Genomic DNA, 115,343 nt, shown 5'->3' on the forward strand with positions numbered 1-115,343 from the left:
ACATGGACGCCCAGGGCTACTACGCCGGAGTCCGCAAGGGGATGCAGGACCAGGCCGACGAGTCCGGCCGCAGCCTGCAACTGCTGGAGCTCAACGCCCAGGGCGACGCCTCCGAGGAGAGCACGTTCGTTGACACCGCCAGCTCCGCCAAGGTTGACGCCCTCGTCCTCTCGCCGGTCTCGGCCACCGCCTCCATCCCCGCGGTGCGCCTCGCCCACGAGAGCGGCATCCCCGTGATCTGCTACAACACGTGCATCGAGGACGAAGCGGCCCGGGAGTACGTCACCGCCTACATCCTGGGCGACCCGCACGAGTTCGGCCGCCTCCTGGGCGCGGCCGCCGCCGAGCACTTCGCCGCCGAGGGCGTGGACGCCCCCAAGATCGCCGTCCTCAACTGCGAGTTCGCCGAGGTCTGCAAGCAGCGCCGCGAAGGCTTCGAGGAGGCGCTGTTCGCCGAGCTGCCCGACGCCGAGATCGTCGCCAACCAGCAGGGCGCCACCATCGACGAGGCCGTCAACGTCGGCGAGCGCCTGCTCACCGCCCACCCCGACCTCGACGCCTTCTACGGCGAGGCCGGCGGCGCCACCATGGGCGCGGTCCGCGCGGTGCGCGGCGGCGGCAAGTCCGGCCAGGTCGTCGTCTTCGGCAGCGACATGTCCACCGACGCCGCCCGCGCCCTCGTCGACAACACCATCCTCAAGGCCAACGTCAACATCTCCGGGATCACCGTGGGCCGCATGGCCGCGGGCATCGCCGAGGACGTCATCGCCGGCCGCGAGCCCGAGGAGTTCGTCGTCAACGCGCCCATCGAGCTCTACAGCACCGGCGAGCAGGCCCAGGAGTGGCTCGACACCCACCCCGACGGCATCCCGTAACCCCGGGCCCGCACACCAGCCCCGTCCCACCGTCCTTTCAGCTACGGAGTCCCCATGAGCGATGACCGACCGGTCGTGGCCGCGACGCGGCGGGCGACCAAGACCTACCCGGGCGTGCGCGCCCTGGACGCGGCCGACTTCGAGGTCCGCGCCGGAGAGGTCCGCGCCCTGCTGGGCCGTAACGGCGCCGGCAAGTCCACCCTGATCCGGCTGCTGTCGGGCGTGGAGACCCCCGACAGCGGAACCGTGGAGGTCGGCGGCTCACCCCTGGGCGACGGCGGGGTGCGCCGCGCCACCGAACTGGGCGTGGGCACCGTCTACCAGGAACTGAGCCTGGTCCCGCAGATCTCCGCCGCCGAGAACCTGTTCCTGGGCGTGTGGCCGCGCACCGCCGGACGCGTGGACTACCCCCGGATGCGCGCCGAGGCCCGCGAGGTCTTCGCCGAGCTCGGCCTGGACATCGACCCCGACGCGATCGTCGCCGACCTGCCGCTGGCCCGCCAGCAGCTCGTCGAGATCGCCCGCGCGTTCCGGGCCCGACCGCGCCTGCTCATCCTCGACGAGCCCACCAGCGCCCTGGCCGCCGGCGAGGCCGACATCGTCCTGGCGGCGGTCACCCGCATCGCGGGGCGCGGCGTCGGCGTCATCTACGTCAGCCACCGCCTCGACGAGATCCGCCGCGTGGCCGACACCGTCACCGTCATGCGCGACGGCGCGGTCGTGGAGACCACCGACGTCGCCGGGGCCACCACCGCCCGCATCGTCTCCCTGATGCTGGGCGAGGCCGCCGACGAGGTGCCCGAGCGCACCGAGGCCGACGTGGACCGTTCGGCCACGCCGCTGCTGTCGGTGCGCGGGCTGTCGGTCCCGCCCAAACTGGAGGACGTCTCCTTCGACCTCTACCGGGGCGAGGTCCTGGGGCTGGGCGGCCTCATGGGGTCGGGACGCACCGAACTCCTGCGCGCCATCAGCGGGTTCCTGCCCGCCGGCGCCGGCAGCATCACCGTTGACGGCCAACGCGTCACCTGTCCCACCCCCGCCGTGATGAAGCGCCTCGGCGTGGGCATCACCCCCGAGGACCGCAAGGGGGAAGGGGTCGTCCCGCTCCTGGGCGTCTCGGAGAACATGGTGCTCACCTGGTTCAAGGGCGCGTCCACCGCCGGGACCGTCAGTCCCGCCCGGGTCAACGGCATCGGCCGCGGCCTGATCGAACGGCTGTCCATCAAGACCGCCCGCCCCGACACCCCCATCGTCAACCTCAGCGGCGGCAACCAGCAGAAGGCCGTCATCGGCCGCTGGCTGCACGCGCAGAGCCGCATCCTGCTCCTCGACGAGCCCACCCGCGGCGTCAACGTCGAGGCCAAGGCGCAGATCTACCGCATCGTGCGCGAACTCGCCGCCGAAGGCGCGGCCGTGCTGTTCGTCTCCAGCGAGCTGGAGGAACTGCCCCTGGTCTGCGACCGGGTCCTCACCATGCGAGCCGGTCGGCTCGCGGGCGAGTTCACCGGCGCCGACATCACCCTGGACACCATCATGGCCGCCGCGATGGCGGCGTGACCGGCGAGGAACCAATGACAACCACCACCGCACCCACGCCACCGGCGAACACCGCCTCCTCGGGCTTCCTCGCCCGGTACGGCCACCGCCTCAACGAGATCGGGCTGCTCGCCGCGATCGTCCTGCTCTACATCGTCCTGGGCTCCACCGCCGGTGGCTTCCTCAGCGTTGACAACCAACTCGGCCTGCTGCGCAACGCCGCGATGATCGGCATCGCCGCCTGGGGCGTCACCCTGGTCATCATCTCCGGCGAGATCGACATCAGCATCGGCCCGGCCGTGGCCTTCGCCTCGGTCATCGTGGCCAAGGGATCGGCCGAATGGGGCCTGGGGGTGGGCGGCGCCATCGTCCTCACCCTGGCCCTCGGCTTCGCGTGGGGCGCCCTGGCGGGCTGGCTGCGCGCCCGCTTCAACGTCCCCTCCTTCATCGCCACCCTGGGGCTGTGGAGCGTGCTGGGCGGTCTGGCCCTGTACATGACCGACGCCCTGCCGGTGCCGCTGCCCGAGAGCGCCGTCTTCGACGTCCTGGGCGGCTCGATCCTGGGCATCCCCACCGCGGCGATCGTGATGCTGGTGCTGTTCGGCGTCTTCGCCTACCTCGCCAAGTACACCGCCTACGGCCGCACCGTCTTCGCCATCGGCGGCAACGCCGCGGCCGCCCGCCTGGCCGGGCTCAACGTCAACCGCGTCCGCGTGCTGCTGTTCGCCACCACCGGCCTGCTGGCCGCCATCACCGGCGTGCTCCTGGCCGCCCGCCTGGGCTCGGGCAACGGCGGCGCGGCAGCCGGCCTGGAGTTCGACGTGATCGCCGCCGTCGTCATCGGCGGCACCGCCCTGGCCGGCGGACGGGGCTCGCTGCTGGGCACCCTCCTCGGCGTCGTCTTCATCACCGTGATCAGCAACGGCCTGGTCCTGCTGGGCGTCAACTCGTTCTTCCAGGACGTCGTGCGCGGCCTCATCATCGTCGCCGCCGTCCTGGTCAACGTCATCATCAGCCGCCGCAACGCGGCCACCAGGCTCGTCTAGGGGAAGGGGACGGCGACAATGACCACGACCAGCGGGGACCGACCCCACACCATGCGCGGCGTCTACCTGCCGGGCGACTCCACGGCGGTGGTGCGCGACCTCGACGTACCCGAGCCCGGCCCCGGCCAGCTCCTGCTCAAGGTGGGCGCGTCGGGCATCTGCGGCAGCGACATCGGGTTCATCTACCACGAGCACAAGACCCACCGCGGCATCGACGGCCCCGCCTACCGCGGCGTCGTCGCCGGGCACGAACCCTCGGGCACCGTCGTCCGGTCCGGGCCCGGCTGCCGCAAGTTCGGCACCGGCGACCGCGTCATCGTCTACCACATCGCCGGATGCGGGGTGTGCGACAACTGCCGCCGCGGCTTCATGATCAGCTGCACCGGCGCCCAGCGCGCCGCCTACGGCTGGCAGCGCGACGGCGGCCACGCCCAGTACCTCCTCGCCGACGAGGCCACCTGCGTGCCGCTGCCCGACGCGCTCACCCACGTTGACGGCGCGCTGATCGCCTGCGGCTTCGGCACCGCCTACGAGGGGCTGCGCCGCATCGGCGTCAACGGCGACGGCGACCTGCTCGTCGTGGGCCTGGGCCCCGTGGGGCTGGCGGCCGGGATGATCGGGCGCGGAATGGGCGCGGCCCGCGTCATCGGCGTGGAGCCCTCCGCCCAGCGCCGCGAGTGGGCCGCCGGACTCGACGTCTTCGACACCCTCGCCGGCCCCGACGAGGCCGCCGACGCCATCGCCGCGGCCACCGGCGGGCGCGGCGCGGCCACCGCCATCGACTGCTCGGGCTCGCGCCCCGGCCGCACCACCGTCCTGGACAACGCCGCCGAGTGGGGACGCGTCTCACTGGTCGGCGAGGGCGGCACCCTGGAGACGGAGGTGTCGGACACCCTGCTGCACAAGCAGCTCACCCTCTACGCCTCCTGGGTGACGTCGCTGCCCACCATGGCCGAGCTCGCCACCAACCTGGTGCGCTGGGGCCTCAGCCCGCAGAAGGTCGTCTCCGACCGCTTCGGCCTCGCCGACGCCGACGCCGCCTACCGGCTGGCCGCCGGCGTCAGCCGCGGCAAGGTCGTCCTGGTCAACGAGGACGACCGGTGAGCGGCGCCGTCCGCGTTGAGCACGACACCACCGGACCCTACGAGGTGGTGTACCTGGACAACGGGGTGCTGCGCCTGGGTGTGGTGCCCGCGCTGGGCGGGCGGCTGCTCTCCGCGCTCCACCGGGGAACGGAGTTCCTGTACCGCAACCCCCGTCTGCTGGGCGCCGACCTGCACCCGGTGGACGGGGAGCGGCCCGCGCCGACCAGCGGCCCCATGAGCGCCTGGCGCAACTTCGGGGGCGACAAGACCTGGCCCGCGCCCCAAGGGTGGGACGGCCCCCACGAGTGGGCCGGCCCACCCGACCCGGTGCTGGACTCCGGGGAGTACGACCGCGCCGTCGCGACAGGGGCCGACGGCGCGGTCACCCTCACCCTCACCAGCGGCGACGACCCCAGGACCGGGCTGCGGCTGCGCCGTCGCCTGACCCTGGCCCCCGGCCGCAGCGGCTACCGGCTGGAGCTCACCGCCCACAACACCTCCGACACCCCGCGCCGCTGGGCGCTGTGGAACGTCACCCAGCTCGGCGCCGAACCCGTCGGCCACGCGAGTGCCCAGGGCGTCTACGTGGGCACCGCCGACTCCGCGGACCCCTCCGCGGTCGTCCCGCTCGTGGCGGGCGACGCCAACCCGCGGGTCGAGCAGTCCCACCCCGGCGTCCTGCGCGTGCCCGCCCAGGACGTCATCGGCAAGGCCGGGTTCCCCGCCGCGACCGGCTGGCTGGCCTGCGTGGGAGCCGCGGGGACCATGACCCAGCGCTTCGACGTCGTAGAGGGCGCCCCCTACCCTGACCAGGGGTCGCGGGCCGAGGTGTGGTTGGAGTACCCGCCCGAACATCCCCTGGAGCACCTGGGCGGACTGTTCCCCGCCGACCGGATAGTGGAGTGCGAGGCCCTGGGCCCGCTCACCGACCTCGCCCCCGGAGACTCCACCACCCTGACCATCGACGCCGGATTCGGTTCCGGGACCGCCGCCGTCACCGACGTGACCCCCGACGGCTTCTGGAGCGAGCCGCCGCGCCTGTCCTCCACGCCCGACGGGACCCGCCTGTCGGGAGCCTTCACCGCCTTCACCCCCGGGACGCTGCACTGCCGCCCGGCAGACGGCCGTCCCCGAGTGCGGCTCGGCACCGCCCTGCCCGGACTGCCGCTGCGCTTCGACACCCCGGTCCCACGCGGCACGCCCGACGCCGCCGTGGAATTCACCCCCGCGCCCCAAGGACCCACCGACCAGCGATGACGAGGAAGCCCACCATGCAGGACCAGCAGGACAACGGCGCGGTCGCCGTGGTCACCGGCGCCGCCCAGGGGATCGGCGCGGCCGTCGCGCACCGCTTCGCCGCCGACGGCGCCCCCGTGGTGCTGGCCGACGTCTCCCCGCACGTCGCCGCGACCGCCGAGCGGATCCGCTCGGCGGGGGGCCGCGCGGTCGCGGTGCACGCCGACGTCTCCGACGAGTCCGGGTGGGCGCGCGTCACCGAAGCCGCGCACGCCTTCGGCCCCGTGGGCACCCTGGTCTCCAACGCCTACACCGTCGAGATCGCCCCCGCCCACGAAACGGCCCTGGAGTCCTGGCAGCGCCAGCTCTCCGTCAACCTCACCGGAACGTTCCTGGGCGTGCGCGCCTGCCTGGACGACCTGCTCGACCAGCGCGGCAGCATCGTCATCACCTCCTCCGTGCACGCCTGGTTCGGACTGCCCGGGCGCCCCGCCTACGCCACCACCAAGGGCGGGCTGACCGCACTGACCCGCCAACTGGCCGTGGAGTACGGGCCCGGCCTGCGGGTCAACTGCGTCCTGCCCGGACCCATCCGCACCGCGGCTTGGGACGGGGTCAGCGAGGAGGACCGGCGCCAAAGCGCGGCCCAGACCGCCGCCGGACGACTGGGCGACCCCGAGGAGGTGGCCGCCGTCGTCGCCTTCCTCGCCTCGGCCGAGGCGTCCTACGTCACCGGGGCGAGCATTCCGGTCAACGGAGGGTGGAGCATCTACAAGGCGTCGTCCTGACGGGGACGGCCGCGACGGGGAGAACGGAGAACACGATGGCGGCCTATGTGGGTCGGGGAGTACACGGCCAGACGGTGCGGCTGCTGGGCACACGTGTCCTGGCGGGCGAGCTTCGGGAAGGCGACACCATCGACCTCGGTGCCCTCAGCACCGAGCTCGACCTGAGCCTGACCGCCATCCGCGAGGCCATCAAGGTCCTGGCGGCCAAGGGACTCGTGGACTCCCGGCAGAAGAAGGGCACGTTCGTGCGGCCCCGCGCGCAGTGGAACCTCCTCGACCCCGACGTGGTCAGCTGGCAGGTCGCGGCGGGCGCCGCCGACACCTTCTTCCGCGACCTGGCCGAACTGCGCGCCGCCATCGAACCCGCCGCCGCCCGCCTGGCCGCCCAGCGCCGCACCGACGAGGACGTGGTGGTGCTGCGCGCCGCCATCGACCGCATCGCCGCGTCGGTGCGGGGCACCGCCGAGGAGGAGACCGCGGCCGACCTCGCCTGGCACCGCGCCATGCTCGCCGCCACCCACAACGAGATGTTCACCCGCACCGACGTCTTCTTCGCCGCGGGGCTGTCCGAACGCGACCGCCTCGTCCACGGAGCCGTCCACGACGACCCGGTGCCCAGCCACAGCGCCGTCACCGAGGCGGTGGCCGCCGGCGACCCCGGCGCCGCCGAAGCGGCGATGCGCGCCCTGCTGGACAAGGCCGAGACCGACCTGCGCCGCGCGACCGCCATGAACCGGCGCGCCCACGACGACCACGAACGAGGGTCCACCGCATGAAGATCACCCGCATCGAGACGTTCCTGGTCGCCCCGCGGTGGCTGTTCTGCCGCGTGGAGACCGACGACGGGATCGTGGGCTGGGGCGAGCCGGTCGTCGAGGGACGCGCCGAGACGGTGCGCACCGCCGTGCACGAACTCGCCGAACTGCTGCTGGGCGAGGACCCCACCCCCATCGAGCACCACTGGCAGCGCCTCACCAAGGGCGGGTTCTACCGGGGCGGGCCCGTGCTCTCCAGCGCGGTCGCCGGCCTGGACCAGGCGCTGTGGGACATCGCGGGCAAGCGCCTGGGCGTGCCCACCCACGAACTGCTCGGCGGCCCCGTCCGCGACAGGGTGCGCGTCTACGGCTGGGTCGGCGGCGACGACCCGTCCCAACTCGCTGACGCCGTCGCCCAACGCGTGGCCTCCGGGCTGACCGCCGTCAAGATGAACGCCTCGGGGATCATGGGCCGCTCGGCGACCCCGCGCGAACTCGACGGCGTCGTGGAGCGCGTGGCCCGGGTCCGCGAGGCCCTGGGCGACGACCGCGACGTCGCCGTGGACTTCCACGGCCGCTTCACCGCGGCCACGGCGCGCCGCGTACTGCCCCTGCTGGAGCCGCTGCACCCGATGTTCGTGGAGGAGCCGCTGCTGCCCGAGCACACCCACCTGCTCGGCAGGCTCGCCGACTCCACGACGGTGCCCGTCGCCACCGGCGAGCGGCTGTTCTCCCGCGCCGACTTCCTCCCCGCGCTCCAGGCCGGGATCGCCGTGGCCCAGCCCGACCTCTCCCACGCCGGCGGCATCTCCGAGGTGCGCCGCATCGCGTCCCTGGCCGAGGTCTACGACGTCCAGCTCGCCCCGCACTGCCCCCTGGGACCCATCGCGCTCGCCGCCAGCCTCCAGGTCGCCTTCGCTACCCCCAACTTCCTCATCCAGGAACAGAGCATCGGCATCCACTACAACCGCGACGCCGAACTCCTCGACTACGTCGTGGACGCCCGCCCCTTCGACTTCCCCGACGGCCACATCCACCGCACCACCGCCCCCGGACTGGGCGTGGACGTCAACGAGGCCGCCGTGCGCCGCGCCGACGAACACGGCCACCGCTGGCGCTCCCCAATGTGGAGCCACGCCGACGGTTCATTCGCCGAATGGTAGGAGACCCCCGATGAACAGCCCCGACGGCTTCGACACCCTCACCGGCCGCGCCCCGGCCCCATGGCACGACGAGCGCCACGAACTGGGGGAGGGGCTGCGCTGGACCGGCCGCGACCTGCTCATGGTCAACATCCTCGCCGGCCGGCTCCTCGCACTGGACCCGGCGCTGCCCGGGCCGCCGCGCACCCTCGTCCGGCTCGACGTCCCCCTGGGCGCAGTCGCCCCCGTCGCGGGCCGGCCCGGCTCCTACATCGCGGCGGCCGGGACCGGCATCGCCCTCGTCGAGGAGGGAGGCGGCCCACCGCGCTGGCTGGCCCGGCCCGAGGAGGGCGCGGCCGTGCCCGCCCGGATGAACGACGGCTGCTGCGACCCCAGGGGCCGCTTCTGGGCCGGCTCCATGGCCTACGACGCCACCCCCGACGCGGGCTCGCTGTACCGCACCGACCCCGACGGCACCGTCACCCGGGTCCTGGACGGCTACACCGTCCCCAACGGCCCGGCCTTCGACGCCGCGGGCACCCGCATGTACCTCGCCGACAGCGCGCACGGGCGCATCGACGCCTACACGCTCGACGACCACGGCGACATCACCGCGCGCGCGGTCTTCGCCCGCGTCAACCACGGCAGCCCCGACGGTATGCAGGTGGACGCCGACGGCTACCTGTGGGTGGCGGTGTGGGGCGCCTCCCGTGTGCACCGCTACGCCCCCGACGGCACCCTCGACCGGGTGGTCGGGGTCCCGGCCGCCCAGCCCGCCAGCGTGTGCGTGGCGGGGGAGCGCGACCCCGTGCTCTTCATCGCCTCCGCCCACACCGGCCTCACCGACCCCGCACCCCACGACGGCGCGGTCCTCGCCCTCCCGGTGACCACTCCCGCCGCTCCCGTCCGCGCGTTCGAGTCCGCGCTGTGAGCCCCGCACCCTGAGCTGCCCGCGGACTCAGTCGAGGGCGCCGCTGACGTCGCGCCGGGCCGCGGCTTCGGCGGCGTCCGCGCGCGCCGCCACCACCCGGAAGCAACGCAGGGCCAGCAGGGTGGCGACGGTGAAGACCAGCACCCCCAGCAGCGGCGGAAGGCGGAGGTCAACGCGGCCCAACAGGCCGCCCAACAGCGCCCCCACGGGCACGAAACTCAGGCCCAGCATCTGCTTGGCGCTCACGACGCGCCCCATGAGGTGTTCGGGGACGATCTGCTGCACGATCCCCATCGACACGATGGTCGCGACGGTGCCGGCCCCGGCGATCAGGGCCCAGGCGAGAGCCGCGACGAGCGCGTTCGGGGCGAACGCGAAGACCAGGCACATCGCCGCCTGGGCCAGGAAGCCGCCCACGAGCGTCCCGAAGCGCCCGATTCGCACCGTGAGCCTTTCGGCCAGGGCGGCGCCGCCGATCGCCCCGACGGCGGCCACCGCGAGGAACACCCCGAACAGGTTCTCCGGCACCCCGAAATGGTTCTGCACGATCAGCACGAACACCGCGGACAGCGCGCCCGCGGAAAGGTTCACCACCGAGGTGAAGACCACCAGTCCGCGCAGCGGCGGGTCGCCGTACACGTAGCGCAGGCCCGCGCCGATGTCGCAGAAGACCGAGCGGATCGCCCCGGGGGCCGACCCCGCCCGGTCCCGGGCAGGGACCTCCGACGGCGGGGAGGGGCGCCGCGCCGACAGCGGCAGACCGAGAAGGATGAACGCCCCCAGCACGTAGGCGCCGGCGTTGACCGCGAGGGGCAGCGCCGCCGCGACCACGAAGAGGAACCCCGCCAAGGGCGCGCCGAGGAACTCCTGCACGACCTCCCGGCCGCCCACCAGCCGTGCGTTGGCGCGGTCCACGGCGCCCCTGGCCAGCGACGGCAGCACGGCCCTTGCCGCGATGTCGTAGACGATCTCGCAGCTCATCGCGGTGAACATCACGACGTAGAGCAGGACGATGGTGCCGTTTCCGGTGGCGGTGATCACCGCCAGCGCGATGATGGCCGCGCTGCGCAGGAGGTTGGCGACGATCATCGCCCGGACCCGGTTGACCCGGTCCACGAGCACTCCGGCGAGCAATCCGAACAGCAGCCAGGGGAGGTACCGCGCGGCGGTGAGCCCGGCCACCGCCAGCGGATCGCCGGTGAGCGCCGCCGCGAGCATCGGCAGCGCCGTCATCATCACGCCGTCCGCCAGGTTGCTCGACAGGCTGCCGGCCAGAAACCGGTGGAACGCCCCGCTCAGCCTCGGCGGTCCGGTTCCCGGTCGGTGCTGCGGGGACGAGGCGGAGCCGGTCGGCATCGGATTCCTTCTGCGGTTCTGGTATGAGGACATCGGTGGTGCCGGACGCACGAAGCGGTGCCTTCTCGCCCGGCACCGCTTCCCGGTGCCGCCGGGCCTCCCGGCGCGAACGGCCCGACCGTGGAAGGCTCAACCGTGAAAGGCCCACGGCCAGGCGGTTTCTCCGCCGCGAACAGGTCCAAGGCTACGTGTTTCGGGCCGGCGACCGCTGAGGGGCCGGTGGCGTTCGGCGCCGATGACGCCCTTTTTCCCGCGCTTTTCTCGGCGTGGTTCCTTTTCTCGCCGGAATTCCTCCGCATTTCCTTAATTATTGTGCTTTTCGGCCCGTGGTAACCGAGTCGTCGTGCAGGGGGCGGGCCTCACCGGGCCACGGCATACGCCTGTTGCCCGCGGGGACTGGCCGCTGCGAGCACCCCGCCGTCGGCGTCGGGCCCCGTCGCGCAGACCTTGCTCAGCGAACCGCTGGCGGCCACCACGATCTCGTGGCCGCGCCGTTGCAGTTCGGCGATGGTCTCCGGGGGGAAATCGTCCTCGACCACGAGCACGCGGGGCTGCGTCCTGCGGGGGGTGAACGACGTCGGGGGATGCTCGGTGTGGAACGTGGGCCGCTCCACGGCCGCCTGCGGCCCCAGGCCGAAGTTGACGTGGTTGACGAAGAAGTTCAGCGTCCACTGGTCCTGCTGGTCGCCCCCCGGAGTGCCGAAGGCCAGGTGGGGGCGTCCGTCCCGCAGGACCAGGGTGGGGCTCAGCGTGGTGCGGGGGCGCTTGCCCGGGGCCAGGGAGTTGTTGTGGTTCTCCACCAGCCAGGCCATCTGCCCCCGCGTGCCCAGGGGAAAGCCCAGTCCCGGAACCACCGGGGAGCTTTTCAGCCAGCCGCCGCTGGGCGTGGCGACCACCATGTTGCCGTCGCTGTCGGTGGCGCTCACGCAGCAGGTGTCGCCCTTCGCCGCGGTGCGCTGCAACACCGTGGGGATGCCGTTGCCCAGCTGCGCCTGCCAGTCCGGGCCCTCGTGGCCGGGGCGCGTCTGGAGCACCGGCGGGATCCACGCGCTGCGGCCGTTGGGGGACCCCGGGCGCAGCACCCCCGACGCCCGGTCGCCGATGAGCGCGCGCCGTTGTTTCGCGTACGCCCGGTCCAGCAGCCCCGCCAAGGGGACGTCGGCCTTGAGCGGGTCGCCGTACCAGGCCTCCCGGTCGGCGAAGGCCAGTTTCGCCGCCTCGGCGACCGTGTGCAGGTGGTCCGCGCTGCCGAACCCCATACCGGCCAGGTCGAAGCCCTCCAGCAGGGCGAGCTGCTGGAGGAAGACCGGCCCCTGCGACCAGGGCCCCGGTTTGTGCACCAGGTACCCCCGGTAGTCCACCGTCGCCGGTGCCTCCACCGACGCCCGCCACCCGGCCATGTCGTCGCCGGTGAGCAGGCCGCCGTTGCGTCGTCCGGTCGAGTCCGCGAACGCGCCGGTGCGCATGAACGTGTCGATCGCCTCCGCGACGAAGCCGTCGTAGAAGGCGGAGATCGCGGCGTCGATCTGGCCCTCGCGGTTGCCGGTCGCGGAGCGGGCCTCGTTGAGCAGCAGCCCGAACGTGCGGGCGAGAGCGGGGTTGCGCATCCGGGCGCCGGCCTTGGGCGCACTGCCGTTGTTCAGGTAGGTGCGTCCGGACTCCGACCACTCGTCGCGAAACAGCGGCGCCATCACCGCGATCATCTCCGCGGCCTTGGGCAGCAGCGGATAACCGTCCTCGGCGTACCCGATGGCCGGCGCCAGGACGTCGTGCAGGCGCAGTTGGCCGTAATCGCGCAGCACCCTCAGCCACGCCCCGAAGGCCCCCGGCACACAGGCCGCCAGCAGCCCCGAACCGGGGACGGCGTCCAGGCCGCGTTCGCGGAAGGCGTCCGGGGTCGCGGCCGCGGGCATGGGGCCCTGGCCGCAGACCACCGACACCTGCTCGGCGGCCGCGTCGTACACCATGATCGGCACGTCCCCGCCCGGACCGTTCAGGTGCGGCTCCACCACCTGGATGACGAAAGCGGCCGCGACCGCGGCGTCGAACGCGTTGCCGCCACGGTCGAGCATCGCCATCCCGGTCGCCGAGGCCAGCCAGTGCGTGGAGGAGACGGCGCCTTGAGTACCGCGGAGTTCGGGGCGAGACAGCACGAAAAACCCTTTCAGGGTCGGGGAAGGAGAGGGGGCCGGGCGCAGATGCGGCCCTCCGCGACGGGGAGGACGTTCCCGGTCACGCTGCCCTGCCTGATGTGGTCGGGGCCGGGGGTCACGGAGCAGTCGAGCCGCGCCGGGCGTCCCACCTCGGCCCCTTGCACGACGGTGTACTCGTGGGTGTCCGCCGACGAGGGCAGCCACCCGGCCCCGACCAGCCACGCGCCGAGCGCCATGGCGACCGGCGCGCAGGCCGGATCCTCCGGAATGCCGAAACCCGGGGCGAACAGCCGGGCATGGGCGGTCCGCCGGAGCGGGTCCCAAGCGAACACGCACAGGGCGGGGAGCCCTTCGGCGTCCAGGCGCGAATAGTCCGGCCGGGCCCGCGCGACCGCTGATTCCTGTACCGGCAGGAACGCGAATCCCGTCCCGTATCCCACGGACCGCGGTGCGGCGCCGGCGGCGTCCGCGCCGGTCAGTCCCACGGCGGCGAGCAGCGGTTCCTGTTCGAGGTCGGTCCCCGCGGTCGGGCCGTGCCCGATGAGCGTCGCCCTGCCGCCGCCCACGGTCAGACCGACCAGCCCGCCCGCGCTCTCCTGCACCGTCCCGCCGGGGCCGATCGCGCCGATTCGCTCCAGGGTCGCCGCCGTCCCCACGCTCGAATGCCCGCCGCCGGGGGACTCGCGCTCCGGGGTGAAGACACGGACCCGGTAGGTGGCCTCCGGTGTGGTCGGGGGGAGCACGAAGGCCGTCTCGGTCGCGTTGACCTTCGCGGCGATCGCCTGCATCTCCTCGCCCGACAACCCCTCCGCGCAGGGGACCACGCACAGGGGGCTGCCGGCGAAGAGGCGTTCGGCGAACATGTTGACGAGCTGGTACTCGATCTGGTCGCTCATCGGCGGCCTCCCATTCTCTCGTTCAGGACGGAGACGGCGATGCCCTCCAGGACATCGGTGCGGCCCTGGTAGGGAAAGCCGCTGCGCGGCCAGTGGACGACCGTGTCGGTGAAGCCGATGCCGCCGAACAGTCCGCACGCGTCCTGGTAGGACGCGACGGAGTCGAGCACGCCGCGGATCATCGCGCCGGTCACCACGAGGCGGCGCAGCGTCGAGGGGTCCCGGCCGGCTTCGGCGCACGCCTCGTCCAGCGCGCGCAGGTGGTCGGCGAGCAGGGGGACCGCCGCGGAGTAGGGGAGCGGTTCGCTCCACCCGGGAGGCCCCGCCGTCACCCAGATGTCGGCGTAGCGCGCCGCCAGGCGCATCCCCCGCGGGCCGGTCGCCGCGATCGCGAAGGGAACGCGCGGGGACTGTAGGCACCCCGGGCGCGTGGACGCCCCGCGCGCGGTGAAGTACTTCCCCTCGAAGTCGGTCTCGGGTTGCCGGAGCAGGGCGTCGGTGCAGGCGACGAACTCGGCGAACCGGTCGGCGCGTTCCCCCGGCGACAGCGGCTGCCCGCCCAGGACCTCGTCGTCGTAGCCCCCGGCGCCGGCTCCGAGCCCGCAGATGAGCCGACCGTCCGATATGTCGTCCACCGTCATGAGTTCCTTGGCGAACGGGACCGGGTGACGGAAGCTCGGGCTGGCCACCATGGTCCCCAGCGAGATCCGCGAGGTCGCCGCGGCAGCGGCGGTGAGGGTGGGGATCGTGCCGAACCACGGTTCGTCGCGCAGCCACCGCCACATCAGGTGGTCGTAGGTCCAGGCGTGGTCGAATCCGAGTTCTTCGGCGCGGGTCCACAACAGCCGCGCTCGTGACCAGCGGTGCTCGGGAAGGATGACGACCCCGTGCCGCATCGGACTCATCGGCCCTCCCCGGGCAGGGCGGCGGCGCGTTCGGCGACGTCGAAAAGGATGCCGGTCAGCTCCCGGCCGCACTCCACGACCGCCGGCCGGGTCAGTTCCTCGGGCAGCCGGCCGAGATCGCCCCCGGCCTCGGGGTAGAGGCCGTTGGTGGCCAGGTCGATGGCGGTCGCCTTCAGCCGGCGCATCAGCTGGGTCAGGACCTGTTCGGGAGGGACCGGGGCCCGCACGGTCAGGAAGTAGCAGTCGAAGACGGTGCCCCACCTGCGGGGCTGGTGGGTGTCGGGGGCGTCGATGGACTGCTGGAGCAGGGAACGTCCGCGCTCGACCAGCTTGGAGGACACCCCGAGGTGGATCTGGTTGCTCATCCCGACCTCGCGCATCACCTCCCCGGTCTGCGCACCCAGGACCGCGGGTGCCTTCCGCCCGCGAAAGAGGCTGCGCACCGCCGGGTAGTCGAGGGCCCAGGTACCGCTGAAGGTTGAGTGCAGACGGTACATGCTGGGTCTGATCGTGGCGTTGTAGATGGAAGGGGTGCAGGACCCGGTGTAGAGGAGCATGCCGCAGTAGGCGCGCACGTAGGTCGCGACGGTGCCGGCCAGGGCCTTCCTGCCCTCCTCGTCCTCCGGCGCCTGGGACAGGGCGTCGGCGAGCAGCCGCCAGATGACGAACGAGATGTGGTGTCCGATGATCCACCGGAACCAGAACAGCCGTTCCAGGTCGTCGGCCGAGGCCGGCTTGGTGGCGGGGAACCCCGACCTGCCCTGGGCGATGAGCCGGCGGACGTCCCCTGCGCTGCCGTACACCGAGCCGGGCGCAATGCTCACCGCCACGCCGGGATTGGGCAGGGTCAACGGTTCCAGGCCGTAGGGGTAGTCGCTGAAGTCCCAGTCGCCGGGGCCGGGGGCCGCCATCGCCGATTCGATTGAGACAAGGCTCATCGCGGACCTGCCGGCACGTAGGTGAACTCGAATTCGAGCCCGTTGACGTCGAGGCAGTAGAAACTCTCCACCCCGTCCTTGTCAACGACCGTCTCCGACGGCGGGTCGGCGCGCAGAAAGGCGTAGCGTCCCGACCGGTGAAGCTCCGTCCACTTACGGCGCCATGCGTCGAGTGCGGCCGGGGACTCCACGGCCATGCACAGGTGCTGAAATTCGGTTGCGTTCGCACCGGCCCCATGGGGGGCGGGGGAAATGCGCTCGAAAAGGTGGAACCGGGTGGCCCCGACCACCACCTCCGCCATCCGGGTGATGCCCGGAAGGCGTTCCCGGGTCAACTCGGAGAACTCGTCGGTCAACCAGGTGGCTCGGCATCCGAAGAAATCCTGGTACCACGACGTGCAGTTGGCGAGATCGGTCGTCTGTATTGCGATGTGGTGCAACCTGGGTAGGTTGACAGTCTCGGGCATCGTCGGTCGTCCCCCTCACCGGCATGAGTGCGAGAATTGCTTGCTTTCCCCGTCAGGCGGGTTCGAGCTCGAAAATCACTTCTCCGACGGCAATGTCGATGGAGTGTTTTCTGTGCAGCTTCCACCCGCCCTCGGCAAACACCGATTCCCAGTCGGCGACCGACGGGATAAAGGTCCCCATCATGTCGTGACCGTATTCGAACGCCAAGGTGAAAGGGGGAAGGTCCTGGTCGGCGATCCCGGTTGTCCGGGTGGCGTCGCCGAGCAGGAATCTGCGGGCGTTGGGGAAGAGGGATCGCAGCCGTCGCAGCGTTTCGACGCACTGCGCCCGTGGCCAGAAGTCGTGCCCCATCATGAAGCAGGTGAGGAGGTTGACGTCGTCCAGCTCCGGGCGCGGTTCCATGGCGATCACGTCCGCTTCCACGAACGTCACCCGGTCCGCGAGGCCGGTCGCGGCGGCTTCGGTGCGGGCCACCTCCAGTGCGGGGAGGGCGCGGTCGAATCCGAGCGCACGGGCCCCGGGGCTCCGGTGCAGCAGTTGCATGAGCCGTTCGCCGCTGCCGCAGCCCAGGTCGGCGGCGACGGTGAAGTCGAAGTCGAGGTCGTCCACCGCCGCCCAGAACCACGGGTCGTAGCAGAATGTGCTGATCTCCCGGCAGGCGAAGGCGATCGCCGCGCTGTCCCGTCGGTAGAAATCGCCGGTGCGGTTCTTTGCCCGGGTGATCTCCGGTGTCCGCTGGAAGAGTTCGGCACTGCCGCGCGAGAGCCAGTGGAAGAAGGAACGGGTGCGAAACGACTCGGCGAAGTTGGTCGAGGGGACCACTTTGGTGTCGTCGCGGCGGACGATGTCCACCGCCGCAAGTGCACGGAAGAGCCCCAGGGTCGATGCCGGGTCCAGGTTCTGGCGTTCGGCGAACTCGTGCGCGTCCAGCCACCCGTTCTCGTTCAGCTCGTCGAGTGCGCCCAGTTCCCAGGCCGCACTGAGCGCGGATGCCGCCACCGCCGAGTTGTAGATGAACGCAACCGTCTTCTCGGCGTCGCTGATGGCCATTTGTTCACAACTTTCGTCTGTTGCTTTCCGTGTGGCTTGACAATTGGCCGGCCGGGAATTTGAGAAGAGGCGGCTGGTTATTCCTCCCTCAATGGTTTTCGCTCCGTCCGATTGGCGGACCTCTCTCAAGTGTGCGCCGGAAGGTCGGCGGGGCACGATTTATCGGTAAAATCGCAGGTCGAAGACGTTTCCCATTGCCGGGTTTCAATCCAAGGCGATCTCGGTTTCGGTTGACACTATACAAATGGCAATCGAATAAGTAATGTGATCTCGGTCACACTCATTTTTTGTTGACATGTTTTGCGGCAGAATGGATCGTCTTGGATTGATTGTCGGCGCCTCAAAAGCGATGGGCTGATCCAATGGGGCCGACGTGACCAGGTGCTATATTGAATTTCGCCAGGATGTACCCGTGCTCTCCGGTGGGAGAGAAATTCCCGTCCTTCGGCATGGCCGATTCTGGCCAGTCGATATCTCTGTGTTCCGGTGAAGTGGGAAATTAATGTGAAGCGGGGTGTCTGAACTGCGGCGAAACGGTCCGAGTCCCGTCCGTTCTTATACGGAATGGGACCCGCTCGAAGAAGTCATCGTGGGAATCGTCAACGGTGCGAGCTTTCCGCAGTGGCACACCGCCTTGGAACCCGTGCTGCCCGAGAACCAGCGCGCCACGTTCCGGCAACAGGCGGGCCGGCCCTTTCCCCCGGAACTGGTCCAGGCGGCGCACGACGAGCTGGAGGGTTTCGTCCAGTTACTGAGATCCGAGGGGGTGACGGTCCGCCGTCCCGAGCCGATCCCCCAACGGCAGCCCTACTCCACCCTGGACTGGACCAGCACCGGCATGTATGCCGCGATGCCCCGTGACGTCCTGCTCGTCGTGGGCGAGGAGATCATCGAGTGCCCGCTGGCCTGGCGCTCACGCTACTTCGAGACCCTCGCCTACCGCCCCCTGCTCAAGGAGTACTTCCACGGGGGTGCCCGATGGAGTTCCGGCCCCAAACCCGAACTAGTGGACGCACAGTACGACCCCGCCTGGACCGACCCCGCCCCGGGGGAGCCGACCCACCTCGTCGTCACGGAGTTCGAGCCCACCTTCGACGCCGCCGACTTCACCCGCTGCGGCCGCGACATCATCGCCCAGAAGAGCCACGTCACCAACGCGTTCGGGATCGAATGGCTGCGCCGCCACCTCGGCGACCGCTACCGCATCCACGTGCTCGAATTCGACGACCCCCACCCGATGCACATCGACGCCACCCTCGTACCGATGGCCCCCGGAAAACTGCTGATCAACCCCGAACGGGTGCGGAAGGTACCGGAGATCTTCCGCGGCTGGGACGTGTTCCACGCCCCCACCCCGATCATCCCCGACTCGCATCCGCTCTACCTGACCAGCAAGTGGATCACCATGAACATCCTCATGCTCGACGAACACCGCGTGGTCGTCGAGCGGCAGGACGCACCCATGATCGACGCACTGAAGAAGTGGGGATTCACCCCCATCCCCTGCGACTTCCGTCATTTCAACAGCTTCGGCGGATCGTTCCACTGCGCCACCCTCGACGTGCGCAGGCGGGGCGCGCTCGATTCCTACCTGGACTAGCCGCTTCCCGCCACGCCCACCGACCCCGGTTCCCCCCACCCCTGCCCCGCGTCCCGCAAAGCGGCGGGGCCACCGGCACAGAAGAGACGAGAGCCCATGAGCAACCCGTTCGACGACGAGGACGGACGTTTCCTCGTCCTGGTCAACGCCGAAGGCCAGCACTCGTTGTGGCCGGTGTTCGCCGAGATCCCCTCCGGATGGGAGCCGGTGTTCGGCGACGACACCCGGGCCGCCTGCCTGGGCTATATCGATGAGAACTGGACCGATATGCGGCCGCGCAGCCTGACCGACGCGATGGAGCCCTGACACCGATCCCGCGACCCCGGTCGGCCCGGTCCCCCGTGGGGGGGCGGGACCCGAGGCGCACGGACGGCACACCTGCTCGACGGCACGACCTGGATCGGGAGAAACGAGAAACATGGCGGCCCGCGATTTCGACCCCATCGACCTCACCGCCGGGCAGCGAGGACTGTGGCACGCCCAGCAGGCCGCCCCGGACAGCCCGATACTCAACGTGGGCGAATACCTCGACATCGCGGGACCGGTGGACACCGGGGTGTTCGCCGAGGCACTGCGCTTGGCGGTGCGCGAGACCCAGTCGGTCCACCTCGAACTGTTCGAGGAGGACGGGGACCCCGCGCAGCGGCTCCTCGCCGAAGTCAACGCCCCCCTGCGGTTCCACGACCTCACCGCCGAGGACGCCCCCCACGACCGTGCCCTGGAACTGATGCGCGGCGACCTGCACCGCCTCCGCGACCTCCACCGCGCCCCGCTGGCCACCTACCTCCTGCTCAAGCTCGCCGCCGACCGTTTCTACTGGTACCAGGGCTACCACCACATCATCAACGACGGCGTCAGCCTGCCATTGGTGGCCAACCGCCTCGCCCACCTCTACGGCGCGCTGCACACGGGAGGCGACAAGGGGGAGCCTTTCGGTCCGATCCGCACCCTGCTCGACGCCGACGCCGCCTACCGCGCCTCCGCCGAGCACGACGCGGACCGCCGGTACTGGAGCAGCGTCCTCGACGCCTACCCCGGACCGGTCAGCCTCAGCACCCGGCCCGCGCGCGGAGCAGCCGACGGGGCCCGACGCCTCTCGTGTCGCATCGAACCCGCCGACGCGGACCGGTTGAGAGAAGCCGCCCGCGACCTCGGCACGTCGCTCGCCGGCCTGATGGCCACGGCCGCCGGCCTGGCGGTGGGGTGCGCCACCGGCAGGGCCGACGTCGTGCTCGGCTTCGCCGTCCACGGCCGCGGTCGCGGCGCCCAGCGCGCGGTCCCCGGAATGATGGCCAACATCGTTCCGCTGCGCCTCCGGATGCCACCGGGGACCTCTGTGCGCGACCTCGTGGCCCACGGCGCCGGCCGCGTGCGCGAGGCGGCCCGCCACCAGCGCTACCGCTACGAGGACATCCGCCGCGACCTGGGCCTGCGCCCCGGCGAGACACCGTGGTCGGTCTCGGTGAACGTCATGGCCTTCGACTACCCCGACACCTTCGGCGGCCACCCCGTCACCGCGCACAACCTCTCGGCCGGCCCGTTCGAGGACCTCTCCCTGTACCTGTGGGACATCGACCCCGACCGGAGCCTGCGCCTGGAGGTGGACGCCGACCCCGAGCTCTACGACGCGTCCGCCCACGCCGAGGCCCTGAACCTGATGCGGCGGGCGCTCGACCTGGTGGCCACCGCGCCCGACACCCTCGTCGGGCGCGCCGACCTGCTGCCCGGGTTCCAGCCCGCCGTCGTCGCACCCCCCGAGGAACCCACGGAGTCCGGGACGCACGAACCCGGCGCCGTACCCACCGCGCTGTCCGATCTGCTCGCCCCCCACGTGCAACAGCGCCCCGACGCGCAGGCGGTCGTCTTCGCGGAGACCTCCCTGACCTACGCCGAGCTCGACGCGCGCGCCGACGCCCTCGCCGCGGTGCTCACCGGGCGGGGAGCGGCCCCCGAGACCTGTGTCGCCCTGCTGCTCCCGCGGTCACCGGAATCCGTGGTGGCGATGCTGGCGGTCCTCAAGTCGGGGGCCACCCTGATGGCGCTGGACCTGGACCATCCCGACGAGCGGCTCTCGTTCATGCTCGGCGACGCCCGCCCCGTCCTGCTCGTGAGCTCCGTCAACCTCGCCGACCGGGCCGACCGGGTGGGGCCCGACGTCCGTCCGCTCTTCCTGGAGGAGACGGCCGCCGGAGCCGCCCCGCTGTCCGCGGGTCCCGCACCCGACCGCAAGCCGGGAACCGCGGCGTCCGCCCAGGCGGCGTACGTCATCTACACCTCCGGATCGACCGGGCGGCCCAAAGGAGTGGTGGTCCAACGCGGCGAGCTGGCGCACTTCCTGCGCCACTCCGTCGCCGACTACGGGATACGCCCCGAGGACCGGGTCCTGGCAGCCTCCGCGTTCACCTTCGACGCCTCGGTGCTCGACGTCTTCGCCTCCCTAGCCGCCGGCGCCACGATGGTGCTCGCCAGTGACGACGACCGTCACGACGCGGACGCCCTCCACGGCCTGATGGTCCGGCAGCGGGTGACGATGGCCCACCTCTCGCCCGGTGTGGCACAACTGCTCCCCGCCCACCGGCTCCCCGGCCTGCGGGTGCTGTCCGTGGGCGGCGACGCGGTGTCCGCCGACCTGGTGGACACCTGGACGGCCGACCACGTCTTCTGGAACGGCTACGGCCCGACCGAGACCACCGTCGAGGTCACCCGCAAGCGTTTCACCCGCTCCTCGGGCGGACGGGTCCCGCTGATCGGGAGCCCCGTGGCGGGGGCCCGGGCCTACGTGCTCGACGGTGCGTTGCGGCGCCTTCCCGCAGGCGTCGTCGGTGAACTCCACATCGCCGGCCCGGTCCTGGCGCGCGGCTACCTCGGCCGCCCCGACCTCACCGCACTGCGGTTCGTGGCCGACCCCTTCGGCCCCCCGGGAGAGCGGATGTATCGCACGGGGGACCTCGTCCGCTGGACCCCCGACGGGGAACTGGACTTCATCGGACGGATCGACGACCAGGTCAAGGTCCGGGGCTTTCGGGTCGAGCCGGGGGAGGTCCAGGCGGTACTGGCCCACTGCGCGGGCGTGGGCCGGGCGCTCGTGGTGGCGCGCGCCGACGCCAGGGGCGACAAGATGCTCGTCGGCTACCTCGTGCCCGAACCCGGGGGAGCGGTCAACGAGGAGGCCGTCCGGCGCGACCTCGCCGCCCGGCTCCCGCACTACATGGTCCCCGCGGCGCTCGTCGTCATCGACGCACTGCCGTTGACCCAGTCGGGGATGATCGACCAGCGCGCACTGCCGGCGCCCGCCCCGGCGCACGCCCCCAGCGGACGCGCATTCGGAACCCCCGTGGAGGAGGCGCTGCGCGCGGTCTTCGCCGACGTCCTCGGGCTGCCCGTGGGGATCGACGACGACTTCTTCGCCCTGGGCGGGCACTCCCTCCTGGCGACCCGGCTGGTCAGCAGAATCCGTACGGTCCTGGACAGGGAGACCGACATCCGCTCGGTGTACGACGCACCCACCCCCGCGGGCCTGGCCCGGCTGATCGGCGACGGTGCCCCGGCCCGCCCCGCCCTGCGGCGGTCCGACCGTTGCGGGCGCACACCGCTGTCGTTCGCCCAGTCGAGGCTGTGGTTCCAACGCCAGCTGGAGGGGACGGGATCGGCCTACAACCATCCGATGGCGCTGCGGCTCTCGGGCCCCGTGGACACCGCCGCCCTCGCAACGGCGCTGCGCGACGTCGTCCTGCGCCACGAAGCGCTGCGCACGGTCTTCCCCCCGACGGAGAACGACCCCTACCAGCAGGTGCTGGACCCGGACGCTTTGCACGTCAACCTGCCCGTGGTGCCCACCGACCCCGACCGGTTGCCCGCCCGGTTGGTGGCCGAGGCGCGGCGCCGGTTCGGGCTGGAGTCCGAACCACCCCTGCGGGCCGTGCTGTTCGCGCTGGGCCCCCAGGAGCACGTGCTGCTGCTGGTGATCCACCACATCGCCGGCGACGGATGGTCGGTGCATCCGCTGCTGCGCGACCTTTCGGCCGCCTACCTCGCCCGGCACGACGGGCGGGCCCCCTCCTTCGGACCGCTCCCGGTGCGCTACACCGACTACGCGCTGTGGCAGCGGGACCTCCTGGGCCGGCGGGAGGACCCCTTGAGCCTGCTGGCCGCGCAGCTCGCCCACTGGCGGGGCGCGCTCGCCGGCCTCCCCCCGGAGATCGCGCTGCCCACCGACCGGCCCCGCCCGCCCGCGGCCTCCTACCGGGGCGCCACGGTCCCACTCACCATCCCCGGAACCGTGCAGCGCCGCCTGGGCGCCCTCGCAGAGGAGCACGGCGCGAGCACCTTCATGGTGCTCCAGGCGGCACTGGCCGTCCTGCTGTCCCGGCTCGGCGCCGGGGACGACATCCCCATCGGCTCGCCGGTGGCCGGGCGCACCGACGAAGCACTGGGCGACCTGGTCGGCTTCTTCGCCAACATGCTCGTCATCCGAACGGACCTCTCCGGCGACCCGACCTTCTCCGACGTCCTCGAACGGGTGCGCACGGCCTGTCTCGACGCCTACGCCAACCAGGAGATCCCCTTCGAGGTACTGGTCAACGAACTCGCCTCGGAGCGGTCGCCGGCCCGCCACCCCCTGTTCCAGGTCGTGCTGGCCCTGCGCAACACCCGGGCGGGCGTACTGGAGCTCCCCGGCGTCGAGGTCCGTGCCGAGACCGTGGAGACGGGGTACGTCCCCTTCGATCTCGCCATCGAGATCGACAACGAGACGACCCGGACCGGACCGGCCGCGGCACTGACCGGAACCGTCCAGTACAGCACGGACCTCTTCGACCGGGACACCGTCGTCTCCCTGGTCAACCGGCTCGTCGCCCTGATCGAGGACGCCGTCGCCGATCCCGGCCGCCGCGTCAGCCGGTTCGAGCTCTGGCACCCGGGCGAACGCGAACGCGTCCTGCGGCGGTGGAACGACACGGCGCGGCCGGTCCCCGACACGACCCTGCCCGAATTCCTCCAGGCCAGGGCCGCCGAGGCCCCGCAACGCGACGCGGTCCTCGCCCCGGGGGAACGGGTGTCCTACGGTGCGTTCAACACCCGGGTGAACCGGCTGGCCCGGCTGCTGGTCGAACACGGGGCGGGGCCCGAGAGCGTGGTCGCCGTCGCGGTGCCGCGCTCGGCCGACCAGGCGGTCGCGGTGTGGGCGGTCCTCAAGGCCGGGGCGGCGTACATGCCCGTGGACCCCGACTACCCAGCCGAACGGATCGCGTTCCTGTTCGACGACATCACCCCCCTCGCCGTCCTGGCCACCGCCGAGACCGCACCCGGCCTCCCCGGCGCCACCCCCCGCATCCTCCTGGACCACCCCGACACGGCCGACCGCCTGGCCCGACAACCCGGACACGACCTCTCCGACGCCGACCGCACCGCCCCCCTGCGGCCCGGCACACCCGTGTACGTCATCCACACCTCCGGCTCCACCGGAACCCCCAAAGGCGTGGTGATGACCTCCGGCCCCCTGGTCAACCTGGTGATCGCCCACACCGAATGGATCAACAGCGGCACGGCCGGCTCCCCGCACGGGCCGGTGGCACAGTTCTCCGCGTTCAGCTTCGACGTCTCGGCCTGGGAGTTCATCGAAACCCTCACCGCGGGCAAACCGCTCGCCGTTCCCGACGCCCAGGTGCGGCGCGACCCCGAACACCTGGTGCGCTGGCTCGACGAGAACCGGGTCGAGGAGATCTGCGTCCCCAACGTGATGCTGGAGGCCATCTGCGAGGCCGCACACGTCCAGGGGCGCCGGCTACCGGCACTGACCGACCTCAGCCAGGGCGGGGAGGCGCTGCGCCTCACCCCCGGCGTCCGCGCCTTCCTCGCCGCACTCCCGGGCCGGCGCCTGCACAACCTCTACGGACCCACCGAGACCCACCTGGTCACCGCGTTCACCCTGCCCCCCGACCTGACCCGGTGGCGCTCGACGACCGCACCCGTGGGGGCACCGATCCCCAACACCCGCATGTACGTCCTGGACGCCGGACTCCGGCCCGTACTCCCCGGCGTCACCGGCGAGCTGTATATCGCAGGCACGGCACTGGCACGCGGGTACTGGGCCCGCCCGGGCATGACCGCCCAACGGTTCGTCGCCAACCCCTTCGACGGCCCCGGGGAACGGATGTACCGCACCGGCGACCTCGTGCGCTGGTCCTTTGACGGGGAACTGCTCTACGTCGGCCGCGTCAACGACCAGGCGAAGATCCGCGGTTTCCGGGTCGAGCCGGGTGAAGTCGAATTCGTCCTCGGCCGGCACGCGGACGTCGCCCAGGCCGCGGTCGTCGTGCGCTCCGACACCTCCGGGGGGAAACGGCTGGTGGCCTACGTGGTCCCCAGGCCCGGGGCCGACGCCGACGAGGGAGCGCTGAGGGCCTTCGTCGCCGGCTCCCTGCCGGAGTTCATGGTTCCCTCCCTCGTGGTGTTCCTGGACCGGATGCCGCTGACCACGAGCGGCAAGATCCACCGCACGGAACTGCCCGACCCCGACTTCTCCGTCCTCGCCACGTCGCGCGCCCCGCGGACCGAGAACGAGAAGGTGCTCTGCGACCTCTTCGCCGAAGTCCTGCGCATCGAACGGCTCGGAATCGACGACTCCTTCTTCGACCTGGGCGGCCACTCCATATCGGCGACCAGGCTCGCCAGCCGCCTCCGGACCGTGCTGGGCCTGGAAGTGGAGATCCGCACGATCTTCGAGGCGCCGACGGTGGCAACGCTGGCAGCCCGCCTCGCGAACGCGGAGCGGACCAGCAGGCCGACGTTGCGGCGCATGCCCCGACCGCAGGAGCAGCCGTGATCCCGCTGTCGTTCGCACAGTCCCGGATCTGGTTCCTCGACCAGGTGGACCACGGGGCCGGGTACCGGATCCCGCTCATCTACCGCCTCCAGGGGGACCTCGACGTCGCCGCCCTGAACGCCGCCCTGGGCGACCTGGTCAACCGGCACGAGAGCCTGCGCACCGTCTTCCCCGAGGTGAACGGGGCACCGCGGCAGAAGATCCTCGCCTCCGCCGACACCCGACCGGACCTGGACGCCACCGACGTCAACGAACCCGGCCTGGCCGACGCCCTCCGCGAGGAGGTGGGCCACGTCTTCGACCTCGCCGCGCAACCGCCCCTGCACACCCGGCTGATCGCCCTCGGCGGCGACCGGTACGTGCTGCTCCTCCTGCTCCACCACATCGCCGCCGACGGCTGGTCGCTCACCCCGCTGCTGCGCGACCTGACCGACGCCTACACCGCACGGCGCGCCGGCGGCCCCCCGCAGTGGCAACCACTGGCGGTGCAGTACCCGGACTACACCCTCTGGCAGCGCGAACTGCTCGGCGACATCCGCGACCCCGCCGGCCTGGGGGGCCGGCAACTGGCGTATTGGCGCGACGCCCTGAAGGGCGTCCCCGAGACGCTGCCGCTGCCCACCGACCGGCCCCGCCCGCCCGTCGCCTCCCACCGGGGGGCGACGGTACCGGTGCACATCGGCCCCGAAACCCACAAGGGCCTGCTCGCGCTCGCCCGGGACGAGCACGCGAGCCTGTACATGGTGCTCCAGACCGCGTTCGCAGCCCTGCTCACCCGCCTCGGGGCGGGCACCGACATTCCGATCGGGTCCCCGGTGGCCGGCCGCATGGACGAGGGGCTCAACGACCTCATCGGCATGTTCGTCAACACCCTGGTCCTGCGCACCGACACCGCAGGGGACCCGACGTTTCGCACCCTGCTCGGGCGCGTCCGCGCGACCGACCTCAACGCCTACTCCCACCAGGACCTGCCGTTCGAACGGCTCGTGGAGGAACTCCGTCCGAACCGCTCGGCGGCCTGGAACCCCCTCTTCCAGGTGATGCTGGTCCTGGAGGACCAGACCGAACGGGTCCCCGACCTTCCCGGCCTGCGCGTCACCGAAGAGCGCATCGACTACAGCAACGCCAAGTTCGACCTCGCCCTCCACCTGCGCCAGCACGCCTCCCCCGACGCCGAGGGCCACTACGGCCTCGACGGGGTGCTGGAGTACGCCCAGGACCTGTTCACGCAGGAGACCGCAACCGGCATCGTGGAGCGGCTGCTGCTCCTCGTGGCCGACATGCTCGCCGACCCCGACCGCCCGATCAGCCGGGCCACCGTCCTGACCCCCGCCGAACACACGGCGCTGACCGGTGGCCGGGCCGGGGCGTCCGCGCCCGGCGACGGGCCGCTGCTCCCCGCGCTCGTCGAGGAGCAGGCCGCGGCCACCCCCGACGCCCCCGCCGTCGCCTCCGGCGCGCTCGAACTGGACTACCGGGAGCTGAACGCCCGCGCCAACCGGCTGGCCCACCGGCTGGCCGGGCAGGGGATCGGCCCGGAGGCGGTCGTCGCGCTGCTGCTGCCGCGCGGCACCGACGCGATCGTGGCGATGCTGGCCGTCCTCAAGGCCGGCGCCGCCTACCTGCCCATCGACCCCGACTACCCGGATCAGCGCATCGCCCTCATGCTCACCGACGCCGCCCCCCGGTTGCTCATCACCGACGGCGCCCTCGGGCGGCGCGCAACTACCTCCTCCGTCCCCCTCCTGGACATCGACACCTGGGCCGACCACGCCGCCGGCCTCCCCGACCACGACCCAACGGACGCTGACCGCGTACAGCCCCTGCTCCCCGCCCACCCGGCCTACGTCATCTACACGTCGGGTTCCACCGGGCGACCCAAAGGCGTGGTGGTCGAGCACCGCTCGGTGAGCCTGTTCGTGCGCCAGGCCCGCGCCGAGTACCCCGGAACGGCCGGCATCGCGGTGGTGACCTCCTCGCTCTCCTTCGACCAGGCACTGAACCCCGTGTACCTGCCGTTGACCAGCGGCGGCACGGTCCGGCTCGGCGCATCCGTGTGGGACGAGGCCCAGGCGGGGGACCGGCCCGCACTGCTGTGCGTCACCCCCAGCCACCTCGACCTGCTGGCGGAGCTGCCCGACGGCGCGTCGCCGAGCGCGTGCCTGACGGTGGGGGGCGAGGCCCTGACGGGCGACGTCCTGGCCTCCTGGCGCCGGCGGTTCCCCGACGTCGTCGTCTACAACTGCTACGGCCCCACCGAGGCCACCGTCAACAGCGCCCGGTACCGGTTGGCGCCCGGCCGTCGCCCCGGGCCGGGGCCGGTGCCCATCGGCACCCCCAATCCCGGCGAGTGGATCCACGTCCTCGACGAACGGCTCGCCCCGGTGCCCCCCGGGGTGGTGGGGGAGCTCTACATCTCGGGCGGCGGACTCGCACGGGGATACCTCAACCGCCCGGGGCTCACGGCACAGCGGTTCGTCGCTGACCCCTACGGTCCCCCGGGAACCCGCATGTACCGCACCGGCGACCTCGGGCGCAGGCGCCCGGACCACGTGCTGGAGTTCGTCGGCCGCAACGACGACCAGGTGAAGATCCGCGGGCATCGGATCGAACTCGGCGAGGTCCGGGCCGCACTGCGCGCCCGTCCCGAAGTGGCCCGGGCCGCCGTGGTGGTGCGCGAGTACGCCCCCGCCGACGAGCGGCTCGTGGGGTACGTGGTGCCCGCCGCTGCCCACGACGGTGCCGACCCCGCCGCGATCCGCACCGCCGTGGCGGAGGTACTGCCCGCCGCCGCCGTCCCCTCCGCGGTGGTCGTCGTTGACCACCTGCCGTTGACCCCCAGCGGGAAACTCGACCGGGACGCCCTTCCCGCGCCCGGGTACGCTGCTCCGGCGGCCCACCGGCGCGGCCCCGGCACCAGGGAGGAAGCGGTGCTGTGCGCGATCTTCGCCGACGTGCTCGGGGTTGACGAGGTCGGGGCGGACGACGGTTTCTTCGAGCTGGGCGGTCACTCCCTCCTGGCGATCCCGGTCGTGCACCGCATCCGTCAGGAGTGCGCCGTGGACCTGCCGATCGCCGTGCTGTTGGAGGCGCCCACTGTCGCGGAGCTCGCCGTGCGGGTGCGGGAGAGGCGGGCGGGGCCCGTCGAGCCCCGCAGGCACGAGCCGGTGCCGAGCGCCTTCCTGCCGCGCCTGTCCACGCGTTCGGCCGACGCGGAGTTCACGCTGTTCTGCCTCCCCTACGCGGGGGGTGGCGCGTCGGCGTACCGGGAATGGCCGCAGGCGTTCTCAGCGGGCGTTGACGTCCAGCCGGTGCAGCTCCCCGGGCGGGAGGGGCTCGCCCTGCATCCCCCCGTCGAGCGGTTCGACCGGATGGTCGCCCTGCTCGACGAGGTGCTGCGGCCGGTCCTCGACCGGCCGTTCGGCCTGTTCGGGCACAGCATGGGCGCCATGCTCGCCACCGAACTCGCCGCCTACTGGGAGGCCGGGGGACACCCGGGCCCCGAACTGGTGGTGGTGTCGGCCTGGACGGGGCGGCCCCGAACCGGACCGGTGCACGGGGGCGGTCACCTCACCGACGACGAGCTCGTCGAACGGGTCCTGGAACTGGGCGCCACCGACCCCACGGTCTTCCAGGAGCGTGAGCTCCGCGCGATGGTGCTCGACGTGTTCCGCGGCGACCTCGCGTTGAGCGCGGACCACCGTTGCGGGTTCGACCGGCTCTCCGTTCCGGTCCTGGCGGTCGGCGGCTCAGATGACGAGGCGCTGACCAGGGAGGACCTCGAAGCCTGGCGGCAGCGCACCACCGGCCGCTGCACGGTGACCGTGTTCCCCGGGGACCACTTCTTCCTGCGGGACCAACGAGCCTCCCTCGTGGACGCGATCGAGGCGGAGATCGGGAAGGCGTCGGGGCGTGGCACGCGCCCCCGATGATCGCGCCGTAAATCGTGAATCCCGCGCAGAGAGCGTCTGGAAGGGCAGTCTGTAGTCCATTGGGGTCGGTTTTGTTGACGGGGTCGCATTGTGCGTAGGTGTAGGCCGCGTCGGCATCGGTGGCGGTTGAATTCTCTGTGGTGAGGACCAGCACGGTGTTGTGGTGGTCGGTGGTGTAGTGGAATCGTTCGTTGTCCGCGCCGTGGATCATCGAGATGAGTGTGCCGTCGGTTTCGCGCACGAAATGCGTGCGCACGCCTTGGGATGCGATGGTGCTGACTCCCAGGGCGGTGGTGGTGACCTGGCGGTTGACGCGGTTGCCCTCGAAGACGTCGGTGATTGCGCGCACCTGGGTCTGATCGGCGGTGTCGTAACTGATCAGCGTCGCCAGCGCGCCGTCGGCGTCGGTCTGCCGGGTCTGGTTGATGGGGGTGTAGGCGGTGGAGCGCTCGCCCTTGGCGGTCAGGTTGCCCGCGTCGTCGTGGCCGAGCTCCACGCCGCGCGCGGTGGTGGCCTGGTCGGCGTCGTTGTAGGTGAAGGTGTCGCTGCCCTCGCTGAGCAGGTTGCCCGCGTCGTCGTAGGCGCAGTCCAGGGTGCCGTTGGAGGTGAGGCGGTCCAGGGCGTCGTAGGCGTAGTCCTCGGTGGTGCCGTTGACGGTCTTGGACTGCAACTGGTCGGAGTCCGCGGTGGTGGTGCTGCGTGGTTCCGGGCCGCTCCCACAACGGCGATCCGCAACGGTTGGCTGGTGGGCGCCCCGGTGAAGCGGTCGTTGACCGTTTGCGTCCACTGGCGAGGACGCCCTTGCCCGTCAACGATCCAGGAGCCGTTCGACGACGTCGTTGACGTCCGAGACGATTCGGTCTTCAGAGGCCCGCCGGTCCGAGGTGAGGTGGTCCAGGAGGTCCGCGCGGACCATGGACAGAAGAACGTGCGCCGTCCAGCTTGGATCGAGCGACGTCGAGGTCTCGGCGATGGTTTCCGCGAGCACGGCGTGGACCCAGCGGTACGGCTCGGTGTTGACCAGGGCCCCGCTGTCTCCAGACGTCGCGCTCTCGAGCACGCGCATTAGGGGACTGTTCTCCAGTTTGACCCGGACGACGGCCGCCATGACGGCCCGGACCCGCTGCCGAGGGGGAGAGCCGGGCCCCAAAGGGGCAGGGCCGGTGGCGATCGCCTCGCGAAGGCGTTCGGTGCGCGCCTCGTAGACGGCGCGGATCAATCCGGAGCGATCGCCGAACCCGCGGAACAGGGTGCCCTTGCCGACGCCCGCGGCAGCGGCGATGGCGTCCATGGACACGGCGGTTCCTTCGGGCGACTCGGTGAACAGTCGGTCCGCTGCTGCCAGGACGGCGGCACGGTTGCGAACCGCGTCGGCGCGCGCCTTCCGTGGAGACATGGTCCCTCCTCTTGAAAAACGGACCGCCGGTCCGTATAGTGATTCGGACTGCTGGTCCGTAATCTACTGGAGGTTTTGACATGGCCGACGAACCGCACCCGCGTACACCCGAAGAGGTCTTCCGTGAAGGACTCGCGCGTCTATGGCGGGATGATCTGGCCGGATACTTGGACCTGCTCGACGACGAGGTCGTCTTCGAGTTTCCCTTCGCGCCGCAGGGCCGTCCCCGACGGCTGGAGGGCAAGTCCGACGTCGCCGCCTACATGGCGCATCTGCCCGGCACGCTCGACGTCAACAAGGCGCCCAGTGTCCGCATTCACGGGACGACCGACCCCGGGGCCCTGATCGCCGAGATGAGCATTGAAGGACGTATCAAGGCGACGGCCGCGCCGTTCTCGCAGCAGTACGTCGTGTTCCTCGACGTGGTCGACGGGCGGATCACGTCCTACCGCGACTACTGGAACCCGTTGGCCGTCCTTGATATGGCGGCGGGCTCATGACCAGGCCGCTTCGCGTCCTGGTGACCGGTGCGACCGGCACCACGGCGACCGCGCTCCTGCCCGAACTGCGTCGCCGTGAGGTGGAGGTGACCGCGGCCAGCCGGAACCCGCCAGCGACAGCCGGGATCCGCTCGGCGCGATTCGACTGGTACGACCCGGCCACGTATGACGCCGCCCTCGATGACGTGGACCACGCCTACCTGGTGCCACCGCCGCTCGACCCCGATCCCGCCGCGGCCATGGTCCCGTTCCTCGAGCGCGCTCGTCGGCGCGGCGTACGCCGCGCCGTACTCCTCAGCGCGTCGATCGTCCCAGCCGGCGGGCCGGCGGTCGGCCGGGTGCACCAGGCCCTTCCCCGTATCTTCGACGAGTGGGCCGTGGTGCGGCCCTCGTGGTTCATGCAGAACTTCACCGGCGACCATCCCCACGCGCGTGAGATGCGAGCGGAGGGGACCGTGACGACGGCCACCGGAGACGGCCGTATCGGTTTCGTCGATGCCGGCGACATCGCGGCCGTGGCAGCGCGTGCGTTGACCGATGACGAGGTGCCCGGAGAAGATCTCGTCCTCACCGGACCCGAAGCGCTGAGCTACGGCGACGTCGCCGAGGCGTACTCGGCGGTCACCGGACGACCCGTCGCACATCGGGCGATCAGCCAGCAGGCACTCGAAAAGCGGTTCAGCGCGGTGATGGACCCTTCTGCGGCTGCCATGCTGGCCCGCGTGGACGGCCTCGTCGCCTCGGGGATCGAGGATCGGGTGACCGACACCGTCGAGCGCGTCACCGGACGCCCCCCGCGTTCCCTGGACGACGTGTTGCGGCGAGTATCCGGTTCGGCCGCGCGATGAGAGCCAAGCGGCTGGGCTCCGCCGGATCCCCACGTGCCGGCCCGGGAGTGGGCGGGCACCGGAGCGGTCCTCGTCCATCAGTCTGCGGTGGGTCGGCGTCCACGCCACGCGAGTGACCGGTTCGCCGGGATTCGCCTGTTCCGAAGCTGCCAACGCAGTCGAGACGATGGGGGTTGCCAAACGGCCGGGAGCCGTTCGGGGCGGCCTTTGCGGGCCCAGCCCGTCGGCCGGTGGGACGAATGCCCAGGGGGCCGAACCCGTCGGAGGCGAAGCCCTGGTCAGAGAAACGAGTGGTGTCGTGGGTGGTGAGCAGGCGGGGACGGTCTCCCGCCCGGTTGGGGGACAGACCGTCCGGGCCGATGTCGTCGAAGGGGGGCCGACCTCGCGCACGGTGTCCTCATCGGCGTGGATCGGGCGGGCGATCGCGGGAACCGTGTTGCCGCTGGACGAGGCCGACGATCGTCGCCCGCCGGTAGCGCGCCGTGGTTGGTGCTGCCCCGGCGGACGGTGCATCGGAGTTGTTCGGCCTTCGGGCGCGGCGAGTCCGCGGACCCGGACGGGTCGGGCCACCGGGTGCCTTCCGACAAGGGCGGCAAGCGCTGTGGCATCCGCCCTGTCAGGAGCCGCGGACCCGGCGAACGTTTCCGGTCAACCCACTAGGTGTGCGAGATCCGCACGACCGCGTGGTCGTCGTCGGTGCCAAGGACCGTCACCTGGACGTCGTTGAGGTTGCCCGACGACTCCCCGCCGCCCGTCGTCATGCTCGTGGACAACGAGACCCCCGGAGCGGTTCCGTTGACGGTCACGTAGTCCGGGGTCACCTCCCGCATGACCAGCTCGTCCACCCCGTACGCTCCGTCCATCGGGATCGTGTCGCCCTGCTTCACCTCGACCTCGCAGTCGGCGTCCTGGCAGGCGCCCAGGTCCGTGCCGTCGGCGGCCTTGGGCATGTCCATGCTGGGCGACGCCGGGGCGGCGGGAGCGGAGCCGGCCGCCGACGCCCCGGATCCACGCTCCTGCTCCGGTTGCATGGTTTCCCCGCCGCCGCAGCCGCACAGGAGAACGGACAGGGCCCCCACGGTGAAAAGCAGGGCCGAACCGCGCGCGTCCTTGGTCATGCTTCCTCACTACCCTCGATGGTCAGCGGTACGGCCGTACGTCTGTCCAACCAGCGGCCCGACCATGCATCGTGGGCAGGACCTGTTCCGAGCGCCCCGGGGGGTGCGGAAGCGACGGCGCATGCCGGGAACACGGGTTCTCCCGACCTGGCAGCCCGCGCGCGAAGAAGACGGGCCGCTTCCCGCTCAGTGGCCCGCCCCGTATTTTTAGGGGTTCTTTCCATATACGGGGGCCAGGGCGCCCCGGCCCCCGTCGGATCGTGGCCTAGCCGCCGCCCTGGAGCAGGACCGGCCAGTAGCCCCGGAACGCCTGCCCGACGGCCGCCGCGATGGCCAGGCCCCACACGGTGAGCACGACCGTGTGGTTGCGCGCCAGCGCACCCGCGACGCCCGCCAACCGGCGCGGAACCGTGATCGCGCCGGTGCGCAGGTTGTGCAGCGTGATGTACCAGAAGACCGGGATCGTCACCGCCCACACCACCACGCAGTACGGGCACAGCGCACCGATGCGGTACAGGCTCTGGAAGACGAGCCAGTGCACGAAGACGACCCCGAGGGCCGTCCCCGCCTGAAGACCCAGCCAGAACCAGCGCCCGAACGACGCCCCGGCCAGCAGGGCCGCGCCCACCGTCACCACGACCGCGAAGCCGGCGATGCCGACCACCGGGTTGGGGACGCCGAACGCCGACGCCTGCGGGGTGCCCATCACCGCTCCGCAGGACAGCACCGGGTTGATGCTGCACGTGGGAACGTAGTCGGCGTTCTCCAGGACGCGGACCTTCTCCACCATCAGCGCCGCGGCGGCCGTGAGCCCGATCATGCCGCCGAGGGTCAGCAGCCAGGGCAGCGCCCGGCTCAGGACGGGCACGTCCGCGCCGGGCGGTGGGCGCAGGGCGGCACCGGGACCCGTCACGACCCCAGCTCCGTGTCGATCATCGACGACAACGCCTGGTAGCCGGGCATCGGCTGGGTCTGGCGGCCGTTGACGTAGATGGTGGGCGTGCCCTGCACCCCCAGGGCGACACCGTCGTCGAAGTCGGCCTGCACGCGTGCCAGGGTGGCGGGGGAGCCCATGGTCGCGGTGAACCGCGGCACGTCCAGGCCCAGTTCCTCGGCGAAGCCCGCGAACACGTCGTCCTTGGCGTCCCGGGACTCCCCCCACTCGCCCTGGGTCTCGTACATCTTGATGTACATCTCCTCCAGCGCGTCCTGCTCGGCGGCGGCCTCCACCGCGGCGGCCGCGGGCACCGCGTTGGTGTGCCCGGGCATCGGGAAGTAGCGGATGACCAGGTTGATCCGGCCCTCGTAGTCGGCGCGCAGCCGTTCCATGACGGGGAACTGGGCGCGGCACGCCTCGCATTCGAAGTCGAGGAATTCCACCACCGTGACCTCGGCGTCGGCGGAGCGGGTCAGGTAGTGGCTGTCGTCGCGCACGAGGAGGTCCTCGGGGGCGGGCGCAACGGAGGATTCGCCGTCGCCGGTGGGGGCGGCGGCGGGGGCGGGGGTGTTGACGGTGGCGGCGAACAGTCCCAGGGAGACGACCGCTCCGAGGAGCAGCACGAACGTGATGGCGAGATTTCGGGTCATTGGCACATCCAGGTCGGATACGGCCTACGCATGGGCGGCCGGAAGGGCATCCGCGGCCCGGCACGGTGCGCGGGGGCGGCTGCCCTCGGGGAAAGGGGGGGCGACGTCGGCGGATCGGGTGGAACCGGTCCGCGCGGGGGCGGCCTAGACCCGCAGCACGCCCAGGGCGATGAACGGCAGGAGCGGACGCGGTGCCGCACCGGGGAGGACCCGCCGCCCGGACCGGCGCGGCCGGGGCGCGGCGAGCCACACCACCGTGACCACGGCCAGGCCCAGCAACAGCAGCAGTGGGGACGGGCCGGTGCGCTGGTCCACCCCGGCCGCGCTCGGGCACAGGGTGTGTGCGTCAACCTCGCCGGGGGCGGCAACAGAGGCGGCGACCGCGACGTCGGCCGGCACGGGAGCCGGCTGGACGGCGGCGTGCGCGGCGGAGGTCAGGCACAGCGCGCACAGCAGGTGCAGCAGGACCAGCAACGACAACAACGCCGCCCGGCCACCGAGCCGGGAGGAGGGCGTCGAGCCGGTGATCCTCACCCAACGAATGTTAGGCACCGCCGCGCGCGACCGTGCGGCGCCCCGGGGTTACCGGGCGGTCGTCGCCGGTGGACCGTGGTGGGATCGCGGTGATCGCGCCCGGGGCTTCGGAGTCTTGGCTTTTTGGCGAACGGGAGTACTGATTGGGGCTTTTGGTGGCTCGTGTTCGTTTCTCGACAAGTGAATGAAATAGGGGTTACCGGCTGGTAGAGTCCCTGGTCAACAAGAGTGCTCCCCGCGCACGCGGGGATGGTCCCGCCCTTGCGGTGTTCGTACTCGGTCTTGCTGCGTGCTCCCCGCGCACGCGGGGATGGTCCCCACGCTGTCGATCTCGTCGGCACTGGACGCCAGTGCTCCCCGCGCACGCGGGGATGGTCCCGCGCGGGTCCTACGGTCCCGCCATGAGCACCCGTGCTCCCCGCGCACGCGGGGATGGTCCCATGAGCGACAGCGACGCCACTGGCCGTGTGGTGTGCTCCCCGCGCACGCGGGGATGGTCCCATCTTGGTTAACATCCGGCATCGGTTCGTACAGTGCTCCCCGCGCACGCGGGGATGGTCCCTCGACCAGGGCAAGCGCCGCAGCGAGCGGGTCGTGCTCCCCGCGCACGCGGGGATGGTCCCCCGCTCCTGGGGGTGTGATCGGGGCTGACGCAGTGCTCCCCGCGCACGCGGGGATGGTCCCCCGCTCCTGGGGGTGTGATCGGGGCTGACGCAGTGCTCCCCGCGCACGCGGGGATGGTCCCAGGCATAGGTCTTCCGAAGAGAGATCCCCCTCGTGCTCCCCGCGCACGCGGGGATGGTCCCGCAGGCTCGACGGCCTCGACGGCCGCCAGGTGGTGCGCGGGGATGGTCCCCCGGTTGTCCGGCGGCGGGGCGCCTTTCGGGAGAAAACGGGCTGCCCCGTGTAATGGGGTCTCGAAACACGTTTCTTTGCCCCTCAGGCCCCAGATGGCTTGAATGTCAGGGGCGTTGCCGTGTGGGGGAGTGATCCCGATTTATGCTCCTGACCAGCAAAGAAGGACACTCTCATCTGAAGAAAGGGGCGTGTTCTTCACCCTTTGCTGTTCTTCCACGGTTCAGGATGGGACCGAGCGCCACGCCGAACCGATCGGAGAGGATGACGGCGATGTACAGCCTCACCCCAACCGAAGAGCTGAATCGGGCGCGGGCGGAGTTCGACGACTACGAGGTGTTCGAGTTGCACGAGGCGTCGGGCATTCCAAAGGTGGTCGCGGTGGTCAAGGACACCTGTCAACGGCCGGGGCTCTCGCCCCTGGTCTGCGCCGCCACCGTCGAGGAATTGTGTGCGCGCCTGCGCGCGCAGGAGACGCCGGAGCGGGTGCCCCTCCCGAAGCGCGACCGCACGCGTGCCTACTGGGAGCCCAATCTCCCGGACGAGCATCCACCGGGTAGTTGAGGGCAGAAGGCCGCCCGTTCTCGAAAGCCTTCGGTTATTCGTCGGTTGGCGGTGCGGCCTTCGTTTCCAATCCGACCCGCGAGGATGCCGATCCGAGAGAGTTTTCATCCCGCTTGAGGGAAATGTTCGTTTCTCGACGCGTGAATGAAAAGACGGTTACCCACTGGTAGAGTCCCAGGTCAGTAAGAGTGCTCCCCGCGCACGCGGGGATGGTCCGCCGGTGGAGCGCGAGATCAACCGCCGCCGCATGTGCTCCCCGCGCACGCGGGGATGGTCCCAGCATCGCGACGTCACCGGGGTTGCCGACCTTGTGCTCCCCGCGCACGCGGGGATGGACCGATTTCGGCGCCACCTTCACGGCATTCAAGGAAGTGAGCCCCGCGCACGCGGGGATGGACCGTCGGCGTAATCACCCATTCGAGATCACCCATCGGTGAGCCCCGCGCACGCGGGGATGGACCGTCGCGTCGCGTCTGGCCGGTCCGCTGGCCGCCGTGAGCCCCGCGCACGCGGGGATGGACCGTTCGGGGTCATCGACGAGGTTGCCGATGATGGGTGAGCCCCGCGCACGCGGGGATGACCGGCACGATCCGGCTACGTGACCGCCGAGGCCAGCGGGATCATCCTCGTGTCCCGCTACGACGCCTACCGCGTACATCACCCGATAGCCGAGTGGGGGTGGCCAAATCCGGCCACCCCACTGGCTTTCCCGAGTAAGCATTGAGCACCTGGACTGACGAAACTGGGGTGCGGCTGAACTGGCGATATAGCATGCCTGGGCCTCGGACAACAGCAAAGCCCCTGGTAGGAGTGACGTCGCGATGCGTCACCCCCAGAGCTAGAAGTAGCCGGCTGTTTCAGGGGCTGCATGACATCGCGGAGAACGCGAACTCACTGCTCACGATCATCTTCAGGGCACGGAATCGGGTGTGTCCGGCCCCTGAAGTGTCAGAGCCATCATCCGGGCCGCGCTGCTCCTGCTCCAACCCGAACACGGTCACCCCACCTGGATACTTAACTATCAGGGATTGAATCCGCGGGAAATTTCGCGAATCCGGCTCTTTGTGCTGGGGAGAGAAAAAGTCGGCGCAAGAAGCCTTTCAAGGAAAAATATCAAGGGGGAAGCTGGCTCGGCTGAAGAGGTTGCCCCGGCTCCAACGTGGAGCGAAGATGCTGAGGTTCCGGACACGGTTCCCCTCACTTTTCTTTCCCCCGGGCCATCGTCTTTGACGGCAGCGAGCACAGCGACCCCTCCGTCGGGAAAGACAGGTCCCCTGTCAACCCTTAATTTTAAAAAGGACCCCCGATGACCGTTGTCGGCTCTGGAATCAGGATCGCCTCCGGCGGCGGTCTCCATGCCTCAATAGTCCTCATGACTCCGTTCAGTATTTCCTCTAGCGCCCCGTCGGGGCGTGCTTTTATCACACTCTTCTCGATGTATATCGTCTTGTTGGTGATCACCACCCTTCCCGGAATGCTTGCTTTTCGTATTGAAAACAGGAGCTCGACTGACGCTAGTGCCCCTTCCTTGAAAGCTGCAAAGCGCACCTCATCGGCTATTGCCGGCTTGTCCTATTTTATCCTCCCTGCCACGCTCATGATAACGGAAGGCTTTCAATTTGAAATTGCCAGTTTTTCTGTTTTCTTTTTTCTTCTCGGATTTTCTCTGCATCGGGCCTTTCTTGCGATAACTTTCTCGAAATACATGTGGTCAATATTTTCTCCAATCGCACTACTGCTTCCCGTCGCTTTGATTCTGGTTCGTGTCCCAATTTAATGAAGACAATGAACTCGGAAAAAGTGGGCGGAGGATCACTGCACGGGGCGTAGTGGGTGAACCCTGCCCAATCCCGATCCGTTGGAGAAAGCAGTGATGGCGTGCCCGGTCCTCATCGGAAGGGACCGGGCACGCCATCACTGGACGGGAACGCTGACCCGTCAGGCGGGGCGCTGTCCGGGGACTGTGCCCGGGGTGTGCGCGGTGCCGGTTCCCGCGCCGAAGTACTGCTTGGCGCCGGTGGAGAACATCAGCCCGGCGACCACCAGCGCGAAGACGATCGCGATGATGTTCATGAAGCCGGGCACGCTGCCGAGCAGCAGGGCCAGCACGACGGTGAGGACGACGTAGGCCACCTGGACGGCGATCGTCGCGTTCCGCGCGACCGGCGCGCCCTTGCCGACCAGGACGGCCAGAACCGCCGAGGCGATTCCGTAGACCACGGCGAGCCCGGCCCCTGCCGCCAGCAGCGCTATCGAAATTCCGGTGCTCTGTTCCGTGAGTTCGCGACTCTGCGGGATCGCGAGTCCGAGGAACGCCAGGCCGCCCGCCACGAGTTGATAGATCGCGATCAGGACCAGCAGGACGAGCGCGGCGGTGACGACCCCGGGCCTGGAACGGCGTTCCATGAGAAGTCCTCTCGATATCAGGGGATGTGTGCAGGGGGACACTTGCCGGGAGACACCGCTCCACACGCCCTGGATAGGGTTTTCCTGAAAGAGGGACGACCACTTTCCGTCACCACAGGTCACCCGCAGTGCCCCCGGAAAAAGTGGCCGGGAGCGGACATTTGCGTTTACCCCGTGTGGTGCACGCCCCGGTTCGCCGTCCGGCGCGGTCGCCCGGTCCACGCCCCCGCTGAACGGAACCTTCTTTTCTAGCGGCCGATCCCGTCCAGTTCGGCGAGATCCTTCGCGGAGAGCCGCAGCTGATACCGGGGAGAAAAAGCGCCGGCTTCCCCCACCTGCGCCCCGCCGGGCGGAGGACGGACCGACGCCGTCGGCCGCCGGAACCCGGGGCCGACGCGTCCGACGTCCGGGGCGCCGTCCACTGTCCCCGGCGTGTGCGAGGATCCCCGGTCATGATCCCCACTGCCGACGTGGTCGGCCGCACCGGCGGGGACGGCGCCATGCCGTTGCTGACCCTCGACGCGTTCTTCGCCGGCAACGGCGACGAGGAATACATCGCGCCGAACCGGTGGGGCCACGGCCGCCCACCGTCGGCGGTCCCGGCCGAGCGTTTCCGCGCGATCGAGCGGCGCGCCGACGTCGCGTGGGTGCGGGTCCAGCCGCACCCCGAAACGCTCGCAAGGGGGAGCTCGCCGGGGAGGCCGTCGCGGTCTGCACGGCGTGGACCGGGGGCGTCGAGCCGGACGGCGTCGTCCGAGGGCTGGTTGACGACTACCGCGACGTCCCGCGGGTGCCCGACGGTGCAACCGTGTGGTCCGTGGTGTGGGACTAGGCAGCCGCGGCGGACGTGCCGCCGGACCGTGCGCAGGGGGCGACCGGCGTCCGCCTTCCAGGCCGCCGGGCCCCTCGCGCCCGCCCCGGCCGGGAGGCCCGCCGCGCCGCGCGTTCCCGGCCGCGGCCGGACCGCCGCCCCGCTCCGCACGGACCCCACGGCCGGGGTTCGCTGCGGTGACGGCCCCTAAGCCCGGTCGGAGCCGTCCGAAGCCGTTCCGAGGAGGCCGGGACCGCTGAACACGCTCCCGCCGGGGGACGGGGACGTGCCGTTCAGGGCGGCGTGCACGGCCACGGCCACCAGTTCGATGCTCTCCACGCCGTGCGCCATCCCGGGGTTCTGGTCGGTGAGGACCGCGATCCGGTACGACCCGGCAGCGGGGCTCTCGAACGCGCCGATGCTGTTGACCCGCCAGACGTCGGTGCCGTCGTAGGGCAGCCACCCGTTCTTCAGGTGGACCCGCGCGTCCTCGGGTGCCCCGGCCGGCACGCCCCAGCGCTGGGATTCGACGACGCCGCCCATGAGGGAACGCGCGTAGGCCCGCTGCTCCTCGCCGAGAACGTCGTTGTCGGAGACGACCAGGTCGAGCAGGCGCAGCTGGTCGGTGGCGGTGATCTTCATCAGGCCGATGAAGTCGTCCGGGTGCAGCACGGTGCCGGACATCCCCGCCAGGTCCAGGAACTCCTGCATCCGCTCCCGGCCGAGCTGGAGGCGCAGCTCCACGGTGGCGTCGTTGTCGGAGACGGTGATCATCTCGGTGGCCAGCGCGTCCTCGCGCGGGGTGAGCGCGCGCCCCTCCTCCTGCGCGGTGCGCAACAGGGTGGCGAGCACGAGGACCTTGCCGACGCTCGCGGCGTCGAAGCCCTTCTGTGCCTGGTAGTCGCAGGTGAGGTCGCCCCCGTAGGCGGTGACCCCGACCGCGAGGTCCCCCGCGCGTTCCTTCGCCACGGCCTCGACCACGGCCGAGAGCAGCGCCGCGGCCTCGGGACGGGTCTCCGACACGCACACCGTGCCCGGTCCCGTCCCCGTCCCGTCGTCGGCGTGCGCCGCGGGTGCGGCGGCCCCGGCCAGCAGGATCGCGCCGGCGCCCGCGCAGGCGGCCTTCCAGGCGATGCGCCCGTCTGGTCGGGAGGTCGTCGTGTCGGTGCGTGTCGTGCCGAAAAGCATTTTCCTTCTTCCCTGTCCGGTTTCCCCGCGCATTCCTCGAACGCGGTTCGCCGATTTCCGTCCACCGTCGGGGCATTTCGAACGGTGACGGGAACGGCAGGGGAATTGCATCATCGCGTCCTTGCGAAACACTTACAAAATGCTGAAAACGCACGTCGGAGGATGGGAAAGGCGCGTTCCGGTGGCTTGGGGCCGGATGAGGAAAGCGCTCCGCTGCCCGGGGGAAGTTTCCCCGGCAGGGAAGGCGCGGTGAGCGGCAGGGAGCCGGGAGGGGCGGGGCCGCTCCCCGTCGGAGGCGGCAGTGGGCCCCGATTCCTTGCAGGCAAGGCGATGCGGTGCCCTAGGGTTGTCCCCGCGCGCCGCGCCCCGGTTCCTCGGCCGTTGCCGAACACCCGAGGACGTGACCGGCCGCTTCGCCGGATCCTGAGGAGAGAAAAGCCGTGCCGGAAATCCGATCGGACCGCAGGGCGGGAAGAATCGGTGTGCTGTTCTTCGCCGTCGCATTGGCGGCCCTGCTGGTCGTCCCGCTGTATTCCATGACGATCATCCAGCCGACGCTTTCGGTGGCGGGGGCCGGAAGCGGTTTCCCGGAATACACGGTCTACGTCACCCTGGCCATTCAGCCGGCGATCCCGGTGGGAATGGCCGCGGTCCTCTTCGGCCAGGGAATTCCCGTCGCGGCGGCGGCCCTGCTCCTCGCCCCGGTGACCGCGGTCGCGACCGCCGCCCTCCTCACGGTGGGGCTCCGCTGCGCGGCGGGCCTGCGGTGGGCGCGTGCGCTCGGTGCCGCACTCGCAGCCGCCGTCCTCCTCGGGCTCGACCAGGTAATGGTCCCCGCCCTGGTCGGCCACGCAGGAGGCACGACGCGAATCGTCTTCACCGCCGACACCCTCACGCTGGTCACCGCCCAGCCCGTCGCCGGGTTCCGGGCCGTCCTCGCCCTGGTGCTGCTGGCCGCCGCCCACAGTGCGGTGCGGATGCTCCGGCGGGGTGGGGAGACGCCCGGAACGCGTCCGGAGACGGCGCGGCCCGCGTGAGCGCCGGGGAACGCGAACGGCCCGGCGGCCCCGGCGAACCAGGGACAACCGGGCCGTTCACCGGGGGAGACCCAGTGGTGCGGCGGCTACTTCTTGAGCGCGTCCGCGAACAGCGAGACGGAGTTGTCCAGGAGGTACTCGGTGCCCAGCGTCGAGCCGCTGGAGAACGCGTTGATCAGGTCGGGGTCGTCCATGATGACGAGGCGGCCGTCCTCGGCGGCGGGCAGCGCCTGAAGGATCGGGTCCTCCTTCAGCGTGTCGGCGTCCTCGCCGATGGGGAACATGACCGTCAGGTCGGCGTCGAGCATCTCGACCTGTTCGCCGCTCAGCTCCACGTAGAAGACGCCGTCGGCCAGGTCCGCGACCTCCTGCTTGTACTCGAAGCCCAGCTCCTCCATGAAGTCGGCGCGGCTGTCGCCGGGCACGGAGGCGCCGTACTTGCCGTCGAAGTAGGAGCCGACGACCACGGTCGAGCCCGCGAAGTCGGGGTTGTCCGCGACGACCTGCGCGAACTTCTCCTCCAGCGCGGCGATGATCTCGTCGCCGCGCTCCTTCTCGCCCAGGGCCTGCGAGACCTGGTTCATCTGCTGGCGCCAGGTCGTGCCGTAGGTGACCTCGACGTCGGCCGGCGGGCCGACGACCGGGGCGATCTCCGACATCACCTCGAACTTCTTCTCCTCGTGGTCGGAGCGGGTGTTGAGGATGACGTCGGGGCCGAGGTTGGCCACCGCCTCGGGGCTGACGTCCATGGTGCCCAGCATCTCGGGCTGCTCGTCGAGGAGGTCGGCCGCCCAGGGGCCCACGCCCTTGCCGCCGTACGCCTGCCAGTCGCTGACGCCGACGGGCTGCACGCCCAGGGCGAGCGCGGTCTCCGCGTCGGACCAGCCCAGGGCCACGACGGTGGAGGGCTTGTCGGGGATCTCGACCTCACCGAAGCGGGTGTTGACGGTGACGGGGAAGCCGCTCGCGGCGTCGCCGCCGGCGCTGTCCCCGTCGGTTTCGGCGGGGGAGCCGCAGGCGCTCATCAGGGTCAGGGAGAGCAGTCCGGCCAACAGGACGGGACCGCGCGGGCGAGTGCCCCGGTTCATGGACGACCTCATTCAGCGAAGTTAGCTTAGGTTTACCTAATCGTCAGGATAGTAGCGCATACGTGCGGATAAGCCGCAGGGTGGTGCCGTGTTCCCGGTGTCTCTGGGTGGTCTTCTCGGCGTGGCCCGTGAGGAGGCATGTGGGAGGCTGATCCTGTCGGGTCGGCTTCTCCGGTGGTGCGGGTCGCATGGGGAAATGTGGGGGTTCGCGTGCTTTGTTGTGAAAGGTTCCTTTCTCGACAAGTGAATGAAAGCAGGGTTACTCGCTGGTAGAGTCCCTGGTCGGCAAGAGTGCTCCCCGCGCACGCGGGGATGGTCCCCAGCTCTTGGAGATCTGCAGCGGGGTGGCGGGGTGCTCCCCGCGCACGCGGGGATGGTCCCAACGGCGCGTCGGCCATGCGCGCTTGGGCTTTGTGCTCCCCGCGCACGCGGGGATGATCCCGGGATCGCTTACGGGGCAAGGGAAACGGGGCGGTGCCCCCGTGCGCGCGGGGATGGTCCCCGGTAGCGTGCGGCCGAGAATTTTCCGGTATTGCGCTTCCCGCGCGCGCGAAGACGGCCCCACCTCCTCGAACTCGGCGTGCGCGCGTACGCGGTGTTCCCCCGTGCACGCGGGGATGGTCTCGACGGGGCGAGGTATTCGATAGCGTCGGCGGGTGCTCCCCGCGGGCAGTGGGGATGGTCCTTCCGCGACCTCGTCAATCAGCCGTTCCTTCGTGATGCTCCCCGCGCACGCGGGGATAGGCTCCGGGCCGCTGACCAGCCCGGGAAGGACCGGGAGCATCCCCGCGCACACGGGGATGCCCCCGGTCCCGATCAGAAAGCGTCGGCGCATGTCCTCACCCGATCGCCGTGTATCCGGTTTCTCCTCTGTCGGGCTTCCCCGGAGCGGGCGTACGGAGCGGAGCAGGGCGAATACTCCTCGTGCAACCGGTGATCGGTTGTCAAGAGCCACCCGCTTCCTCTGGCCGCATGAGGCCAAGGCGGATTCAGGTGTTTCGGCACGCTTGGCCGTCCCCTGCCACTTGAATGCCTGCATGACCTCCGACGGCTCCTCCTCACCCTGGGGTTACGGGCTTTCCGAAGCGGCCCGTTCCGTGTGGGCCAAACACGAGCGCGACAGCGACGGCTGGCTCCCGCTGTGGCGCCACATGGGCGACAGCGCCGCCGTGGCCGAGCGCCTGTGGGACGAGTGGGTGCCCCGCCGGGTGCGGGAGCTGGTCGCCGACGCGCTGCCCGGAGGCGCCGACGACGCCCGGGCGCTAGCGGTGTGGCTGAGTGCCACCCACGACATCGGCAAGGCCACCCCGGCGTTCGCGTGCCAGGTGGAGGGCCTCGCCGAGCACATGCGCGCCAACGGCCTCGACATGCCGTTGCAGAAACAAATGGCCGACCGCTCGCTGGCCCCGCACGGCCTCGCCGGTCAGCGGCTCCTCCAGCAGTGGCTGATGGAACGCCACGGCTGGCCCAGGGGCGCGACCGCCCAGTTCACGATCGTCGCCGGCGGCCACCACGGGGTGCCGCCCAGTGACGGCGACATCCACGCGCTGAAGACGCACTCCTCCCTGCTGCGCGACCGCGGGACCGCCGACGCCTGGCGCGCGGCGCAGGACGAGCTCCTCGACCGCGCGGCGGACCTCTGCGGAATCCGCGAACGCCTGGCCGGCTGGCAGGGCGCGAAACTACCCCAGCCGGTGCAGGTCCTGCTGACGGCGCTGGTCATCGTCGCCGACTGGATCGCCAGCAACCCCGACCTCTTCCCCTACTTCCCCGACGGGGTCGCGGGGGACCCCGAGCGGGTGGACGCCGCCTGGCGCCGGCTGGACCTGCCCCGCCCGTGGGCGCCGCGGGAACCCGTCGAGGACACCGCGGCCCTGTTCGCCGCGCGCTTCGACCTGCCCGCCGGCGCCGCCGTCCGACCGGTGCAGGCGGCTGCCGTGGACTTGGCGCGCTCCATGGCGACGCCCGGCCTGATGATCATCGAGGCGCCCATGGGGGAAGGCAAGACCGAGGCAGCCCTCGCCGTCGCCGAGATCTTCGCCGCCCGCTCCGGGGCGGGTGGCTGCTTCTTCGCCCTGCCCACCATGGCCACCGGCAACGCCATGTTCCCGCGCCTGCTCGACTGGCTGGGCCGTCTGCCCGACGAGCGTGCGGGCACCGGCGCGTACTCGGTGTTCCTCGCGCACTCCAAGGCCGGCCTCAACAAGGACTTCGCCGGCCTGGCCCCCAGGAACCGGTCGCGGGCGCGCACGGCCGACGTGGACCGCGACGGCCCCGACAGCGGTTGGCGGCACCGCGACGACAGCGGCAGGGCCTCGGCGGAGCTGGTAGCGCACCACTGGCTGAGCGGACGCAAGAAGGGGATGCTGTCGTCGTTCGTGGCCGGCACCATCGACCAGCTGCTGTTCGCGGGGCTGAAGAGCCGGCACCTGGCGCTGCGGCACCTCGCGGTCGCGGGCAAGGTCGTGGTCATCGACGAGGCGCACGCCTACGACACCTACATGAACTCCTACCTCGACCTGGTGTTGTCGTGGCTGGGTGCCTACGGCGTGCCGGTGGTGGTGCTGTCGGCGACCCTGCCCGCCGCGCGGCGCCGCGAACTGGCGCGGTCCTACGCGGGGGCGAAGAACGGCGCCCAGGGGTTCGCCGAGGTCGAGGCGGCGGGCGAGTACCCGCTGCTGACCGCGGTCGCTCCCGGGCAGGCCCCCCGGCTCGCCCGGCCCGAGGCGTCCGGGCGCGGTACCGAGGTGGTCGTCGAACCCCTCGCGGACGACCTCGACGTGCTGGCCGACCGGCTGGAGCTCGACCTCGCCGATGGCGGCTGCGCGCTGGTCGTGCGCAACACCGTCGCCCGGGTGCACGAGACCGCCGCCCACCTGCGGGCGCGGCTGGGCGAGGACCGGGTGACGGTCATGCACGCCCAGTTCCTGGACCCCGACCGCGCCGAGAACGACGCCGCGCTCCTGGCGGACTTCGGGCCGCCCGGCAAATCCGACGGCACCGCGCGGTCGCACCCGGGGGGCGGGCGCGTCGTGGTGGCCAGCCAGGTCGTCGAGCAGTCCCTGGACGTTGACTTCGATCTCCTCGTCACCGACCTGGCCCCCGTGGACCTCCTGCTACAGCGCATGGGGCGCCTGCACCGCCACCCGCGCGGCGCGGGCCAGAGCGAGCGGCCCGAACGGCTGCGCACCGCCCGCTGCCTGGTCGCGGGCGCGGACTGGACGGCCCAACCCCCCGAACCCGTGCGCGGGTCGGCCACGGTCTACGGACGGCACTCCCTGCTGCGCTGTGCCGCCGTCCTGGAGCCCTTCCTGAGCGGTGCCGGCGACGCCGAGCGCACCGTGGCGCTGCCCGACGCGATCAGCCCGCTGGTGCAGGCCGCCTACGGTCCCGACCCGGTCGGCCCCCCGCAGTGGAAGGACGTGCTCGAACAGGCGCTGAAGTCCCACGACGAGAAACAGGCGGCGCAGCGCGACAAGGCCGAGGCGTTCCTGCTGCGGCCGGTCGGCGCCGACGGCCGCGCCCTCGTGGGCTGGGTCGAGGCGGGCGTCGGCGACGCCGACGACTCCCGCGCGGGCAAGGCCCAGGTCCGCGACACCGGGGAGAGCCTGGAGGTCCTGGTCGTGCAGCGCCGAGCCGACGGCGCGCTTGTCACCGTTCCCTGGCTCGACGGCGACCGCGGCGGGGCGGAGCTGCCCACCGGCGCGGTGCCGCCGCCCGAACTCGCGCGCACCGTCGCCGCCTGCGGGTTGCGGCTGCCCTACCGGCTGACCGTTGACCCCAGAGTCCTCGACACGGCCATCGCCGAACTCGAAGCCGACCGCGTCCAGGCGTGGCAGGCCAAGGAGTCGTACTGGCTGGCCGGCGAACTGGTGCTCGTGCTCGACGAGGACGGCCGTGCCCGCCTGGCCGGCTTCGACCTCCACTACACCCGCTCCGACGGCCTTGAGGTGCGCAGTGCCGACTGAAACCCCCGCCCCCTCCTTCGACCTCGTCCGGATGCCGTGGCTGCCGGTGCAGCGCCTCGACGGATCCGAGACGCAGCTCTCGCTCGCCGACACCCTGGCGCAGGCCCACCGCCTGCGCCGCATCGTCGGCGACGTCCCCACCCAGGAGTTCGCGCTGACGCGCCTCCTGCTGGCGGTCCTGCACGACGCCCTCGACGGGCCGACGGACCCCGACCAGTGGAGCGGGTGGTGGGAGGACGGCTGGCCCGCCGAACAGGTTGACGCCTACCTGGAGCGCTACCGCGACCGCTTCGACCTGCTCCACCCGACGGCGCCGTTCTTCCAGGTCGCGGACCTGAGGACCGCCAAGGGCGAGTACGCGTCGCTGGACCGCATCGTGGCCGACGTCCCCAACGGGGACCGTTTCTTCACCACCCGGGTCCACGGCGCGGTCCGGCTCGGCTTCGCCGAGGCCGCCCGCTGGGTGGTGCACGCGCACGCCTTCGACCCCTCCGGTATCAAGTCCGGCGCGGTCGGCGACCCCCGCGCCAAGGGCGGCAAGGGCTACCCGCTGGGGGTGGGCTGGAGCGGCAACCTCGGCGGCGTCATGGCCGAGGGCGACACCCTGCGCGACACCCTCCTGCTCAACCTGATCGCCGCCGACACCCCCGGCCTGGTCGTCGATGACGACGACGCGCCCGCCTGGGCACGCCCTCCCCTGGAGGCGGGGCCCGCACAGTCCTTCCGGACGCGCCCCACGGGGGTCCGCGCCCTCTACACGTGGCAGACGCGCAGGCTGCGCCTGCACCACGACGCCGAGGGCGTGTACGGGGTCCTGCTCGCCTACGGCGACCCCCTCGTCGCGCGCAACCGGCACAACCGCGAGCCCATGACCGCGTGGCGGCGCAGCCCCGCCCAGGAGAAGAAGCTGGGGGAGGCGCAGGTCTACCTGCCGCGCGAGCACGACCCCGCCCGCAGCGCCTGGCGCGGCCTCGGCGCGCTGGTCGCGGGGCGTGTCCACGGTGCCGCGCAGCGCCAGGAGGCCGCCTCGGTGGTGCGCCCGCGCATCCTGGACTGGATCGCCCGGCTCGTCAACGAGGACCACCTGCCCGAGGACCACCTCATCCGGGCCCGGCTGATCGGCGCGGTCTACGGCACCCAGCAGGCCGTCATCGACGAGATCGTCGACGACGCCGTGGCCATGCCGGTCGTCCTGCTGCACGAGGGCCGGGCCGACCTGGGGGAGGCCGCGATCGGTGCCGTCGTTGACGCGGAGAAGGCCGTCACCGCCCTGGGGGACCTCGCCACCGGCCTGGCCGAGGCCGCCGGAGCGGACACCGAGGGGCCCCGCGACACCGCCCGCGACCTCGGCTTCGGTGCCCTCGACGGTCCTTTCCGCGACTGGCTGCGCACCCTGGCACCCGGCGGCGACCCCGACGAACGGCGGGCCCGATGGCAGCGCGAGGCCCGGCGCGTCGTCACCCGCATCGGAGCCGACCTGGTCGCCCAGGCCGGGGAGGCCGCCTGGACCGGACGGGTCGTCCAAGGAAGGAACGGCGCCGTCTGGCTCACCGCCGCCAGCGCGGACCTGCGTTTCCGCGCCGAACTGAAGAAGCAGCTCTCCTTGTCCGCCGCCGAGCCCACCCTTGAGGCACGCCCATGACCACGACCAGCACGCCCGACCGCACGCCCGCTCTCGGCCCGACCGGGACCTTCGTCGAAGCCCGGATCAAACCGCTCCAGTACGGCTACCTCCAGGACCATCCCGACGCCGTGCGGACCCTGGCCCAGCTGCGCCGGGGCGCCGGCAGGCTCGCCCACGAGGTCCCCGAGCTGTGGGGGGTCGCCTTCGACGACGGCCTCTACACCCGGGGCCTCTCCGGTGAGGAGGAGACCGGCTACGCCGAGAACGCCGCGCACGCCGCCCTCACCCTGTACGCCACCCACCAGCAGTCGCGCCGCGACACGCGCATGCACCTCCCGGGGCGCGGACTCGGCGGCGCCGTGCGCCGCCTCATGCCGCCCGGCGACATCGACGAGCCCCTGCGCCGGCGCTTCGTCCAGGCCGGCAGCGCCACCACCATGAGCACCCGCCTCTACCGCCTGCGCGAGATCGTCACCCTGCTGCGCCGCGAATCCGTTGCGCTGGACTACGCGCTGCTGGCCGACCAGCTCCACCGGGCACAGCGGCCCGGCGGCATGGCGAAGGTCCGCGCCGAGTGGGGCCGCGGCTTCCACGCCCACCGCACCAGGACCGCCCCCGGCACCGAGCCCGCCCCGACCACCGACACGACCACCGACAAGGACGACCAGTGACCCGCACCATCCTCGACATCCACGTCCTGCAGACCGTTCCGCCCAGCAACATCAACCGCGACGACACCGGCGCGCCCAAGACCGCCGTGTACGGCGGGGTGCGCCGGGCCCGGGTGTCCAGCCAGGCGTGGAAGCGCGCCACGCGCCGCGCCTTCGAGTCCATCCTCGACCCCCAGGACCTGGGCGTGCGCACCAAGAAGGTCGCCGAGGTCCTGGCCGAGCGCATCACCCGGCTCGACCCCTCCATCGAGCAGCGCGCCGCCTGGAACCTGGCCGCCGAGACCGTGAACGTGGCCACCGGGACCAAGGTCGAGCCGCCCAAACGCAAGGTGGAGGCCGCGAAGAAGAGCGGAGAGGACGCGCCCGCACCCGAATCCGCCTACCTGGTGTTCCTCAGTTCCCGCCAGCTCGACGGCCTCGCCGGGCTCGCCGTCGAGGGCCGCGACGACATCAAGGCGTTCTTGAAGGACAAGGACAACAAGGCGCGCGCCAAGAGCATCGCCGACACCCGCCACTCCGTGGACATCGCCCTGTTCGGGCGCATGGTCGCCGACGGCGCCGACATCAACGTTGACGCGGCCGCCCAGGTGGCCCACGCCATCAGCGTGCACGCCGTCGAGAACGAGTCCGACTACTACACGGCCGTTGACGACCGCAACACCGACGCCGAACCGGGCGCCGGCATGATCGGCACCGTGGAGTTCAACTCCTCGACCCTCTACCGCTACGCCGCGCTCGACGTTGACCTGCTGGGCCGCAACCTCGGCGAGGGACTGCGCGAGGACGAACCCGTAGCCGAGCCGCTGCGCCGCGCCGTCGAGGCGTTCGTGCGCGGCTTCGTGGAGTCGCTGCCCACCGGCAAGCTCAACACGTTCGGCAACCACACCCTGCCCGACGCGGTCATCGTCAAGCTGCGCGCCTCCCGCCCCATCAGCTTCGTCGGCGCCTTCGAGAGGCCGGTCGTCGCCGAGGGGCAACACGGGCAGGTGCGCCTGGCCAGCGAGTGCCTCGCCGAGTACGTCCCCGACGTCGAGCGCGTCTACGGCGCCGACGACTCCGACACCTGGGTGCTGCGGGTCGGGGAGGCCACCAAGAAACTGGCCGGCCTGGGCACCGAGGTGTCGCTGAGCGGCATGGTCGAGGCCGTCGGCGCGGCCGTGGCCCAGCGGCAGGCCTCCGCCCGATGAGCGGCGTCCTCGCCCTGCGGTTGGCCGGCCCCCTCCAGTCGTGGGGGGCCGCCTCCCGGTTCGCCCGGCGCTTCACCGAGCACGCGCCCACCAAGAGCGGCGTCCTCGGGCTGTTGGCCGCAGCCCAGGGCCGCGACCGTGCCGCCGACCTCTCCGACCTGACGGCGCTGCGCTTCGGCGTGCGCGTGGACCAGCGCGGCACCCGCATCCGCGACTACCAGACCGCCACCCACTTCGTCACCGGCAAGTCCATGCCGGTGTCGGAGCGCTTCTACCTCGCCGACGCGGTGTTCGTCGCGGCCGTCGAGGGCGACGCGGCCCTCGTCGAGGACCTGCACCGCGCGGTCCGCGCCCCGGTCTACCTGCCTTACCTCGGGCGCCGCTCCTGCCCGCCCTCGCGTCCCCTGGACATCGGCCTCTACCCCGACAGCACGGTCGAGCGGGTGCTGGGCGACGTGGAGTGGCAGGCCGCCGAGTGGCACCGAAGGAGCAGCCGTAAGGAACAGAGCATCCCCTTGGACACCCTCGTGGACGCCGCACCCGGCGACGAACGGGTGGACAGCCTGCGCGACCTCCCCCTCAGCTTCGACCCGCTGCACCGCCGCTACGCGCTGCGCGGTGTGCGCCCCGGGACGGTCGAGCTGCCCAACCCTGAGGCCCGGGCCGCGACCGTCCCCGACCACAATCCGACCGCTGTCTTTCCCGGAGGCGACTGATGCACCTCACCCGCTTTCGCCTCAACACCCTCCGCCAGGGCGCGCGCCGGCTGCTGTCCTCCCCCCAAGCCATGCACGCCGCCGTCATGGGGTCCTTCGCCGCGATACTGCCCAGCGACACCGACGCGCCCCGCGTGCTGTGGCGCGTTGACCGCAACGCCAGGGCCGAGGTGTTCCTCTACGTTGTCGGCCCCGACCGGCCCGACCTCACCCACCTGGTCGAACAGGCCGGCTGGCCGACCTCCTCCGAACCGGGGTGGGACACCCACGACTACGCGCCGTTCCTGTCCCGGCTGGCCAAGGGCGACACCTGGGCCTTCCGGCTCACCGCCAACCCCGTGCACAGCATCCGCCGCGCCGACGGCGAACCCACCAAGCGCACCGCGCACGTCACCCCCCGCCACCAGATGGGCTGGCTGCTGCAACGCCAGGACACGTCGGGTTTCCGGGTCGTGGAGAAGCCGGCGCACGCGCGCCGGCTGCCCGAGGGCGACGAGTATGAGCTGATCGTGCACGACCGGCGCAGCGCGGCCTTCGGCAAGACCGAGCGGCAGACGGGGCGCAGGAACCGCGTCCCCCTGACCACCGCCACCTTCGACGGACGCCTGGAGGTCACCGACCCCGACGCGCTGCGCACCGTCCTCACCACCGGGCTCGGGCGCGCCAAGGCGTACGGGTGCGGGCTGATGACCCTGGCGCCGGTTGCCTGAACTGTTGACCGTCGGCAAGAGCCGGGCCTCCACCCTCCGTGAACTCACCCGGGTGGGGGACCGGGCCTCGTTCGTCTGGTCAGCGAGGGTGCCCCCGCGCACGCGGGGATGGGCCCTCTTTCACCCCAGCAGGGCCGCCACGGTGATCAGTACCGGGACCGACAGCATCGTGGACAGCAGGATCGATTCCCGGGCCAGCCGTTCGGCGACGCCGTAGCGCGACGCGTAGGTGAAGAGGTTCTGCGCGGCGGGCAGCGCCGAGGTGATCACGACACCGAGCAGGGCCGCGCCGCTCAGGCCGAACACCCAGCTCGCCAGCGCCCAGGCGACGAGGGGCTGGCCCGCGGACTTCAGCCCCACGGACAGCAGCACCGGCCCGCGGTCGGGCCCGCGTCCCGGCAGGGCGCTGCCGTGCAGGGAGATCCCGAACGCCAGCAGCACCGCGGGCACCGACATGTTGCCGATCAGCACCAGCGGCTCCAGCACCAGCCCCGGTACCGTCCAGCCCACCGACGACACCATCACCCCGCACAGCGACCCGACCGCCACCGGGTTGCGCAGCGGGATGGTCAGGCGCTGCCACACCGTGCGCTTCTCGCCCGATCCCGACAGGTCGAGCACCGTGAGGGCGATCGGCGTGATCACGATCTGCTGGAGCAGCAGCACCGGCGCCACGAGCGAGGCGTCGCCCAACACGTACACGGCGATGGGGATGCCGAGGTTGCCCGCGTTGACGTAGCCCGAGCACAGCGCCCCGATCGTGGTGCGCCCCACGCCCCAGCGGCGCAGCGCGCCCACCGCCACGAACACCCCAGCGACGACGGCCGTGCTGATCGCGGTCACCAGCAGTCGGCTGGAGAGGATCACCGACAGGTCAGTCTGCGCGAGCGTCGTGAACAGCAGCGCGGGCGTCGCCACGTAGAAGGCGAGCTTGGTGAGGACCTCGCGGCCGTTCTCGCCGAGATACTTCAGCCGCCCGATCACATAGCCGACGCCGATGATGGCCGCGATGACGGTGAAGCCGGTCAGCACTCCCTGCATGGCCCGGCCAGGTCGCACGCGGAAGCGGGCCGCCGGAGCGGCGTGCACGTGGTGATCATGGGGCCAATCCTCCTGACGCGCGTCGCCCGAGGTCAACGTGATCTTCGACCGGGTGCGGCGGGGAAGGGGCGGGTCAGTCCCGTCCGAGCACCTGCCGGACGAGCCCGGGCGTCCACTCCACGTACTCCACCTCGGCGCCGCCCGCGTGCCTGGCGTACAGGAACCGGCCGGTCGCGCTCGCGGCCTCCGGGGTGGTCACCTCGGCGCCGTGCGCCGCCAGCTCGCGCGTCAGTTCGTCGAGGTCGGAGACGACCACGGTCGCCGACGCGTGCGCGTACCGGGCGCGTACCCCCGGCGGTCCGGCGACGACCAGGAAGTCCCCGATCGCGGCCAGTTCCACCCCCTCGAACGCGAACCGCAGGTCGGGTCCGCGCCCCACCAGCGAGCGCAGCAGGGGCAGTGTCCGGTCGAGGTCGTCGGCCCACAGCCGGGCGTAGGTCTTCAGGATGGTCGTCACGGTGCTCGTCCCGTCGGTCGGAGGCGGTTCGGGGCCGGATACCGTCCGGGGAGGATCGCCCCGGCCCGCTACTGGCGGGAATGCTAGGCGGCCGGCAGGCGTCCCTGGAAGAAGGCACTTTTTCGTGAGAGGGGAACCCCGAGGTGACCGAACAGGTCAGCGGTGCGTCCGGCACCGCCGATGTGACGCGGGTCAACGCCGTGGCCAACGAGGTCTTCGCAACCGTCGCCGGCCGGTGGGCGCTTCCGGTCGTCTACGCCCTGGGCCCCGACACGCTGCGCTTCACCGAACTGCGCGCCGCGCTCCCGGGCGTCAGCCACAAGATGCTCACCCAGACGCTGCGTGCCCTGGAGCGCGACGGCCTGGTCAAACGGCTGGTGCATCCGACGGTGCCGCCGCGCGTGGACTACTCGCTCACCGAGGCCGGCACGGCCCTGCGCGCGACCATCGACGGCGTGTGCGACTGGACCAGGCGCCACCTCGACCACATCGACGCCTCCCGTCGAGACTTCGACGTCTCCGCTGGTTAGCCCGGTCACGAACCGGCGGGGTGCGCGGGGGACAGGCCGGTGTCGGCGACGATTCGCCGCACGGTCTCCGGCAGGGTGCTCGCCGCCCCCACGACCTGTTCGTACCCGCCCGGCAGCAGGTCCGACTCCAGGTACCACGCGCGCATCTGCTCCTCGCCGATCTCGGCGGCCACCGGTTTCGTGGCGTGGCGGCGCAGCGTCTCGGCGAAGGGGACGTCCAGGTAGTAGTAGCGGCTCCGGCCGAGGTGGTCGGCGCGCAGAGCCTCCAGCACAGGTCCGTAGCGGTCGGCGTAGAGGATTCCTTCCACGACGACGTGATAGCCGGCGTCCAGCGCGTATCGGGCGACCGTGTCGATGAGCCCGATGTGCGCGGCGCCCGGGGTGTCCCGTTCCCGCAGGACGTCGCGTCGGATGGTGTCCTGGGCGATTAGTGCCACGCCCCGGCCGTGGTGCTCCCGCAGGGCGCGGGCGATGGAGCTCTTCCCCGAAGCGGAGTTGCCGCGCACCACGATCAGCACCGTCGCTGCCGAACCCGTCCGCACAGGGGAACCCTACCGACCGGCAGCGGGGGAGCGGGGGCTTTTCGTCCGCAACGGTTCGGGCCCCTCCGGGGCCGGCCGCGTGGTCTCCGCGGCCGGGTTCCCGGCGTAGCGCCGCGCCCCGGCTCCCCTGTAGGTCTCCCGACAGGCGCTGGGCGAGTTTAGGACGCGCACCCGCCGCGGGCGGGGGGAGAGGACGCCGGGGGTGCGGGCCGTGGAGGCGGATACCGCGCCCGGGAGGCATCGTCCCTGCGTAGCGAACCCCCTATGCCGTAGAGGTTCTCGGCATCCCGTGGCACCACGGGCGACGCCGCCCTGCCGCGAGAGGCCAAAAGACAGGCTTGACAGTCGCCATATGAACATGAATGATTTAATACGAACATGTGACCCTGATCTCAAAGGTGTGCCCCTATGACTGTTACGTCCCTCCCGCCCATCGCGGAGGCTCTCGACGGAGCCGTCGATCTGCACTGCCACTCGGGGCCGAACCCGTTCGCGAGGGAGTTCGACCACGTGGAGGCGGCTCGCGACGGCGAGCGCTTGAACATGCGCGGCATCCTGGTCAAGTCGCACCACCACAACACCGTCATGGACCTGCTCGCGATGCACCGCGAACTGGACGGCATCGCCACGCCGATCTTCGGCGGGATCGCCCTCAACGCCCAGGTGGGCGGGCTCAACCCCTACGCTGTCGCGATGTCGTTGCAGATGGGCGGGCGCGCGGTGTGGTTCCCCACCTTCTCCAGCCGCTGCCACTGCGAGAACGAGCACCACGGTTTCCCCGAGTCCGACTACGACATCCCCAACCGGATCGTCAACGTGGTCGACGCCGAAGGCCGCCTCGTTGACGCCGCCCACGAGGTCATCGACCTCGTTGCGGAGTCCGACGCCCTCCTCTCGGCGGGCCACCTGGAGCCCGCCCAGTCGGCCCAGCTCTTCGCCGCCGCCACCGAGCGGGGCGTGCGGCGCATGATCCTCAGCCACCCGAACTTCGTCGTTGACGCCGACGTCGAGCGTTGCCGCCAACTGGCCGGCCTCGGCGGTTACATCGAGCACGAGGTCGGCATGTACGACCCGCAGGGCTTCCGCAAATGGGACCCGGGGCTGTTGATGGAGTGGATCCGGGCCATCGGCCCCGACCGCACGGTGCTGTCCTCGGACCTGGGGCAACGAGGGCGTCCCATGCCGGTTGACGCTTTCATGCGGGTCGGCGGGGAACTGCTCCGCAGAGGTCTGTCGGTCGAGGAGCTGCGCCAGGTCACGTCGCACAACGCAGCCTTCCTGCTCGGCCTGGACGACGAGCGGCCCGCCCCGGTCGAAGGGCGCTGAACGATGGCCTATCTCGCGAGTGACCCGCGCAGCCAACTGGCCGCCTCGACCGAGCCCGACGCCGATGCCGCGCTCGACCCGCAGTACTTCGCCTTCGACGAGCTGGCTCCCACCGAGACCACGGGACACGGCGGACGCCTGTGGACGGTACGGGCCGCCAACGTCGCCGTCGTCTACGCCGAACACGCCGACGGCGACGTCCTCGACCGCGAGGACACCGACGAGACGATGCTCGTGGTCCTGCCGTCCGCGGGCCGCCTCACGCTGAGCACGGCGCAGGGTGAGGCGGCCACCGTCGCACCGACGAGCATCGCGACGGTCCGGCCGGGCCCCTGGCGCTACGAGGTCGAGGGGGCACTGCGGCTGCTGCGCCTGCACACGACGGCGACATCCGACGTGCTCGACCGGGCGCTCAACGCCGACGCCTACGCCGACGGCCTCGGACTCAGCGTTCGCGCCACCCCGTGGCCCGCTCCTGCCGGCGACGCCGCGATCCGCGTCTACGAGGCAATCGAGGACATCGCCCCGCAGGAAGGACGCATGGGGCGCATCTTCCGCAGCCGCCACGCGATGGCGAACGTGCTGTACCCGCGCGTCGGCCCCCGGGACCCGCGCACGCTGTCCCCCCACACCCACGACGACTTCGAGCAGTTGAGCTTCGTCGACGCCGGCGAGTACGTCCACCACATCCGACGCGCGTGGGGAAACGACCGCACCGCCTGGCGCGCCGACGAGCACCACCGGATCGGCGGGCCGTCGCTGACCGTCATCCCGCCGCCGCTGGTCCACACGAGCGAGGCGGTCGGGGCGGGCGAGAACCGCATGATCGACATCTTCGCCGGACCGCGCGATGACTTCTCGCGCCGACCCGGCTGGGTCCTCAACGCCGAGGACTATCCGGCCCCGCGACGAGAGGAACTCCAGTGAGCTGGGCACGCAGGTCCGACGGCACGTGGTGGGCCGCCTGGGTCAAGCTCGACTCCTGGGAGTCCACCACCATCCTCGCCCACGCCGGGATCGAAGTGATCGTCATCGACGCCGAGCACACGATGCTGGACCTGTCGGCGATCGCCCGGCACATCGCCGTCGGCCAGGCCCACGGCCTGCGCACCCTCGTGCGGATCCCCGACCAGGGGGCGTCCTTCGTCCAACGCGTCCTGGACGCGGGCGCCGACGGGATCGTCGTCCCCCACGTTGACGGTCCCGCAGCCGCCGCCGCGATCGTGTCCGCGACGCGGTTCGCCCCCGAGGGGCGGCGCGGTTCAGGTGCGACGTCGCGCGCCGGGGCATGGGGGCGGCGCCCGCGAGCCGACTACCTGGCCCGGCCGGTCGAGGTGATCGCCCAGATCGAGTCGCTCGCCGCGTTGGAGGCCGTCGAGGACATCGCCGCAGTCGAGGGGATCACCGGACTCCTCCTCGGGGCAGCGGACCTCACGCTCGACGCCCGCCGTGTCGTCGCCGACGCAGACGCCGTCGTCGCCGCCGCTGCCCGGGCGCACGGGATCGCCGCGGGAGCGGCCGGCGGCCCTGACGGCGCCGCACGCGCCCGCGAACTGGCGTTGGACTTCTTCGTCGGCGCCGCCGACACGACACTGCTCGCGGACGCGGCCGCAGGTGCCGTCGAGCGTATGCGGGCACACGAGGACCACACAGGAAAGGCGCCGCTCCATGCATGAACCGGTCATGAGCTTCATCCACGCCAAGAAGCACTACCGCGGTGGGACGGTGGCGGTCGAGGACTTCCACCTCGACATCGCCGACGGGGAGTTCGTCTCCATCGTCGGGCCGAGCGGATGCGGCAAGAGCACGCTGCTCAAACTCATCATGGGCCTGGAGCCGCTGACCGAGGGCAGTATCGAGTACCGGGCCGAAGCGCGCAGCGAGTCGGCGATGACCGGGATGGTGTTCCAGCAGCCGCTGCTGCTGCCGTGGAACACCGTCCTGGACAACGTGCTCGTCCCCTCGACGCTGCAAGGGCGTTCGCAACGGCGGCGCGACGAGGACCGGGCCCACGAGCTCCTCGCGATGCTCGGACTGTCCGACTTCGCCGCCAGCTACCCCTACGAGTTGTCGGGCGGGATGCAGCAGCGCGTCGGAATCGCCCGGGCCCTCCTGCACGACCCGCGGATCCTGCTCATGGACGAACCGTTCGGCGCACTCGACGCGATGACCCGCGACCAGCTGACGATGGACCTGCTGGACATCTGGGAGCGGGACCGCAAGACCGTCGTGTTCATCACCCACAGCATCTCCGAGGCGGTGCTCCTCTCCGACCGCGTCGTCGTGATGACCCCCCGTCCGGGGCGCATCGGCGACGTCGTTGACATCGACCTGCCGCGCCCCCGCACCCTCGACGTCGTGAGCACCGCCGAGTTCGGCGAGTACGCGCGTCGCATCAGAACCGTTCTCGACAAGGCCGAAGTGGTGACCACCCCATGACCACCCCACCGCTGGATTCCCCGCCGGCCGGGCGGACCCTGACCGTCCGCCGCGAGGCGGGTGGCACCGAGAGGCGCCGCCGGCTCTCCGACCTGCCCGGCTGGTTGCTGTCCAGCACCACGGTGCTCGCCCTGCTGATCGTCTGGGAGGTGACGGTACGCACGTTCGAGGTCTCGGAGATCTTGTTCCCCGCGCCCACCCGGATCGTCCAGGCACTCGTCGAGGGCTTCACCCACGGGCCGTTCCTGCGCCACACCTGGGTCACGCTCCAGGAGATCATCTACGGGTTCTGTATCGCCGCGGTCTCCGGGCTGCTCGTCGCCGTGTGGGTGAGCTCTTCGCGGCTCGCGGAGAAGATCGTCCTGCCGATCGTGGTGGTGCTGCAGACCGTGCCGAAGGTGGCGCTCGCGCCGTTGTTCCTCGTCTGGTTCGGCTTCGGCATGGAGTCGAAGATCCTCACGACGGCGCTGATCGCGTTCTTCCCGATCCTGGTCAACGCCACGCTTGGCTTCAACTCCACCAGCAGCGACCAGATCAACATGATGCGTTCCTTCGGGGCGACGCGTCTACAGGTCCTCACCCGGCTGCGCCTGCCCACGGCCGTCCCCAGCATCGTCGCCGGCCTGGACGTGGCGGTCGTGCTCTCGGTCATCGGCGCCATCGTCGCGGAGTTCGTGGGCTCCCAGGCCGGACTCGGCTACCTGATCATCGCCAGCAACACCTCACTGGACGTGGCCACGATGTTCGCGGCTCTCGTCGTGCTGTCGGTCATCGGCCTCGTCCTGCACTACGCGGTCGTCTTCGGGGGGCGGCGGCTCGCGTTCTGGTCCGAGGAGAACCGGGCCCGCTCCACCGGCAAGTAATGCTTCGAACCGAAAGAGAACTCATGCCCATCACACACGCTTTTCGTAAGGTTCTACAGGGTGGCGCGGTCCTGGCCATCACCCTCCCGCTCGCGGCCTGCGGCGGGTCGGGGAGCGGCGACGGTGCCCAGCAGGTCTCCATGACGCTCGCGACACCGACCTGGAACGCGGGGATCGCCTCGATCGCGGTCTCCGAGGAGATGGGCTACTTCGAGGACGAGGGCCTGGACGTCGAGGTCATCCTGACCGACTCCGCGACGACCCAGGCCCAGCAGATCGCGACCGGGCAGGTCGCGACCGGGGCCGTCAGCCCCGAACCGGTGATCCTCGGACGCCAGCCCGGCAAGAACCTCGACCTGACCTACTTCATGTCCTACTACAAGGACAACATCTACGGCCTGAGAGTCCCCGCCGACAGCGACATCACCTCGATCGAGGACCTCAAGGGCAAGACGGTCGGGGCGATCAGCCTCGCGAGCGCCTCGGTGACGCAGGCGAAGGCTGGTCTGCGCGAGGCCGGGATCCCGGAGGACTCGGTGACGTTCGTCGCGATCGGGACGGGAGGCCAGCAGGCCGCGGCGGTGGAGAACGGCCAGGTTGACGCGATCGCATTGCTGGACACGTCGTTCCAGGTCCTTGAGAACCAGGGCATCGAACTGCGCGAGATCGAGGTGCCGGGGGCCGAGAACCTCACGAGCGGCGGACTCGCGGCCCGGGCCGGCGACCTGGAGGAGGACCGTGAGCTGTACGTCAAGCTCGGTCGCGCGGTCGCGAAGGGCGTCGTCTTCAGCGAGGCCAACCCCGAGGCCGCGATCAAACTGCTGTTCGACGCCTATCCCGAGGCGCGGCCCTCCGGGCTTGAGGACGACGTCGCCGTGGCGTCGTCGGTTTCCGTCCTCGAAGCGCGACTGGCCAACCTGGGCGCCGACGACGACCCCTACGGGGCGGTTGACCCGCAGGCCCTGCAGGCGACCGTGGACTTCCTGCTCGAAGCGGGCGAGCTGACCGAGCCCGTGGACCCCGCCGACCTGTACGACGACACGCTGATCGAGGACATCAACGACTTCGACCGCGACGCCGTCCGCCAGGAAGCCGCCGATCATGCCTGACGACGAGATGACGGCGATCGACCCCGAGGGCCTGAGCGCGCAGGAGAACTACCGGCTGCTCACCGGATGCGTCGTCCCCCGCCCCATCGCCTGGGTGACGTCGGTGGGCCGGGACGGGGCGGCGAACCTGGCACCGTTCAGTGCCTTCACGATGGTGTCCAACGAGCCGCCCATGGTCGGGATCAACATCGGCCGGCGTTCCGGCGCGTTCAAGGACACGGCCCGCAACATCGCCGAGCGGGGCGAGTACGTCGTGAACATCCCCGGCTGGGAGCAGTGGACGGACGTCCACCGGTCGGGGGACGTGCATCCCCCGGACGTTGACGAGGCCGAGCTCCTCGGCCTCGAAACGGTGCCGAGCGACGTGGTGGGCGTGCCCCGATTGGCCGCCGCGCGGGTGAGCCTGGAGTGCCGGCTGGCGCGCGTGGTGGAGTTCGGCCGGGCCGGCGCGCAGTTCACGGTGGGCGAGATCGTGCGGTTCCACGTGCTCTCGTCGGCCCTGGACGGCCTCAAGATCGACACCACGGCGATCGACCCGGCGGCGCGCCTGGCCGGACCGACCTACGGACGGCTCGGGAGCGTCGAACGGTTCGGGGGCGTTGAGCCGGGCGGAGTCGCGCAGGCGCCGTAGCCCGCCGAAGGCACCTGACCGGCAAGCGGCGGCCGGGACCGGCTCACTCGGGGGCGCCGAGCGACCGGGAGATCGTCGTCGCCGCGTTTCGCAGCGCCGCCAGCTCGGAACTCTCGGCGTGGACGTCGAGTACGTCGCGGGTGCTCAGCAGCGCGAGTGAAGCAGCGAGGCCGTGCTCGTCCCACACAGGGGTGGCGAGCACGGCGATGCCCCGGGTACTGACCTGCGCGGCATAGCCGCGCTCGGCCGTCTCGCGCACCAGCCGCCCGATCCGTTCGCGCTCCTCGGTCGGGAGCTGTCGCGCGGCCCGTGCCACGCTGGGGGCGTCGGACATGAACGTGTGGAAGACGCCGGTCTGGGCGGCGGCGGTCAACAGCTGCATCCCCACCCGCACGGAGACGACGATCTCACGGCGCGGGGGTTCCTCGACGTGCGCGACGACCGGTGACGAAGCGCCCCAGAGCGACAGCACCGCCGTGATCTCGGTGTCGCGGGCCAGGGTCTGCATGGGCTCCACGGCGAGGCGCAGGATGTCGCGGCGGCCGAGGGCGAAGGCGCCGAGCTGTACGAGCGTCGGTCCCGGGGCATACGTGCGGTCGTCGCGCAGGGCGAGCACATTGGCGTTGACCAGGGACGTCAGATAGCGGTAGGTCGTCGTGCGATTGAGCCCGATGAGGTCGGCGGCTTCCGATGAGGTCACCGCTTCGCGATGCGGGCCGAACAGTGCGAGGATCATTCCCACCCGGTCTACCGCTTGGATGTCCACCCAGAGCCCCTTGACTCGATGTGTTCCGCTTGTTCATATGGCGACCACATCGTACCCCGCGTGTTGACCCTCGAAGGGGCGAAACCGGTGCCCGGAAGGACCGAAGTCCCACCTTCTCAGCCCCGAGCAGGGCCGGTCGGGAGCCGACGGCCACAAAAAAGGGGGAGGGCCCGGCGCCCCTGGCGGGGGGCGCCCCAGCCGGCAGGGGCGCCGATCGCGGATCGGCCGGGCACCCACCCGCACACGTCGGCGGATGCCGTCGATCGACGCGCGCCCGTACCGTGCGGGTGGCCGGCCGGTGCAGGAGCCGGGCAAAAGCGGCTCGGGCGGGCCTCACCAGGCGTCGGCGGGGCAACCGCGCACGGGCCCGGCCAAAGTCGCGGCGACGCCTTCGGCGGGCCCGGTTCCCTCGGTCCTGGACTCTTGCGCCGAAGGGTTCGCCCATGCGCGGGGTGATGCGCCCGCGGTTGCCGATTCGACGCTCGTGTTCCTGCCCCGACCGGTTCCCGAACGGGCCGGTGCTTCTGGTCGTGGCCGGCCCGCAGGGGCCCGGATCAGTCGTGGAGCGGGGCGTCGCAGAGCGCGATGTCGAGCCGTTCCGCGAGTTCGCTGGCGCCGACCCCGTACGTCTCCCGGATACGGATGCCCTCGGGGCCGACGTCGAAGACGCCGTGGTCGGTGTAGACACGGCTGACGCAGCCGACCCCGGTCAGCGGATAGGTGCACCGCGCTACGAGTTTCGCCTCACCGGAACGGGTGAGAAGGGGCATCATCACGTAGACGTCCTTGGCGCCGATGGCGAGGTCCATGGCACCGCCGACGGCGGGAACGTCGTCGGGTCGGCCCGTGTGCCAGTTGGCGAGGTCGCCGTTGAAGGCCACCTGGTAGGCGCCGAGGACACAGATGTCGAGGTGCCCGCCGCGCATCATCGCGAAGGAGTCGGCCTGGTGGAAGTACGCCGATCCGGGCAGCTCGGTCACCGGGACCTTGCCGGCGTTGGTCAGGTCGGGGTTGACGGCGTCGCCCTCGGCCTTCGGCCCCATGTTGAGCATGCCGTTCTCGGTGTGCAGCACCACCCCGGAGCCGATCGGCAGGTGGTCGGCGATCTTGGTGGGCTGCCCGATCCCGAGGTTGACGAAGGCGCCGGCCGGAATGTCGCGTGCGATGACGGCGGCCAGTTCGTCCATCGACAGGCGATGGTCGATGCTCATCGGTGCCCCGACGTGGGGCGGGTTGCCCGACGCGGTCATCGTGCCCCCTGGACGGTGTAGCGACGGGTCTGCACCTGCACGACCCGGTTGACGTAGATGGACGGGGTGACGACGGCTTCGGGGGCGAGCTTTCCGGCCTCGACGACCTCGTTGACCTGGACGATGGTCGTCGTCGCGGCCGTGGCCATGACCGGTCCGAAGTTGCGGGCGGTCTTGCGATAGGTGAGGTTGCCCAACGTATCCGCCCTGTGCGCGCCGATCAGCGCGTAATCGCCTTTGATGGGGTACTCCAGCAGGTATTTCCGACCGTCGATCTCGCGCTCCTCCTTGCCTTTGGCCAGTGGTGTGCCGACCGCCGTCGGGCAGTAGAAGGCGCCGATGCCGGCCCCGGCCGCGCGCATCCGCTCGGCGAGGTTGCCCTGCGGCACCACCTCCAGTTCGATCCTTCCCGCACGGTAGAGACCGTCGAAGACCCAGGAATCGGCCTGGCGGGGAAAGGAGCAGAGGACTTTGCGCACCTGGCCGGCCGCCAGCAGCGCGGCGAGCCCGACGTCGCCGTTGCCGGCGTTGTTGGACACGATGGTGAGGTCCTTCGCGCCCTGGCGGATGAGCGCTTCGATCAGGTCGAACGGCATACCCGCCAGGCCGAAGCCGCCGACGAGGACGGTGGCCCCGTCCTCGATCCCGGACACTGCCGCATCGGTGCTCCCGACGATCTCTGCCCGGCTCATCGGACCCGCTCCGCAACGTCGCAGTTCTCCAGGACGACGGCCAGTCCCTGGCCGACCCCGATGCAAATGGCTGCGAGGCCGTAGCGCTGCTTCGTCTCGCGCAGCACCTTGGCCAGGGTGGCGAGGAGGCGACCGCCGGAGGCACCCAGCGGGTGTCCGATCGCGATGGCGCCGCCCTTCTGGTTGACGATGGCGGGGTCGATCCTCCACCCGTCGAGGCAGGCGAGCGCCTGCACGGCGAAGGCCTCGTTGAGTTCGACCGCGCCCACCTGGTCCCAGCCGATCCCGGCCCGCGCCAGCGCACGGTTGGCGGCCTCGACCGGGGCATAACCGAAGTCCTGCGGGTCCAGCGCCATCACCCCGCGCCCGGCGATGCGGGCGAGCGGGTCGGCCCCGATCCCGGCCGCGGCCTTCTCGCTGCCCAGCAGCATCGCGGAGGCGCCGTCGTTGAGGGGGCTGGCGTTGCCCGCGGTGATGGTGCCGCCCTGCTCCGGTGTGCGAAACACCGGCTTGAGGGTGGCCAGTACCTCCGGCGTGGATCCGGTCCGGATGCCCTCGTCCCGGTCCAGGTTGACCCCCTGGACCGGTGCCACGAGGTCGTCGTAGAAACCTGATTCCCATGCTTGGTCGGCCAACCGGTGGGAGCGGGCGGCGAACACGTCCTGTCGTTCCCGGGAGATCCCGAAGCGCTCCTGGAGCTGCTCGTTGGCCTCGCCGAGGCTGACCGTCCACTCCTTCGGCATCCGCGGGTTGACCAGACGCCAGCCGAGCGTGGTTGACACCGCGGTGAGGTCACCGGCCGGGAACGGTTTCGCCGGCTTGGGCAACACCCACGGCGCCCGCGTCATCGACTCCACGCCGCCGGCCAGCACCACCTCGGCGTCGCCGGACTCGATCGTGCGGCTGGCCGTCATCGCCGCGTCGAGGCTGGAGCCGCACAGCCGATTGACCGTGGTACCCGGCACGCTCACCGGTAGTCCGGCGAGCAGCGCCGCCATGCGGCCGACGTTGCGGTTGTCCTCCCCGGCGCCGTTCGCGTTGCCCCACACCACGTCGTCGATCGCGGCGGGGTCGAGCCCCGGCACTTTGGCAAGCGTCGAGGTGATCGCGGCTGCGGCGAGGTCGTCGGGGCGGACACCGGCCAGCGCGCCGTTGAAGCGACCGAACGGCGTCCGCGTCGCGGCGTACAGGAAAGCACTCATATCAGCGACGGTAATCCCTGGCCGCGATATCTTGAAGTATGCATATCCACGCCTATTGATATGGACGAAATATGGATCTGCGTCATCTTCGGTACTTCGTGGCGGTGGCGGAGGAATGCCACTTCGGTCGGGCCGCCGAGCGGCTCCACATGGCCCAGCCGCCGCTCTCCCAGCAGATCCGTCAACTCGAAGCCGAACTCGGTGTCGAGCTGCTCCGGCGCACGACGCGCCGCGTCGGCCTCACCGAGGCCGGCCGGGCCTACCTGGAGCGGGCGCGCGCGATTCTCGCCGACGTTGACGAGGCCACCCACCACGCGCGTCGCGTCGCCTCCGGCTCGGTAGGCCATCTGGCGCTCGGATGCGTGGGTTCGGCGACATACAGCCTCCTGCCCACGCTCTCCCGTCGGCTTTCGGCGCAACTCCCCGGCGTTGACTTCTCCTTCCGCGGCGACATGCTGGCGCCCGACCAGGTCGAGGCGTTGCGGACCGGGACGATCGATGTCGCGCTGCTGCGCCCCCCGGCGGTCGGCCCCTCCCTCGTCGTGCACACCCTGCGCCGGGACCGGCTCGTCGTCGCCCTGCCGGTTGACCACCGCCTGGCGCGCCGCAAACGCCTGCGCGCCGCGGACCTCGCCGGTGTCGATCTGATCGTGCACTCCGCCGACCGCCGGTCGGTGATGTACGACATCGTGCTGGGCCTCCTGCGCGACGGCGGCGTCGAGCCGCGCATCCGCCACGAGGTCGGCGAGACCTCGACGCTGGTGACCCTCGTGGCCGGCGGCCTCGGCGTGGCGGTCGTGCCCGAACCCGTGGCGGCGCTGGCACTCGACGGCGTCGTCTACCGGCCGCTGGCCGGGGCCGACGCACGGGTGGAACTTGCCGTCGCCCACCGCCCGGACCGCTTTGAGCCCCACCTGGCGCGCACCGTGGAGATCATTCGGGCAGCGGTGTGAGTACCGCACCCGGACAGGCGCACCGGGCGCAACCCCTGGCACAGGTCGCGCACGCGGGGACAGATCTGGCATTTCCCCAGGTCAAAATAGTTTTGATGGGCGTGGTGGGTGCGGTATCCGGTGGGCGGGCTGGTGGAATCAGGACGCCGGATCGTTACTCTCTGTCATTGGAGTGCTGTGAAAAGCATCGTCACCGTTCTTGCGACCGCCGGACTGGTTCTGGCCCACGCCGTCCCCGCCTCCGCCGCGAACGGCACGCTCACGCTCGGCCCCACCTCCATCACCAACCCCAGCGGGTGCTACAGCAGCGACATGTGGCCGTTGAGCGTCCGGAACCAGACCGACGAAACGGCCATCGTCTTCAGCGGACGCAACTGCCACGGAACCCTGGTCGGTGAGGTCGAGCCCGGTGGCCAGGGGGTGTTCGAGTTCGGGACCAGCGTTTTCATTCCGTGAGCAAGCCCCGGCCCTGAGCGTGCCGTGTTCCAGGACCGCGACGTCGAGCGGTGGCCCCACCGGGGGCGTGCCCGCGGGCGGTCCGGCCGGGGTCACGTGACGAGCCGGGCCCGGACCTCCTCGCGTGCCGCGCGCAGCCGCTCCACCTCGTCGGCGTGCACCCTGACCGGCCGGGCGTGCTCGGGGCGGTCCAGGACGGTCGTCTCGTCGGCGAGCCGCAGCACCCGGCGGCGCGCTTCCTCCGGCAGGGTCGCGTCGCCCGCGACGCGCAGCGCGGCCTCCAGGGCGCGTCCGGAACGCTCCCGGAAACGGTGCTCCCACAGGCCCGTTCCGCCTTCCGCCAGGGAGACGGCGACGGTGGCGAACCCGCGCCGCACGTACGGCGGCTGCTCGGGCGCCTCCAGCAGCGACGCGCAGGCGGCCTCCATCGGAGTGATGCCCCGCAGCCTCGCGCGCACCAGGCACAGGGCGTGCCGGGCGGCGCCCGAGCCCTTTCCGCCGCCGTGGGCCGGGGCGACGAGTTCGGCCTCCGTGGCCAGGTCCTCCTCCCGGCCCCGGCCGACGGCCCCGCGCACCATCAGGCGCACGGGCAGCGACCACTGGCGCTTGTCGCGCAGCACGGCGTTGACGACCTTCCCCGCTGCGGGGGCGTCCACCCCGGCGAGGGCCGCCGTGTACACCACGAGCGCAGGCGGGGCGTCCGTGTAAGGGGTCGGCTTGACGAAGAGGCGCTTGCGCCAGGTGCGCGCGAACGGGGCGAGGTCCTGCGGGCGCAGGGCGTTTGCGCCCGAGAGCAGTTCGAGCAGGACCGCGAGGGCGGGCTCGTCGAGGTCCTCGCGCGCCAGCGCCGCCCGCAGGCCGTCCAGGTGCCGGGCGACGACGGTCTCGCGCAGCTCGATCGCCGCGTTGCGGTCGGGTCCGTGCGCGAGATCGAATCCGGGGCTCGGGGGCAGTCCGGCCGACGCGCGCACCTCGTCGACGGCGTCGGGCCAGGCGGCCGCGGTCGCCACGGCCCCGGGCGCCGTCGCAAGGCCGGGGCGCAGGGGGTGGGAGTGGTCGGCGCGCAGACCGTCCACGGTCACGGGGCTCCGGGTCCAGCGGTCGGCGATGACGACACGGAGCCAGGACGGCACCCGCTCGTCGCGGAGCGCGCGCAGGGCGTTGTCCCGGCCGCTCGCGCCGTAGCGGCCGACCAGGCGCAGGGCGACCTCCGCGACGCGTGCGCCGGAGTCCTCGCCGCCGTGCGTTCTGATGTCCTCGGCGAGTGCGACGGCAGCGGCCACGGGGTCCCCGCCGTCGGCCTCGACCAGGTCGAGGTAGGTGGTGGCCTCGCGTCCGGCCAGGGCCGAGGCCCGGGCGGCCCGCACCGCTTCGGCGGTGTCGTCCCAGGCGGTGAGGACGCGGGAGTCGGCGCGGCCCTGCCCGGCCAGTGCGGCGGCGGCCCGGCGCGCCCCGGGGTGGTCCGCCGCCAGGGCGTGGGCGACCACGGGGGATGCCTCGGCGCCGAGGGCGTCCACGCCGTCGGGGGACAGCGTGGTGTCGAGGTCGGCGGGGGTCAGCGCCGACCGGATGCGCAGGGCCCGGACCGCTGGGGCGAGGAGGTCGCGCATCCCGGGGTGTGCGACGAGGGCGTGCAGGAGCGCCTCCTCGCCGTCGCGCAAGGGGGCCGGTCCCGACCGGTCGTCGCCGAGGACCGCCAGGCGGGTGCGCCATGCGTCGGCGAGCGTGTGATCGACCCGCTCGGGGGAGGCGTCGCGGTGCAGTACGAACGACTCGGTGTCGCTGCGCCCGCCCAGGACGGCGAAGCCGTGCGGCTCCAGGAGCGACAGGGCGCGGGCGACGACGGCGCGGTCGCCGCCGAAGAAGACGCGCTGGGGGCGGACGAGGGTGCCGCCGCGGCCGAAGCCGTTGGCCTGGGTGTGCCAGCCGACGTAGGGGTGGGAGGGGGGCAGGCCGCGCCGCTCGCGCTCCTCCTTCGCCAGGGTGTGCACCTCGTCCTGCATGACCAGGTGAGGGCCGGGCTCGATGAGGAGCACGCCCGGTGCCGCGCGGAGGGTGCCGAGGATGAGGGTGCGGTCCGACATGGGGCGAACCTACCGGGCGGGTGGGACAACCTCGCCGGTGCGGGACTTCGCGGCCCGGGGGAGCAGGGGCGCGTGTCGATTCCGACGGATCGGGGAGGGCGCCGTCACCGGGAGTGCCCTCTGGGCCGGCGTCCTCGGCCCGGACCGTGCGCATCCCCTCGGGTCCGGGCAAACGGTCACCGCGGTGGCAGGGACTCCTCGGCCGCGGCCCGGTCGGCCCGCCGCGGGTGCGGGGGCGCTCGTCGAGACGTACCCGGTTCGCCATTGCCCGGGCGGGCCCGTCCCGGAGCCCCGGCCATTAAAAATCTACGCCGTAAGGGTGAAGTTGAAGTGCTCCCGGCAGGGAGCGGCCCGAGCCCAGCATCCGCTCCCGGGCCGGGAACGCCTCAGAAGCCCTGCTGGACCTCGCCCTCCTCGACGTAGAAGTCCGTGAAGTCCATGTTCGCGATCGACAGGTTGTTCTCGATCGACTGGATGGCGCGGGGCGCGGCCCGAAACGCCAGGCCGGGCTCCTCGGACAGGTTGACGACCAGCAGCGGATGTCCGGGCTCGCGGACGGTCACGTCGTCCACCACCATCAGGAACGTGTGGCCGTACCCCTCGGGTACCAGTGCCATCAGCTCTTCCTTGGCGGCGCCCGTGTAAGCGGGGTCGTCGAGCAGGTTGACGTAGGCGAGGAAACCGTCGTCCTCGCTGGGCGCGCGCACGGCCTCGACGACGGCCGTCCAGACCGCGTCGTCGGAGTAGTCGGTGCGCACGATCAGTGCGTCGTCGGTGAGCGGCAGGGGTTGCATCGGTTCCGTCCGGGGCGGGGCGCCGACCGTTTCGGCGCGGAACGGCAATGTACCCGGGGCCACCGACACGGGCCCTCCGCCGCCCGACGCCCGGGAGGGGCGAGTCGTCCCCCCGGAACAATTTCGGTCACTCCGGGTAATCAAATCCAGCGATTTTCCGAATTCGCCCCGCGTGTCGCGGACGCCGCTGCCACGCTCGTCTCATCGGCGGACCACCGGTGTTTTCCAGGTGATCCGCGCCCCGCACGGTGCCCTGTGCGCCTCCGGTACGTGACGCGAACTCCTGGAGGGGTTATCACCGATTCACCATCCCCCGGCTACGGCCTGGCAACCTCGCCCTGGGTCGTTGCTCATGGGTGTGACCTGCTGGATTCTCCGGTCTCCCTGGGGCTCAAGGACGTCCTCCTGCGCGCCGGTGGGCTCGTCAACGTCGAACTCCCGCTCCCGCCCGCCTCGGCGATGCTGTGGCGTGTACTCGTAGTGATCACCGCGCGTGTCTCGGGGCTCGACGAGGCCGAGGACAAGACGGAGTGGCAGGACCGCCGCTCCGACCTCCTCGGCGCCGGCGCGCTCGACGCGGACGCGGTCGAGGGGTACTTCGCCGCACACGCCGACCGCTTCGACCTCTTCCACCCCGAACGCCCCTGGATGCAGGACCCCCGGCTGCGCACGGAGTGCCCCAAGCCCTCGGGTGTCAACAAGCTGGCGTGGGGCCGCACGGCCGGGCAGAACCAGGTGTGGCTGGGCGGCCACCACAACGACCTCGCCCCCAGGCCCCTCGGTGCGGCCGAGGCCGCCTGGCACCTGCTGGCCACCCTGGGCAACGGCCCCTCGGGCCGCTGCTCGGCGCGGGTGGTGCGCGGCCGCAACGAGGCCAACGTGACCGCCGGACCGCTGCGCGGCACCGTTTCCTACCACCCGGTGGGGCGCACCCTCTTCGAGAGCCTGATCCTCAACATCCCCTACCCGGGCGACGCCGAGCGCGCTCACGACCTCGCCCCGTGGGAGCGCCCCGACCTCGACGACCCGCTGGGCCTGCCCCCCGCCCCCGAGGGGCCGGCGGCGATGCTCATGGGCCAGGCCCGCCACGCCGTGCTCCTGGAGCCCTCGCCCGACGGCTCCGAGGTGGTGGACGCCTGGGTCACCTGGGCCCGGCGCGAACGCGTCGAGACGCCGCTGGACCCCTACCTCATCTACCAGCCCACCAAGGAGGGGCGGCTCTACGCGCGCCCCGCCGACGCCGACCGCGCCGTGTGGCGCGACCTCGACGCCCTGCTGCGCCACGGCGACACCAGAGGGAGGCGTCCGAACATCCTCGACGACTGCACCCAGCAGTCCGGCGTGCCCGCGGAGATCCTAAACGGGGCGCGACTGCGCGGCTTCGGGTTCGACCAGGACGGCCAGACCCGGGACCGCCAGTGGTTCGCCGCCACCACGCCCGAGGTCCTGCGTTGGCTGGCCGAACGCGACGAGGAGGGCACCGAACGGGTGCGGACGCTGCGCCGCATCGGCCTGGCCCGCGCCTCCGCCGAGGCGCTCGGCCGCCGCCTGGACAACGCGTGCAAGGACGCCTGGAAGGCCGCGAACAGCCCCGGCGGGGGAGGGCCGCGCACCGACACCGGCAGCGGGCCGTGGGCGCGCCCGGCCGCGAGCCGTTACTGGCCGCGCGCGGAGGCGGCGTTCTGGGACATCGCCCACGACCGTTCCACCAGCGGTTACGCCCGGGGCGCCGCCGGTCCCGGCAACGCCTTCAACCTGGCGGCGCTGGCCGCCTACGACCAGGTCACCGGGCCCTACTGCGAGCGCCCCCGGGTGGCCCGGGTCGTGGAGCGCTTCCGCAGCACCCTGTTCGACAACTGGCAACCCGCCAGGGCCCAGAAAGACACGAGAACCAAGGAGGTGGGCGCGTGACCGACAGCGAACGGATCCTCGCCCGCGCGGACCGGCTCGTCGAGCGGGTCCGCGCCCTGGTCGTCAAGGAGCCCGCGAGCCGTGCGGCACTGCGCCGCGGGGTCGGGCTCACCCCGGACGACCCCCGCATGATCCCCGCGCACCGCATCGTCGCGCCCTTCACCGCAGGGGAGCGGGCTGCCACCGAGCGTGCCTTCTACGCCGTGGCCGCGATGATGGCCGCCCAGTCAAGGACAGCCCGCGACGCCGATGGCGCGGCGAAGGACGAACCGGAGGAGCAGGCAGCACCGGAACAGGAAACAGCTCCCACCGCTGTCGCGGAGCAGGCGACCACCGCGCCGCAAGGCCCGGCCCCCAAGCGGCTCAACCTCGGTGCGACCCTCGCCGACGCAGTCCTGCACGGCGAGGCCAAGGCCGACACCACCGAGCAGCGCCTGCACCTGCTGGCCCGCCAGCCGTTGGAGGGCGTGCACCGCCACCTGCCGCGCCTGGTGCTGCACCTGCGCGCCGACCACGTGGCCCTGGACTGGGGCCTGCTCGCCCGCGACCTCGCCCGCTGGGGCCGCACCCCCCGCCAGGTCGCCAAGGAGTGGGTGCAGACCTACCACCGGGCGCTGGAGACCGCGCGCCGCACGAACGACACGACCACCCCCACCGACGAAGAGAGCAAAGCCGCATGACATCGCCCCTGTACCTGGACGTCCACGCCCTGCAGACCCTGCCCTACTCCAACGTCAACCGCGACGACCTCGGATCGCCCAAGACGGTCGTCTACGGAGGAAAGGAGCGCACCCGCGTGTCCAGCCAGAGCTGGAAACGCGCGGTGCGCCACCAGGTCGAGCAGCGCCTGGGCGACTCCGCGGTGCGCACCCGCCGCCTCATCGGCCAGGTCGCCGAGCGCCTGGTGGCGCGCGGCTGGGACGCCGCCCTCGCCGAGCACGGCGGCCGCCAGATCGTGTTGTCGGTGGCCAAGGGCGGCATCAAGCTGGAGAAAGAGAAGGAGGGCGAACCGCCCGCGACCTCCGTGCTGTTCTACCTCCCCGTCTCGGCCATCGACGCCCTCGCCGGCATCGCCGCCGACCACAAGGAGGAGATCGCCAAGGAAGCAGCGAAGAAGACCCCCAAGGCAATCCTGCCCGGCGAGCCGATCGTTGCCGTGCTCAGCAGCCGCAACGCCACCGTCAACCTGTTCGGCCGGATGCTCGCCGAACTGCCCTCCACCGAGGTCAACGGCGCCGTGCAGTTCGCGCACGCCTTCACCGTGCACGGCACCGCCGTCGAGGTGGACTTCTTCACCGCCGTGGACGACGTGCCCAAGGACAACGACCGCGGCAGCGGCCACATGAACGCCGGCCAGTTCAGCGCCGGCACGTTCTACCGCTACGCCAACATCGACCTCGCCGGGCTGCTGCGCAACCTCGACGGTGACGCCGCCACCGCGCGCGAACTCGTCACGGAGTTCCTGCGCGCCTTCGTGCAGACCGTGCCCTCGGGCAAGCAGAACGCCACCGCCGCCATGACCCTGCCCGACCTGGTGCACGTGGCGGTGCGCGCCGACCGCCCCGTCTCCTTCGCGCCCGCCTTCGAGACCGCGCTGTACGGCGCGGACGGCTACGCGGCCCGCGCCCGCGACGAACTCGACGCCTACGCGCGGCGCGTCCAACAGCTGTGGTGGCAGGACAGCCTCATCCTTGGCGGTTACGCAGCCCGGGATGACAAGGACGAGCTCACCGGGCTGGGACGGCAGCACGACTCCTACCCCGGGCTCATCGACGCCGCTGTCACGGCCGCGTTCCAGCGGGACCAGGCGTGAGCGGACTGCTGCTGCGCCTGGCCGGGCCCATGCAGAGCTGGGGTGAGCACAGCGCCTTCGGTGAACGCGACACCCTGCCCTACCCCACACGCTCGGGCCTGATCGGCATGTTCGCCGCGGCCCAGGGCGTGCAGCGGGGCGAACCCCTGGAGCGCTACGCCGAACTGGAGCTGACCGTGCGCGTGGACCGGCCCGGCGTGCGCATGGTTGACTTCCACACCGTGGGCGGCGGACTGCCCCGCGACCGGACGGTTCCCACGGCCGAGGGCAAGCGCCGGGGCGAGAACCAGACGACCATCGTCACCCGGCGCTCCTATCTCGCAGACGCCGTGTTCACGGTGGCCGTCACCGGCCCCGCCACCCACGACATCGCCGACGCCCTGCTCACCCCGCACTGGCAGCCCTATCTGGGGCGGCGTTCCTTCGTCCCCGACCCCCTGCTGGTGCTGCGCCGCAGCGTCGCCGACCCCGTCGCCGAACTGCTGGGTGCCGTGCCGCTGCCCTACCGCCGGATGTCCGGCACCGATGCGGAGACCGTCGTGGACGTGCTGTACGAGCGCGACCCCGGCGGGGAGGGCCCCGAGCGGACGCTGGCCGTGCTCAGCGACGTCCCGCGCTCCTTCGCGTCCGCGAGCAGGCGGTACGCCACCCGCCGTATCAGCATCGTGCCCACCGGGGTCCCGGCCGCACTCGTGTCCGGGACATCCGGTGACTACCAGGACCGCGTGTTCGCCTACGCGGGACTCGACACCGGGGAGTCGCCATGACGTGGCTGACCAGAATCACCGCCGACCTGCGGAACAGGGAGGTCCGCGCCGATTTCCGCAGCGCGGGCGAACTCCACCGCAGGCTCATCAGGCTCGTGCCCGGCCTCGGCAGCGCGCCGCTGCCCGACCCGCGCCGCCGAGGGGGGCTGCTGTTCCGGGTTGACGAGACCCGAAGCGGCGTCCAGTTACTGGTGCAGAGCACCGACCGGTTGAAGACCGACGTCCTGCGCGGCGGCTACGGCGACGTCCAGAGCCGCGACCTCACCCCCTTCCTCGGACGGCTGGAGAAGGGGCGGGCCGTGCGCTACCGGATCGTGGCCAGCCCGGTGAGCCGGCTGGGCAAGTCCGAGCACAACGCCGAACGCCTCGGCCTGGACGCCGGGACCCCCGCCAGGGCCTACACCCGGCCGCTGCGCGGGGCCGAGGCCGACGCCTGGTGGGCCGACCGCGCGGCCACCAACGGCCTGGACCTGCGCAGCGCCGCTTCGACGGGCCTGGACGACGCCCGCGACGACGGGACCAGCACCCGCAGGCGCGGCATCAAGCACCCGGTGGTCCGCTTCGAGGGCACCGCCGTCATCGCAGACGCCGAGGCGGTGCGCGCGGCCGTGCTCACCGGTATCGGCCGCGGCAAGTCGCACGGGTGCGGGCTGCTCAGCCTCGCCTTCGCGGAAGGGTGAGGCATGGGAGCCGAGGACAACGCCCGGAAACTGCTGGCCCGCCCCACCCTCGCCATGCTGCCCAGGGTGTCGGACGGATTGTCGTTCCTGTTCGCCGACATCTGCCGGATCGTGCAGACCGACACCGGCGTGTGCGCGGAGATCGAGACCGAGGCCTCCGGTGTGCAACGCGTGCCCATCCCCACCGCGTCGCTGGCGTGCGTGCTGCTGGGGCCGGGCACCTCCATCACCGGCCGGGCGATGGAGACGTTCATGCGGCACAACACCACCGTCGTCAACTGCGGTGCGGGAGGCATCCTCAACTACGGGAGCTTCCCCGCGCCCAACCGCACCGTCAAGTGGCTCGACCGCCAGGCCCGCGCCTACGCCGACGGCGAGCGCAGGCTCGACGTCGCAACACGTATGTACGAGATGCGGTTCGACGAGGAGGTAGCCGAGGGCACCTCGATCGAACGGCTGCGTGCGCTCGAAGGCCAGCGCATGAAGGCCCTGTACCGGCAGTTGGCCGCGAAGAACGGGGTGAAGCCGTTCAAGCGCAGCTACGACCCCGGCGACTGGGACGAGCAGTCCCCGGTGAACAAGGCGCTGTCCTCGGCCAACGCCGCGCTGTACGGGGTGGCGCACTCGGTGATCGCCCACCTGGGGTGCTCGGCTGGGCTGGGGTTCGTGCACTCGGGAAAGCAGCACTCGTTCGTGTTCGACGTCGCCGACCTCTACAAGGCGCGCATGACCCTCCCGCTTGCCTTCGCACTGCACGACTCCTCCTCGCCGGAGGGGGAGGCGCGGGTCCGGCTGCGCCGCAACCTCACGCTCTACCGCCTGATCCCGCGCATGGTCCGCGACATCCAGGAACTCCTCGACCCGGGAGCGGACGAGGACGACGACGATGAGCCCCTCGGCGCGGGTCCCTGGCCGGTGGTCAACCTGTGGGACCCGCTCGTGGGCGCGGTCGCCGGCGGAGTGAACTACGCCGACCGCGCGGTGGACGGGGAGGGGCGGTGACCAGGCTCGTGGTGATCTCCACGACGGCCGTCCCGGACCGGGTGCGCGGGGCGCTGTCGCGCTGGATGCTGGAGCCGGTGGCCGGCGTCTACGTGGGGACGATGAGCGCCCGCGTCCGCGACGAGCTGTGGGAGGTCGTGAGCGCGTCGGTGGAGGACGGCGCGGCCGTCTGCGTCCACCCCGACGACAACGAGCAGGGCTTCACGATCCGCACGGCGGGGGAGCGCCGCCGCATCCCCGTCGACTTCGACGGACTGCGGCTGATCGGCCTCTCCCCGCTGGAGAAGGACGAGCCCACGGCGATCCTGCCGGACGGGTGGTGAGGGGAGGGCTTCCTGCATTCAACCCGACAAAACGGAATATCTCATTATGATAATGCGCTGCAAAGCCGCAGGTCGTTAACTGTGACCCCCGCGCAGGCGGGGATGGGCCTTAGTTTTTCGGTCAATGGGGGTGAAAGCGTATGTGACCCCCGCGCAGGCGGGGATGGGCCGCCGTCGCGGCGCCTCCACGCCGCCCCCGCCGCGTGACCCCCGCGCAGGCGGGGATGGACCTCGCGTGTGCGCTGCCAACGTCGGTCGTAGCCCGTGCCCCCCGCGCAGGCGCGAACGGTCGGCGCCCGCCCGTGAATTACTGCGCACGGGAGCGTTGCCCTCCCCGCGCAGAGGTGCGCGCATCCTCCGGGCGTTCCCGCAGGCAGGGGCGGGGCGCCTCCCGTTTGCTCCTGATCCGACCCCGCCCGCACCGATTCCGAGGTCGGTCCCCTACGTCCGGATTCCCTGCCCCGTAGGGGTATCCGCGTCGGCCGCGAATACAGCGACCACCGTGAACACGCGGTACAACTGACGGACCCCGTTTTTTCCGGACAGGAAGAACAAGGGGCCCAGTGAGCGCTTCCCCCTTACGCCGAACGGCCCTTGAGGACGGGGGCGTTCCGCGTGTCCGGACGCCGATTCCCGAGCACGACAGCCGTCGAAGAAACCCACTACGGCACAGCGAGCCCCGGTGCAGCCAGATTGGAACCTTGTGAACAGTGACGACGCCACCCGTCGCCCGCCCGAACCCGAGCCGGCCTTCCGCCTGATCGTCACCGGAGGCGGGACGGGCGGCCACACCTACCCCGCCCTCACCGCCGTGCGCACGCTGCGCGCACGGCTCGCGGCGGCAGGCAGAGGACTGGAAGTCCTGTGGGTGGGAACGGCCGACAGCCTGGAGTCCCGTATCGCGGCGGCCGAGCAGATCCCCTTCGCGGCGGTCGCCACCGGCAAGATCCGCCGCTCCGCGAATCCGCTCAAGCTGGTCTCCCGGGAAAACGTCAAGGACATGAGCAACGTCCCCCGCGGAGTCGCCCAGGCCCGCAGGCTTGTCTCCGACTTCCGCCCCGACGTGGTGCTCGCCACCGGCGGCTACGTCGCCGTCCCCGTCGGCCTGGCCGCCAAGGTCTGCCGCCGCCCGCTGGTGGTCCACGAACAGACGGTCCGGCTGGGCCTGGCCAACCGGGTGCTCGCCCGCGTCGCGGCCCGGGTCGCCGTCTCCTCCGAGTTGACCATCCCGCTGCTGTCCGACTCCTCCCGCGAGAATGTCGTCGTGACGGGCAACCCGGTACGGCCCGAGGTGCTTTCCGGCAACGCCGACCACGCCGTCAAGGCCCTGGAGTTCAACGGCCACGACCCGGAGCTGCCCACCGTCTACGTCACCGGCGGGGCACAGGGATCGGCCCAGATCAACACGACCGTGCAGGCCCTCCTGCCGTGGCTGCTGCCGCGCGCCAACGTCGTCCACCAGTGCGGTGCGGCGAACCTGGACGCGCTCCGTCAGAGCGCCGCGGCGCTGCCCGGCGACCTGGCGGCCCGGTACCACCTGACCGACTTCGTCGGCCCCGAACTCCCCGACGTCCTCGCGCTGGCCGATGTAGTGGTCTCCCGCAGCGGCGCCGGGACGATCGCGGAGCTGACCGCGCTGGGCAAGGCCGCCGTCTTCATCCCGCTGGCCTCCTCCGCCGGTAACGAGCAGGCGCACAACGCCCGCCATTTGCAGGAAGCCGACGCCGCCGTGGCGCTGCTGGAGGAGGTGTCCGCCGAGCGCCTGCGCGAAGCGGTGGAGCCACTGCTGGCCGACCCCGGACTGCGTTGCGCCATCGCCGAGCGGGCCCGGTCCCACGGTCGGCCCGACGCGGCGGAGCGGCTGGTTGACGTCATGCTGTCCGCCGCCGCCGACTAGGCACCGCTCCTCGGAAGCGGGAGGGCGGCGCGGGGTCTGTCCTTGCAGTGTGGACCGCGTGCCCGGGCGTCGTGGACTCTGCGACGACCCCAGGGGCGAGGCGGGTGCGCACCGGTCCGGTGGACCGGTGCGCACCGTGGGTCACATGGCGGTGGGGACCAGGGCGAAGATCGCGATGCCGATGGCGTTGTTGACCGCGTGCACGACCACCCCGGGCCAGACCGATCCGCTGCGGCGGTAGAGCTCGGCGGTGATCAGCCCGACGATCAGGGCCGAGGGGAAGACGACGTTGACGCCGTGCATGAGCGCGAACACCACGGCACTGCCCACCACGCCGACCAGGGCGCCGTAGCGCAGCAGCACGGTGGTCACCACGCCGCGGAACAGGAACTCCTCGCCGATGGGCGTGATCACGGCCAGGGTCAGCATCATCAGCACCAGCGCCCCCGCGCCGGCACTGGCCCCGGCGACATAGCTGGCCTGGGTGTCGGTCTCCACGTCGAACAGCGCGGTGAACAGGGGCACGGTCACGATCTTGGCGATCAGCGCGAGGAACCCTCCGGCGACGCCGATCAGCAGCCAGCGCACGGTGGTGGGGCGTACGCCGAAGGCGTGCCAGGAGCGCACGCGCACCAGCACGGCCACGGCGAAGGCGACCAGCCCGGCGCCGCCACTGAGCAGACCCGAGACGATGCCGGCGGTGGGCCCGCTCATACCCAGCTGGTTCAGCAGCGACGCCAGCGAGAACGTGACGAGCGCCATCACCACCAGTCCCACGACGAGCTCGATCCATCCGGGGCGCGGCGCGTTCAGGGGCGTGCCCGGTTCGTCGCGGAGGGAGGAGTGTGAACGGTTCACCGGTCGGGGTCCTTTCCCAGGGCGGTTCTGCACGGCAGACCGTGGGCCGTTCGCCCCGGTGGGGAGAGCGGCCCGGCGATCGCAATGGATCACTTGTGCCCCCGAAACACCGCACTATTCAAGAAAGGCGGTCCCGACAGGAAGTCCAAGGGAGCCCAGGGGCCGGGCAGCGCCGGGACCACGTCTTGGCTGTTCGTCACCGAGCGGTCCGTGCACGAGCGCGTCGGCCGCCCTCCTCGCCGAGCCCGACCTGTCCTCGGCGGGAGCGCGCGGCCCTCACCTACCCGTGGGAGCGAGCGCGCCCCGCAGCCGGGGGACGTTTTAGGGAGTAGAGGGCGCAAGGGGTGCCGCAGTGCCGGATGTCGTGGCGGTACGTCATCCCCAGGCGGCGCATCACCGCCAGGGACGGGGTGTTGTCGTGTTCGGCGAACGCCACCACCTCGTCGGCCCCCAACTCGCCGAACGCGAAGTCCAGGCCCGCGCGGCCGATCTCGGTGGCGTAGCCGCGCCCGCGCAGACCGGGACGGACCTCCCAGCCGGCCTCCCAGCGGTCGATGTCCTCCACCCGCTGCAACGAGACGCCGCCGCGCCCGACCACCGCGCCGCTCGCGGCGTCATAGGCCATCCACTGCTGGGCGCCGTGCAGAGCCCACCCCGCCGCGCAGCGCTGCGCCGAGCGGGTCGCGGCCTCCCGGTCCCACGCTTCGCCCGGGGAGGGAACGGCCTCCTCCCGGTGGAGTTCCAACAGGTCCTCGATGTGCTCGGGGCCTACCGGTTCCAACCGCAGGCGCGGGGTCGTGCGCACCCGCCGCCGCACAGCGAAGTCGTTCACCGGCCCAATCTATGCGGTGCGGGGCGCGACGGCCGGCGCGACGCGGTCAGCCCAGCAGTCGCGACACCAAAATCACGGCCCCCACCAGGAAGAACAGGCCGCCCACGGCGACGAGGAGCACCGCTCCGCCGATCTGGTTCTTCGCCTCGACGATCTCGGCCTGCCGGGGATCGGCCGGATCGTAGGCCACCGTCACCGGCTGCCCCTGCCGCAGCAGGGTGTGCGACACCGCGATCTTCTGCTGCACCCGGACCGGGTCGCCGTTGACCGTGCGGAACTCGAACACCGCGGCCCGGTTGCGGCGACGGTTGGTGGAGGAATAACCGACCTGGCCGACGATCGTGCCCCCGACCCGCACCCCCGTGGAGCGCAGCCGGGAGGTCCGCAGCAACTGGCGTACGCCGACCACGGCGGCCAGTCCGCCGATCCCGAGCATCATGATGATCGGCATGACACGTTCCATCTGCTCGCCGAGCATGGCGGCCTCCGTTGCTGGGGGACGGGTCCGACCACGCTAGCGTGCAGGCTCTGCGCGGTGCCGTTTCCCCGGCGGTGGGCATGCGCACCACGGTTCTCTTACCCGGTTCTGACCCTGAGCGGCTACGCTGGCGCGCTGTCGCCCTCCCCACTCCTGTTGGAGGCAGTGTGCCTGGTCAGAGCGGTTCGACCGCGGCCGTCCTCATCGTCGAGGACGAACCCAACATCCTTGAGCTGCTCACCGCCTCCCTGGAGCTCAGCGGCTTCCACGCCCGCGGCGCGGGAACCGGGGCGAAGGCCCTGGAGGTGGCCGCCGAGTGGCGGCCCGACATCGTCGTCCTCGACGTCATGCTGCCCGACCTCGACGGCTTCGCGGTGGCGCAGCGGTTGCGCGCCGCCGCCCCGGACCTGCCGGTGCTCTTCCTGACGGCCCGCGACGGGGTGGCCGACCGGGTCGCGGGGCTGCGGGCCGGGGCCGACGACTACGTCACCAAGCCCTTCAGCCTGGAAGAGGTGGTCCTGCGCATCACCGCGATCCTGCGCCGCACACGCTCGGCGGCACCGGCCCCGGCCCCGGAATGCCTGCGCTACGCCGACCTCGAACTGGACGAGGGCCTGCGGGAGGTGCGTCGCGCGGGCCGGCCGGTGCGACTCTCGCCCACCGAGTTCAACCTGCTGCGCTACCTGCTGGTCAACGCCGAGAGCGTCGTCAGCAAATCCCAGATCATGGACCGGGTGTGGGGGCAGGACGCCGGTGACAGCCGCGTCGTGGAGTCCTACATCAGCTACCTGCGCCGCAAGATCGACACCGGGGCCGAACCGCTGATCCGCACCGTGTGGGGGATCGGCTACACCCTGCGCCGCTCCGCCACCCCCGCGGGCACCTGATGCGTCGTCCCCACGGCCTGCGCGGGCGCCTGGTGCTGGCCGTCCTGGCCCTGACCGCCGCCTGCCTGGTCGCGTTCAGCCTGGTCGGAGTGGTACTGCTGCAACGGTCGCTGCTCGACGACATCGACGGACGCCTCCGTGAACTCGCCAGGCCAGTGGCGATGGGGCCGCCCCCCGACACCCCCGAGCAGGTACCGGGACCGCGCGCGCCCACCGACTACCGCATCGTCGCCCTCGACGAGGCGGGGGACGTGCTCTGGAGTACGGGACAGGGCCAGGGCGACACCGGAGACCCCGACCTCGGCGGCGTCAACGGCGCCGACGTGGGAGGTGACCCTTTCACTCTGGACGACGTCGCCGGAGGCAGCGACTGGCGTGCCATCGCGATGCGCACCACCGATGGCGAAACGATCGTGGTGGCGCGCTCCCTCGCCTCGATCGACGACACCCTCACCCGGCTGCTGCTCATCGAGTGTGTGATGGGGGTGCTGCTGCTGGCCGCGCTGGGCGCGGGCGCGGTGGCGATCGTGCGGATCCAGCTGCGCCCCCTGGAACGCATCGAGCGCACCGCCGAGGCCATCGCCGCCGGGGCCCTGGACGAACGCATCACCGACCCCGACCCCCGAACCGAGACCGGGCGCCTGGCGGCCTCCATCAACACGATGCTGGCGGAGCTGGCGAGGGCGCTGGACGAGCGCTCCCGCTCCGAGGCGCGGATGCGGCGGTTCGTGGCCGACGCCTCCCATGAACTGCGTACCCCGCTCGCCTCCATCCGCGGGTTCGCGGAGTTGCACCGGCAGAGCCGCAGCGCGGGCGCGCCCCCCGACGGTGGAGGAGTGGACCGGTGGATGGAGCGCATCGAATCGGAGGCGTCGCGTATGGGGCGGCTCGTGGACGACCTGCTGTTCCTGGCCCGTTTCGACGAGGAACCCGACCTCCGGGCCGACGACGTGGAGCTGGCGGGGATCACCCGCGAGGCGGTCGCCGACGCGCGGGCCCGCGCGCCGCACACCGTCCTGGAGCTGGACGCGCCGTCTGCGATCCGGCTGGTGGGCGACGAGTTGCGACTGCGCCAGGTGCTGGTCAACCTGATCGGCAACAGCCTGGTCCACACCCCGCCGGGTACACCCGTGCGGGTGTCGGTGCGCCGCTCCGGCATCCGCGCCCCGGAGCCGGGCGCGGTGGTCTCGGGCCGACTGCCCGCGGGAACCCGGACCGTCGCGGTGCTCACCGTGCGCGACGAGGGCCCCGGTATCCCTGCCGGGGCGGCGGCGCACGCCTTCGACCGCTTCTACCGGGTGGACGCGGCGCGCTCGCGTGCCGCGGGCGGGGCCGGCCTGGGGTTGGCGATCTCCGCGGTGATCGTGACCGCTCACGAGGGCAGGGTGGAACTGGTCAGCCGGGAGGAGCGGGGAACGTCGGTGACGGTTCTGCTGCCCCTGGAGTGAACCGTCACCACGTACGGAAAGGAGCCCCCGCACGGCCCTCCTTCCTGGGGGCGCGCGGGGGCTCCGCGACCATGACGGTCCGGTCAGTTGACGTCGGCCGGGTCCACCTCCTCGGGCAGGGACGCCGCGCGATCCTGGACGAGGGCGCGCAGCTCTGCGGCCTCCGTCGCGACCTGGTCGGGGTCGGTCGATGCCTCGGCGGCGGCCCGCTCCTGCTCCTCCAGCTTCTCCAACAGCACGCCGTCGGTGTAGAGCAGCTGGTAGAGGTCGCCGTACGCCTCGGCGTACCGAGCGGCGAACCCCTCGTCGGCCAGGAACCGCTCCTTCAACGCGTTGCCGCCCATCATTTCGCCCATCATGTCGCCCATGAGGTCCCCGGCGGGGCCCCGGCCGCCTTCCGGCGGGGTCATGCCCCCCGCTTCGTCGGGGCCGCCCGGCCCCAGGGCGCCTATCCCGGAGAAGGCCAGGTTGAGGTCCCACGAGACCACCGTGAAACGCCGGTCGTCCAGGTCGTACCACAGGTAGTAGTTGTTGCCCGGGCCGGATATGTCGTCGAAGTTGCCCATCAGCTCCTGCAACGCCAGGTAACGGGCCAGCGAGTCGGTGTCCACCCACGTGTCCAGCTCGGCGGCGAACTCCTCGTCGTCGGCCTCGGCCACGAACCGCAGCAGGTCGATCACCGGCTGGGTGTCCTGACTGCCCAACAGGTTGATCTGCTTGAACGCCTCCGTGTAGTCGGTGGGGTCCTCGCCCACATAGTCGAAACCGCCGGTACTGAGCGCCTTGTACAGCACGCCTTCGCCGTTGAGCCGGTCGGTGTACCCCTCGTCGGGGTGTTCGAGTACCAGCCGGGGCGTCGTCGCGCTTCCGTTGACGCTCACGGAGAAGTAGGCGTGGTCCTGTGCGGGTTCCCCGGCGGCCTCGATCGCCTCCAGCGCGACCGCCTCGTTGAGCGCTACCGCTCCCGACATGCTGGCCGGGCGGATCGCCAGTTCGCGGTGGCCCTGGTAGCGCACTCCCTCGACGAACTCGTCGAAGCGCACCAGCCACGGCAGTGTCTCGGGTTCCTCGACAGAGAGGGTGACCATGCCGCCACCCGGTCCGCCCGGTCCGCCCGGTCCGCCCGGTCCGCCCGGACCGGGCGCGTCCCCGTCCGCGTCGCCCCGGGCGTCGGCGTCCTGCCCGGGAGGGGCTCCCGGGGGGCCGCCCTGGCCGGGTGCGAACCCGCCGGGCGGCCCCATCCCCTCCGGTAGTTCCATTCCTTCCGGCAGTTCCATCCCTTCGGGCGGTCCGCCACCCATACCCAGGGAGGGGGTCCGCCCCTCGGAGTCGGTCAGGCCCTGGAGGGTGGAGTTGCCTTTGAGGCGGATGCCGACGTCGGTGATCAGCGTGCCGTCGATGGTGATGTCGGCCGGGATGTACTCCTTCTCGCCGTCGGAGTAGAACGTCGCGATCATCCGGTCGTAGTCGGCCTGGCTGAAGGTCAGCTCGATGGTGTGGGCGACCGAGTCGTCGAACACGTCCGAGGTGCCCTCGATGTCGTTGGTGACCACACTCGCGCTCTCGCGGGACTCGCCGGTGACGTAGGCGTGCACGCGCACCGTCCCGGCGAGGACCACCAGGGCCATCAGCCCGGCGGCCAGCACCGCGAGCAGCCGCCAGTGGTGGCGCACCCGCACGGGCAGGCGGCGCAGCAGCCGACGGTGCAGCGGAGTCGTTGGAGTGGGCCGTGGTGTCGTGGTGGCCACGGCGATCACATATCGGTCTGGTCGTAGCCGGTCAGGACGGTGGCACGCTGTCCCGCGGTGACCTCGTTGAGCGCGGTGACGAGGTCACCGGGGGCGACCCCCTGCTTCAACCGGGCCGTGTAACACAGTTCGGTGAGCGAACCGCCGCGGATGGACTCGGTGCTGATCAACTCGAACTCCTTGGTACGGGCGATCAGGACGTCCTGTACCGCCGCGGAGTGGTCCATGCCGTCCGCGGGCACCTGGACCTTCACCACCTGGCGCTGGACGTCGAGGTGGAACCAGTCGAAGCGGTGCATCAGCATGATCACACCCAGGATCATGGCGTCGGCGATCGCGGCCAGCAGGTAGAACCGGGTGCCGCACGCCATGCCGATTCCCATGACCAGGAAGATGAACCCGACATCGCGGGTCTCCTTGATCGCGTTGCGGAACCGCACCACCGACAAGGCGCCCACCAGCGCGAACGCGCGGGCGATGTTGGAGCCGACCACCAGCATGATCAACGCGATGATCATGCCCAGGATGATCAGGGTGTGCACGTAGCTCTGGCTGTAGGAGACGTTGCGGTGCGTGGCGCGGTAGACCCAGGCGACCGCCAGGCTTAGCACGAACGACAACGACAGCGCGAGGACGACGTCGGTGACGCTGAACGTCCCCGACAGGTCGGTGAGGGTGAAGTCGAGATTCATCGGTTCGCGCTTTCTGAGGAATGGGGAAGGAGGGGACGGGAATCCAGGACGGGATCCTCGGTGGGGACGTGGAACACCGAGCGCGGCGCCTGGCCGTGCGCCTCGATGGACTGGCAGTACTTGGACACGCGCTGGACCTGGAGGCCGTGGCGGGCGGTGAGATCGGTCAACCAGTAGGGGACCCGCTCGTTGGCCTTGACCTCCAGCACCGCTCGCGCGGGCGGGAGGATGAACCGGTTCTGCGTTTCGGCGCGCAGGTCGAAGTCGCGGTCGCGCCCGCGCACCCGGTGGTCCATGGTGACGCGCAGCCCCAGGTCCGACCCGGTACCGACGAACGCCTCGCGCTGGTAGCCGGTCATCGCCGTGGGACGCAGGTCCAGCCGCACGACCAGGTCGAGGATCTCCTGGACCAGGAACCGTTCGCCCGGCGCGTGCTCGACCTCTTCGCGCCGGTCGCACAGCGCCCGGGCCCGGTGGTAGGGCATCGCCACGCGCCGCTTCTGGGTCACCCGGTTGACGCGCTGCTTGATCTCGACGAACACGTCGGTGTCGTCGTCCACCCCGGAATGGTCGCCGTAGTGGCGGATACGCAGCTTGCGCCGGAACTTCAGGCCCTCGATCTTCTCCCAGTAGAAGCGCAGGTGCTGGGTGTCGTAGTAGAGGCTCCACACCCCGTAGGCGCCGTTCGCGCCGTGCCCGTCGGCGGACATACGGGCCGCCAGTTCCGCCCGCACCGCGGGCACGACGGCGGCGTCCACCAGGTACTTGATCTCATAGCGGTTGAAGGCGTGCAGCGGGCTGGGCGCGCGCAGTGAGTGGCCGCGCGCGTCGTCGGCGGCCCCGGTCGGGGCCGGGGCCACCGGGGGACCGTTGCCGGTGCGCGCCTGGCGCGCGCGCTCGCCGAACCGGATGAACATGGGTTTTCACGCTCCTCATCACCGTGCGTGGGCAGGATGAGGAAGAGGAAACCCCGACGATGTCGGAACTCCGTGCCAAAAGTGTGTGAACTTCCTGGGAACGGCGCGCCCGAGGGTTCAGCGGGTCAGGGCTGGAGCAGCACCTTCACCGCGCCGTCCCGCTTCTTCTGGAACATCGCGTAGGCGTCGGGTCCGTCCTCCAGCGGCAGCCGGTGGGTGGCGAAGGTCTCCACCCCCAGCGGGTCGTCGTCACCGAGCAGCGGCATGATGTCGCCGACCCAGCGCTTGACGTTGGCCTGCCCCATGCGCAGCTGGATCTGTTTGTCGAAGAGGGTGAGCATGGGCAGCGGGTCGGCCATCCCGCCGTAGACGCCCGACAGCGAGATCGTGCCGCCGCGGCGCACCAGGTCGATCGCCAGGTAGAGGGCGGAGAGACGGTCCACCCCCACGGTTCCCATCAGCTTGGCCCCCACGCTCCTGGGAAGCGCGCCGGCCAGTTTGTGCGCCACCGAGCCCACGGGGGAGCCGTGGGCCTCCATTCCCACGGCGTCGATGACGGCGTCGGGGCCGCGGCCCCCGGTGTGCTCGCGGATGGTGTCCACCAGGTCGTCGTCGTTGACGTCGAACGCCTGCGCACCGAACACGCGGGCCCGGGCCAACCGCTCGGGGACCAGGTTGACGGCGAACACCTGCTCGGCGCCCAGGTGCCGGGCGATGCGGCACGCCATGTCCCCGATGGGGCCCAGGCCCAGTACCGCGACGCTTCCCCCTTGGGGGATCGACGCGTAGCGCACCGCCTGCCACGCGGTGGGCAGCACGTCGGAGAGGTAGACGAAGCGGTCGTCGGAAGGCCCGTCGGGCAGTTTGATGGGGTTGTAGTCGGCGTGGCGGACCCGCAGGTATTGGGCCTGGCCACCGGGCACCGCGCCGTAGAGACTGGTGTATCCGTACAGTTGCGCCCCCATTCCCTGGTCGCGGACCTGCGTGGTCTCGCACTGGGTCTGTAGGCCCTCGTGGCACATGAAGCAGTGCCCGCAGGCGATCTGGAAGGGGACGACCACCCGGTCGCCGGGGCTCAGGTTCGTCACGTCGGCCCCCACGGCCTCCACCACGCCCATGGGTTCGTGGCCGAGGATGTCGCCCGGGTTCATGAACGGTCCCATCACCTCGTAGAGGTGCAGGTCGGAACCGCAGATCCCGGAGGAGGTGACCCGGATGACCGCGTCGGTGGGGTCCTGGATACCGGGGTCGGGGACGGTGTCCACCCGGACATCCCGTGGCCCGTGCCAGGTGAGCGCGCGCATAGTTCCTCTTCCGTCGATGCGTGTCGGACCGGGCGGTGTCGGACCGCCGTGTCCGTGGGTGCACGTGTACGGCTGTCCCGGTTCGGCCAGGGGAAACACGGCGGCCTCGGCCGGGCGGGTGCGGCGCGGGTTTGCGAGTGCCGCGAATTGGTAGCCGCCGCGTGTACCCCGCGACGCCCGGACCGAGGAGGGGCCCATGCCCGCCGAGCAGGAGATGCCCGAGACGCTGCGCCGCTCGCCCCGCAAGGCGCAGCGCACGTGGGCCAAGGCCCACGACTCCGCGGTAGGGACATACGGGGAGGGCGAGCGCGCGCACCGCACCGCAATGGCCGCGCTCAAGCACACTTTCGAGAAGGTCGGCGACCGCTGGGAACCCAAGCGGGAGAAGGGGCCCTCCGACGCGCAGGCGGCCAACCCCGAGGCTGGAAGAGGCAGGGACCTGCCCACCGCGGAGGGCGTGGACGCGAACGCCGCCAAGGGCCACCTCTACGCCCGGGCCCGCCAACTCGGGGTCCGGGGGCGTTCCAAGATGACGAAGGCCCAGCTCGTCGAGGCACTGCGCGACGCCAACCGTGATCGGACCCGTCGGGCCCGGGCCTGAACCGGCCTCGGCACCGAGCCATCCGTGACGAAGGTCCCGCACGCCCGGCACGGGGGCGGCCAGAGCAGGGACGCCACACCCGATCGAGACGAGGACGGACGCCCATGACGCACCCCCAGACCCAGGAGATACCGGGGCTCGCTCCCGAGGAGCTGCGCCGGATCGACCTCTACTGGCGAGCCGCCAACTACCTCTCCGTCGGCCAGATCTACCTGATGGACAACCCGCTGCTGCGCGAACCGCTCTCGCCCGAGCACATCAAGCCGCGGCTGCTGGGCCACTGGGGCACCACTCCCGGCCTCAACTTCATCCACGCCCACCTCAACCACCAGATCCTGCGACGCGACATCGACGTGATGTGGGTGGTGGGGCCGGGGCACGGAGGTCCGGCTGCGGTGGCCACCGCATGGCTGGACGGCACCTACTCCGAGATCTATCCCGAGGTCGGCCGGGACGCCGAGGGGATGCGGCGGCTCTTTCGCCAGTTCTCCTTCCCCGGGGGAGTGCCCAGCCACGTCGCCCCGGAGGTCCCCGGTTCCATCCACGAGGGTGGCGAGCTCGGCTACGCGCTGTCCCACGCCCACGGTGCGGCCTTCGACAACCCCGGCCTGGTGGTGGCCGCCGTGGTCGGCGACGGCGAGGCCGAGAGCGGACCGCTGGCCGGGAGCTGGCAGGCCAACCGGTTCCTCGACCCGGCCCGCGACGGCGCGGTCCTGCCGATCCTGCACCTCAACGGCTACAAGATCGCCGCCCCCACCGTGCTCGCCCGCATCCCCGAAGCCGACCTGATCGCGCAGATGCGCGGCCACGGCTACGAACCGCACCTGGTCAGCGGCGACGATCCGGCCACCATGCACCACCGCATGGCCGCGGCGATGGACGCGGCCCTGGACCAGATCGAGGAGATCTGGATCGGTGCGGGCCGTGACGGCGAACGCCAGGACGTGCGCTGGCCGATGATCATCCTGCGCAGCCCCAAGGGCTGGACCGGTCCGAAGGAGGTTGACGGGCTGCCGGTCGAGGGCACGTGGCGTTCCCACCAGGTCCCCCTCGCCGGGACCCGCGACAACCCCGAGCACCGTGCCCAGCTCATCGAGTGGTTCAACCGCTACCGGCCCGAGGAACTGTTCGACGACAACGGGGCGCCCTTCGCCGAGATCACCGCGCTGAGCCCGGCGGGGGAGCGCCGCATCAGCGCCAACCCGCGGGCCAACGGCGGACTGCTGCTCAAGGACCTGCGCCTCCCCGACTTCCGCGACTACGCGGTCACGGTGACCGAACCCGGCACCGCGACGTCGGAGGCCACCAAGGTGCTCGGCGGCTTCCTGCGCGACATCGTGCGCGCCAACCCCGACACCTTCCGCATCATGGGCCCCGACGAGACCGCCTCCAACCGCCTCGGCGCGGTCTTCGAGGCCACCGACCGGGCCTGGAACACGGCCCGGCTGCCCACTGACGAGAACCTCGGCCCGCGCGGCCGGGTGATGGAGGTCCTCAGCGAGCACCTGTGCCAGGGGTGGCTGGAGGGTTACCTGCTCACCGGGCGCCACGGCCTGTTCAACTCCTACGAGGCGTTCATCCACATCGTGGACTCGATGCTCAACCAGCACGCCAAATGGCTCAAGGTCAGCCGCGACCTGCCGTGGCGGCGCCCGATCGCCTCGCTCAACTACCTGCTCAGCTCGCACGTGTGGCGCCAGGACCACAACGGGTTCAGCCACCAGGACCCCGGCTTCATCGACCACGTGATCAACAAGAAACCCGAGATCGTGCGGGTGTATCTCCCGCCGGACGCCAACACCCTGCTGTCCACCGCCGACCACTGCCTGCGCTCCCGCGACTACGTCAACGTGATGATCGCCGGCAAGCAGCCCGGCCTGGACTACCTGCCCATGGACGCGGCGATCGCCCACTGCACGCGCGGCGCCGGGATCTGGGAATGGGCCAGCAGCGACGCCGCCGACGAGCCGGACGTGGTCCTGGCCTGCGCCGGCGACGTGCCGACCCTGGAGGCACTGGCCGCCGCCGACCTGCTCCGCCGCAACCTTCCGCAGCTCAAGGTCCGCTTCGTCAACGTCGTGGACCTCATGCGGTTGCAGACCGAGGGCGAGCACCCGCACGGCATGAGCGACGGCGAGTACGACGCGCTGTTCACCACCGACAAGCCGGTGATCTTCGCGTTCCACGGCTACCCGTGGCTCATCCACCGCCTCACCTACCGCCGTGCCGGCCACGCCAACCTGCACGTGCGCGGATACAAGGAGGAGGGCACCACGACCACGCCCTTCGACATGGTCATGCTCAACGACCTCGACCGCTTCCACCTGGTGATGGACGTCATCGATCGGGTCCCCGACCTGGGCGTGCGCGCCGCGCACCTGCGCCAGCGCATGGTCGACGAGCGGTTGCGCTGCCGCGCGTACACGCGGCAGCACGGCGAGGACGCCCCCGACATCCGGGACTGGCGTTGGGAGCACACGCCGTGACCCGGGTCCTGGTGGTCAACTGCGGGTCCAGCAGCGTCAAACTGCGGCTGCTGGACCACCGCAACGAGGTGACCGACAGCCACGACCTCACCGGGGTGGAGGGCACGGTCTCGGCCGGTGCGATGGAGGAGGGCCTGCTGGGGTTCGGCGCCTTCGACGCGATCGGGCACCGCGTCGTGCACGGCGGCCCGGACTTCACCGGTCCGGCACTGGTCACCCCGGCCGTGCTGGAGCGGCTGCGCGCCCTCACCGACCTTGCCCCACTGCACCAGCCCAAGGCCCTGGCCGGGATCGACGCGCTCCAGCACTTGGCGCCGGGCACACCTCAGGCGGTCTGCTTCGACACCGCCTTCCACGCCGGACTCCCCGCAGCCGCGGCCACCTACGCCGTCCCCGCCCGTTGGCGCGAGCGGCTCGGGGTCCGCCGGTACGGCTTCCACGGCCTCTCCTACGCCTATGCCGCGCGCCGAGCCGCGGAACTGGCCGGCACCGACCCCGGCCGCCTCGTCATCGCCCACCTGGGGGCGGGCGCCTCCCTGGCCGCGGTACGCAACGGTCGAAGCGTTGACACCACCATGGGGTTCACCCCGCTGGAAGGGCTGGTCATGGCCACCCGGAGCGGCGACGTGGATCCGGGGTTGCTGGTGTGGCTGCTGCGACACGGCGGCCTGAACCAGGCGGAGTTGAACACGGGACTGGAACGCGAAGGAGGGCTGGTCGGGCTCACCGGCGACTCCGACATGCGTGCCGTCGCCGCGCGGGCCGACGCCGGCGACCGCGACGCGGTCCTGGGGGTGGAGGTGTACCTGCACCGGCTGCGCGCCAAGATCGCGGCGATGGCCGCCGCCCTGGGTGGCCTGGACACATTGGTGTTCACCGGGGGGATCGGCGAACACCAGCCCCGGGTACGCGCCGGAGCGCTCGACGGACTGGGCTTCCTGGGGGCGCGCCTGGACCGTACCGCCAACGATGCCGCAAGAGGCGACGCCGAGGTCACCGGATCGGGGTCGCGGGTCCGTGTCCTGGTCCTGACCGCCAGGGAGGAAGTCCAGGTCGCCGAGGAGACGCGCGCGACGCTGCGGGCACGGTGAGTCGGGGTTCACCGAGTGGGGCGCGCTGCCGCGGGGTAAGTTCGCGGTCATGAGCGACTTCGACCCCGACCAGCCCCGCACCGACGACCCCGGCCCCGCCATCGACGTCGAGACGTGGTTCCCCGCCCCCGCCCCCGCCCCGCCCGCCCCCAAGGTCCCCGACGAGGATCCGGGGGTCGACACCGGACAGATCTGAGCGCGGTGCCCGCCGGGTTTTCGGGCCGGGCCCCGGCGGGCACCGCGCTCCGCGTCCTCAGTGCAGCGCCGTCAGGTGCGTGTGCTCGGGTGGAAAACCGAGATTCGCCGCCGGCGCTTGGACCATGCGGCCGTCGGCCTGGTGCGGTACGAGGTGCGGTTGCCCGGCGCCGTCGGTGGGGTGGGCGTTTGGGAAGTCCCGGATGAACGGTCCGACCCGGCTCTCCACGCAGTGACGCACGGCCGGGCCGTCCATCGTGAAGTGGCGCAGGCTCAGGGCGAGGGACTTTGCCGAGACGGGGATGAGGGAGCCACCGGCCACCGGCCGGGACGCGGACCGGTTCCCGCTTCTCGGGGAAGGTGGCGAGGTGGATGGCGATCACGTCCCGGGCGGTGCCCCATCAGTCCAGTGTTCGGTCCAGTACGAAGTCGGCCCTGGTCGCGACGTCGGTGCGCGGAAGCTCCACCAACCGGTATCCCAGGTCGGTGTAGGTGCGGACCATGGACGCGTGCGTGCGTTCGGCCTCATCCAGGTCCTGGCGGCGTTCGGCGTCACCCGTGAAGATGTCCGGCCAGGGCGGGGCGACGAAGACCTGCGGCGCATAGCGCACATCCCGGGCCGCGACCGTGATGTGCTCGGGGACGGGCAGGCCCAGCAGCCGCAGGTAGCCCACGACATCGGGGACCCCGCGGTCGAAGAACACCGGTTCGGGGCGCGGGGCCGCCTCCCGGTAGGAACGCATCTCCCACGACAGCATCAGTTCGGCGAACAGCGGCGGGTCGATCCAGGGCAGCGCTCGCCCGCCGACGGCCATCTGGTCCCTGATCACGCCGCGTCCGGCTTCGGGGGCGGCGGCGTGCCCGCGGGCACGCAGTTCCTCGATCAGCGTGGTCTTGCCCGAGCCGGGACCGCCGGTGAGGACGAAACGCGGTCCGTTCTGCACGGCGACGGTCATGGTGGCGTTCTCCTCAAGGGGTGAAAAAGGGGATCGGTGGACGCGAACCACGGAAGAGGGCTCAGCCGTGGCGCCGCAATCCCCGCCGTTGGGATCGCGCGTCGCGCCGCCCCAGCAGCACGAGTGAGGCGCCCCACAGGGCGAGGACGGCGGCCGTGCCGAGCCGCGCCGTCGGGGGCCCGTGGACAACGGTGACCGGACCGCTGTCGAGGCCGAGCACCCAGGTGCAGGTCCGGCCGGGTGGGAGCCATGACCAGCTCACCGTACCGAAGACGGAACTCCCGGGTGAGAGATCGCAGGAGGTGGGCCCGCTCGTCGCCCACTCGGCCACGAGGAGTCCGAGCCAGAGCGCGGTGGCGGCCAGCCACGCGATACCCGGTCCCACGGTGCGGGGGCCGAGGGTCCGCTTTCTGTCGTCTGCTCCGCTGGTGCCGGTCGTCACGCGGATGCCTTTCGCCGGGACTGGGCCACCGCCCGGGTCCGGTGGCGGGCGGTCGGGGAGGCGCAGAGGAGGAGCCTGAGCGCGGGGGCGTTTCGTCGGCCGTGCTGTTCGTCGGCGGAGGGCGGCCACAACGGGGGTGTCGCGCCATGGACTCGACACCCCCGTATGCCTCGGGTTCCTGAGGCTAGGCGGTCTCTCCCGGCGGCTGGGCCGGAGCGCGCAGCAGCGGCTGCGCGGCTGCGCGGACCTCGTCGCTGAGCGTCGCGGGCGTGAGCGTCGCGGGGTCGAGGTTGATCTGGACGCGAGTGCCCTCGGCGTGCACGGTCGCGCCGTCGAGGGAGATCACCCGGAAGCCGTAGGTGTAGCTGGAGCGTCCGATCCGCTCGATCCAGAGGTGCACCCCCACCTTGCCGGGCTCGGTGACGGGGAAGTGGTAGGTGATCTCGAAGGCGCGTACCGCCATGACCGAATCGCCGGCGAAACGGGACCGTGCGGGGTCGTGGTGCCATCCCTGCTCGCTCCAGTACGCGGAGGCCGCGTGCTCCAACAGGAGCGAGTAACGGGAGTTGTGCAGGAACCCGGTGGGGTCGAGGTCCTCGAAGTGGACGTCAACCGACTGGACGCAACCGAACTCCGGTTCGGCGGCGGGCGGAGTGTCCTCGAAGGTGCTCACAGGGGGCCTTTCCGTTGACGGTGGGGTGAGGCGGGCGGCTCCGGGCAGCTCTCGCGATGCCACGGAAGGCAGCCGGCCACGGGCCGCGCCGCAACCCTAACGCCTCGACGGCGTGTCCTCGGGCGGGAAAGCGACCGGGACCGCGTGTCCTCGCGTGGGTGATGACCGGTTCCGGGGAGGCGTCGGAGCCACGACCACTGGATTGGGCCAGAGGGCATCGTTGCCGATGGCAGAGCGGCACACGCTCCATAATCATGGCTCGCCACCTGCAAATATGACTCTGAGTATATGATTGGCGACTCGAAGTAACTTTTCGTGATCGCAATCGATCGGAGCCGTCATGCGTCGCCTTCTCACCGTCCTCGCCCTGTCCGCCGCGGTTGTCGGGACGGCAGCCGCGCCTGCCGCAGCCGCGTCCACGGACCTCATGGGGCTGTGCCCCTCGACCGCCGAGGGCGAGGAGACCCAGGCGGTCAACGGTCTCATCGGTGATCTTCTCACCGGTATCAACGATTTCGTGTGTCGGTGACCTGAGCCGGTAGCAGGGGCCCGGCCGTTGCGGCCGGGCCCCTCTCACGCCAGCCCGCCCGCAGCGCGCAGATTCTGCCCGGTCAGCCAGCGCGAGTCGGGACCGGCCAGGAACGCCACCACGTCGGCGATGTCGCCGGGCTGCCCGAGCCTGCCCAGCGGGGTCGCGGACGCAACCTGGTCAAGGGCCTCCGCGGGATTGTTGGTGCGCAGCAGGTCGGTGTTGACGGGGCCGGGGGAGACGGAGTTCACCGTGATGTGCCGCGCCGCGAACTCCTGGGCCGCGATCCGGGAGAACTGCTCCAGCGCCGCTTTGCCCGCCGTGTAGGCGGCAGTGCCCGGCTGGGCCACGGCGGTGTTGAGCGAGGAGATGTTGACGACCCGCCCGCCGTCGCGCAGGCGCAGCCCGGCCTGACGCAGTGCGAACAGCGGAGCCTTGGCGTTGATCGTCATGGCCCGGTCGTACTCCGCTTCGGTCATGTTGACGATGGAACCGGTGACGGCCGTTCCGGCATTGTTGACCAGGATGTCCACGCCGCCGAACGTCGCGATCGCCGTGTCGAACAGCCGCTCGACGTCGGACAGGACCTCCAGGTTGACGCGCTGGATCGCGGCGCGTCCCCCGGCGGCATGGATCTCGGCGGCGACCTTCTCGGCGGCTGCCTCGTCCCGGTGGTAGCTGAGTGTCACGGCGGCACCGTCGCCGGCCAGCCGCAGCGCGATGGCGCGCCCGATCCCGCGGGAACCTCCGGTCAGCACGGCACTCTTGTGGGCCAGGGGCAAAAGCGGCCCGGTGGAATCGTTCATCTGCTGCGCCTTCCTCGCGCGGGGGGTCAGGAGTAGAGGCCGGGGGCGGCGTAGCCGGAGAAGCGGGCGGTGCCTCCGGGCGGCGCGGGTTCGTAGGCGATGAAGTTCTGGTTGCCTGTCTCGTGGAGCGGCCGGTCGGCGATCGAGGACAGGAAGGACACGTAGGGAATGGGGTCGATTCCCACGCCGTCCAGGAACGCCGCGGTCCGGTCGCGCGCCGCGGCGTCCTCCACGAACTCCGGGATCATCGGCACGTACAGGGTGGCGGCCGTGGGCGCGGGCATCCCCTGCCGGAACGCGAAACAGGTCACCGGGGGCTTGGCGAACGGCGGTCGGGTGTGGCCCAGGATCGTGCCCAGCGCGGCCTCGAACGCGCCCGGTACATGGCTCGGGGCGATCTCGGCCTGCCGGTCGATGGTCGCCGCGTCGAGGTCGGCGTACTGGAGGTAGACCTTTGCCCGCGCCCGGGCCGGATCGGTGAGGTCCAGGGCCAGCGCTCCGATCCGGCCGGGCCCGCCCAGCGGTGCGGCGTGGGCGAGCGTGGCCTGCCACGCGTTGCTCAGGCCCAGTCGGGCCATCGCCTCGTCGATGATCGCGGGAGCGTGCTCGGAGCCGTTCACATGCGGATCGAGATAGACCTTGAACAGCGGTTCCGCGTCGGAGCGCCACGCCACCCCGTGCATCATCCAGTAGTGCTCGCGGGGAGCGGGCGAGCGGAACAGGTCCTCCAGTGCCAGCACCCGCCCCACGTCCACCCCCGGGCGCCCCGCCAGCCCGCGCAGGTGGTCCCAGGCGAAGTCCTGGTTGGCGGCGGGCTCGGGCGGGTCGGCCAACGCTTCGACCGTGATCCGCACCTCCACGTCCGTGCCCCGCCACGACGCCGAGAGCTCGAAGGGGGAGCCGTCGATGGAGACGTAGCAGCGCCAGCGCGGTCGTCCGATGGGCAGGCGCCCCCGCGGTCCCCACACCTCGGTGAGCAGATCGGCGGCAGCGCGCGCACGCTCGGGGGACAGGCCCAGCCCAGCGTGGCACCGGGACAGTTTGTCCACGGCGGCCTCGACAAGAGTGGTGTCCGGTGGGTAGCGGTCGGAGGCCAGCCGCAAGGGGTGGTGCCGTGACGGCGGTCCACTGGTGACAAAAGGATCGCCGCCCTGGTGCGGGTTCGTCGTGCTCACGTCCTCGGGTTCCTTCCCGTCGGTTCCTGCGCGGCGGATCACCAGCACACCGGTAGGTGCCGGAGGATCCGTACCTGAATGCCTTCCTTGAACGCCATCTCCTCGGGGGCCACCGCAGGACGCAGCCCGGGGAACCGGCGCAGGAGCGTGTCCAGCCCCTCCTCCAGTTCGATCGTCGCCAGAGGTGCGCCCACACAGCGGTGGATCCCGTAGCCGAAGCCCAGATGGGGGTTGCGGTCGCGGTGGAAGTCCAGGACGTCGGGGTCGGTGAAGACCGAGGCGTCCCGGTTGGCCGAGGGCAGCACCGGGAGCACCGCCTCACCGGCCCGGATCAGGGTTCCGCTCAACTCGACGTCCTCGCGTGCGTAACGGGCGAAGGCCACGTGTGCGTCCAGGGGCACGAACCGGAGCAGTTCCTCCAGGGCCTTCGCCAGCAACCCCGGCTCCAAGCGAAGCTCGGCGTATGCCGTCGGATGCGTGAACAAGGCGTAGACGGAGTTCATGAGCTGGGCCGACGTGGTCTCGTAGCCGGCGATCAGGAGGACGCTGACCAGTTCCACGAGCTCCTGCTCGCTCAGTCCCGCCGTCTCGTCGTGCACCTTCACCATCGCGCTGATGAGGTCGGGGGCCGGCTCCCTCCGGCGGCGCGCGACCAGGTCGGCGAGGTAGCCGTAGAGCGCGGCGGTGCGCGACTCGATGTCCGCGAGGCCCAGCGCCGTGGTGCTGGAGAACGCGTCCAGCCACACACGAAACCTCGGGCGGTCATCGTAGGGAACGCCGAGAAGTTCGCAGATGACAAGGGCGGTGAGGGGGAGGGCGAAGTCCTCCACCAGGTCGCCGGGGGCGCCGCGCCGCTCCATGTCGGTGAGCAGGTCCAGGCTCATCTGCCGCACACGCGGACGCAGTTCCTCGACCCGCCGCGCGGTGAACGCGCGGCTGAGCAGGCGCCGCAACCGTGTGTGGTCGGGCGGATCGGTACCGAGGATGCTGGTGTTCACCGGCAGGGGAGTGAGCCGTGACTCGTCGTGCTGGGCCACCAGCGCCCGGCTGAAGCGGTGGTCGCCCAACACGGTCTTGACGTCGGCGTGCCGGGTGACCAGCCAGGCATCGTCTCCGTAAGGGACCCGGACCCGGAGTACCGGCTGGTGGCGGCGCAACTCTGCGTAGACGGGGTCCATTTCGAGCCGGTCGTAGTCGCCGAACGGGTAGGACACGGGCGTGGCGGCGACCAGGCTCGCGGGACGGATGTCGCTCCAGGCGCGTTCGATGTACTCCAGGCAGGCGCTGCGGCTGTCGCGCCCGTGCCGCACCGTCCACCCGGCAGGGACGTCGATGGACGCGGGCCACAGCGAGTGCTGCCCCTCGTCGTTGGTGAGGACGAGGTAGACCCCCTCGGGGTCCTCGAACGGGTTGGTCATGGGGTCACGCCTTTCGGTCGTGGCAGGGCGCCACGGTCGGCCCATACGGTCGCGGGAAGAACCCCGATCGCGTGAAGTACTCGATGTAGCGGGTCAGCAGGTCGGTGTCAACGGCGGGGAACCCGAGGCCGGTGCCGTCGAGGCCCGCCGTGGTGTTGCTCTGGTCGAACCGCAGCGCGCCGAGCTCGACCAGACTGGGGAGGACGTCACTGAGCAGGGCGGCGGCCTCCAGACCCGTGCCCGCCGCGGGTTCGCTCGCGCGGCGCAGCAGCAGGGTGGTCCACTCCGGATCGGGCAGGACCACCAGATCGTGGCCGACGCGTCGCAGGGCGTCGGTGAGGTCGGTGAACCGGATCGGGTGCGGACACGTCAGATGGTGGGTCAAACCGATCGACTCCCGACGCGTCAACAGGTGAACCATCATCCGTGCCACATCGTCAACCGGGACGAGGTTGACGGTGGCCGTGGGGGCACAGGTGCTCTGGGGGGCGGCACCCAGGACGAGCATGGCCCGCACCAGGTGCCACAGCGTGTCGTCGGTCCCTCCGGCGCCGGAGACGGAGTGCCCGCTGATGCGCCCGGGGCGGTGCACCGTAACGGGCAGGCCGCGCCGGGACGCGGCTTCCAGAAGCCCCTCGCCCACCCATTTGCTGGCGACATAGCCGCTGGGTATCACCGAGCGCGCGGGCGCCCGGTGCCCTTCGCGGAGCACGGCAGGGTTGCCGCCCTGGGACACCGCGACCGCGGCGGTGGACACGAAATGCACCGGTACCGCCCGCGAGCGCGCGGCGAGGCGGATGATCTCGTGTGTGCCCAGCACGTTGGTGTCGCGCAGACGGGCATAGGGCTCGACCGCGCTCACCTGCGCTCCGTTGTGGTAGACCGCGTCAACCAGGTCGGCCAGCTCGTCGAAGCGCTCCGGCGACAGTCCCAGCAGCGGGCGGGTGAGATCACCGGGGACGGCCACGACACGAGCGGCCATCGCCGGGTCGGACCACGGCCCGTAGCCGAGGACGTTGCGCCGGATGCGTTCGAGACCGCCGGCCTCATCACCGGCCCGCACCAGGCAGTGCACGGTGGCGCGGGTGTGCTCCAGCAGTGTGCGCAACAGTGCCGCGCCCAGAAAACCGGTGGCACCGGTGAGCAGCACGTGCGCGGGCGAGGTGCTGCGCGCAAGGTTGACGTCCTGTCCGACGGGCAGCCCGATGTCCGGATCGAGCGCCGATTCGGCGACGAGGTTGACCGCGCCCGCACTGTAGCTCTCCTGCGGACGCGGGGCGACCGTCTCCTCGATCTCACGACCGAGCGCGGCCACGGTCTGGAGTTCGAACAGCCGTCGCACCGTCAGGTCCGCCCCCAGCCGGTCGCGGATTCCGCTGAGCAGCCGGGGGACGAGCAGCGAGTGGCCGCCGAGGTCGAAGAACCCCGCATCGACGCCCACCCTGGACAGGGGAAGTCCCAGGACGTCGCTGAACAGAGTGCGCAGGGTGCGTTCCGTGCCCGGGTGCGAGGACCGGTCCGCCACGGTCGCGCCGTACTGCGGTGCCGGCAGCGCAGCCCGGTTGACCTTGCCGCTGGGCAGCACCGGCAAGGAACCCAACGGCACGATTGCGGCCGGAACCAGGTAGGCCGGCAGGAGACCGGTGGTGTAGCGGCGCAGCTCCGCCGCATCGACGGGGACGGTCGCCGGGACCACGTAGCCGACGAGGCGCCGGTCGCCCGGACGGTCCTCGCGCGCGATCACGGTTGCCTGGGCGACCCCCGGATGGCGTTCCAGGACAGCGGCGACTTCCCGGGGCTCCACCCGAAAACCGCGGATCTTGACCTGTTCGTCGGCTCGCCCGACGAACTCCAGCTCCCCCGACCGCGTCCAGCGGGCGAGGTCCCCGGTGCGATACATCCGCTCACCCGGCTCCCCGAAGGGCGCGGCCACGAACCGGGTGGCGGTGAGGCCGGGGCGGCCCACGTAACCGCGGGCGAGACCGGGACCACTGACGTAGAGCTCGCCGGCGGACCCGGCCGGCAAGGGGGTGAGCCCCTTGTCCAACACGTAACAGCGCGCATCCACGGTGGGCCGCCCGATGGGGGGCGGGGCGTCCCCGTCCTCGGACAGAGGTTCGCTCAACGTGGCGCACACGGTGGTCTCGGTGGGGCCGTAGCCGTTGAAGAACCGCCGCCCGCGGGCCCACGCCGCGGCCAGACGACGCGACAGCGCCTCACCGGAAGAGATCAGCGATGACACCCCGGCCAGGTCGGTGGGCGCCATGACCGCGAGAACCGCCGGGGGCAGCGTCGCGTGGGTGATCCTGTGCCGTGCGGCCAGCGCGGCCAGGGCCGGCCCGGGCGTGATCTGGTCGGCGGACGCGGTGACCAGGGCGGCGCCCGTCGCGAGCGTCCCGAAGATCTCCCACACCGCGCCGTCGAAGCCGACCGGCGCGAACTGCAGGACCCGCGCGCCCTCGGCCACACCGAAACGCTCGCGCTGGGCGGCCACCACCCCCGGAAGCCCGGAATGGCTGACCACAACACCCTTGGGCCGCCCGGTGGACCCGGACGTGTAGATGACGTAAGCCGGGTGCCCCGGACGCAGCGCGATGTGCCGATGGGAGTCGGTGACATCGGTGTCGGCAAGACCGGTCGCTTCTGCCTCGATCGCCTCTAGCGTCGTTGACGGCGCGGTCCCGGGCAGTGCCGTGATACTCCGGTCGGTTCCCAGCACCAGCACCGGCTCGAGGTCGGCGAGCATCAGAGCGACGCGTTCGGCGGGATGGTCGGGGTCGATCGGAAGATAGCCGGCCCCCGACTTCACGACCGCGAGGATCGCCACCACCAGCTCCGCGCCACGGGGAAGCGCGATCGCCACGTAGCGCTCCGGTCCCGCCCCACGGCCGATGAGCGCGCGGGCGAGCCGGTTGGCGCGGGCATTGAGCTCGCGGTAGCTCAGGGTGGTGTCGCCGTGCACGAGAGCCGGTGCGTCGGGGGTGCGCGCGGCCTGGCGTTCGAAGAGCTCCGGGTAGGGCACGCGGGGGATGTCCCGCGCAGTGGCGTTCCACGTCACCAGGGTCCGGTGGCGCTCCTCGGCGTCGAGGGCGTCCAAAGCGCTGAGTCGCAGGTCGGGGTCTGCCGCGGCTCGGGTCAGCATCCTGATCAGCCGCTGGACGAGCGCCTCGATCGTCGCGCGGTCGAACACGTCGGTTCCGAACTCGGCGACCCCGGTCAACCCGCGGGGCGACCGGTCCGCGCCGATGTGCTCGGTGAGGCTGAACACCAGGTCGAACCGGCACGTACCTACCCCCATGAGATCGACCTCGGCGGCGACGCCCGGGGGGTTGAACTGTGTCGCGGGCGCGTTCTGCAGGGCCAACATGACCTGGAAGAGAGGGTGGTGGGAGAGCGAACGCGCCGGACGCAGCTCCTCGACGAGCCGTTCGAAGGGGAGGTCCTGGTGCGCGTGCGCGGCGAGATCGATGTCGCGGACCCTGGACAGGAAGTCGCAAAACCGTGGGTCGCCGGAGGTGTCGGTGCGCAGCACGAGGGTGTTGACGAAGAACCCGATCAGGTCGTCCAGCGCGTCGTCGGTACGACCGGCGATCGGGCTGCCGATCGGGATGTCGGTCCCGCAGCCCAGCCGGGTGAGCAGTGCGGCGACCGCGGCGTGCACCACCATGAACAGGCTGACCCCGTGTTCGTTGGCCAGGGTGCTCAGCGCACGGTGCAGTTGCTCCGGCACGGTGAAGTGAACGGTGTCGCCGCGATGGCGCGCCACGACCGGGTGCGGCCGGTCGGTGGGCAGCTCCAGGCGTTCGGGGAGCCCGGACAAGGTCTGTCGCCAGTAGTCCAGTTGCCCGGCCGCCAGGCTGTCCGGCCCTTGGCCCAGCAGGTCGTGCTGCCACAGCGTGTAGTCGGTGTAGTGCACGGGCAGCGGTTCCCACGCCGGCGCGCGCCCGGCCGACCGCGCGGTGTAGGCGGCGGCCAAGTCGCGCCACAGAGGGGCGAGCGACCACCCGTCGCAGGCGATGTGGTGCACGACGACCAAGAGCACGTGTTCGTCCTTGGCGAGGCGAAACAGCGTGGCGCGGATCGGGATCTCGGAATCGAGGGCGAACCCGCGGCGCCCCGCGACGTACGCCTGGGTGGCCAGCCGCTCCGGGGTGGTGCGGGTGAGGGTGAACTCCGGACGCGCGTCCGCCAGCACCACCTGGTGGGGGACTCCGTCATGGTCGCCGACCACGGTCCGCAGGCTCTCGTGTCGCCCCACGACGTCGGCCAGCGCCTCGCGCAGCGCCCGACGGTTCAGGTGCCCGGCCAGCCGGATGCGTATCGGCACGTTGTAGGTGGGGCTTGGACCCTCCAACTGGTGCAGGAACCACAACCGGGTCTGGGCGTGGGACAGCGGAATCCGTGCGGGGCGCGGCCTGGCGCAGAGGGGCGGCCGGGTGACCGGCCCGGCCCCGCCCCGTCCGAGACGGTCCACCAGTTCGACGACGCGGGGAGCCTCGAACACGGCACGGACACTGAGCTCGACGCCCAGTGTGCTGCGCACCCGGCTGGCCAGGCGGGTGGCCGACAAGGAGTGCCCGCCCAGTGCGAAGAAGTCGTCGTCGATCGTCACCGGTGCGACGCCCAAGACCTCGGAGTAGAGTCCGCACAGCCGCTCTTCCAGCGGGGTGCGGGCCGCCCGGCCGGCGGTGACGGTGCCGACCCTGGGTGCGGGAAGCGCCGCGCGGTCGAGTTTCCCGTTGCGGGTCAGGGGCAGGCGCTCCAACACCATGACGTGGCGGGGCACCATGTGGTCGGGGAGCCGGAGGTCCAGATGCGCGCGCACCCGGGCCAGGAGGGCGCCTGCCTGGCGCGACACGTGGGGGCTGCTGGTGTGGAGCGCCAGGTCCGCGCAATCGGTGCCCGGGGCCCGGTACAGGCCGGTCGGTGCGACCGGCCGTGTCGTCGCCCCGTCGAAGAAGTGCACGTCGAGGCTGCCGTCCGGGGCGTTCGCCGTCCAGGTGACCACCGCCTCGTAGCCGGTCCGCCGGGCGACCGCGTCCAGTTCCTCCGGTTCCGGTGCTTCAGCGGGTGCGTCCAGGAGCCGCCGGGCGAGGTCGGCGTCGTTGTCCTCGTGCAGCGCCCGCCAAGCCAGCATCGCCGGCACCACGCGTGCGTTGGGCACCCCGAGCAACCGCACGTGGGGGAGGCGCCGTGTGCTCAGCAGGGTCGCCAGCGTGTCGGCGTCGGTGACGTTGACACCCCAGGACAGGTCCACCGGAGCAGGCATCTCCTCTGGTGCATTCGGTACGGGTGCGGTGTGCAGTACGGCGTCGTAGCGGTACTGCGACATCTCGTTGCGGAAGAGGCCGCGTTTGATCCGCACGTCGGCGCCGGTCACGTGGGGAACGGCGTGGGCCAGGGCGGCGAAGTAGTCCGGTGCGACCAGCAGTTCCTGCTCGGCGGCGGCGTTGCGTTCGAGGGCGGCGCGTACCGCCTCCGGTCCGGTGCCGGGTGCGGCCCTGCGCAGGGTGGCCTCGGTGTGGAAGAGCCGGGAGAGCCGGAGGTCGCGTACGTCGCCCACGAAGACCACGCCGCCCGGGACCAGCAGCGCTGCGGCACGGCGCAGTACGTCGGTGAGGTAGTCGCCGTTGGGGAAGTACTGCGTGACGGAGTTGATGACGACGGTGTCGAAGTAGCCCTTCGGCAGCCCGCTGACGTCGTCGGCTGTCCGCACCCGTAGTTGCACCCGGTCCGCGAGACCGGGATCCGCCGCGACATGCAGGCGCAGCGCGTCGATGGCCGGACGGGAGAAGTCGGTGCCCCAGTAGGCGTCGCACCCGGGAGCCAGGCGCGACAGCAGCAGACCCGTGCCGACCCCGATCTCCAGCACACGCCGCGGACGCAGGGCGCGGATCCGGTCGATGGTGGCGTCGCGCCACTCGCGCATGTGTTCCACCGGTACGGGGAGCCCGTCATAGCTGCTGTTCCAGCCGGAGAAGTCCGTTCCCAGTGCGGGCCGGCCATCGGGGGCGGCGGCCGGGGCGTACAGCCGGTCGTAGATTCCCTGCCACTCGGTGATCTGGTTGCCGGCCGCGTCGCCGTCGGCGTCCCGTGTGGTGTCGGCCGCCACCACGTACCCGGCCAGTTCCCGTTCGCCCGGCCGGTCCTCACGCACCACGACGGCGGCCTGGGCGACCCCGGGGTGATCGCGCAACACCGCCTCGACCTCTCCCGGCTCGATGCGGAAACCGCGGATCTTCACCTGGTCGTCGGCGCGCCGCACGAACTCCAGTTCGCCTGCGGGAGTCCAACGGACCACGTCGCCCGTGCGGTACATACGGGTGCCCGACGGGCCGTAGGGGTCGGGGACGAACCGTTCGGCGGTGAGCGCGGGGGCGTTCAGGTAGCCGCGCGCGAGGCCGGATCCGCCCAGGTACAGCTCCCCCGGGACCCCGGGAGGGACCGGGCACAAGTGGTCGTCGAGGACGCGGCAGCGCGTGTTGTCCATCGGACGCCCGATCGGCACCGGGTCGGCGGCCCGCCGGTCGGCGATCGCATGGCAGGTGGCGAAGGTGGTGGACTCGGTCGGGCCGTACACGTGCACCAGGGTCAGGTCCGGGCAGTGGTCGAGGACCCGCTGGAAGGCCGCGGTCGAGCCCTGCTCCCCGCCGGTCCACACCTCCCGCATACCCGAGAAGCAGCCCGGGAGCTCGTCGGAGATGACGCCGAACAGGGCGCTGGTGACGAACGCGCCGGTGACGCCGCCCTCGACGATCGTGCGTCTCAGCGTCGCCACGTCCAGTTCACCGGTCGGGGCGATCACCACCCGGCCACCGCCCAGCAGCGGTACCCAGATCTCGTACGTGGAGGCGTCGAAGGAGTAGGGGGAGTGCAGCAGTACCCGCTCATGCGCACCGTTGTCCCACCGGCGGTCGGCTGCCAGGGCGGCCACGGCCTGGTGGGTCACCCCGATGCCCTTGGGGCGGCCGGTGGACCCCGACGTGTAGATGACGTAGGCGAGGTCGTCGGGCTCGGATTCGACGAGTGGCGCACCGGGGTCGGCCTTGGACCAGACGTCCTCCATGACCAGCACATCGCGTTCGGTGATGGCGTCGGAGGGCGCACCGTGCGCGGCGGTCACGACGATGCGTGCCCCGGTCTCCGCCAGGACCAGGCGCAGCCGCGAATCGGGCTGGCGTGCGTCCAACGGCACGTAGGCCGCGCCCGCCTTGAGCACCCCGAGGGTGGCGATGATCAGGGCGGTCGAGCGGGGCAGTGCGATCCCCACGGTGCTGCCGCGACGACAGCCTCGTTCGATGAGGCGGTGCGCGAACTGGTTGGCGCGCGCATCGAGTTCGGTGTAGGTGAGGTGGTGCGTGCCGCAGGCCACCGCGATCGCGGTGGGCGTCTGTTTGACCCGTTGCTGGAAGAGGAGGGGCAGGGGCAGGCCGGGCAGTGGTTGGTCGGTGGCGTTGGGCGCGGTCAGTACCGTGTGGCGTTCCTGCGGGGAGAGAAGATCCACCCCGGCGGCGGACTGCTGCGGTTCGGTGACGACGCGGTGCAGCAGGGAGAGGAGGCGTCGGTGCTGCGCGGCGAGGAGATCGGTGCTGTAGTGGTCGGCGTCTGCGTAGAGGTGGAGTCCTTCGTCGAGGAGAAGGGACAGCCCCTCCACCGATCCGGGGTTGAGAACGCGCACGATGCCCTCGTGCGTGCCGAACCGGATGCGGGGCTCGACCGTGTTGACGGTGAGCAGCGGGGAGGGGGGAGGGCCGACCTCGTTGTCCTGAAGGTCGTTGTGCAGGTCGATCGTGCCGTACCGGCTATGGCGCTGGGCGATGGTGCGTTCGGTCGCGGCTGCGTGCACGAGATCGGCCAGGGAGGTGTGCGGGGGGACCGCCAGGGGCAAGGGGAGCCGGGTCGAGAACGCGCCCGGGGTCCGGTGCGCTGCGGATCGCTCGGTCCCGGACGCGACGAGGCCGACCGTGACATCGTCGCTCGTGCCGAGGCGCCGGGTGTAGAGCGCCGCGGCGGCCAGAACCGTGTCAACGGGCTCGACCCCGTGGTCCGCGCAGAACGTGCGGACGATCTCGCGCAGCCGGTCCGGGAGCGGTCAACCGTAACCGACCACGGTATGCGCGCACGCCTGTGCCGGGGCAAAGAGCGGGTCCCGCTGCGCGTAGCGGTTCAGCCAGTAGGTGCGATCGGCAGCGAATTTCTCGCCGGCTCTGAGCGTGTGCTCGGCGCGCAGTACATCGGGTAGCGCGAAGAACCGGCTTTCGGGGACGGGATGTCCGGCCTGGAGGGCCGTGTAGACGGCAGCGACGCGGGAACGTAGCAACGCCATCCCGCGGAGGTCCAGGAGAAGGGGGTGCGCGCTCTGCACCCACAGGAAGCGTTCGGGGCCGGTGATGACGAGGGCGTGGCGATACAACGGGCTGCCGGTTGTGGGGGCGGCGGTTCGCGCGCATTCGCGCTTCAGCCACGCCTCGGCGGCCGCCTCCGGGTGCCGGGTCGCGCTGAAGTCGATTTCGCGGGCAGGGGCCACGCTGACTGCGTCGAGGTGTTGTTGGAGGGTGCCCTGATCGGCTGTGAAGCGCAGGCGCAGCACGTCGGTCTCGGCCGCCACCCGGCGGAAGGCATCGGCGAAAAGGGCGCGGTCGAGAGGCCCGGAAATGGTGACGCACTCGCTCACGGCCTGCGCGGGGCGGCCCTGATGCGGTCGCGTCGCGGAGGCCACGGAGGCCGCCTGGTAGGGGGAGAGCGAAAAGCGAGGACTGAGCGGACCGAACACGAAACACCGATTCCCGTAAGCGAATTGCTATATGGCTGCTGAGACGTCGTGGCGGCAGCGGGGTTCTGGTTGCCGGCCGATTTCTTTCGCCTTATTGGTGTGCTGTGTGCGTGGAGAAGATAGCAGGAGGCGCACTGTGCCGAAGGCGGCCTACCCCTGGCGTTCGCGGAATAAACGATGCTTTTTCGAGAAGCAGTCGATCGTGGCCGTTTGGGCAGTGGAAAGCGGTTGGTGGGCCGTTTTTCGGCTTCCCGGCATTCGATTTCTCCCGATTCGACGCCAGGACCAGGGGCCCTTGTTCCTCTTTTCGGCGGGTGGTATACGGAGTGGCCTTCCTGCCTATTCGAATAGAATTTTTTCGTCTTGTTTTCATGAAATCCGGTTCGGTGGTGATGGGGCGGCGGGTGCGGATGGGGGTGCATGGACGCATGGTTGTCGATGGGAAAAGCGTTTGTGCTGGTGGATGAGTTGGCAGTGGTGCTCGGAGGTAACGGTTGACGGCGAGGCCGGCGGGAACCGTGCAGCATTTTTCCGTCGCGTCTTTTTCTGTCAGGCGGATGAATCCCCGTGGTCGGCCAATGGGAATGCGTCCCGAGCGGGCCGGTCGGCGGTGAGCGGTGTGCGAAAAGAAAGAAATGCGAGATTTCAGCCGCTTTGTTCGCTGGAATGCAATCGAATAGCACATGGAGTGATCCGTGGTGGGAGATGCAATTGATTTGCGATTTTCCCTCTAGTGTCGCGTGATCAGCTCGTTCTGTGGAATCGGATTGACGTTCGGTGTCGGAATTCCATCGCCTCGCGCAACAGAGAGGGATCGGAGTGTGGCGGTCGGCTTCCATCGGGTGCGGTTCTGTACTTTTGCGTCGAGGGAATCCGGCTGCGCCTTTCCGCTCGGAGATCGTGCCGCGCGATCCTGTGCGGCCGCACGATCAACCACCTCGCCGACCGCATCGGCCGTCCGCCGGCAGCGTCGGGCCCGATGAAGTGTCCGAATCCGGCTGCCGGCGCCCGCTGCACTGCCCCGCACGTCTGGGTGTTCGCGCTCCTCGGGGCAGGCGCGGGGGCGACGGCCGTCATCGCACTTCTCACCCGCGACCATGCGGACCGGCCCGCCCTGCGACGCGTCGGAGCCGACCGCGATGCCCAGCGGTTCAGGGATCAGCCCCGGGCACCGCTGCCGGCAGTGCCGGTCTCCGCCGCGCGTGCCGCGCGTGCCGCGCGTTCCTCACGGACCGGCGGCACCGGCCGGTGCCGCCGGTCCGCCGAGCGGGCGATGTCCAAGGTGAGGCGCTGCCAGGGGTGTCGGGGATCGCGCCCGGTCAACGCGCGCACGCGGCGCAACCGGTAGCGCAGGGTCTGGGGATGGAGGTGCAGCACCGTGGCCGCGGCAGCGGCCGAACCGGTGTCCAGGAATGCCGACAGCGCCGCGAGCAAGTGTTCGTTACCCGGTGTGGTGAGGGGCCCCAGCACATGGTGGCGCACCGCTTCGGGGGAGGCGTCGGGTGAGGCGCACAACAGCGCGACCACCCGGGCATCGGCCTCGTGCAGCAGCCCGGTGTCGTCGTAAGCGCGTTCCGGTGCACCGTCGAGTGCGTCGGAGGCCAGTCGGTAGGCGCGAGCCAGTTCGGTGAGCGGGTGGGCACCGGTCAGGCACCCCCGCCAACCCAGGCCCCGCAGTGCCGGACCGACACCACCCGCCGCGGCCTCGGGCAGCAGAACGACCACGCGGTGTCCGCGTACCGTCAACAGCAGGTCGTCCCCGTTCCCACCGTCGGCGTCCTCCAGCGCGCCGAGGAGCCGTGCACCCGCCGCCCCCGCTGCGGCCTCGGGCGACACCCCGGGGTCGTCGCCGACCGTCTCGGCCACCAGCAGCAGCCCTCGGGCGGCCAGGGTCACCCCCAGCGCACGGGTACGGTCCACGACGGCGCCGGGAGAGGACTGCCGACCCACGACCAGATCGTCCAGCAGTGCACGTCGGGCCTGGGCCCGGTCGCCACTCAGCCGTGTCAACGTCTCGGAGTAACCGCTGAACAGCGCCTCGGACAGGGCGTCCAGCCCGGTCAGCCACAACTGGTTGAGCGCGAAGACGTCCTCGGGCGCAAGGAGGTCGCCGCACCCGCGGGCGATCAACCGGTCGGCCGCCGCCGCACCCACCCGGTAGGCGCGCAGCACTGCCGGAAGGGACCGGCCGTCGGCCGCGCGGGCCCCGCCGATACCGCGGAACCGGGCGAGGTCGGCGGCGCTGAACGACGTCTCCTCCACCCACAGCTCCAACGCCCTGGTCAGGGTCCATTGTGCGATCGCGCGCACCTCGGGCAACTGGGTACCGTGCAGTGACCGGTAGGCGGGTACCTCGGCAAGGATCGCGTCAACCACCTGGGTCACCGGATCGTGCGGATCGGACAGAACCCGGTGCCGGACGCGGTCGCGCTCGTCTCGCCCCATGCCGCCCCTTCGCTTTGTCACCTGGTGACAAAGTACCCCGCTCCTCCCGCGCAACAGTGTTGACCGTCACCGGTGACTGCGGTCATGGTCGAGGACACGTTCCGGTCCGTCGGGAGAGGCAGGGTGAGTCGAATGGCGCTGGACGCCGATGTCATCGTCGTGGGCGCGGGCCTGGCCGGCCTCACCGCCGCGGCCGAAGCCGCCGACGCCGGTCGCAGCGTGCTCCTGCTCGACCAGGAACCCGAGACGTCCCTGGGCGGCCAGGCGTTCTGGTCCTTCGGCGGACTGTTCCTGGTCAACTCGCCCGAGCAGCGCCGTATGGGCATCCGTGATTCCCCGGAGCTCGCCCGCCAGGACTGGATGGGCTCGGCCGGCTTCGACCGGCCGGAGGACGCCTGGCCGCGCAAATGGGCCGAGGCCTACCTGGACTTCGCCGCCGGGGAGAAGCGCTCCTGGCTGCACGGCATGGGGCTGCGCCTGTTTCCCGTCGTCGGCTGGGCCGAGCGAGGCGGCTACACCGCCAACGGCCACGGCAACTCCGTGCCGCGCTTCCACATCACGTGGGGGACCGGCCCCGGTGTCGTCGCGCCTTTTGAACGCCGGGTCCGCGCGGCCGTCGCCCAGGGCCGGATCACCCTCCTCTTCCGTCACCGCGTGGACGCACTGACGGTGACCGCGGGGACCGTGGATGGTGTGCGCGGCACCGTCCTGGAACCCAGTACCGCCGAACGCGGAATCGCCAGCTCGCGTAGCGCCGTGGGAGAGTTCGACCTGCGCGCGCAGGCCGTCATCGTCACCTCCGGCGGAATCGGCGGTGACCACGACCTGGTGCGCGCCAACTGGCCCGAGCGCCTGGGCGCTCCGCCCAAGCGGATGCTGTCGGGCGTTCCCGCGCACGTGGACGGCCGGATGCTGGCGATCACCGAGGCTGCGGGAGGCTCCGTCGTCAACCGCGACCGGATGTGGCACTACACCGAGGGCATCGAGAACTGGGATCCCATATGGGACCGCCACGGCATCCGCATCCTGCCCGGTCCGTCCGCGTTGTGGCTGGACGCCCGCGGAAACCGGCTTCCCGCGCCGCTGTTTCCCGGCTTCGACACGTTGGGCACCCTCGCGCACATCATGGGCACCGGCCACGACCACACGTGGTTCGTGCTGACCCAGAAGATCATCGAGAAGGAGTTCGCGCTCTCGGGATCCGAACAGAACCCCGACCTCACCGGCAAGAGCATCTCCGGCGTCCTGGGCCGGGTCCGTCCCGGCGCGCCGGGACCGGTGGAGGCGTTCAAGCGCAACGGCCGCGACTTCGTCGTCGCGACCACGGTGCGGGAGCTGGTGGCCGGGATGAACGCCGTCACCGAGGAACCGCTGGTGGACTTCGACACCGTCGCCGGTGAAGTGGTGGCCCGCGACCGCGAGATGGTCAACCCGTTCACCAAGGACCTGCAAGTGGTGGCACTGCGTGGGGCGCGTGCCTACCGGGGCGACCGCCTCATCCGCGTGGCCGCCCCGCATCAGCTGCTCGACCCCAAGGCGGGGCCGCTCATCGCTGTGCGCCTCAATATCCTGACCCGCAAGACGCTGGGCGGTCTGCACACCGACCTTTCGGCGCGGGTCCTGCGCGCCGACGGTGAGCCGCTCCCGGGCGTGTACGCGGCCGGTGAGGCCGCCGGCTTCGGCGGCGGCGGGATGCACGGCTACCGTTCCCTGGAGGGCACCTTCCTGGGCGGGTGCCTGTTCTCCGGAAGGGTCGCCGGGCGCGCCGCAGCCGAAGCCTTGGGCTAGAGCCCGGCTAGGCGTTGGCCCCCTGCTCTTCCTCCTTCTCCTTGGCGCGCTCCGCGCGGCCGAAGCCGAGCAGGAGCGAGGCCACGGCGAAGGAGACCGCTGTGGCCACGAGGACACCCGCCAGGACTCCCAGGTGTCCGCCCTTGGGCGTAACCGCCATCAGGGCGATGATGCTGCCCGGGGAGGGGGTGGCGACCAGGCCGGCACCGAAGATCATGAAGGTGGTCACGCCCGATACACCGCCGGCGATCACCGCGAGGATCAGCTTGGGCTGGGCCAGGATGTAGGGGAAGTAGATCTCGTGGATGCCGCCGAAGAAGTGGATGATGATCGCACCCGGGGCGGTGGCACGGCTGATCTTGGGGCCGAAGAACCAGCAGGCCAGCAGCACGCCCAGGCCGGGGCCGGGGTTGGTCTCGATGAGGAACTCGATGGCCTTGCCGCTTTCGGCGGACGAGGCGATGCCCAAGGGGCTCAGAACGCCGTGGTTGATGGCGTTGTTGAGGAAGAGGACCTTGGCGGGCTCCACGATGATGGAGACCAGCGGCAGCACCTGCAGGTCCACCAGGAACTGCACGCCCGAGCCCAGCGCCTTGGTGATGGTCTCCACGACGGGGCCGATGGCCAGCATTCCCACGATGGCCATGATGCCGCCGAGGATGCCGGCGCTGAAGTTGTTGACCAGCATCTCGAAGCCGGACTTGATCCGCGGCTGCACCACACCGTCGAACAGCTTCATCAGGTACGCCGCCAGCGGACCGATGATCATGGCGCCCAGGAACATCGGGATCTCGGCACCCACCACGATGCCCATGGTGGCGATGGCGCCGACCACGGCGCCGCGCTGGTCGTGGACCATGCGTCCACCGGTGTACCCGATGAGGACCGGGAGCAGGACCTTGATCATCGGGTCAACGAGAGAGGCGAGGTTCTCGTTGGGGAACCAGCCGGTGGGGATGAACAGCGCGGTGATCAGGCCCCAGGCGATGAACGCCCCGATGTTGGGCATCACCATGCCGGCGAGGTGGCCGCCGAAGCGTTGAATCACCGCCCGACTGTTCAGGGATTTCGCGGTCGGCTGCTTGTGGGTCACGTGTGGTCTCCGGGGGATTTTCCCGCGTGCTGAGGAGGGGCATCGGCGTGCGGCGTGCTGAGGTGGGGAGGACGGTCGTCCGTCGGAACCTCGTCGGGAGCCGCTGAGCCGTCTCGCTTCGGTGCGGGACCACTCGCGCGGGAACGATGAGGAGCCGCGGCTGACCGCCGGGTGGTGGTGTTCAGCGCGGACCGCCCCTGGCAGAACGGTCCGGCGGACACGACCATGACGTCGTTGTCAAAGCTGCATCGGGGGACGGGTCCGGGTCCACCGTGGTGCGGCTCGGCATGAACGCCTCGTCTGTGTGAGGCTTTTACGCTCTTTTGCGGCGTAAGCCCCTTTTTTGTTCCGGTCTGGCTGATCGTAGAAGAGCTTTGGTGCACCGGACAAGGGGTGACGGAGATTACTTCGCGTTTATCGTTTTATTCGCGTGCGGGACACCTGCCTCGGGCTTTGTCGCAGGGGCGGAGCCGCCCGCCGTTTCAACGGCTGTACCGGCCGAAGAGAGGACGGATGATCCCCGCAGGTGCGCGGCAGCTGCCGAGAGCACCCGACCACCGGCTTCGCCTTGCGCGAAGCCGTTCGTCAACTGCAAACCGGGCGCGCATGAGCGGGAGCGTCAGGGGCGCACGACGCAGCGAAACCCGAGATGGCAGGTCGAACTGTCGGTGTCCTGTCCTTGCCGGGCAGCGGGACGGTAGCGGAGACAGTAGCTGGGGGCGCACAGGTGGGATCCGCCCTTGATCACGCGGCGCCCGGCCACCGCGCCCGCTGAGTTGACGGTGGCCCGCGGGTTGTGCGGGGTGCAGCACGGTTTCGGCGCGGGGCCGGGGTGCCAGGACGTGAACGTGTCCAGCGTCCATTCCCAGACGTTGCCGGTGACGTCGTAGAGGCCGTAACCGTTGGGCGGAAAGGTGCGCACGGGTGACGTGCCCGAGAAGCCGTCCAGCGCACGGTTGTGGTGGGGAAAGTCCCCCTGCCAGATATTGGCGTGGTGCCGCCCGCGCGGAAGGAGGCCCTCCCCCCAGGAGTAGGTCGCCTGTTCGAGTCCGCCGCGGGCCGCGTACTCCCACTCGGCCTCCGTGGGCAGGTCCGCCCCCGCCCACGCCGCATAGGCGAGGGCGTCGGCGTGGGCGATATGGGTGACGGGGTGCAGGTCCCTGCCGTTGAGGTCGGACCCCGGGCCTTCGGGACGTCGCCAGAACGCGCCCGGAACCCACCGCCACCAGGCGGTCCAGTCGTCCAGCCCCACCGGGTGCGCCGGTGCGCAGAAGACGAGGGAACCGGGAACCAGAAGCGCGGGATCGGCCCCGGGGACCTCGTCGGGAATGGGGGCCCGCTCTGCGAGGGTCCGGTACCCGGTGGCTTTGACGAAGCGCCTGAACCGCGCCACCGTCACCGGTTCGGTGTCGATCCAGAACCCGTTGACGCGCACGGGGTGAACGGGGCGCTCCTCGGGATAGAACTCCTCGCTGCCCATCAGGAAGGTCCCCCCGGGGATCCACACCATGCCTTTGGCTGGTGCCGGTCCCTGTCCCGGTCCTGCGGCGGTGGCCGTGTCAGTCACAGCAGATCCCTCCTGGCCGATCGTTGCTGTTCAGCGGGGGGAGGAAAGCCTGATCATCGTTGCATGCGCGATGCTCCCGGAGGCTGACGGACACGACCGCAGGCGATGTTCCACGCCCCGGGCACCGGCCGATCGGCCGTGTGCGGTGCGACACCGACGACGCCCGGGAACTCGTCGGGCCGTGCGGACCACCCGGTGACCTCCTTTCCGCGAAATAGCGACCGGCTCTTTCGTGGTGTATCGCATCGCGGTGTGGTCAGTGAAAGGGCAAGGGCTCCTGCGGTCGCTGCCGATACGGCATCAACCGCATCGCCGGTGTCGTGCAGGCCGCCCGTCCTTCACCACGCGCCGGCGTGGGACCGGAAAAGGCGCAATGATCGCCAGGCGTTCGCGCGAAGAGATTTTGCGTGCGGGTGACCGTCTTCAGGTGGAACATAGTGCCTGGTCAGAGGGATGATTTTGTCTTTGGGCTAGATGGGCGGACATGCGGGTTCTTGCTTTTCGACTGGCCACCGCGAACCAGGTGCTGGCGGTCTCGGAGGAATTCGAGGTGATTTCGCCTACCGAATAATCACGGAGGTAATTCCCATGAACCAAGACAGTCGAGTGACACGGTCCGCCGGCACCAGCGGGTGGGCGGTCTTCGCGGCCACGATGATTCTGCTGGTCGGCGTGATCAACGTGATCCAAGGAATCATCGCAATGTTCATGCCCGACTACTACCTGAGTGCGGCGGGCGGGTTGTTCTTCTTCGACTTCACGTTGTGGGGAATCGGCCTGGCGATCTGGGGCGTCATCATGGTCCTCGCGGGACTCGCCATCGCCAGTGGACGGATGTGGGCCCGGGCCTTCGGCGTGGTGCTCGCAGCGATCAACGCGCTGGCCCAACTCGTCTTCCTCGAGGCGCACCCCATGTGGTCGCTGGTCGTCATCGCCATCGACCTGCTGATCATCTACGGACTCACCGCCGGTTGGCCCACGATCACGGCCACCGACGAGCGGGACGTCTCCTACCGTTCGGGGCACGACGACGCCACCGGATACGCCCCGCGCGACGCCACCGGGTACGGCCCGCGCGACGCAGTGGAGCCCGACGCGACCCATTCCACTCACACCGGTCACCGCAATCCTCAGGAGGGGTCCAGCACCCACCGCCGGACGATGCCCCAGTGATCCGCGGGCTCCGACTGCCGCGGGTGGCCGGACGGGCGACGGGGAGCTCCCGCCGGAGGTCCTGCCCGGCCCGGCTGCTGTCCACGTCCGGCTCCGTTTAGGGCCGGCTCGGTGGACCCGCCCGTGCGGCCAGCGCAGAGTGGGTCCACCGCGCTCCTTCCCCGACCGAACCGGCGCGTCCGTACTTGGGGCCCACCGGCTCGGTTTTGCCCCGCATATGGCAAAGGAGTCGTTCTCCGGGGTTTCTCGACCTCGGCCACCGGCCAGTACGCAGGCAACGGCGCCACTGCGCCGGGCGCCGTCGAACCGGAGAACCTCTATGCCCAGCGACCAGACCTCCCCGAGCCTGCCCACCCCCGACCAGTCGTACCAGGGCCCCCTCTCCGAGGACGCGCGCACGCTCGCTCAGGCCCTTCCCCCCATCACCCCGAAACGGCCGCCCGCCGGTGCGCCCAACATCCTCATGATCCTTCTCGACGATGTCGGTTTCGGGGCGTCCGGCGCCTTCGGCGGTCCGGTGCACACGCCCACGGCCGAGCGACTCGCCGGCGCCGGACTCAGCTATACCCGTTTCCACACCACCGCGCTGTGCTCGCCGACCCGCGCCGCCCTGCTCACCGGCCGCAACCACCACGCGGTCGGCATGGGGCACATCACCGAGACCGCAACCCCGTCACCGGGCTACACCTCGCAGCGCCCCGACTCAGCGACACCGCTCCCCGAGATTCTGCGGCTCAACGGATACAACACCGCCCAGTTCGGCAAGTGCCACGAGGTTCCGGTGTGGGAGACCGGTCCGACCGGCCCTTTCGACCACTGGCCCGCCTTCAGCGGCTTCGAGCGCTTCTACGGGTTCATCGGCGGTGAGACCAACCAGTGGCAGCCCGCCCTGGTCAACGGTGTCACGGCGATCGATCCCCCCGACGACCCGGACTACCACCTGATGTCCGACCTCGCGGACAAGACCATCGACTACATCCGGCGTCAGCAGGCCCTCACCCCGGACAAGCCGTTCTTCGCCTATTTCGCGCCGGGGGCCACCCACGCCCCGCACCAC

95 protein-coding genes, 1 pseudogene and 2 CRISPR repeat arrays (2 of these 98 cut by a window edge) are annotated in these 115,343 nt (G+C 71.2%); of the genes and pseudogenes, 53 read left to right on the forward strand and 43 right to left on the reverse strand.

The features are described from left to right. The 9 genes in view from AC0VYP_RS10500 to AC0VYP_RS10540 are tightly spaced (at most 54 nt apart) and all read left to right on the forward strand, a layout consistent with a single transcriptional unit that may run on beyond the window. A protein-coding gene (locus tag AC0VYP_RS10500; protein WP_475473746.1) for a substrate-binding domain-containing protein crosses the window boundary here: on the forward strand, window positions 1–875 show its 3' portion. Its footprint begins 112 nt before the window's first position; the window shows 875 of its 987 coding nt (coding positions 113–987); its start codon lies off the left edge, out of view; the stop codon is at window positions 873–875. 54 nt (window positions 876–929) lie between these two features. Next, a complete protein-coding gene (locus tag AC0VYP_RS10505; protein ID WP_475473747.1) occupies window positions 930–2,432 on the forward strand; it encodes a sugar ABC transporter ATP-binding protein in 1,503 nt (500 codons plus the stop codon). 14 nt (window positions 2,433–2,446) lie between these two features. Further along, on the forward strand, window positions 2,447–3,457 hold the full coding sequence (locus tag AC0VYP_RS10510; protein ID WP_285761522.1) for an ABC transporter permease: 1,011 nt from the start codon (window positions 2,447–2,449) through the stop codon (window positions 3,455–3,457). 18 nt (window positions 3,458–3,475) lie between these two features. Continuing rightward, complete coding sequence (locus AC0VYP_RS10515; protein ID WP_475473749.1) at window positions 3,476–4,561, forward strand: zinc-dependent alcohol dehydrogenase family protein; 1,086 nt, start codon at window positions 3,476–3,478, stop codon at window positions 4,559–4,561. Next, window positions 4,558–5,799, forward strand: coding sequence for a DUF4380 domain-containing protein (locus tag AC0VYP_RS10520; protein WP_475473751.1), 1,242 nt, complete (start codon window positions 4,558–4,560; stop codon window positions 5,797–5,799). Before AC0VYP_RS10515 ends, AC0VYP_RS10520 begins: the two co-directional genes overlap by 4 nt. Before the next feature lie 14 nt (window positions 5,800–5,813). Continuing rightward, window positions 5,814–6,566 carry an SDR family NAD(P)-dependent oxidoreductase gene (locus tag AC0VYP_RS10525; protein WP_475473752.1) on the forward strand — a complete coding sequence of 251 codons (753 nt, stop codon included), beginning with the start codon at window positions 5,814–5,816 and terminating at the stop codon, window positions 6,564–6,566. A gap of 35 nt (window positions 6,567–6,601) precedes the next feature. Then, on the forward strand, window positions 6,602–7,342 hold the full coding sequence (locus AC0VYP_RS10530; RefSeq protein WP_285761518.1) for a FadR/GntR family transcriptional regulator: 741 nt from the start codon (window positions 6,602–6,604) through the stop codon (window positions 7,340–7,342). After that, a complete protein-coding gene (gene dgoD / locus AC0VYP_RS10535; RefSeq protein ID WP_475473754.1) occupies window positions 7,339–8,484 on the forward strand; it encodes a galactonate dehydratase in 1,146 nt (381 codons plus the stop codon). The genes AC0VYP_RS10530 and dgoD overlap by 4 nt, the downstream gene beginning before the upstream one ends. A gap of 10 nt (window positions 8,485–8,494) precedes the next feature. After that, the gene (locus AC0VYP_RS10540; RefSeq protein ID WP_475473756.1) at window positions 8,495–9,394 is read left to right on the forward strand and encodes an SMP-30/gluconolactonase/LRE family protein; all 900 of its coding nucleotides are present in this window, start codon (window positions 8,495–8,497) and stop codon (window positions 9,392–9,394) included. 27 nt (window positions 9,395–9,421) lie between these two features. On the opposite strand, the gene AC0VYP_RS10545 is transcribed toward AC0VYP_RS10540, so the two are convergent. From AC0VYP_RS10545 to AC0VYP_RS10575, 7 genes are all read right to left on the reverse strand, one after another. Beyond that, window positions 9,422–10,750, reverse strand: a complete 1,329-nt coding sequence (locus tag AC0VYP_RS10545; RefSeq protein ID WP_475473758.1) for an MFS transporter — start codon at window positions 10,748–10,750, stop codon at window positions 9,422–9,424. 359 nt (window positions 10,751–11,109) lie between these two features. Beyond that, complete coding sequence (locus AC0VYP_RS10550; protein WP_475473759.1) at window positions 11,110–12,903, reverse strand: gamma-glutamyltransferase family protein; 1,794 nt, start codon at window positions 12,901–12,903, stop codon at window positions 11,110–11,112. A gap of 11 nt (window positions 12,904–12,914) precedes the next feature. Next, window positions 12,915–13,799: a PhzF family phenazine biosynthesis protein gene (locus tag AC0VYP_RS10555; RefSeq protein WP_475473760.1), complete on the reverse strand. Its 885-nt coding sequence runs from the start codon at window positions 13,797–13,799 to the stop codon at window positions 12,915–12,917. Beyond that, a complete protein-coding gene (locus AC0VYP_RS10560; RefSeq protein ID WP_475473761.1) occupies window positions 13,796–14,704 on the reverse strand; it encodes an LLM class flavin-dependent oxidoreductase in 909 nt (302 codons plus the stop codon). Before AC0VYP_RS10560 ends, AC0VYP_RS10555 begins: the two co-directional genes overlap by 4 nt. Further along, window positions 14,701–15,642, reverse strand: coding sequence for a hypothetical protein (locus AC0VYP_RS10565; protein WP_285761511.1), 942 nt, complete (start codon window positions 15,640–15,642; stop codon window positions 14,701–14,703). Before AC0VYP_RS10565 ends, AC0VYP_RS10560 begins: the two co-directional genes overlap by 4 nt. Continuing rightward, window positions 15,639–16,109, reverse strand: coding sequence for a VOC family protein (locus AC0VYP_RS10570; RefSeq protein WP_475473764.1), 471 nt, complete (start codon window positions 16,107–16,109; stop codon window positions 15,639–15,641). The genes AC0VYP_RS10565 and AC0VYP_RS10570 overlap by 4 nt, the downstream gene beginning before the upstream one ends. 52 nt (window positions 16,110–16,161) lie before the next feature. Continuing rightward, window positions 16,162–17,160, reverse strand: a complete 999-nt coding sequence (locus AC0VYP_RS10575; RefSeq protein WP_475473766.1) for a class I SAM-dependent methyltransferase — start codon at window positions 17,158–17,160, stop codon at window positions 16,162–16,164. Between the two features lie 514 nt (window positions 17,161–17,674). Between AC0VYP_RS10575 and AC0VYP_RS10580 the strand changes: the two genes are divergently transcribed. The 4 genes from AC0VYP_RS10580 (at window position 17,675) to AC0VYP_RS10595 (ending at window position 29,515) form a co-directional block, all read left to right on the forward strand. After that, window positions 17,675–18,760, forward strand: a complete 1,086-nt coding sequence (locus AC0VYP_RS10580) for a hypothetical protein (RefSeq protein WP_475473768.1) — start codon at window positions 17,675–17,677, stop codon at window positions 18,758–18,760. 96 nt (window positions 18,761–18,856) lie between these two features. Then, window positions 18,857–19,066 (forward strand): MbtH family protein, encoded by a 210-nt coding sequence (locus tag AC0VYP_RS10585; protein ID WP_285761507.1) that lies wholly within the window; start codon window positions 18,857–18,859, stop codon window positions 19,064–19,066. A 112-nt stretch (window positions 19,067–19,178) separates the two neighbouring features. After that, entirely contained in the window at window positions 19,179–25,583 is a 6,405-nt protein-coding gene (locus AC0VYP_RS10590) for an amino acid adenylation domain-containing protein (RefSeq protein WP_475473770.1), read from the forward strand. Then, entirely contained in the window at window positions 25,580–29,515 is a 3,936-nt protein-coding gene (locus AC0VYP_RS10595; RefSeq protein WP_475473772.1) for a non-ribosomal peptide synthetase, read from the forward strand. Before AC0VYP_RS10590 ends, AC0VYP_RS10595 begins: the two co-directional genes overlap by 4 nt. 808 nt (window positions 29,516–30,323) lie before the next feature. Here the strand turns inward: AC0VYP_RS10595 and AC0VYP_RS10600 are convergent. Beyond that, window positions 30,324–30,911: a TetR/AcrR family transcriptional regulator gene (locus AC0VYP_RS10600; RefSeq protein ID WP_475473774.1), complete on the reverse strand. Its 588-nt coding sequence runs from the start codon at window positions 30,909–30,911 to the stop codon at window positions 30,324–30,326. Between the two features lie 80 nt (window positions 30,912–30,991). Between AC0VYP_RS10600 and AC0VYP_RS10605 the strand changes: the two genes are divergently transcribed. Together AC0VYP_RS10605 and AC0VYP_RS10610 are read left to right on the forward strand one after the other, a co-directional pair. Then, the gene (locus tag AC0VYP_RS10605; protein WP_475473776.1) at window positions 30,992–31,411 is read left to right on the forward strand and encodes a nuclear transport factor 2 family protein; all 420 of its coding nucleotides are present in this window, start codon (window positions 30,992–30,994) and stop codon (window positions 31,409–31,411) included. Continuing rightward, complete coding sequence (locus AC0VYP_RS10610) at window positions 31,408–32,259, forward strand: NmrA family NAD(P)-binding protein (protein WP_475473778.1); 852 nt, start codon at window positions 31,408–31,410, stop codon at window positions 32,257–32,259. The genes AC0VYP_RS10605 and AC0VYP_RS10610 overlap by 4 nt, the downstream gene beginning before the upstream one ends. Before the next feature lie 656 nt (window positions 32,260–32,915). Here the strand turns inward: AC0VYP_RS10610 and AC0VYP_RS10615 are convergent. From AC0VYP_RS10615 to AC0VYP_RS10630, 4 genes are all read right to left on the reverse strand, one after another. Beyond that, entirely contained in the window at window positions 32,916–33,377 is a 462-nt protein-coding gene (locus AC0VYP_RS10615) for a hypothetical protein (RefSeq protein ID WP_475473780.1), read from the reverse strand. A 265-nt stretch (window positions 33,378–33,642) separates the two neighbouring features. Beyond that, the gene (locus AC0VYP_RS10620; RefSeq protein WP_475473782.1) at window positions 33,643–34,290 is read right to left on the reverse strand and encodes a vitamin K epoxide reductase family protein; all 648 of its coding nucleotides are present in this window, start codon (window positions 34,288–34,290) and stop codon (window positions 33,643–33,645) included. After that, window positions 34,287–34,964, reverse strand: a complete 678-nt coding sequence (locus AC0VYP_RS10625) for a DsbA family protein (RefSeq protein ID WP_475473784.1) — start codon at window positions 34,962–34,964, stop codon at window positions 34,287–34,289. The genes AC0VYP_RS10620 and AC0VYP_RS10625 overlap by 4 nt, the downstream gene beginning before the upstream one ends. A 144-nt stretch (window positions 34,965–35,108) precedes the next feature. Beyond that, complete coding sequence (locus tag AC0VYP_RS10630; RefSeq protein WP_475473785.1) at window positions 35,109–35,498, reverse strand: hypothetical protein; 390 nt, start codon at window positions 35,496–35,498, stop codon at window positions 35,109–35,111. A 228-nt stretch (window positions 35,499–35,726) separates the two neighbouring features. Then, window positions 35,727–36,305: a CRISPR direct-repeat array (repeat unit 29 nt; unit sequence GTGCTCCCCGCGCACGCGGGGATGGTCCC). 321 nt (window positions 36,306–36,626) lie between these two features. Between AC0VYP_RS10630 and AC0VYP_RS10635 the strand changes: the two genes are divergently transcribed. Both AC0VYP_RS10635 and AC0VYP_RS10640 read left to right on the forward strand, forming a co-directional pair. Then, window positions 36,627–36,917: a hypothetical protein gene (locus AC0VYP_RS10635; RefSeq protein ID WP_475473787.1), complete on the forward strand. Its 291-nt coding sequence runs from the start codon at window positions 36,627–36,629 to the stop codon at window positions 36,915–36,917. A 188-nt stretch (window positions 36,918–37,105) separates the two neighbouring features. Continuing rightward, a CRISPR array of direct repeats spans window positions 37,106–37,440; the repeat unit is 29 nt; unit sequence GTGCTCCCCGCGCACGCGGGGATGGTCCC. 783 nt (window positions 37,441–38,223) lie between these two features. Beyond that, window positions 38,224–38,694 (forward strand): hypothetical protein, encoded by a 471-nt coding sequence (locus tag AC0VYP_RS10640; protein ID WP_475473789.1) that lies wholly within the window; start codon window positions 38,224–38,226, stop codon window positions 38,692–38,694. 161 nt (window positions 38,695–38,855) lie between these two features. Here the strand turns inward: AC0VYP_RS10640 and AC0VYP_RS10645 are convergent, their stop codons facing one another. Further along, window positions 38,856–39,323 (reverse strand): hypothetical protein, encoded by a 468-nt coding sequence (locus AC0VYP_RS10645; protein ID WP_285761487.1) that lies wholly within the window; start codon window positions 39,321–39,323, stop codon window positions 38,856–38,858. A gap of 643 nt (window positions 39,324–39,966) precedes the next feature. Here AC0VYP_RS10645 and AC0VYP_RS10650 point away from each other — a divergent pair. Next, complete coding sequence (locus tag AC0VYP_RS10650; protein ID WP_475473791.1) at window positions 39,967–40,155, forward strand: hypothetical protein; 189 nt, start codon at window positions 39,967–39,969, stop codon at window positions 40,153–40,155. Window positions 40,156–40,341: 186 nt separating this feature from the next. Here the strand turns inward: AC0VYP_RS10650 and AC0VYP_RS10655 are convergent, their stop codons facing one another. Beyond that, window positions 40,342–41,322, reverse strand: a complete 981-nt coding sequence (locus AC0VYP_RS10655) for a serine hydrolase (protein WP_475473793.1) — start codon at window positions 41,320–41,322, stop codon at window positions 40,342–40,344. A gap of 440 nt (window positions 41,323–41,762) precedes the next feature. On the opposite strand from AC0VYP_RS10655, the gene AC0VYP_RS10660 reads away from it, so the two are divergent. Next, entirely contained in the window at window positions 41,763–42,359 is a 597-nt protein-coding gene (locus AC0VYP_RS10660) for a hypothetical protein (RefSeq protein ID WP_475473795.1), read from the forward strand. A gap of 86 nt (window positions 42,360–42,445) precedes the next feature. Here AC0VYP_RS10660 and AC0VYP_RS10665 read toward each other — a convergent pair whose 3' ends face one another. Next, window positions 42,446–43,447 (reverse strand): ABC transporter substrate-binding protein, encoded by a 1,002-nt coding sequence (locus AC0VYP_RS10665; RefSeq protein ID WP_475473796.1) that lies wholly within the window; start codon window positions 43,445–43,447, stop codon window positions 42,446–42,448. Window positions 43,448–44,484: 1,037 nt separating this feature from the next. Here AC0VYP_RS10665 and cas3 point away from each other — a divergent pair. The 6 genes from cas3 to cas6e (AC0VYP_RS10695) are packed head-to-tail and all read left to right on the forward strand — an operon-like array spanning window position 44,485 to window position 52,323. Continuing rightward, entirely contained in the window at window positions 44,485–47,415 is a 2,931-nt protein-coding gene (gene cas3 / locus AC0VYP_RS10670) for a CRISPR-associated helicase Cas3' (RefSeq protein ID WP_475473797.1), read from the forward strand. Window positions 47,416–47,446: 31 nt separating this feature from the next. After that, window positions 47,447–49,057 carry a type I-E CRISPR-associated protein Cse1/CasA gene (gene casA, locus AC0VYP_RS10675; RefSeq protein ID WP_285761556.1) on the forward strand — a complete coding sequence of 537 codons (1,611 nt, stop codon included), beginning with the start codon at window positions 47,447–47,449 and terminating at the stop codon, window positions 49,055–49,057. Next, complete coding sequence (gene casB / locus AC0VYP_RS10680) at window positions 49,054–49,710, forward strand: type I-E CRISPR-associated protein Cse2/CasB (protein ID WP_475473799.1); 657 nt, start codon at window positions 49,054–49,056, stop codon at window positions 49,708–49,710. The genes casA (AC0VYP_RS10675) and casB (AC0VYP_RS10680) overlap by 4 nt, the downstream gene beginning before the upstream one ends. Continuing rightward, window positions 49,707–50,897 (forward strand): type I-E CRISPR-associated protein Cas7/Cse4/CasC, encoded by a 1,191-nt coding sequence (cas7e, locus tag AC0VYP_RS10685; RefSeq protein WP_475473801.1) that lies wholly within the window; start codon window positions 49,707–49,709, stop codon window positions 50,895–50,897. Before casB (AC0VYP_RS10680) ends, cas7e (AC0VYP_RS10685) begins: the two co-directional genes overlap by 4 nt. Next, window positions 50,894–51,613, forward strand: a complete 720-nt coding sequence (gene cas5e / locus AC0VYP_RS10690) for a type I-E CRISPR-associated protein Cas5/CasD (protein ID WP_285761479.1) — start codon at window positions 50,894–50,896, stop codon at window positions 51,611–51,613. Before cas7e (AC0VYP_RS10685) ends, cas5e (AC0VYP_RS10690) begins: the two co-directional genes overlap by 4 nt. Next, window positions 51,613–52,323, forward strand: coding sequence for a type I-E CRISPR-associated protein Cas6/Cse3/CasE (gene cas6e / locus AC0VYP_RS10695; RefSeq protein ID WP_285761478.1), 711 nt, complete (start codon window positions 51,613–51,615; stop codon window positions 52,321–52,323). The genes cas5e (AC0VYP_RS10690) and cas6e (AC0VYP_RS10695) overlap by 1 nt, the downstream gene beginning before the upstream one ends. Before the next feature lie 120 nt (window positions 52,324–52,443). Here cas6e (AC0VYP_RS10695) and AC0VYP_RS10700 read toward each other — a convergent pair whose 3' ends face one another. Then, window positions 52,444–53,364, reverse strand: coding sequence for an AEC family transporter (locus AC0VYP_RS10700; protein WP_475474221.1), 921 nt, complete (start codon window positions 53,362–53,364; stop codon window positions 52,444–52,446). 133 nt (window positions 53,365–53,497) lie between these two features. Continuing rightward, window positions 53,498–53,881: a VOC family protein gene (locus AC0VYP_RS10705; protein WP_285761477.1), complete on the reverse strand. Its 384-nt coding sequence runs from the start codon at window positions 53,879–53,881 to the stop codon at window positions 53,498–53,500. 143 nt (window positions 53,882–54,024) lie between these two features. On the opposite strand from AC0VYP_RS10705, the gene AC0VYP_RS10710 reads away from it, so the two are divergent. After that, window positions 54,025–54,411: a winged helix-turn-helix transcriptional regulator gene (locus tag AC0VYP_RS10710; protein WP_285761476.1), complete on the forward strand. Its 387-nt coding sequence runs from the start codon at window positions 54,025–54,027 to the stop codon at window positions 54,409–54,411. A 5-nt stretch (window positions 54,412–54,416) separates the two neighbouring features. On the opposite strand, the gene AC0VYP_RS10715 is transcribed toward AC0VYP_RS10710, so the two are convergent. Then, on the reverse strand, window positions 54,417–54,953 hold the full coding sequence (locus AC0VYP_RS10715; protein ID WP_475473804.1) for a kinase: 537 nt from the start codon (window positions 54,951–54,953) through the stop codon (window positions 54,417–54,419). 408 nt (window positions 54,954–55,361) lie between these two features. Between AC0VYP_RS10715 and AC0VYP_RS10720 the strand changes: the two genes are divergently transcribed. The 7 genes from AC0VYP_RS10720 to AC0VYP_RS10750 are packed head-to-tail and all read left to right on the forward strand — an operon-like array spanning window position 55,362 to window position 61,321. Then, window positions 55,362–56,279, forward strand: a complete 918-nt coding sequence (locus AC0VYP_RS10720) for a DUF6282 family protein (protein ID WP_475473805.1) — start codon at window positions 55,362–55,364, stop codon at window positions 56,277–56,279. 3 nt (window positions 56,280–56,282) lie between these two features. Beyond that, the gene (locus AC0VYP_RS10725) at window positions 56,283–57,206 is read left to right on the forward strand and encodes a cupin domain-containing protein (protein WP_475473807.1); all 924 of its coding nucleotides are present in this window, start codon (window positions 56,283–56,285) and stop codon (window positions 57,204–57,206) included. Beyond that, window positions 57,203–57,955 (forward strand): HpcH/HpaI aldolase family protein, encoded by a 753-nt coding sequence (locus tag AC0VYP_RS10730; protein WP_285761472.1) that lies wholly within the window; start codon window positions 57,203–57,205, stop codon window positions 57,953–57,955. Before AC0VYP_RS10725 ends, AC0VYP_RS10730 begins: the two co-directional genes overlap by 4 nt. Continuing rightward, entirely contained in the window at window positions 57,948–58,718 is a 771-nt protein-coding gene (locus AC0VYP_RS10735; protein WP_285761471.1) for an ABC transporter ATP-binding protein, read from the forward strand. The genes AC0VYP_RS10730 and AC0VYP_RS10735 overlap by 8 nt, the downstream gene beginning before the upstream one ends. Further along, window positions 58,715–59,581 carry an ABC transporter permease gene (locus AC0VYP_RS10740; RefSeq protein ID WP_285761470.1) on the forward strand — a complete coding sequence of 289 codons (867 nt, stop codon included), beginning with the start codon at window positions 58,715–58,717 and terminating at the stop codon, window positions 59,579–59,581. The genes AC0VYP_RS10735 and AC0VYP_RS10740 overlap by 4 nt, the downstream gene beginning before the upstream one ends. Window positions 59,582–59,604: 23 nt before the next feature. Continuing rightward, window positions 59,605–60,690 carry an ABC transporter substrate-binding protein gene (locus AC0VYP_RS10745; RefSeq protein ID WP_285761469.1) on the forward strand — a complete coding sequence of 362 codons (1,086 nt, stop codon included), beginning with the start codon at window positions 59,605–59,607 and terminating at the stop codon, window positions 60,688–60,690. Beyond that, window positions 60,683–61,321 (forward strand): flavin reductase family protein, encoded by a 639-nt coding sequence (locus AC0VYP_RS10750; RefSeq protein ID WP_475473809.1) that lies wholly within the window; start codon window positions 60,683–60,685, stop codon window positions 61,319–61,321. Before AC0VYP_RS10745 ends, AC0VYP_RS10750 begins: the two co-directional genes overlap by 8 nt. Window positions 61,322–61,364: 43 nt before the next feature. Here the strand turns inward: AC0VYP_RS10750 and AC0VYP_RS10755 are convergent, their stop codons facing one another. The 4 genes from AC0VYP_RS10755 to AC0VYP_RS10770 form a co-directional block, all read right to left on the reverse strand. Beyond that, window positions 61,365–62,087, reverse strand: a complete 723-nt coding sequence (locus AC0VYP_RS10755) for an IclR family transcriptional regulator (RefSeq protein WP_475473810.1) — start codon at window positions 62,085–62,087, stop codon at window positions 61,365–61,367. Window positions 62,088–62,641: 554 nt separating this feature from the next. Beyond that, complete coding sequence (locus AC0VYP_RS10760) at window positions 62,642–63,298, reverse strand: CoA-transferase (protein WP_475473811.1); 657 nt, start codon at window positions 63,296–63,298, stop codon at window positions 62,642–62,644. Window positions 63,299–63,333: 35 nt separating this feature from the next. Continuing rightward, on the reverse strand, window positions 63,334–64,029 hold the full coding sequence (locus AC0VYP_RS10765; RefSeq protein ID WP_475473813.1) for a 3-oxoacid CoA-transferase subunit A: 696 nt from the start codon (window positions 64,027–64,029) through the stop codon (window positions 63,334–63,336). After that, entirely contained in the window at window positions 64,026–65,231 is a 1,206-nt protein-coding gene (locus tag AC0VYP_RS10770; RefSeq protein WP_475473815.1) for a thiolase family protein, read from the reverse strand. The genes AC0VYP_RS10765 and AC0VYP_RS10770 overlap by 4 nt, the downstream gene beginning before the upstream one ends. A gap of 71 nt (window positions 65,232–65,302) precedes the next feature. Here AC0VYP_RS10770 and AC0VYP_RS10775 point away from each other — a divergent pair, with 71 nt between their 5' ends. Together AC0VYP_RS10775 and AC0VYP_RS10780 are read left to right on the forward strand one after the other, a co-directional pair. Further along, window positions 65,303–66,184 (forward strand): LysR substrate-binding domain-containing protein, encoded by an 882-nt coding sequence (locus AC0VYP_RS10775; RefSeq protein WP_475473817.1) that lies wholly within the window; start codon window positions 65,303–65,305, stop codon window positions 66,182–66,184. A gap of 177 nt (window positions 66,185–66,361) precedes the next feature. After that, the gene (locus tag AC0VYP_RS10780) at window positions 66,362–66,640 is read left to right on the forward strand and encodes a hypothetical protein (protein ID WP_475473818.1); all 279 of its coding nucleotides are present in this window, start codon (window positions 66,362–66,364) and stop codon (window positions 66,638–66,640) included. A gap of 92 nt (window positions 66,641–66,732) precedes the next feature. On the opposite strand, the gene AC0VYP_RS10785 is transcribed toward AC0VYP_RS10780, so the two are convergent. Both AC0VYP_RS10785 and AC0VYP_RS10790 read right to left on the reverse strand, forming a co-directional pair. Continuing rightward, entirely contained in the window at window positions 66,733–68,724 is a 1,992-nt protein-coding gene (locus AC0VYP_RS10785) for a hypothetical protein (protein WP_475473820.1), read from the reverse strand. A gap of 386 nt (window positions 68,725–69,110) precedes the next feature. Next, window positions 69,111–69,518: a DUF6924 domain-containing protein gene (locus tag AC0VYP_RS10790; RefSeq protein ID WP_475473822.1), complete on the reverse strand. Its 408-nt coding sequence runs from the start codon at window positions 69,516–69,518 to the stop codon at window positions 69,111–69,113. Window positions 69,519–69,788: 270 nt separating this feature from the next. On the opposite strand from AC0VYP_RS10790, the gene casA (AC0VYP_RS10795) reads away from it, so the two are divergent. The 8 genes from casA (AC0VYP_RS10795) (at window position 69,789) to AC0VYP_RS10830 (ending at window position 77,911) form a co-directional block, all read left to right on the forward strand. Then, window positions 69,789–71,429, forward strand: a complete 1,641-nt coding sequence (gene casA / locus AC0VYP_RS10795) for a type I-E CRISPR-associated protein Cse1/CasA (protein ID WP_475473823.1) — start codon at window positions 69,789–69,791, stop codon at window positions 71,427–71,429. After that, a complete protein-coding gene (casB, locus tag AC0VYP_RS10800; protein WP_475473825.1) occupies window positions 71,426–72,109 on the forward strand; it encodes a type I-E CRISPR-associated protein Cse2/CasB in 684 nt (227 codons plus the stop codon). The genes casA (AC0VYP_RS10795) and casB (AC0VYP_RS10800) overlap by 4 nt, the downstream gene beginning before the upstream one ends. Beyond that, on the forward strand, window positions 72,106–73,242 hold the full coding sequence (cas7e, locus tag AC0VYP_RS10805; protein WP_475473827.1) for a type I-E CRISPR-associated protein Cas7/Cse4/CasC: 1,137 nt from the start codon (window positions 72,106–72,108) through the stop codon (window positions 73,240–73,242). Before casB (AC0VYP_RS10800) ends, cas7e (AC0VYP_RS10805) begins: the two co-directional genes overlap by 4 nt. After that, the gene (cas5e, locus tag AC0VYP_RS10810) at window positions 73,239–74,009 is read left to right on the forward strand and encodes a type I-E CRISPR-associated protein Cas5/CasD (protein WP_285761456.1); all 771 of its coding nucleotides are present in this window, start codon (window positions 73,239–73,241) and stop codon (window positions 74,007–74,009) included. The genes cas7e (AC0VYP_RS10805) and cas5e (AC0VYP_RS10810) overlap by 4 nt, the downstream gene beginning before the upstream one ends. Continuing rightward, on the forward strand, window positions 74,006–74,689 hold the full coding sequence (gene cas6e, locus AC0VYP_RS10815; RefSeq protein WP_475473829.1) for a type I-E CRISPR-associated protein Cas6/Cse3/CasE: 684 nt from the start codon (window positions 74,006–74,008) through the stop codon (window positions 74,687–74,689). Before cas5e (AC0VYP_RS10810) ends, cas6e (AC0VYP_RS10815) begins: the two co-directional genes overlap by 4 nt. 3 nt (window positions 74,690–74,692) lie before the next feature. Continuing rightward, window positions 74,693–75,691 (forward strand): type I-E CRISPR-associated endonuclease Cas1e, encoded by a 999-nt coding sequence (cas1e, locus tag AC0VYP_RS10820; protein WP_475473830.1) that lies wholly within the window; start codon window positions 74,693–74,695, stop codon window positions 75,689–75,691. After that, window positions 75,688–76,014 carry a type I-E CRISPR-associated endoribonuclease Cas2e gene (gene cas2e, locus AC0VYP_RS10825; RefSeq protein ID WP_285761453.1) on the forward strand — a complete coding sequence of 109 codons (327 nt, stop codon included), beginning with the start codon at window positions 75,688–75,690 and terminating at the stop codon, window positions 76,012–76,014. The genes cas1e and cas2e overlap by 4 nt, the downstream gene beginning before the upstream one ends. 703 nt (window positions 76,015–76,717) lie before the next feature. Continuing rightward, window positions 76,718–77,911 (forward strand): UDP-N-acetylglucosamine--N-acetylmuramyl-(pentapeptide) pyrophosphoryl-undecaprenol N-acetylglucosamine transferase, encoded by a 1,194-nt coding sequence (locus tag AC0VYP_RS10830; protein WP_475473831.1) that lies wholly within the window; start codon window positions 76,718–76,720, stop codon window positions 77,909–77,911. A gap of 141 nt (window positions 77,912–78,052) precedes the next feature. Here the strand turns inward: AC0VYP_RS10830 and AC0VYP_RS10835 are convergent, their stop codons facing one another. The 3 genes from AC0VYP_RS10835 to AC0VYP_RS10845 form a co-directional block, all read right to left on the reverse strand. Continuing rightward, a complete protein-coding gene (locus AC0VYP_RS10835) occupies window positions 78,053–78,769 on the reverse strand; it encodes a lysostaphin resistance A-like protein (protein WP_475473833.1) in 717 nt (238 codons plus the stop codon). 280 nt (window positions 78,770–79,049) lie between these two features. After that, window positions 79,050–79,601: a GNAT family N-acetyltransferase gene (locus AC0VYP_RS10840; RefSeq protein ID WP_475473835.1), complete on the reverse strand. Its 552-nt coding sequence runs from the start codon at window positions 79,599–79,601 to the stop codon at window positions 79,050–79,052. Window positions 79,602–79,647: 46 nt separating this feature from the next. Next, a complete protein-coding gene (locus AC0VYP_RS10845; RefSeq protein WP_475473837.1) occupies window positions 79,648–80,079 on the reverse strand; it encodes a DUF3592 domain-containing protein in 432 nt (143 codons plus the stop codon). Window positions 80,080–80,246: 167 nt separating this feature from the next. Between AC0VYP_RS10845 and AC0VYP_RS10850 the strand changes: the two genes are divergently transcribed. Then, window positions 80,247–80,966: a response regulator transcription factor gene (locus AC0VYP_RS10850; RefSeq protein WP_475473838.1), complete on the forward strand. Its 720-nt coding sequence runs from the start codon at window positions 80,247–80,249 to the stop codon at window positions 80,964–80,966. Further along, window positions 80,966–82,414, forward strand: coding sequence for a sensor histidine kinase (locus tag AC0VYP_RS10855; protein WP_475473840.1), 1,449 nt, complete (start codon window positions 80,966–80,968; stop codon window positions 82,412–82,414). Before AC0VYP_RS10850 ends, AC0VYP_RS10855 begins: the two co-directional genes overlap by 1 nt. A gap of 83 nt (window positions 82,415–82,497) precedes the next feature. Here the strand turns inward: AC0VYP_RS10855 and AC0VYP_RS10860 are convergent, their stop codons facing one another. The 4 genes from AC0VYP_RS10860 to AC0VYP_RS10875 form a co-directional block, all read right to left on the reverse strand. Next, window positions 82,498–84,162 carry a CotH kinase family protein gene (locus tag AC0VYP_RS10860; RefSeq protein WP_475473842.1) on the reverse strand — a complete coding sequence of 555 codons (1,665 nt, stop codon included), beginning with the start codon at window positions 84,160–84,162 and terminating at the stop codon, window positions 82,498–82,500. A gap of 5 nt (window positions 84,163–84,167) precedes the next feature. Beyond that, window positions 84,168–84,854: a DUF4956 domain-containing protein gene (locus AC0VYP_RS10865; RefSeq protein WP_285761445.1), complete on the reverse strand. Its 687-nt coding sequence runs from the start codon at window positions 84,852–84,854 to the stop codon at window positions 84,168–84,170. Beyond that, entirely contained in the window at window positions 84,851–85,771 is a 921-nt protein-coding gene (locus AC0VYP_RS10870; protein WP_475473843.1) for a VTC domain-containing protein, read from the reverse strand. Before AC0VYP_RS10870 ends, AC0VYP_RS10865 begins: the two co-directional genes overlap by 4 nt. A 125-nt stretch (window positions 85,772–85,896) precedes the next feature. Continuing rightward, entirely contained in the window at window positions 85,897–87,075 is a 1,179-nt protein-coding gene (locus tag AC0VYP_RS10875) for a zinc-dependent alcohol dehydrogenase (protein WP_475473844.1), read from the reverse strand. Window positions 87,076–87,271: 196 nt separating this feature from the next. Here AC0VYP_RS10875 and AC0VYP_RS10880 point away from each other — a divergent pair, with 196 nt between their 5' ends. The 4 genes from AC0VYP_RS10880 (at window position 87,272) to AC0VYP_RS10895 (ending at window position 91,449) form a co-directional block, all read left to right on the forward strand. Next, complete coding sequence (locus tag AC0VYP_RS10880) at window positions 87,272–87,676, forward strand: ChaB family protein (protein WP_285761442.1); 405 nt, start codon at window positions 87,272–87,274, stop codon at window positions 87,674–87,676. Between the two features lie 104 nt (window positions 87,677–87,780). Next, entirely contained in the window at window positions 87,781–90,162 is a 2,382-nt protein-coding gene (locus tag AC0VYP_RS10885; protein ID WP_475473845.1) for a phosphoketolase family protein, read from the forward strand. Continuing rightward, a complete protein-coding gene (locus tag AC0VYP_RS10890; RefSeq protein ID WP_475473846.1) occupies window positions 90,159–91,253 on the forward strand; it encodes an acetate/propionate family kinase in 1,095 nt (364 codons plus the stop codon). Before AC0VYP_RS10885 ends, AC0VYP_RS10890 begins: the two co-directional genes overlap by 4 nt. A 49-nt stretch (window positions 91,254–91,302) precedes the next feature. Next, a complete protein-coding gene (locus AC0VYP_RS10895) occupies window positions 91,303–91,449 on the forward strand; it encodes a hypothetical protein (RefSeq protein ID WP_285761439.1) in 147 nt (48 codons plus the stop codon). Window positions 91,450–91,506: 57 nt separating this feature from the next. Here AC0VYP_RS10895 and AC0VYP_RS10900 read toward each other — a convergent pair whose 3' ends face one another. The 4 genes from AC0VYP_RS10900 to AC0VYP_RS10915 all read right to left on the reverse strand — a co-directional run bounded on the left by AC0VYP_RS10900 (window position 91,507) and on the right by AC0VYP_RS10915 (window position 93,519). After that, entirely contained in the window at window positions 91,507–91,770 is a 264-nt protein-coding gene (locus tag AC0VYP_RS10900; protein WP_285761438.1) for a beta-ketoacyl-[acyl-carrier-protein] synthase family protein, read from the reverse strand. Window positions 91,771–91,849: 79 nt separating this feature from the next. Then, on the reverse strand, window positions 91,850–92,404 hold the full coding sequence (locus tag AC0VYP_RS10905) for an AAA family ATPase (protein ID WP_285761437.1): 555 nt from the start codon (window positions 92,402–92,404) through the stop codon (window positions 91,850–91,852). Window positions 92,405–92,465: 61 nt separating this feature from the next. Then, window positions 92,466–92,846, reverse strand: a complete 381-nt coding sequence (locus AC0VYP_RS10910; protein WP_285761436.1) for a hypothetical protein — start codon at window positions 92,844–92,846, stop codon at window positions 92,466–92,468. Window positions 92,847–93,030: 184 nt separating this feature from the next. Next, a complete protein-coding gene (locus AC0VYP_RS10915; protein WP_475473847.1) occupies window positions 93,031–93,519 on the reverse strand; it encodes an acyl-CoA thioesterase in 489 nt (162 codons plus the stop codon). 340 nt (window positions 93,520–93,859) lie between these two features. Between AC0VYP_RS10915 and AC0VYP_RS10920 the strand changes: the two genes are divergently transcribed. Beyond that, window positions 93,860–94,048 carry a hypothetical protein gene (locus AC0VYP_RS10920; protein WP_285761434.1) on the forward strand — a complete coding sequence of 63 codons (189 nt, stop codon included), beginning with the start codon at window positions 93,860–93,862 and terminating at the stop codon, window positions 94,046–94,048. Window positions 94,049–94,092: 44 nt separating this feature from the next. Here AC0VYP_RS10920 and AC0VYP_RS10925 read toward each other — a convergent pair whose 3' ends face one another. The 6 genes and pseudogenes from AC0VYP_RS10925 to AC0VYP_RS10950 all read right to left on the reverse strand — a co-directional run bounded on the left by AC0VYP_RS10925 (window position 94,093) and on the right by AC0VYP_RS10950 (window position 108,665). Then, window positions 94,093–94,854, reverse strand: a complete 762-nt coding sequence (locus AC0VYP_RS10925) for an SDR family oxidoreductase (RefSeq protein WP_475473849.1) — start codon at window positions 94,852–94,854, stop codon at window positions 94,093–94,095. A 26-nt stretch (window positions 94,855–94,880) separates the two neighbouring features. Then, window positions 94,881–96,029: a tryptophan dimethylallyltransferase family protein gene (locus AC0VYP_RS10930; protein ID WP_475473850.1), complete on the reverse strand. Its 1,149-nt coding sequence runs from the start codon at window positions 96,027–96,029 to the stop codon at window positions 94,881–94,883. 38 nt (window positions 96,030–96,067) lie between these two features. Continuing rightward, window positions 96,068–97,447, reverse strand: coding sequence for a cytochrome P450 (locus tag AC0VYP_RS10935; RefSeq protein WP_285761431.1), 1,380 nt, complete (start codon window positions 97,445–97,447; stop codon window positions 96,068–96,070). Window positions 97,448–97,451: 4 nt separating this feature from the next. Beyond that, window positions 97,452–103,376 carry an amino acid adenylation domain-containing protein gene (locus AC0VYP_RS10940; RefSeq protein ID WP_475474223.1) on the reverse strand — a complete coding sequence of 1,975 codons (5,925 nt, stop codon included), beginning with the start codon at window positions 103,374–103,376 and terminating at the stop codon, window positions 97,452–97,454. A 243-nt stretch (window positions 103,377–103,619) separates the two neighbouring features. Further along, window positions 103,620–106,220: pseudogene (locus tag AC0VYP_RS10945) on the reverse strand (non-ribosomal peptide synthetase); the annotation flags it as partial. A 1,158-nt stretch (window positions 106,221–107,378) separates the two neighbouring features. Beyond that, complete coding sequence (locus tag AC0VYP_RS10950) at window positions 107,379–108,665, reverse strand: PucR family transcriptional regulator (RefSeq protein WP_475473851.1); 1,287 nt, start codon at window positions 108,663–108,665, stop codon at window positions 107,379–107,381. 132 nt (window positions 108,666–108,797) lie between these two features. On the opposite strand from AC0VYP_RS10950, the gene AC0VYP_RS10955 reads away from it, so the two are divergent. Then, the gene (locus AC0VYP_RS10955; protein WP_475474224.1) at window positions 108,798–110,453 is read left to right on the forward strand and encodes an FAD-binding dehydrogenase; all 1,656 of its coding nucleotides are present in this window, start codon (window positions 108,798–108,800) and stop codon (window positions 110,451–110,453) included. 7 nt (window positions 110,454–110,460) lie between these two features. Here AC0VYP_RS10955 and mtlA read toward each other — a convergent pair whose 3' ends face one another. Further along, window positions 110,461–111,546: a mannitol-specific PTS transporter subunit IIC gene (gene mtlA, locus AC0VYP_RS10960; protein ID WP_475473852.1), complete on the reverse strand. Its 1,086-nt coding sequence runs from the start codon at window positions 111,544–111,546 to the stop codon at window positions 110,461–110,463. Between the two features lie 619 nt (window positions 111,547–112,165). Then, the gene (locus tag AC0VYP_RS10965) at window positions 112,166–113,113 is read right to left on the reverse strand and encodes a formylglycine-generating enzyme family protein (RefSeq protein ID WP_475473854.1); all 948 of its coding nucleotides are present in this window, start codon (window positions 113,111–113,113) and stop codon (window positions 112,166–112,168) included. 588 nt (window positions 113,114–113,701) lie between these two features. Here AC0VYP_RS10965 and AC0VYP_RS10970 point away from each other — a divergent pair. Continuing rightward, window positions 113,702–114,286, forward strand: a complete 585-nt coding sequence (locus tag AC0VYP_RS10970) for a DUF7144 family membrane protein (protein WP_475473855.1) — start codon at window positions 113,702–113,704, stop codon at window positions 114,284–114,286. A 319-nt stretch (window positions 114,287–114,605) separates the two neighbouring features. Then, window positions 114,606–115,343, forward strand: the 5' end (the start) of a protein-coding gene (locus AC0VYP_RS10975) for a sulfatase-like hydrolase/transferase (RefSeq protein WP_475473857.1). It continues 1,614 nt past the right edge of the window; only the first 738 of its 2,352 coding nucleotides appear in the window; the start codon lies at window positions 114,606–114,608; its stop codon lies off the right edge, out of view.

The organism is Nocardiopsis sp. iso_186, from assembly GCF_056173365.1.

What these genes read in the sequence shown, in the direction of transcription:
- AC0VYP_RS10745 (WP_285761469.1), top strand. Translation starts at nt 59,605, where the DNA reads ATGCCCATCACACACGCTTTTCGTAAGGTTCTACAGGGTGGCGCGGTC.
- AC0VYP_RS10885 (WP_475473845.1), top strand. Translation starts at nt 87,781, where the DNA reads ATGACGCACCCCCAGACCCAGGAGATACCGGGGCTCGCTCCCGAGGAG.
- AC0VYP_RS10515 (WP_475473749.1), top strand. Translation starts at nt 3,476, where the DNA reads ATGACCACGACCAGCGGGGACCGACCCCACACCATGCGCGGCGTCTAC.
- AC0VYP_RS10790 (WP_475473822.1), bottom strand. Translation starts at nt 69,518, where the DNA reads ATGCAACCCCTGCCGCTCACCGACGACGCACTGATCGTGCGCACCGAC.
- cas7e (WP_475473827.1), top strand. Translation starts at nt 72,106, where the DNA reads ATGACATCGCCCCTGTACCTGGACGTCCACGCCCTGCAGACCCTGCCC.
- AC0VYP_RS10555 (WP_475473760.1), bottom strand. Translation starts at nt 13,799, where the DNA reads ATGAGCGACCAGATCGAGTACCAGCTCGTCAACATGTTCGCCGAACGC.
- AC0VYP_RS10920 (WP_285761434.1), top strand. Translation starts at nt 93,860, where the DNA reads ATGCGTCGCCTTCTCACCGTCCTCGCCCTGTCCGCCGCGGTTGTCGGG.
- AC0VYP_RS10775 (WP_475473817.1), top strand. Translation starts at nt 65,303, where the DNA reads ATGGATCTGCGTCATCTTCGGTACTTCGTGGCGGTGGCGGAGGAATGC.
- AC0VYP_RS10760 (WP_475473811.1), bottom strand. Translation starts at nt 63,298, where the DNA reads ATGAGCATCGACCATCGCCTGTCGATGGACGAACTGGCCGCCGTCATC.
- AC0VYP_RS10610 (WP_475473778.1), top strand. Translation starts at nt 31,408, where the DNA reads ATGACCAGGCCGCTTCGCGTCCTGGTGACCGGTGCGACCGGCACCACG.
- AC0VYP_RS10625 (WP_475473784.1), bottom strand. Translation starts at nt 34,964, where the DNA reads ATGACCCGAAATCTCGCCATCACGTTCGTGCTGCTCCTCGGAGCGGTC.
- cas6e (WP_285761478.1), top strand. Translation starts at nt 51,613, where the DNA reads ATGCACCTCACCCGCTTTCGCCTCAACACCCTCCGCCAGGGCGCGCGC.
- cas3 (WP_475473797.1), top strand. Translation starts at nt 44,485, where the DNA reads ATGACCTCCGACGGCTCCTCCTCACCCTGGGGTTACGGGCTTTCCGAA.
- AC0VYP_RS10510 (WP_285761522.1), top strand. Translation starts at nt 2,447, where the DNA reads ATGACAACCACCACCGCACCCACGCCACCGGCGAACACCGCCTCCTCG.
- AC0VYP_RS10725 (WP_475473807.1), top strand. Translation starts at nt 56,283, where the DNA reads ATGGCCTATCTCGCGAGTGACCCGCGCAGCCAACTGGCCGCCTCGACC.
- AC0VYP_RS10750 (WP_475473809.1), top strand. Translation starts at nt 60,683, where the DNA reads ATGCCTGACGACGAGATGACGGCGATCGACCCCGAGGGCCTGAGCGCG.
- AC0VYP_RS10600 (WP_475473774.1), bottom strand. Translation starts at nt 30,911, where the DNA reads ATGTCTCCACGGAAGGCGCGCGCCGACGCGGTTCGCAACCGTGCCGCC.
- AC0VYP_RS10875 (WP_475473844.1), bottom strand. Translation starts at nt 87,075, where the DNA reads ATGCGCGCGCTCACCTGGCACGGGCCACGGGATGTCCGGGTGGACACC.
- AC0VYP_RS10950 (WP_475473851.1), bottom strand. Translation starts at nt 108,665, where the DNA reads ATGGGGCGAGACGAGCGCGACCGCGTCCGGCACCGGGTTCTGTCCGAT.
- cas5e (WP_285761479.1), top strand. Translation starts at nt 50,894, where the DNA reads ATGAGCGGCGTCCTCGCCCTGCGGTTGGCCGGCCCCCTCCAGTCGTGG.
- AC0VYP_RS10560 (WP_475473761.1), bottom strand. Translation starts at nt 14,704, where the DNA reads ATGAGTCCGATGCGGCACGGGGTCGTCATCCTTCCCGAGCACCGCTGG.
- AC0VYP_RS10640 (WP_475473789.1), top strand. Translation starts at nt 38,224, where the DNA reads ATGACCGTTGTCGGCTCTGGAATCAGGATCGCCTCCGGCGGCGGTCTC.
- AC0VYP_RS10845 (WP_475473837.1), bottom strand. Translation starts at nt 80,079, where the DNA reads ATGCTCGGCGAGCAGATGGAACGTGTCATGCCGATCATCATGATGCTC.
- AC0VYP_RS10970 (WP_475473855.1), top strand. Translation starts at nt 113,702, where the DNA reads ATGAACCAAGACAGTCGAGTGACACGGTCCGCCGGCACCAGCGGGTGG.
- AC0VYP_RS10565 (WP_285761511.1), bottom strand. Translation starts at nt 15,642, where the DNA reads ATGAGCCTTGTCTCAATCGAATCGGCGATGGCGGCCCCCGGCCCCGGC.
- AC0VYP_RS10570 (WP_475473764.1), bottom strand. Translation starts at nt 16,109, where the DNA reads ATGCCCGAGACTGTCAACCTACCCAGGTTGCACCACATCGCAATACAG.
- AC0VYP_RS10545 (WP_475473758.1), bottom strand. Translation starts at nt 10,750, where the DNA reads ATGCCGACCGGCTCCGCCTCGTCCCCGCAGCACCGACCGGGAACCGGA.
- dgoD (WP_475473754.1), top strand. Translation starts at nt 7,339, where the DNA reads ATGAAGATCACCCGCATCGAGACGTTCCTGGTCGCCCCGCGGTGGCTG.
- AC0VYP_RS10635 (WP_475473787.1), top strand. Translation starts at nt 36,627, where the DNA reads ATGTACAGCCTCACCCCAACCGAAGAGCTGAATCGGGCGCGGGCGGAG.
- AC0VYP_RS10740 (WP_285761470.1), top strand. Translation starts at nt 58,715, where the DNA reads ATGACCACCCCACCGCTGGATTCCCCGCCGGCCGGGCGGACCCTGACC.
- AC0VYP_RS10895 (WP_285761439.1), top strand. Translation starts at nt 91,303, where the DNA reads ATGAGCGACTTCGACCCCGACCAGCCCCGCACCGACGACCCCGGCCCC.
- casB (WP_475473799.1), top strand. Translation starts at nt 49,054, where the DNA reads ATGACCACGACCAGCACGCCCGACCGCACGCCCGCTCTCGGCCCGACC.
- AC0VYP_RS10700 (WP_475474221.1), bottom strand. Translation starts at nt 53,364, where the DNA reads ATGCAGGGAGTGCTGACCGGCTTCACCGTCATCGCGGCCATCATCGGC.
- AC0VYP_RS10585 (WP_285761507.1), top strand. Translation starts at nt 18,857, where the DNA reads ATGAGCAACCCGTTCGACGACGAGGACGGACGTTTCCTCGTCCTGGTC.
- AC0VYP_RS10590 (WP_475473770.1), top strand. Translation starts at nt 19,179, where the DNA reads ATGGCGGCCCGCGATTTCGACCCCATCGACCTCACCGCCGGGCAGCGA.
- AC0VYP_RS10785 (WP_475473820.1), bottom strand. Translation starts at nt 68,724, where the DNA reads ATGTCGGACCGCACCCTCATCCTCGGCACCCTCCGCGCGGCACCGGGC.
- cas6e (WP_475473829.1), top strand. Translation starts at nt 74,006, where the DNA reads ATGACGTGGCTGACCAGAATCACCGCCGACCTGCGGAACAGGGAGGTC.
- casA (WP_285761556.1), top strand. Translation starts at nt 47,447, where the DNA reads ATGCCGTGGCTGCCGGTGCAGCGCCTCGACGGATCCGAGACGCAGCTC.
- AC0VYP_RS10525 (WP_475473752.1), top strand. Translation starts at nt 5,814, where the DNA reads ATGCAGGACCAGCAGGACAACGGCGCGGTCGCCGTGGTCACCGGCGCC.
- AC0VYP_RS10935 (WP_285761431.1), bottom strand. Translation starts at nt 97,447, where the DNA reads ATGACCAACCCGTTCGAGGACCCCGAGGGGGTCTACCTCGTCCTCACC.
- AC0VYP_RS10720 (WP_475473805.1), top strand. Translation starts at nt 55,362, where the DNA reads ATGACTGTTACGTCCCTCCCGCCCATCGCGGAGGCTCTCGACGGAGCC.
- AC0VYP_RS10870 (WP_475473843.1), bottom strand. Translation starts at nt 85,771, where the DNA reads ATGTTCATCCGGTTCGGCGAGCGCGCGCGCCAGGCGCGCACCGGCAAC.
- AC0VYP_RS10940 (WP_475474223.1), bottom strand. Translation starts at nt 103,376, where the DNA reads ATGCGCGAGTGGCGCGACGCCACCATCGACCGGATCCGCGCCCTGCGT.
- AC0VYP_RS10540 (WP_475473756.1), top strand. Translation starts at nt 8,495, where the DNA reads ATGAACAGCCCCGACGGCTTCGACACCCTCACCGGCCGCGCCCCGGCC.
- AC0VYP_RS10770 (WP_475473815.1), bottom strand. Translation starts at nt 65,231, where the DNA reads ATGAGTGCTTTCCTGTACGCCGCGACGCGGACGCCGTTCGGTCGCTTC.
- AC0VYP_RS10905 (WP_285761437.1), bottom strand. Translation starts at nt 92,404, where the DNA reads ATGACCGTCGCCGTGCAGAACGGACCGCGTTTCGTCCTCACCGGCGGT.
- AC0VYP_RS10955 (WP_475474224.1), top strand. Translation starts at nt 108,798, where the DNA reads ATGGCGCTGGACGCCGATGTCATCGTCGTGGGCGCGGGCCTGGCCGGC.
- AC0VYP_RS10880 (WP_285761442.1), top strand. Translation starts at nt 87,272, where the DNA reads ATGCCCGCCGAGCAGGAGATGCCCGAGACGCTGCGCCGCTCGCCCCGC.
- AC0VYP_RS10855 (WP_475473840.1), top strand. Translation starts at nt 80,966, where the DNA reads ATGCGTCGTCCCCACGGCCTGCGCGGGCGCCTGGTGCTGGCCGTCCTG.
- AC0VYP_RS10865 (WP_285761445.1), bottom strand. Translation starts at nt 84,854, where the DNA reads ATGAATCTCGACTTCACCCTCACCGACCTGTCGGGGACGTTCAGCGTC.
- cas1e (WP_475473830.1), top strand. Translation starts at nt 74,693, where the DNA reads ATGGGAGCCGAGGACAACGCCCGGAAACTGCTGGCCCGCCCCACCCTC.
- AC0VYP_RS10605 (WP_475473776.1), top strand. Translation starts at nt 30,992, where the DNA reads ATGGCCGACGAACCGCACCCGCGTACACCCGAAGAGGTCTTCCGTGAA.
- AC0VYP_RS10645 (WP_285761487.1), bottom strand. Translation starts at nt 39,323, where the DNA reads ATGGAACGCCGTTCCAGGCCCGGGGTCGTCACCGCCGCGCTCGTCCTG.
- AC0VYP_RS10655 (WP_475473793.1), bottom strand. Translation starts at nt 41,322, where the DNA reads ATGCTTTTCGGCACGACACGCACCGACACGACGACCTCCCGACCAGAC.
- AC0VYP_RS10735 (WP_285761471.1), top strand. Translation starts at nt 57,948, where the DNA reads ATGCATGAACCGGTCATGAGCTTCATCCACGCCAAGAAGCACTACCGC.
- AC0VYP_RS10765 (WP_475473813.1), bottom strand. Translation starts at nt 64,029, where the DNA reads ATGAGCCGGGCAGAGATCGTCGGGAGCACCGATGCGGCAGTGTCCGGG.
- AC0VYP_RS10505 (WP_475473747.1), top strand. Translation starts at nt 930, where the DNA reads ATGAGCGATGACCGACCGGTCGTGGCCGCGACGCGGCGGGCGACCAAG.
- AC0VYP_RS10665 (WP_475473796.1), bottom strand. Translation starts at nt 43,447, where the DNA reads ATGAACCGGGGCACTCGCCCGCGCGGTCCCGTCCTGTTGGCCGGACTG.
- AC0VYP_RS10530 (WP_285761518.1), top strand. Translation starts at nt 6,602, where the DNA reads ATGGCGGCCTATGTGGGTCGGGGAGTACACGGCCAGACGGTGCGGCTG.
- AC0VYP_RS10925 (WP_475473849.1), bottom strand. Translation starts at nt 94,854, where the DNA reads ATGAACGATTCCACCGGGCCGCTTTTGCCCCTGGCCCACAAGAGTGCC.
- AC0VYP_RS10615 (WP_475473780.1), bottom strand. Translation starts at nt 33,377, where the DNA reads ATGACCAAGGACGCGCGCGGTTCGGCCCTGCTTTTCACCGTGGGGGCC.
- AC0VYP_RS10575 (WP_475473766.1), bottom strand. Translation starts at nt 17,160, where the DNA reads ATGGCCATCAGCGACGCCGAGAAGACGGTTGCGTTCATCTACAACTCG.